This is a genomic window from Sphaerisporangium sp. NPDC051011, from assembly GCF_040653595.1.
Taxonomy (GTDB): Bacteria; Actinomycetota; Actinomycetes; order Streptosporangiales; family Streptosporangiaceae; genus Sphaerisporangium.
In genome coordinates this window covers 514312-628870 of the sequence record NZ_JBFAGG010000002.1, presented here as the reverse complement: position 1 = coordinate 628870, position 114559 = coordinate 514312, and the positions used below count along the sequence as shown (strand labels likewise).

The 114559-nt window shown below is 70.6% G+C and carries 103 protein-coding genes, 1 tRNA gene and 1 pseudogene (1 of these 105 cut by a window edge); 58 read left to right on the top strand and 47 right to left on the bottom strand.

Going from position 1 to position 114559, the window contains the following annotated elements; all coding sequences use genetic code 11:
* Positions 1–40: 40 nt before the first annotated feature.
* The gene (locus AB0H21_RS06995; protein WP_358512898.1) at positions 41–1105 is read right to left on the bottom strand and encodes an ATP-binding cassette domain-containing protein; all 1065 of its coding nucleotides are present in this window, start codon (positions 1103–1105) and stop codon (positions 41–43) included.
* A 477-nt stretch (positions 1106–1582) separates the two neighbouring features.
* Between AB0H21_RS06995 and AB0H21_RS06990 the strand changes: the two genes are divergently transcribed.
* A complete protein-coding gene (locus AB0H21_RS06990) occupies positions 1583–3319 on the top strand; it encodes a SpoIIE family protein phosphatase (protein ID WP_358512896.1) in 1737 nt (578 codons plus the stop codon).
* 327 nt (positions 3320–3646) lie between these two features.
* Here the strand turns inward: AB0H21_RS06990 and AB0H21_RS06985 are convergent, their stop codons facing one another.
* Complete coding sequence (locus AB0H21_RS06985) at positions 3647–4003, bottom strand: hypothetical protein (RefSeq protein WP_358512894.1); 357 nt, start codon at positions 4001–4003, stop codon at positions 3647–3649.
* Positions 4004–4465: 462 nt separating this feature from the next.
* On the opposite strand from AB0H21_RS06985, the gene AB0H21_RS06980 reads away from it, so the two are divergent.
* Entirely contained in the window at positions 4466–6763 is a 2298-nt protein-coding gene (locus AB0H21_RS06980) for a tetratricopeptide repeat protein (protein ID WP_358512892.1), read from the top strand.
* A gap of 188 nt (positions 6764–6951) precedes the next feature.
* Here the strand turns inward: AB0H21_RS06980 and AB0H21_RS06975 are convergent, their stop codons facing one another.
* Positions 6952–7287 (bottom strand): MmcQ/YjbR family DNA-binding protein, encoded by a 336-nt coding sequence (locus AB0H21_RS06975; RefSeq protein WP_358512890.1) that lies wholly within the window; start codon positions 7285–7287, stop codon positions 6952–6954.
* A gap of 241 nt (positions 7288–7528) precedes the next feature.
* Between AB0H21_RS06975 and AB0H21_RS06970 the strand changes: the two genes are divergently transcribed.
* Genes AB0H21_RS06970 through AB0H21_RS06960 form a run of 3 tightly spaced genes read left to right on the top strand, consistent with a single transcriptional unit; the run spans position 7529 to position 9199 of the window.
* Positions 7529–7969, top strand: a complete 441-nt coding sequence (locus tag AB0H21_RS06970) for a helix-turn-helix domain-containing protein (RefSeq protein ID WP_358512888.1) — start codon at positions 7529–7531, stop codon at positions 7967–7969.
* Positions 7966–8838, top strand: coding sequence for an alpha/beta hydrolase (locus AB0H21_RS06965; protein WP_358512886.1), 873 nt, complete (start codon positions 7966–7968; stop codon positions 8836–8838). Before AB0H21_RS06970 ends, AB0H21_RS06965 begins: the two co-directional genes overlap by 4 nt.
* On the top strand, positions 8831–9199 hold the full coding sequence (locus AB0H21_RS06960; RefSeq protein WP_358512884.1) for a DUF4180 domain-containing protein: 369 nt from the start codon (positions 8831–8833) through the stop codon (positions 9197–9199). The genes AB0H21_RS06965 and AB0H21_RS06960 overlap by 8 nt, the downstream gene beginning before the upstream one ends.
* 543 nt (positions 9200–9742) lie before the next feature.
* Here AB0H21_RS06960 and AB0H21_RS06955 read toward each other — a convergent pair.
* The gene (locus AB0H21_RS06955) at positions 9743–10381 is read right to left on the bottom strand and encodes a restriction endonuclease (RefSeq protein WP_358512882.1); all 639 of its coding nucleotides are present in this window, start codon (positions 10379–10381) and stop codon (positions 9743–9745) included.
* Positions 10382–11022: 641 nt separating this feature from the next.
* Here AB0H21_RS06955 and AB0H21_RS06950 point away from each other — a divergent pair.
* From AB0H21_RS06950 to AB0H21_RS06940, 3 genes are all read left to right on the top strand, one after another.
* Positions 11023–11220 (top strand): hypothetical protein, encoded by a 198-nt coding sequence (locus AB0H21_RS06950; RefSeq protein ID WP_358512880.1) that lies wholly within the window; start codon positions 11023–11025, stop codon positions 11218–11220.
* A 50-nt stretch (positions 11221–11270) separates the two neighbouring features.
* Positions 11271–12044, top strand: coding sequence for a maleylpyruvate isomerase N-terminal domain-containing protein (locus AB0H21_RS06945; protein ID WP_358512878.1), 774 nt, complete (start codon positions 11271–11273; stop codon positions 12042–12044).
* A gap of 297 nt (positions 12045–12341) precedes the next feature.
* A complete protein-coding gene (locus AB0H21_RS06940) occupies positions 12342–12992 on the top strand; it encodes a restriction endonuclease (protein ID WP_358512876.1) in 651 nt (216 codons plus the stop codon).
* A 149-nt stretch (positions 12993–13141) separates the two neighbouring features.
* Here the strand turns inward: AB0H21_RS06940 and tatA are convergent, their stop codons facing one another.
* Positions 13142–13360, bottom strand: coding sequence for a Sec-independent protein translocase subunit TatA (gene tatA / locus AB0H21_RS06935; protein ID WP_358512874.1), 219 nt, complete (start codon positions 13358–13360; stop codon positions 13142–13144).
* Positions 13361–13554: 194 nt separating this feature from the next.
* Between tatA and AB0H21_RS06930 the strand changes: the two genes are divergently transcribed.
* Positions 13555–13743 (top strand): hypothetical protein, encoded by a 189-nt coding sequence (locus AB0H21_RS06930; protein ID WP_358512872.1) that lies wholly within the window; start codon positions 13555–13557, stop codon positions 13741–13743.
* A gap of 46 nt (positions 13744–13789) precedes the next feature.
* Here the strand turns inward: AB0H21_RS06930 and AB0H21_RS06925 are convergent, their stop codons facing one another.
* The gene (locus AB0H21_RS06925) at positions 13790–14569 is read right to left on the bottom strand and encodes a maleylpyruvate isomerase family mycothiol-dependent enzyme (protein ID WP_358512870.1); all 780 of its coding nucleotides are present in this window, start codon (positions 14567–14569) and stop codon (positions 13790–13792) included.
* A 345-nt stretch (positions 14570–14914) separates the two neighbouring features.
* Here AB0H21_RS06925 and AB0H21_RS06920 point away from each other — a divergent pair, with 345 nt between their 5' ends.
* A complete protein-coding gene (locus AB0H21_RS06920; RefSeq protein ID WP_358512868.1) occupies positions 14915–16885 on the top strand; it encodes a glycosyl hydrolase family 18 protein in 1971 nt (656 codons plus the stop codon).
* A 157-nt stretch (positions 16886–17042) separates the two neighbouring features.
* The gene (locus tag AB0H21_RS06915; protein ID WP_358512866.1) at positions 17043–19403 is read left to right on the top strand and encodes a Tex family protein; all 2361 of its coding nucleotides are present in this window, start codon (positions 17043–17045) and stop codon (positions 19401–19403) included.
* A gap of 199 nt (positions 19404–19602) precedes the next feature.
* Here AB0H21_RS06915 and AB0H21_RS06910 read toward each other — a convergent pair whose 3' ends face one another.
* Complete coding sequence (locus tag AB0H21_RS06910) at positions 19603–20574, bottom strand: phosphotriesterase-related protein (protein ID WP_358513038.1); 972 nt, start codon at positions 20572–20574, stop codon at positions 19603–19605.
* A gap of 204 nt (positions 20575–20778) precedes the next feature.
* On the opposite strand from AB0H21_RS06910, the gene AB0H21_RS06905 reads away from it, so the two are divergent.
* On the top strand, positions 20779–21765 hold the full coding sequence (locus tag AB0H21_RS06905) for a malate dehydrogenase (protein WP_358512864.1): 987 nt from the start codon (positions 20779–20781) through the stop codon (positions 21763–21765).
* 38 nt (positions 21766–21803) lie between these two features.
* Here AB0H21_RS06905 and AB0H21_RS06900 read toward each other — a convergent pair whose 3' ends face one another.
* From AB0H21_RS06900 to AB0H21_RS06885, 4 genes are all read right to left on the bottom strand, one after another.
* On the bottom strand, positions 21804–22484 hold the full coding sequence (locus AB0H21_RS06900) for a DUF998 domain-containing protein (protein ID WP_358512862.1): 681 nt from the start codon (positions 22482–22484) through the stop codon (positions 21804–21806).
* 300 nt (positions 22485–22784) lie between these two features.
* The gene (locus tag AB0H21_RS06895; protein WP_214412336.1) at positions 22785–22988 is read right to left on the bottom strand and encodes a cold-shock protein; all 204 of its coding nucleotides are present in this window, start codon (positions 22986–22988) and stop codon (positions 22785–22787) included.
* A gap of 425 nt (positions 22989–23413) precedes the next feature.
* Positions 23414–24310, bottom strand: a complete 897-nt coding sequence (locus AB0H21_RS06890; RefSeq protein WP_358512860.1) for an aminoglycoside phosphotransferase family protein — start codon at positions 24308–24310, stop codon at positions 23414–23416.
* On the bottom strand, positions 24307–25791 hold the full coding sequence (locus AB0H21_RS06885) for a helix-turn-helix transcriptional regulator (protein ID WP_358512858.1): 1485 nt from the start codon (positions 25789–25791) through the stop codon (positions 24307–24309). The genes AB0H21_RS06890 and AB0H21_RS06885 overlap by 4 nt, the downstream gene beginning before the upstream one ends.
* 241 nt (positions 25792–26032) lie before the next feature.
* On the opposite strand from AB0H21_RS06885, the gene AB0H21_RS06880 reads away from it, so the two are divergent.
* The 6 genes and pseudogenes from AB0H21_RS06880 to AB0H21_RS06855 all read left to right on the top strand — a co-directional run bounded on the left by AB0H21_RS06880 (position 26033) and on the right by AB0H21_RS06855 (position 31225).
* Positions 26033–26332, top strand: a complete 300-nt coding sequence (locus AB0H21_RS06880) for a hypothetical protein (RefSeq protein ID WP_358512856.1) — start codon at positions 26033–26035, stop codon at positions 26330–26332.
* 442 nt (positions 26333–26774) lie between these two features.
* Positions 26775–27878, top strand: a complete 1104-nt coding sequence (locus tag AB0H21_RS06875) for a hypothetical protein (RefSeq protein ID WP_358512854.1) — start codon at positions 26775–26777, stop codon at positions 27876–27878.
* Between the two features lie 85 nt (positions 27879–27963).
* Entirely contained in the window at positions 27964–30045 is a 2082-nt protein-coding gene (locus AB0H21_RS06870; protein WP_358512852.1) for a prolyl oligopeptidase family serine peptidase, read from the top strand.
* 46 nt (positions 30046–30091) lie between these two features.
* Positions 30092–30474 (top strand): annotated as a pseudogene (locus tag AB0H21_RS06865) (Scr1 family TA system antitoxin-like transcriptional regulator).
* A gap of 49 nt (positions 30475–30523) precedes the next feature.
* Positions 30524–30730 (top strand): DUF397 domain-containing protein, encoded by a 207-nt coding sequence (locus AB0H21_RS06860; protein ID WP_358512850.1) that lies wholly within the window; start codon positions 30524–30526, stop codon positions 30728–30730.
* A gap of 357 nt (positions 30731–31087) precedes the next feature.
* Positions 31088–31225, top strand: a complete 138-nt coding sequence (locus tag AB0H21_RS06855; RefSeq protein WP_358512849.1) for a hypothetical protein — start codon at positions 31088–31090, stop codon at positions 31223–31225.
* Between the two features lie 663 nt (positions 31226–31888).
* Here AB0H21_RS06855 and AB0H21_RS06850 read toward each other — a convergent pair.
* From AB0H21_RS06850 to AB0H21_RS06835, 4 genes are read right to left on the bottom strand one after another with little or no spacing between them, the layout of a single operon-like run.
* Positions 31889–32281 carry a type II toxin-antitoxin system VapC family toxin gene (locus tag AB0H21_RS06850; protein ID WP_358512847.1) on the bottom strand — a complete coding sequence of 131 codons (393 nt, stop codon included), beginning with the start codon at positions 32279–32281 and terminating at the stop codon, positions 31889–31891.
* 14 nt (positions 32282–32295) lie between these two features.
* A complete protein-coding gene (locus tag AB0H21_RS06845) occupies positions 32296–32616 on the bottom strand; it encodes a prevent-host-death protein (RefSeq protein WP_358512845.1) in 321 nt (106 codons plus the stop codon).
* 22 nt (positions 32617–32638) lie between these two features.
* Positions 32639–33064 carry an ATP-binding protein gene (locus AB0H21_RS06840; protein ID WP_358512843.1) on the bottom strand — a complete coding sequence of 142 codons (426 nt, stop codon included), beginning with the start codon at positions 33062–33064 and terminating at the stop codon, positions 32639–32641.
* A complete protein-coding gene (locus tag AB0H21_RS06835) occupies positions 33064–33294 on the bottom strand; it encodes a hypothetical protein (protein ID WP_358512841.1) in 231 nt (76 codons plus the stop codon). The genes AB0H21_RS06840 and AB0H21_RS06835 overlap by 1 nt, the downstream gene beginning before the upstream one ends.
* 198 nt (positions 33295–33492) lie before the next feature.
* On the opposite strand from AB0H21_RS06835, the gene AB0H21_RS06830 reads away from it, so the two are divergent.
* From AB0H21_RS06830 to AB0H21_RS06820, 3 genes are all read left to right on the top strand, one after another.
* On the top strand, positions 33493–34353 hold the full coding sequence (locus tag AB0H21_RS06830) for a helix-turn-helix transcriptional regulator (protein WP_358512839.1): 861 nt from the start codon (positions 33493–33495) through the stop codon (positions 34351–34353).
* 19 nt (positions 34354–34372) lie between these two features.
* On the top strand, positions 34373–34573 hold the full coding sequence (locus tag AB0H21_RS06825; RefSeq protein ID WP_358512837.1) for a DUF397 domain-containing protein: 201 nt from the start codon (positions 34373–34375) through the stop codon (positions 34571–34573).
* A 97-nt stretch (positions 34574–34670) separates the two neighbouring features.
* Positions 34671–34892: a DUF397 domain-containing protein gene (locus AB0H21_RS06820; protein ID WP_358512835.1), complete on the top strand. Its 222-nt coding sequence runs from the start codon at positions 34671–34673 to the stop codon at positions 34890–34892.
* Between the two features lie 114 nt (positions 34893–35006).
* On the opposite strand, the gene AB0H21_RS06815 is transcribed toward AB0H21_RS06820, so the two are convergent.
* Both AB0H21_RS06815 and AB0H21_RS06810 read right to left on the bottom strand, forming a co-directional pair.
* Positions 35007–35471, bottom strand: a complete 465-nt coding sequence (locus AB0H21_RS06815; RefSeq protein ID WP_358512833.1) for a tetratricopeptide repeat protein — start codon at positions 35469–35471, stop codon at positions 35007–35009.
* A gap of 391 nt (positions 35472–35862) precedes the next feature.
* Positions 35863–36591 carry a hypothetical protein gene (locus AB0H21_RS06810; protein ID WP_358512831.1) on the bottom strand — a complete coding sequence of 243 codons (729 nt, stop codon included), beginning with the start codon at positions 36589–36591 and terminating at the stop codon, positions 35863–35865.
* Positions 36592–36917: 326 nt separating this feature from the next.
* Between AB0H21_RS06810 and AB0H21_RS06805 the strand changes: the two genes are divergently transcribed.
* Positions 36918–37481, top strand: a complete 564-nt coding sequence (locus AB0H21_RS06805) for a Pycsar system effector family protein (RefSeq protein ID WP_358512829.1) — start codon at positions 36918–36920, stop codon at positions 37479–37481.
* A 787-nt stretch (positions 37482–38268) separates the two neighbouring features.
* A complete protein-coding gene (locus tag AB0H21_RS06800; protein WP_358512827.1) occupies positions 38269–38652 on the top strand; it encodes a hypothetical protein in 384 nt (127 codons plus the stop codon).
* 22 nt (positions 38653–38674) lie between these two features.
* Here AB0H21_RS06800 and AB0H21_RS06795 read toward each other — a convergent pair whose 3' ends face one another.
* Positions 38675–39778 (bottom strand): glycosyltransferase family 4 protein, encoded by a 1104-nt coding sequence (locus AB0H21_RS06795; RefSeq protein ID WP_358512825.1) that lies wholly within the window; start codon positions 39776–39778, stop codon positions 38675–38677.
* 234 nt (positions 39779–40012) lie between these two features.
* Here AB0H21_RS06795 and AB0H21_RS06790 point away from each other — a divergent pair, with 234 nt between their 5' ends.
* The 3 genes from AB0H21_RS06790 (at position 40013) to AB0H21_RS06780 (ending at position 45660) form a co-directional block, all read left to right on the top strand.
* On the top strand, positions 40013–40849 hold the full coding sequence (locus tag AB0H21_RS06790; protein ID WP_358512823.1) for a PIG-L family deacetylase: 837 nt from the start codon (positions 40013–40015) through the stop codon (positions 40847–40849).
* Positions 40850–41030: 181 nt separating this feature from the next.
* Entirely contained in the window at positions 41031–42098 is a 1068-nt protein-coding gene (locus AB0H21_RS06785) for a lysylphosphatidylglycerol synthase domain-containing protein (protein ID WP_358512821.1), read from the top strand.
* Positions 42099–42294: 196 nt separating this feature from the next.
* Positions 42295–45660: a BTAD domain-containing putative transcriptional regulator gene (locus AB0H21_RS06780; protein ID WP_358512819.1), complete on the top strand. Its 3366-nt coding sequence runs from the start codon at positions 42295–42297 to the stop codon at positions 45658–45660.
* A 20-nt stretch (positions 45661–45680) separates the two neighbouring features.
* On the opposite strand, the gene AB0H21_RS06775 is transcribed toward AB0H21_RS06780, so the two are convergent.
* Positions 45681–46244 carry a hypothetical protein gene (locus AB0H21_RS06775; protein WP_358512817.1) on the bottom strand — a complete coding sequence of 188 codons (564 nt, stop codon included), beginning with the start codon at positions 46242–46244 and terminating at the stop codon, positions 45681–45683.
* Between the two features lie 108 nt (positions 46245–46352).
* Between AB0H21_RS06775 and AB0H21_RS06770 the strand changes: the two genes are divergently transcribed.
* On the top strand, positions 46353–47237 hold the full coding sequence (locus AB0H21_RS06770) for a serine hydrolase (protein ID WP_358512815.1): 885 nt from the start codon (positions 46353–46355) through the stop codon (positions 47235–47237).
* 367 nt (positions 47238–47604) lie between these two features.
* Here AB0H21_RS06770 and AB0H21_RS06765 read toward each other — a convergent pair whose 3' ends face one another.
* Complete coding sequence (locus AB0H21_RS06765) at positions 47605–48558, bottom strand: hypothetical protein (RefSeq protein ID WP_358512813.1); 954 nt, start codon at positions 48556–48558, stop codon at positions 47605–47607.
* Between the two features lie 382 nt (positions 48559–48940).
* On the bottom strand, positions 48941–49876 hold the full coding sequence (locus AB0H21_RS06760; protein WP_358512811.1) for an RNA methyltransferase: 936 nt from the start codon (positions 49874–49876) through the stop codon (positions 48941–48943).
* A gap of 495 nt (positions 49877–50371) precedes the next feature.
* Between AB0H21_RS06760 and AB0H21_RS06755 the strand changes: the two genes are divergently transcribed.
* From AB0H21_RS06755 to AB0H21_RS06730, 6 genes are all read left to right on the top strand, one after another.
* Entirely contained in the window at positions 50372–51661 is a 1290-nt protein-coding gene (locus AB0H21_RS06755) for an NAD(P)/FAD-dependent oxidoreductase (protein WP_358512809.1), read from the top strand.
* 15 nt (positions 51662–51676) lie between these two features.
* Positions 51677–52147 (top strand): RidA family protein, encoded by a 471-nt coding sequence (locus AB0H21_RS06750; RefSeq protein ID WP_358512807.1) that lies wholly within the window; start codon positions 51677–51679, stop codon positions 52145–52147.
* Complete coding sequence (locus tag AB0H21_RS06745; protein ID WP_358512805.1) at positions 52144–52818, top strand: DUF1028 domain-containing protein; 675 nt, start codon at positions 52144–52146, stop codon at positions 52816–52818. Before AB0H21_RS06750 ends, AB0H21_RS06745 begins: the two co-directional genes overlap by 4 nt.
* Positions 52818–53960 carry a M20 family metallopeptidase gene (locus AB0H21_RS06740; protein WP_358512803.1) on the top strand — a complete coding sequence of 381 codons (1143 nt, stop codon included), beginning with the start codon at positions 52818–52820 and terminating at the stop codon, positions 53958–53960. The genes AB0H21_RS06745 and AB0H21_RS06740 overlap by 1 nt, the downstream gene beginning before the upstream one ends.
* Before the next feature lie 390 nt (positions 53961–54350).
* Entirely contained in the window at positions 54351–55802 is a 1452-nt protein-coding gene (locus AB0H21_RS06735) for an aspartate ammonia-lyase (RefSeq protein WP_358512801.1), read from the top strand.
* A gap of 84 nt (positions 55803–55886) precedes the next feature.
* The gene (locus AB0H21_RS06730; RefSeq protein WP_358512799.1) at positions 55887–56852 is read left to right on the top strand and encodes a LysR family transcriptional regulator; all 966 of its coding nucleotides are present in this window, start codon (positions 55887–55889) and stop codon (positions 56850–56852) included.
* Positions 56853–57083: 231 nt separating this feature from the next.
* Here AB0H21_RS06730 and AB0H21_RS06725 read toward each other — a convergent pair whose 3' ends face one another.
* Entirely contained in the window at positions 57084–58484 is a 1401-nt protein-coding gene (locus tag AB0H21_RS06725; RefSeq protein ID WP_358512797.1) for a cytosine permease, read from the bottom strand.
* A gap of 477 nt (positions 58485–58961) precedes the next feature.
* Between AB0H21_RS06725 and AB0H21_RS06720 the strand changes: the two genes are divergently transcribed.
* Together AB0H21_RS06720 and AB0H21_RS06715 are read left to right on the top strand one after the other, a co-directional pair.
* Entirely contained in the window at positions 58962–60455 is a 1494-nt protein-coding gene (locus AB0H21_RS06720) for an aldehyde dehydrogenase (protein ID WP_358512795.1), read from the top strand.
* A 127-nt stretch (positions 60456–60582) separates the two neighbouring features.
* Positions 60583–61350 (top strand): SDR family oxidoreductase, encoded by a 768-nt coding sequence (locus AB0H21_RS06715; RefSeq protein ID WP_358512793.1) that lies wholly within the window; start codon positions 60583–60585, stop codon positions 61348–61350.
* A 127-nt stretch (positions 61351–61477) separates the two neighbouring features.
* Here AB0H21_RS06715 and tgmA read toward each other — a convergent pair whose 3' ends face one another.
* Positions 61478–61747 (bottom strand): putative ATP-grasp-modified RiPP, encoded by a 270-nt coding sequence (gene tgmA / locus AB0H21_RS06710; RefSeq protein WP_358512791.1) that lies wholly within the window; start codon positions 61745–61747, stop codon positions 61478–61480.
* A 651-nt stretch (positions 61748–62398) separates the two neighbouring features.
* The gene (locus AB0H21_RS06705; protein ID WP_358512789.1) at positions 62399–63349 is read right to left on the bottom strand and encodes a DUF4184 family protein; all 951 of its coding nucleotides are present in this window, start codon (positions 63347–63349) and stop codon (positions 62399–62401) included.
* A gap of 135 nt (positions 63350–63484) precedes the next feature.
* On the opposite strand from AB0H21_RS06705, the gene AB0H21_RS06700 reads away from it, so the two are divergent.
* The 10 genes from AB0H21_RS06700 to AB0H21_RS06655 all read left to right on the top strand — a co-directional run bounded on the left by AB0H21_RS06700 (position 63485) and on the right by AB0H21_RS06655 (position 77738).
* Entirely contained in the window at positions 63485–64126 is a 642-nt protein-coding gene (locus tag AB0H21_RS06700; protein ID WP_358512787.1) for a cation transporter, read from the top strand.
* A gap of 644 nt (positions 64127–64770) precedes the next feature.
* Positions 64771–66600, top strand: coding sequence for a substrate-binding and VWA domain-containing protein (locus tag AB0H21_RS06695; RefSeq protein ID WP_358512785.1), 1830 nt, complete (start codon positions 64771–64773; stop codon positions 66598–66600).
* A gap of 431 nt (positions 66601–67031) precedes the next feature.
* Positions 67032–68882, top strand: coding sequence for a hypothetical protein (locus tag AB0H21_RS06690; RefSeq protein ID WP_358512783.1), 1851 nt, complete (start codon positions 67032–67034; stop codon positions 68880–68882).
* A 272-nt stretch (positions 68883–69154) separates the two neighbouring features.
* A complete protein-coding gene (locus tag AB0H21_RS06685; RefSeq protein WP_358512781.1) occupies positions 69155–69526 on the top strand; it encodes a hypothetical protein in 372 nt (123 codons plus the stop codon).
* A 2-nt stretch (positions 69527–69528) separates the two neighbouring features.
* Positions 69529–70641, top strand: a complete 1113-nt coding sequence (locus AB0H21_RS06680) for a GNAT family N-acetyltransferase (RefSeq protein WP_358512779.1) — start codon at positions 69529–69531, stop codon at positions 70639–70641.
* A 131-nt stretch (positions 70642–70772) separates the two neighbouring features.
* Positions 70773–71606 (top strand): glycosyltransferase family 2 protein, encoded by an 834-nt coding sequence (locus AB0H21_RS06675; RefSeq protein WP_358512777.1) that lies wholly within the window; start codon positions 70773–70775, stop codon positions 71604–71606.
* 5 nt (positions 71607–71611) lie between these two features.
* Entirely contained in the window at positions 71612–72586 is a 975-nt protein-coding gene (locus tag AB0H21_RS06670; protein ID WP_358512775.1) for a glycosyltransferase family 2 protein, read from the top strand.
* Positions 72587–72593: 7 nt separating this feature from the next.
* Positions 72594–73394, top strand: coding sequence for a polysaccharide deacetylase family protein (locus AB0H21_RS06665; protein WP_358512773.1), 801 nt, complete (start codon positions 72594–72596; stop codon positions 73392–73394).
* Positions 73387–74832, top strand: coding sequence for a hypothetical protein (locus AB0H21_RS06660; protein ID WP_358512771.1), 1446 nt, complete (start codon positions 73387–73389; stop codon positions 74830–74832). The genes AB0H21_RS06665 and AB0H21_RS06660 overlap by 8 nt, the downstream gene beginning before the upstream one ends.
* Complete coding sequence (locus AB0H21_RS06655) at positions 74829–77738, top strand: hypothetical protein (protein ID WP_358512769.1); 2910 nt, start codon at positions 74829–74831, stop codon at positions 77736–77738. Before AB0H21_RS06660 ends, AB0H21_RS06655 begins: the two co-directional genes overlap by 4 nt.
* A 91-nt stretch (positions 77739–77829) precedes the next feature.
* On the opposite strand, the gene AB0H21_RS06650 is transcribed toward AB0H21_RS06655, so the two are convergent.
* Positions 77830–79218 (bottom strand): xylan 1,4-beta-xylosidase, encoded by a 1389-nt coding sequence (locus AB0H21_RS06650; protein ID WP_358512767.1) that lies wholly within the window; start codon positions 79216–79218, stop codon positions 77830–77832.
* A gap of 233 nt (positions 79219–79451) precedes the next feature.
* Here AB0H21_RS06650 and AB0H21_RS06645 point away from each other — a divergent pair, with 233 nt between their 5' ends.
* The 3 genes from AB0H21_RS06645 (at position 79452) to AB0H21_RS06635 (ending at position 82581) form a co-directional block, all read left to right on the top strand.
* Positions 79452–80081 carry a hypothetical protein gene (locus AB0H21_RS06645; RefSeq protein WP_358512765.1) on the top strand — a complete coding sequence of 210 codons (630 nt, stop codon included), beginning with the start codon at positions 79452–79454 and terminating at the stop codon, positions 80079–80081.
* 121 nt (positions 80082–80202) lie between these two features.
* Positions 80203–81285: a GNAT family N-acetyltransferase gene (locus AB0H21_RS06640; RefSeq protein ID WP_358512763.1), complete on the top strand. Its 1083-nt coding sequence runs from the start codon at positions 80203–80205 to the stop codon at positions 81283–81285.
* Between the two features lie 114 nt (positions 81286–81399).
* On the top strand, positions 81400–82581 hold the full coding sequence (locus tag AB0H21_RS06635; protein WP_358512762.1) for a DegT/DnrJ/EryC1/StrS family aminotransferase: 1182 nt from the start codon (positions 81400–81402) through the stop codon (positions 82579–82581).
* Between the two features lie 9 nt (positions 82582–82590).
* Here AB0H21_RS06635 and AB0H21_RS06630 read toward each other — a convergent pair whose 3' ends face one another.
* Positions 82591–84117: a PLP-dependent aminotransferase family protein gene (locus tag AB0H21_RS06630; protein ID WP_358512760.1), complete on the bottom strand. Its 1527-nt coding sequence runs from the start codon at positions 84115–84117 to the stop codon at positions 82591–82593.
* Between the two features lie 67 nt (positions 84118–84184).
* Between AB0H21_RS06630 and AB0H21_RS06625 the strand changes: the two genes are divergently transcribed.
* The 7 genes from AB0H21_RS06625 (at position 84185) to AB0H21_RS06595 (ending at position 91110) form a co-directional block, all read left to right on the top strand.
* A complete protein-coding gene (locus tag AB0H21_RS06625) occupies positions 84185–84835 on the top strand; it encodes a pyridoxamine 5'-phosphate oxidase family protein (RefSeq protein ID WP_358512758.1) in 651 nt (216 codons plus the stop codon).
* Positions 84836–85012: 177 nt separating this feature from the next.
* The gene (locus AB0H21_RS06620; protein ID WP_358512756.1) at positions 85013–86722 is read left to right on the top strand and encodes a serine/threonine-protein kinase; all 1710 of its coding nucleotides are present in this window, start codon (positions 85013–85015) and stop codon (positions 86720–86722) included.
* The gene (locus AB0H21_RS06615) at positions 86723–88213 is read left to right on the top strand and encodes a hypothetical protein (RefSeq protein WP_358512754.1); all 1491 of its coding nucleotides are present in this window, start codon (positions 86723–86725) and stop codon (positions 88211–88213) included.
* Positions 88214–88301: 88 nt separating this feature from the next.
* A complete protein-coding gene (locus AB0H21_RS06610) occupies positions 88302–89888 on the top strand; it encodes a DUF2510 domain-containing protein (RefSeq protein ID WP_358512751.1) in 1587 nt (528 codons plus the stop codon).
* Between the two features lie 21 nt (positions 89889–89909).
* On the top strand, positions 89910–90506 hold the full coding sequence (gene orn, locus AB0H21_RS06605; protein ID WP_358512748.1) for an oligoribonuclease: 597 nt from the start codon (positions 89910–89912) through the stop codon (positions 90504–90506).
* Between the two features lie 71 nt (positions 90507–90577).
* Positions 90578–90653 (top strand) — tRNA-His (locus tag AB0H21_RS06600).
* A 196-nt stretch (positions 90654–90849) separates the two neighbouring features.
* A complete protein-coding gene (locus AB0H21_RS06595) occupies positions 90850–91110 on the top strand; it encodes a response regulator transcription factor (RefSeq protein ID WP_358512745.1) in 261 nt (86 codons plus the stop codon).
* Between the two features lie 112 nt (positions 91111–91222).
* Here the strand turns inward: AB0H21_RS06595 and lat are convergent, their stop codons facing one another.
* Together lat and AB0H21_RS06585 are read right to left on the bottom strand one after the other, a co-directional pair.
* The gene (gene lat, locus AB0H21_RS06590; protein WP_358512742.1) at positions 91223–92521 is read right to left on the bottom strand and encodes an L-lysine 6-transaminase; all 1299 of its coding nucleotides are present in this window, start codon (positions 92519–92521) and stop codon (positions 91223–91225) included.
* A 147-nt stretch (positions 92522–92668) separates the two neighbouring features.
* Positions 92669–93262: an HdeD family acid-resistance protein gene (locus AB0H21_RS06585; protein WP_358512739.1), complete on the bottom strand. Its 594-nt coding sequence runs from the start codon at positions 93260–93262 to the stop codon at positions 92669–92671.
* Positions 93263–93445: 183 nt separating this feature from the next.
* Here AB0H21_RS06585 and AB0H21_RS06580 point away from each other — a divergent pair, with 183 nt between their 5' ends.
* Complete coding sequence (locus AB0H21_RS06580; protein ID WP_358512736.1) at positions 93446–94651, top strand: M20 family metallopeptidase; 1206 nt, start codon at positions 93446–93448, stop codon at positions 94649–94651.
* A gap of 129 nt (positions 94652–94780) precedes the next feature.
* On the opposite strand, the gene AB0H21_RS06575 is transcribed toward AB0H21_RS06580, so the two are convergent.
* Positions 94781–96340 carry a penicillin-binding transpeptidase domain-containing protein gene (locus AB0H21_RS06575; RefSeq protein ID WP_358512734.1) on the bottom strand — a complete coding sequence of 520 codons (1560 nt, stop codon included), beginning with the start codon at positions 96338–96340 and terminating at the stop codon, positions 94781–94783.
* Between the two features lie 51 nt (positions 96341–96391).
* Between AB0H21_RS06575 and AB0H21_RS06570 the strand changes: the two genes are divergently transcribed.
* Positions 96392–97252 (top strand): fused MFS/spermidine synthase, encoded by an 861-nt coding sequence (locus tag AB0H21_RS06570; RefSeq protein ID WP_358512731.1) that lies wholly within the window; start codon positions 96392–96394, stop codon positions 97250–97252.
* A 146-nt stretch (positions 97253–97398) separates the two neighbouring features.
* On the opposite strand, the gene AB0H21_RS06565 is transcribed toward AB0H21_RS06570, so the two are convergent.
* The 7 genes from AB0H21_RS06565 to ngcE all read right to left on the bottom strand — a co-directional run bounded on the left by AB0H21_RS06565 (position 97399) and on the right by ngcE (position 105025).
* Positions 97399–98175: a thioesterase family protein gene (locus AB0H21_RS06565; protein ID WP_358512728.1), complete on the bottom strand. Its 777-nt coding sequence runs from the start codon at positions 98173–98175 to the stop codon at positions 97399–97401.
* Positions 98165–98458, bottom strand: a complete 294-nt coding sequence (locus AB0H21_RS06560) for a 4a-hydroxytetrahydrobiopterin dehydratase (RefSeq protein ID WP_358512725.1) — start codon at positions 98456–98458, stop codon at positions 98165–98167. Before AB0H21_RS06560 ends, AB0H21_RS06565 begins: the two co-directional genes overlap by 11 nt.
* 220 nt (positions 98459–98678) lie before the next feature.
* The gene (locus AB0H21_RS06555) at positions 98679–99254 is read right to left on the bottom strand and encodes a carboxymuconolactone decarboxylase family protein (RefSeq protein WP_358512722.1); all 576 of its coding nucleotides are present in this window, start codon (positions 99252–99254) and stop codon (positions 98679–98681) included.
* Positions 99255–99406: 152 nt separating this feature from the next.
* Positions 99407–101497: a M6 family metalloprotease domain-containing protein gene (locus tag AB0H21_RS06550; RefSeq protein WP_358512719.1), complete on the bottom strand. Its 2091-nt coding sequence runs from the start codon at positions 101495–101497 to the stop codon at positions 99407–99409.
* Positions 101498–101703: 206 nt separating this feature from the next.
* Complete coding sequence (locus tag AB0H21_RS06545) at positions 101704–102612, bottom strand: carbohydrate ABC transporter permease (RefSeq protein WP_358512716.1); 909 nt, start codon at positions 102610–102612, stop codon at positions 101704–101706.
* A 1-nt stretch (position 102613) separates the two neighbouring features.
* A complete protein-coding gene (locus tag AB0H21_RS06540) occupies positions 102614–103567 on the bottom strand; it encodes a sugar ABC transporter permease (RefSeq protein ID WP_358512713.1) in 954 nt (317 codons plus the stop codon).
* A gap of 6 nt (positions 103568–103573) precedes the next feature.
* The gene (gene ngcE / locus AB0H21_RS06535; RefSeq protein ID WP_358512711.1) at positions 103574–105025 is read right to left on the bottom strand and encodes an N-acetylglucosamine/diacetylchitobiose ABC transporter substrate-binding protein; all 1452 of its coding nucleotides are present in this window, start codon (positions 105023–105025) and stop codon (positions 103574–103576) included.
* Positions 105026–105496: 471 nt separating this feature from the next.
* On the opposite strand from ngcE, the gene AB0H21_RS06530 reads away from it, so the two are divergent.
* Positions 105497–106732 carry a DUF4032 domain-containing protein gene (locus AB0H21_RS06530; protein WP_358512708.1) on the top strand — a complete coding sequence of 412 codons (1236 nt, stop codon included), beginning with the start codon at positions 105497–105499 and terminating at the stop codon, positions 106730–106732.
* A 97-nt stretch (positions 106733–106829) separates the two neighbouring features.
* Here the strand turns inward: AB0H21_RS06530 and AB0H21_RS06525 are convergent, their stop codons facing one another.
* The 11 genes from AB0H21_RS06525 to AB0H21_RS06475 form a co-directional block, all read right to left on the bottom strand.
* Complete coding sequence (locus AB0H21_RS06525) at positions 106830–107339, bottom strand: DUF523 domain-containing protein (RefSeq protein ID WP_358512705.1); 510 nt, start codon at positions 107337–107339, stop codon at positions 106830–106832.
* A gap of 71 nt (positions 107340–107410) precedes the next feature.
* Positions 107411–108286 (bottom strand): alpha/beta hydrolase, encoded by an 876-nt coding sequence (locus AB0H21_RS06520; RefSeq protein ID WP_358512702.1) that lies wholly within the window; start codon positions 108284–108286, stop codon positions 107411–107413.
* A gap of 64 nt (positions 108287–108350) precedes the next feature.
* Positions 108351–109010: an NAD(P)H-binding protein gene (locus AB0H21_RS06515; protein WP_358512699.1), complete on the bottom strand. Its 660-nt coding sequence runs from the start codon at positions 109008–109010 to the stop codon at positions 108351–108353.
* Positions 109011–109073: 63 nt separating this feature from the next.
* Complete coding sequence (locus AB0H21_RS06510) at positions 109074–109724, bottom strand: DUF4328 domain-containing protein (protein ID WP_358512696.1); 651 nt, start codon at positions 109722–109724, stop codon at positions 109074–109076.
* A 218-nt stretch (positions 109725–109942) separates the two neighbouring features.
* Entirely contained in the window at positions 109943–111064 is a 1122-nt protein-coding gene (locus AB0H21_RS06505) for an LLM class flavin-dependent oxidoreductase (RefSeq protein WP_358512693.1), read from the bottom strand.
* Between the two features lie 63 nt (positions 111065–111127).
* A complete protein-coding gene (locus tag AB0H21_RS06500) occupies positions 111128–111526 on the bottom strand; it encodes a hypothetical protein (protein ID WP_358512690.1) in 399 nt (132 codons plus the stop codon).
* 58 nt (positions 111527–111584) lie between these two features.
* Positions 111585–112649: a hydrogenase expression/formation protein HypE gene (gene hypE, locus AB0H21_RS06495; protein ID WP_358512687.1), complete on the bottom strand. Its 1065-nt coding sequence runs from the start codon at positions 112647–112649 to the stop codon at positions 111585–111587.
* Between the two features lie 94 nt (positions 112650–112743).
* Positions 112744–113871 (bottom strand): hydrogenase formation protein HypD, encoded by a 1128-nt coding sequence (hypD, locus tag AB0H21_RS06490; protein WP_358512684.1) that lies wholly within the window; start codon positions 113869–113871, stop codon positions 112744–112746.
* A 5-nt stretch (positions 113872–113876) separates the two neighbouring features.
* The gene (locus AB0H21_RS06485; RefSeq protein ID WP_358512682.1) at positions 113877–114128 is read right to left on the bottom strand and encodes a HypC/HybG/HupF family hydrogenase formation chaperone; all 252 of its coding nucleotides are present in this window, start codon (positions 114126–114128) and stop codon (positions 113877–113879) included.
* Positions 114103–114501: a hydrogenase maturation nickel metallochaperone HypA gene (locus AB0H21_RS06480; RefSeq protein ID WP_358512679.1), complete on the bottom strand. Its 399-nt coding sequence runs from the start codon at positions 114499–114501 to the stop codon at positions 114103–114105. The genes AB0H21_RS06485 and AB0H21_RS06480 overlap by 26 nt, the downstream gene beginning before the upstream one ends.
* 1 nt (position 114502) lies before the next feature.
* Positions 114503–114559: the final stretch of a hydrogenase maturation protease gene (locus tag AB0H21_RS06475; protein WP_358512676.1), read on the bottom strand. It continues 678 nt past the right edge of the window; 57 of the gene's 735 nt are visible here — the last part of the coding sequence; the start codon falls outside the window, past its right edge — the gene reads right to left on this strand; it ends in the stop codon at positions 114503–114505.

Genomic DNA, 114559 nt, shown 5'->3' with positions numbered 1-114559 from the left:
CCGGTGGCCTGCAGCAGCGCGGGAATCAGATCGTCGGCGCTCACAGAGCCTCCTCCGTGACACTCCCGGCCTTGGGATCGGCCTCGGGACCGGGACCGGGCGCGGGTGCGGGTGCGGGTGCGGGCTCGGGCGGTCGAGCGTCCACGGGCTCCTCCTCGTGCTCCCGGACCAGGCCGCGTTCGCGCAGGTAGGCGAGGGCGGCGGCCCTGTTCTCGCCGTCGAGCCGGATGCGCAGGCGCCCGGACGGCACGCCGCCGACGTCCTCCAGCGACCCGCCGAGGAGGTCCACGTCCACGTCGAACCTGCGGACGAGACCGGACAGGACGGGCTCTCCGGACTGCCCGGCGAAGGTGACCGTGACGCTGCCGGGCGGCGCGGGCTCGGGTAGCGGGAAGATCTCGCGGGTCAGCAGGGATCCGGGGGCGGCGATCAGGTCGGCGACCCGTCCCGCCTCGGCCACCTTGCCCTCGCGCATGATGGCGACCGAGTCGCAGACGCCCTTGATGACGTGCATCTCGTGCGTGATGAGCAGGATCGTCAGGCCGAGCTCGGCGTTGAGCCGCTTGAGCAGGGCGAGGATCGACTGCGTGGTCCCGGGGTCGAGCGCGCTCGTCGCCTCGTCCGAGAGAAGCACCTTGGGACGGGCGGCGAGGGCGCGGGCGATGCCCACGCGCTGCTTCTGGCCGCCGGAGAGCTGCGCGGGGTAGGACGACGCCTTGCCGTCGAGGCCGACCACGTCGAGCAGCTCGGCCACGCGGGCTGCGCGCTCCCGCCGGGGCACCCCCGCGACCTCCAGCGGGAAGGCGACATTCCCGGCCACCGTGCGCGAGGAGAGCAGGGCGAAGTGCTGGTGGATCATGCCGATCCGCTGCCGGGCGCGCCGGAGCGCGGCGAGGTCGAGGGAGGTCAGCTCCTGGCCGGCGACGGTGACCGTTCCGCTGGTGGGGCGCTCCAGGAGGTTCACGCAGCGCAGCAGGGTGCTCTTGCCGGCGCCGCTCTGTCCGAGCACGCCGAATATCTCGCCCTCGCGCACGTCGAGGTCGACGCCGTCGAGCGCCACGACGCCGGTCTCGTAGACCTTCCGCAGGCGGGATACATGTATCACAGGTAGGTTATATCCGAATTATGAGGGGAATACGAGCGGCGCCCCAGGCAAGACCGCCCGGCCGTCGCGGCAGCGCTCGCGGCACACCCCGGGCGACGCGGGCATGAGGAAGGTAAAGAGCCGGTCATCCGCCACGCCAGGCTCCGGCCACCCCACGCGCTCCTAAAATTCACGATCACCGGTGTGATGCGGACCACTCATCTGGATCACGGGCACTAGGGTCTTTCCGTACAGAAGACTAATACGGCAAGCGTCACCATGAAACCGGCACGGGATGCCCTACGAAGAAGGACGAAAGCCCCTTGAAAGCGTTGCCGCGACCCGCGAAGGTGAACAAAGCGCGGGGGGGAGCCACGCGCTTCGAGGAGTTTTCACGAAAGCAAGCAATCGGTAGATGCTACTTTACTGACGGTAGCCGCGGAGCAGGTACAGACCCAGGGGGGAGTCAACCATGTGCCTTCAGGCGGCCCGGACACGATGTCTCATTTCTGTCCAGGAGGACTGGTGGCGCGTGCGGCGAGGGCAGAAGCGCCTACAGCGGACGAACCACGCGTTCCGCGGCAGAGCGGCATGACCCATCGTGGGGGTCTCGCCGCCCTGGTACTCGACGAAAACGGTCGTATCACGCAATGGAGCCGCGGCGCGATGCGGCTTTTCGGTCGTTCTACGGAAAAAGCCATAGGTCACGACATTTGCGATCTTTTGTTACTCGATGACTGCCATGAGACGATCAGGCACGCGCTGGACGAGGCCGCGTCCGGGACGTCCTGGAGCGGCGTCTTCCCCGCCGAATGCGCGGACGGCCGCGTCCACGACGTCGCCTTCGACCTGGAGCCCCTGGCCACCCCCGGCCCCTGGGGCACAGTGATGGTCACCGCCATGGACACCCGCCTGCCGCAGCTCACCCGCGCCGACTTCGAGGCCGGCGAGCGCCTGACCCTGCTCAACGAGGTCAGCACCCGCATCGGCGCCACGCTCGACACCCGCCAGGCCGCCGAGCAGTTCATGGACGTCGCCGTGCCCCGCCTCGCCGACACCGCCAGCGTCTCGGTCATCGAGGGCCTGCTCAGGGACGAGGGCTACCCCGACGGCGCCGACGGCTCGGTGCGCGTCCGGCGGCTCGCCTTCCGCCTCGACGCCCGCTACCAGAACGGCCACGACTGGAAGAAGGCGTTCCCCGACAACGAGATCGGCGTGTACGACGCCGGGCACCCGAACACCCGCTGCATGGACACGGGCACACCCATCTCCTACAGCGCCACGGATCTCGGCAACGACCAGGTCGGCAGGATCAGCGGCGTGCTCGGCGACGCCGCCACGGGCATCCTCGACGGCGCGTCTTATCTGGCCGCGCCGCTCACCGCCCGGGGCACCGTCCTCGGGTTCATCACCCTCACCCGCAACCCCAAGCGCGCCGCCTTCGACGCCCACGACGAGACCCTCGCCGCCGACCTCGCCGCGCGCGCCGCCATCTGCATCGACAACGCCCGCCTCTACTCGCGGGAACGCCGCACCACCCACGCGTTCCAGCAGAACCTCGCGCCGAGCATCCTCACCGTCCCGCCCGGCCTTGAGCTCGCCCACCGCTACCTTCCCGCGAGCGACATGACGGTCGGCGGCGACTGGTACGACGTGTTCCCGCTCGGGCCGGGCCGCATCGGCCTGGTCATCGGCGACGCGATGGGCCACGGCGCCGTCGCCGCCGGCGGCATGGGCCAGCTGCGCGCCGCCGTCCGCGCCCTCAACGGCTTCAACCTCGCCCCGGACGAAGTGCTGCGCCGCCTCGACCACATGGCCGACGACATGCACTCCATCCAGTGCGCCACATGCCTGTACGCGATCATCGACCTGGAGGACCACACCTGCGAGATCTCGCGCGCCGGGCACCCGCCGCCCATCATGGTCGACCCGGACGGCGACGCGCGCGTCCTCGACCTGCCCTCCGGGCTGGCCCTCGGCCTCGGCGACCCCGAGTTCTCCGGCGCCTTCACCACCACGCGGTTCGCCATGCCCCCGGGCGCCACCCTCGCCTTCTACACCGACGGGCTGGTCGAAAGCCGCGAGCAGGACATCGACACCGGCATCGCCAACCTCCAGGGCGCCCTCGGCAAGCCCCACGACACCCTCGACCAGACCTGCGCCGCCATCATCGACGCCCTCCCCCGCCAGTACGACGACGTGGCCCTCCTCCTTACCCGCATCCCCGCCGGATGAGGGGCGGGGTCAGGTGGCGCCTGACGTTCCGCCGGGAATCCTCGGCCGGTCGCGCCCGGCGGGGGTGACGTTCGCGGCGGAGATCTAGCCGACGACGGTGAACACCGCTCTGACGACCACGGTGAGGAGAATCGTCACGGACCGCTTGTAGGTCGTCGAGTTCGTGCTTCTCATGGCTGTCCCTTCCTGAGCGGGTTCTCGGTCCTCAGCGGGTTCTCGGTGCTCGGTCGCGATCGACCTGGGAGGCGTCCCGATCCGGACCCGCGAAACCCAGGTCGGTGAGAGCCGGGAGGCTGGACGCCCCCCGGCTTCCGGCCGGCGCGTGGCCTAGTAGTAGACGCGCGGGCTGGTGAAGTCACCGTGGGCGTAACCGCTACATGTGGTGACGTGGACGACGTTGACGGCGGAACCGTTCTTCCACGGCATCGAGTTGATGTTCCCCGAAATGGGGCCGAACCGGCCCGTGCGGTCGATCCGGTACCTGGCAGACCAATAGGTGCCGTGGGTCGACGTACGGACTTCCATCTGGGCCCAGCAACGGCTGACGTCCGGGGTGGCGTTCATGTAGAAGTCGGCCACCACGCTGACACCGCTGACCGAGATGCACGAACTGATGGGGTACGCGCCGGTGCAGCCGCCCCCGCTCGCGGCGTTGGCGGGCTGTGCGGCAAAGAGAGCGGTCAAGACCAACGGGAGAACGGCCGCGCGTCGCGCGATTCTTTTCAGCATGTGCCTTCCTTTCCTTTGAGCCGGTGCCTTGTGGACACCGGCGGAGAACTCGTGGTGGACCCAGATGCCGTCCCGCACGCCGCGATCCCCGTCTGCCGCGACGCGGACCGTGTTCGGCGGTCGGTTTGACTGTTGCTTTGACTCTCGGTTCGATAGTTTGTTCGACAGTCGCCCCGCACACCTCGCCGCCGGCTCATCGCCGTGACGCGCGCGGTCGCGACGACCACGCCGACGAGCGCCGTCTTCGTGTGCGGAACTTCATCTGGCCTTCGGTGATCGGGCCGGCGAGGTACCTCCAGGTAACCGTGCGCGCCGGGTCCGGCGGCAGGCGTGCGACCGGCGGTTCACCGGCGGTTAGGCTGCCAACGGTGCTTGATCGGTTGAATCGGTTGACGTGGTCGTGCGGGAAGGGAATCGATGTTCGGCAGCGTGCTGCGCGACTTCCGGGTTCGGGCACTGCTCACGCAGGAGGAGCTGGCCGCGTTGTCCGGCATCAGCGAGCGGCAGATCCGCGAGCTCGAGTCCGGCCGCGTCGCGGCGCCCCGGGCCAGCACCGTCCGGGTACTCGCCGACACGCTGAAGCTGTCCCCGGCCGACCGGACCACCTTCCAGCTCGCCACCCAGCCCGACACCGCCCCTTCGCCATCTGCCCAAGCCGACGCCGTCCCTTCGCCCACCGTCCAAGCTGAGGCCGCCGCTTCGCCCACCGGCCGGCCGGACGCCGGAGCCCGTCCGGCCCCCGCGCAGTTGCCCGCCGACGTCGGCGGATTCACCGGTCGTGCCGAAGCTCTGCACGCGCTCGACGCCGCCACAGCCGCGGTAGTGACCGTCTCCGGCCCCGCCGGCGTCGGCAAGACCTCGCTCGCGGTGCACTGGTCCCGCCTGGCCGCGCCGCACTTCCCCGACGGCCAGCTCTACGTTGACCTGCGCGGCTTCTCGCGGCACGCCGCGCTCGACCCGGCGGAGGTGATCCGCGGGTTCCTGGACGCCCTCGGCGTGCCGCTCGACCGCATCCCGTCCGGCTTCACGGCGCAGGTGGCCCTCTACCGCAGCCGGTCCGCCAGCCGCGCTCTGCTGGTCGTCCTGGACAACGCCCGCGACGCCGACCAGGTCCTGCCGCTGCTGCCGTCCGGCCCGGCCGCCCGCACGATCGTCACCAGCCGCCGCCGACTCACCGCCCTCATCGCGGAGACCGGCGCCGCCGCCCTGACACTCGACGTCCCCGAACTCGATGAGGCCGTCGACCTCCTCGCCCATCGCCTCCACCCCGGGACCCGCCAGGAGCCCGAGGCAGCGGACGGTGACGCCGTGGCCGCCATCGCGGCCGCGTGCGGACGGCTCCCGTTGGCGTTGGCGCTGGTCGGCGCGCGGGCGCGGCTCACCGGCTTCCGGCCCGCGACGATCGCCGCCGAGCTGCGCCACCCGGGCGGGCGGCTCGCGGCCCTCGAGATCGACGCGGTGTTCTCGTGGTCCTACGACGCGCTGAGCCCGAACGCCGCACGACTGTTCCGCCTGCTCGGGCTGGCGTCGGGCGCCGACATCGCGGTGGCGGCCGTCGCCGCGCTGGCCGGCCGGGCGCTGCCGGAGGTCCGCCGGACGCTGGCCGAACTGACCGACGCCAGCCTGGTCGTCGAGCACGCGCCCGGCCGCTACCGGATGCACGACCTGCTGCACGCCTACGCCGCCGAACGCGCCCGGGCCGAGGAGCCCGAGGCCGCGCGGCAGGCGGCCCTGACCCGGCTGCTCGACCACTACACGCACACCGCGTACCACGCCGATCTGGTACTGAACCCGGTGCGCGCGCCCATCCCGATGCCCCTCCGCGCGCCCGCGGACGGGGCCGAGCCGAAACACGTGCTCGATCTCCAAACGGCCCTGGAATGGCTGGAGACCGAGCAGGCGGTGCTGCTCACCGCGCTGCGGCAGGCCGAGGAAGAAGGCATGCACCGGCACGCGTGGCAGCTGAGCTGGGCGCTGGACACCTTCCTGAACGACCGGCGGCGCTGGCAGGACGAGGGGGCGGCGTGGGCGGTGGCGCTGCGCGCGGCGACCGCCATGACCGACCGGCCCGCGGCCGCGCACGCGCACCGCTTCCTCGGCGCGGTGAACGGACGGCTCCAGCGTTTCGACGACGCGCACACGCACATGCGGGAGGCGCTGGAGCTGAGCATCGCCGCCGCGGACCGGGCGGGCGAGGGGGAGAACCGCTTCGTGCTGTCCTATGTGTACTGGCTGCAGGGCGACGGCGAGCCCGCGCTCGACCAGGCCGAACAGTCGTTATCGATCTTCACCGAGATCGACGACCCGCTGTGGGCGGGCAAGGCCGCCCTCGCGGTGGGCTGGTACCACGCCGAGCTGGGCGCGTACGAGAAAGCGCTGCCGTTCCAGGAGCGCGCGCTGGAGCTCCAGCAACAGGCGGGTGACCGGGCCAACGAGGTGGTCACCTGGGACACGCTGGGGCTTCTCCACCAGCGGCTGGGCGACCTGGTGGCCGCGATCCACCACTACGAGGGTGGCCTCCGGGTCGTCGGCACGATGGAGAGCCCCCAGTTACGGGCCCAGATTCTCGGGCACCTCGGCGACGCGAGCGAGGCCGTCGGCGACCCGCAGACGGCCCGCGAGCGCTGGCTGGAGGCGTACGAGATCTTCCGCGACCTCGGCCACCCTCAGGCCGCCGACCTGCGCCGCAAACTCCAGTCACCCGGCTCGCCGTAACCCCGCCCGGCCTGCCGGCACACGCGAAGGCCCGGCGACCTGGCCCGTCCAGCCGCCCCGGCAAGGCAGCCAACGCGACGCAGCTGCGCGCCGCCGTCCGCGCAGACGGCCATCACCCAAGCCCCGAAGTGAACCTGTGCAGGGCACCCGCGAGGGTCGTATCGCGCACGCGCCCGGCCGGGCGAGGCCTAAGGGATCAGGGCGGACACCTTCTTCGGGACGACCATGCGCCAGGACTCGACGACCAGTTCGCGCATCTCGGCCTCGTCGATGGCCGACAGGCGGACGCGCACCCAGTTGAAGCGCTCGCTCGACGGCCGAGGCATGAGGAACTTGTCCGGCTCGAGGGCGACCAGGGCGGCTCGCTCCTCCTTCGGATACCCGAAGCCCATCAGCGTCTCGTCCGGGGAGATGTTCACATAGACGATCTTGCCCACCCGGAACTTCACGTAGTCGTGGATGAGGTGCTCCGTGGTGCGCGGAAGCGCGAGCGCGACCCCGCGGATCTGGTCGACGATGATCATCAGGCGGCGTCCTTCATCTGGACCCCGACGATGACGTTGGCGACTGGTGCGGGAGAGGCGTTGGAGGTTGTCACAGGGCGTACGTTAACCGCCCCCACCGACAATTCCGCCCCGCCCGAGCCGGGCATCCGCCGACGGCCCACGGCTGGTCGACCATATTCAGCACTTCCCTAAGCTTCCCTATCATGCAACCATCAAGGGTAGTATGCAGAAGTATCGGGAACTTCAGGGAAGGCAGTCCGTGTCTCAACCGCCGTACTCCGTCCAGCAGGTGGCCGACCTGCTGGGCCTTCACGTCAAGACCGTGCGCGCGTACGTCCGCGACGGGCGGCTGAAGGCGGTCCGCATCGGCAAGCAGTACAGGATTCCCCGCGAAGAGTTGGACGCCTTCGCCGGACGTCCCGTGGCCCCGCCTGCCACCGAAACGGCCGGGCGCCACCGCCGGGCCGAGGCATCATGCGTCGTGCGCGTCGAGGCGATCAGCCGCAAGGCGATGGACCGGCTGAGCACCCTCCTGATGGCCTCGACCATCGGCCGCGGCCCGGACGAGGAGCGCCTGCGCGTCGAGACGATCTACGACGAAGAGCGGGCGGAGCTGAAGATCATCCTGATCGGGAGTCCCGACGACACCGCCGAGCTGCTCAGGCTCGTCGGCGTGATGACGAAGGAGGAGAACCAATGATCTACAAGTCGGAAGAGGGCGCGCGGGCCGTCGAGGAACGCTACCGGGCGTACCTCGCGCGATGGCCGGTGCCCAGCGAGCAGTTGCGGCTCCCCACCCGTCAGGGCGAGACCTTCGTCGTCGCCTGCGGGCCGCCCGACGCGCCTCCCCTGCTGCTCTTTCACGGCTCGGCGGCCAACACCGCGATGTGGATCGGCGAGGCGGCCGACTGGTCGCGACACTTCCGCGTCTATGCCGTGGACATGATCGGCGAGCCGGGGCTGAGCGCGCCCGCCCGGCCTCCGATGACCTCCGACGCCTACGCGCGGTGGCTCGACGACGTGCTGGACGGGCTCGGCGTCGAGCGCGCGTCCATCGTAGGGGTGTCGCTCGGCGGGTGGCTCGGCGTCGACTACGCGTCCCGCCTGCCCGAGCGGGTGGAGCGCCTGGCGCTGCTGTGCCCAGGCGGCATCGGCAAGCTCAAGTCCGGCGTGCTGATCGCGGCGCTGTCGTTGTCGCTGCTCGGCGGCGCCTGGGGACGGAGCAAGGCGATGCACCTGATCCTCGGCACGAAGCCCGAGCCGTCGGCGCGGCAGTCGCCCCAGACGCGGGCGTTCGTGGAGTTCATCCTGCTGATCAACAAGTACTTCCTGCCCAGGCGCCACCTGCCCGTGTTCGGCGACGACGTGCTGCGGCGGCTCACCATGCCCGTGCTGGCCGTCGTCGGCGACCGGGACGCCATCCTGGACTCCCACCAGACCCGCCGGCGGCTGGAGCGACTCGCGCCGCACGCCACCGTGCGCATGCTGCCCGACGCCGGCCACTACCTGCAGGGCCAGACACCCCAGATCCTGGAGTTCCTGCGCGCCCCGGAGGGCAGCCGTGCCTGACGACCTGGTGAACATGCACGGCGTACCCGTACTGGTATGCACCGCCGACGGACGAACGTTGCGGAACGAGCAGGACGCCCTGGACGTCATCGGGGACGCGTTCGGACATCAGGCGCGCTGGGTGGCCGTACCCGCCGCGCGCCTCGACGACGCGTTCTTCCGCCTGAACACGCGCGTGGCGGGCGACATCATGCAGAAGTTCGTCAACTACGGAATCGGCATGGCCGTGATCGGCGACATCTCCCCCCACACCACGACCAGCCCCGCCCTGCGGTCCCTGGTCCTGGAAAGCAACCGCGGCCGCCACATCTGGTTCGTCAAAGACATCGACGACCTCCACAACCGCCTGAAAGAGCGCTGACCCCGAACAACGGCCCGCCTCGAATGCCTCCGGACGGTCATCTCAGTCAATGTGGGCCGCTCGTGAAGCAGGGTCGGTCGCCTTCCGGGTTGGGAGGTCACCGGCGGGGAGGGCGAAGATGACGGCCTTGCCGGGGGCGCCGGTGGCCGAGGTCGTCGCGGAACGGACGTGACAGCGACCGCCGGCGAGACGGTGGGCCAGCAACAGGGAGCGCCCGTTCTCCGCGAGCAGCGGCATGCCGATCTCCCGGACCGAGCGAGTGCGGGAGTTCCGGGATCATCTCAACACCGAACTCGCCGCCTAGCGGGCGACCGCGACCTCGGCCGGGCCTCCTCGCTCGTGGTCAAGGGAGTTCATTGCGCTGCTCGGCGTGTGGTGGCGCTGGGTTCGCCGTTCATCACCCCTCGGACCGGCGCCCCGGTGAAAGCGCGCGCACCCAGCCGGAAGGACTGGCAGGTCTCACCGCTTACCCCGATGGCTGCAGCGCGGCGGTGTCCGCCTTCGAGGGGCCGGGCGACCGCAGCGTCCGCCAGGTAGGGATCGTCAGATCTTGAGGGACGCGCCTTTCATCCATTCTCCCAGGTGGTGGCGGTCGACCAGCAGCACGTGGCCCTCGGCCTCCCGGCCGGCCGGGGTGGTGAAGACGCTGGAGGTGACGAGGACCGCGCGGTGGCCGCCGTAGGTGCTGCCGTTAACGGCGCCGATGAGGTTGCGGACGCGGTCGGCGCCGACGCGCGCGGCCTGGCGCTTGCACTGCACGGCTATCCAGCGGCCGTCCGCCGCACGCGCCACGACGTCGACGCCGCCGTCATGGCTGCGGCCGACCCGGCGCACGTCGCGGAAGCCGTCGCGGCGCAGCAGGTCGGCGACCAGGTCCTCGAAGTCGGTCCCGCTCATCGCGTCGACGAGCTCCCAGCGGGCGCGGTCCCGGATTCGCTCCTCCAAGATCGCGGCCTTGCGCTTCTCGGCCTCTCTGACGACACCCCAGGCGGCGATCATCAGGCCCAGCACCGCGAGAGCGAGCAGGGCGACGACGTGGTAGGCGACGATCAGGCGTACTGCGGCGACCAGCAACCAGAGCACGGCGGCCACTCCGGCGAGGACACCCACGGTCTTCGCGGTGCCGATCGCCACGCGCCGTACGGGCGAGCGGGCAGAGGACGGGACATCGGGGGTGTTCATGCCAGAACTCCGGTTCGTCGCTGAATGGGAGAACCGCCACTGGGATGGCGGGATGGCACGGCAGATGACGCCTGGACGCTCTGGTGGGGAAGGAGGCGACCGGCCGGCGCCGCTGCGAGGAATCTCACATGAGGCTGAATGCTAGACGGCCGCACCGACAATTTCCGGGGAGAATCCGGAAAGAGGACGGCACTGGCGATGAACGGCCGAATTCGGACGTACCTCATTCGTTTGGCCGGCCGGGACGAAACAGGGACGCGGAGGACCGGACGACCTCGCCGCACCCTTCCGAAGCCTCCCATCAGTGTTGAACAGCGCCTCTGAACTGCTCATATGCCTGTCACATGGCGCCCTCACCAGCCGCGGTATGTGAATCCTGAGGATATTGAGACCGGCGTTTTCGCTCTTACCGTGGCGACGGCTCGGCGGAGGCCCGTCGATTTCTCTGGATGTTCACGCGCCGAATACGGGAATACGGACACGACATCTGGACCAGGATCCGGATCGTGATCTGGACGCGGCACCGAGGACCGCATCGTCCTGAAATCAGGAACACCTTTCATATACCTCGGGCGGCCGGATATTCTCGGCGCGGAGCGTGACGGGCCGGGTATACCGGAGCGACCAGAGAGGGCCATCCGATGAACGGGTTGATCGCCACAGGCGCCGGTGACGCCTATCACGCCCGCGAGGACTGCTGGGGGCTACTCGCGGGACGGTCCGGCGGGGAGGTACAGGGCTACAACCTGCACGAGATCCTTCGGTTCGGCACCGCCGAGCAAGCCGAAGCGGCGGGCTACCGCCCCTGTGGCGTCTGCGTCGGCGGCTCAGGTCGGTGATCGACGGAAATTCGGTGCAGGTTGTCGGTGGTGGCTGGTTCGATGGAAGGATGGATTTCTCTCGCCTTCTTGGCTGTTTTGAGGACGACTTCGCGCTGCTGAGGGACGCCGTGGCGGCGGCCGATCCGCCCGCCCGGGTGCCGTCCTGTCCCGATTGGAGCGCCGCCGACCTCGCCGACCACGTCGCCAAGGTCTACCTGCACAAGGCCGAGTCCATCCGGCTCGGAGCCTTCCCCGAGGAATGGCCCCCGGGGGTCCTCGACGACGACCCCGTGACGTCCTTGGCCAAGACCCATGCCGTGCTGATCGGGCAGTTCTCGGCGCACTCCCCCGAGGATCGCGCGGCCACGTGGCACGAACCCGACCAGACGGTGGGCTTCTGGATCCGCCGCATGGCCCAGGAGACGGTGATCCACCGCGTCGACGCCGAGCTGACGGCCGGGCGGCCGGTCTCCCCGATCCCGGACGATCTCGCCCTCGACGGCATCGACGAGGTCCTCAAGCTCTTCCTCGGCTACGGGAGCACCCGCTGGCTGGACGATTTCGGCACGCTTCTGGACGAGCCCGACGAGCGCCCCCTCTCGGTCGCCACGAGCCACCACGCCTGGACGTTGAAGGCCGTCCCCGGCGAGGGCGCGCTTCCCGGCCGTGTCCACGTCGAGGACGCGAAGACGGGGTTCGACGGGGACGCGCTGGTCAGCGGCGACGCCGGGCCGCTGCTGCTCTGGCTGTGGAACCGCGGCGACGACGCCTCCGTCCGCCTTTCCGGCGACCCCGCCCTGCTGAAGCAGTTCCACGCCCTGCGCACCGCGGCCACACAGTAACGCTCCGGACGGCCTGGACCTCGCCGGGCCGCGCGCCCGGCCCGTCGCGTGTCTCCGCCGGTGTGTCCAAGATCCCGAAAACCGTGCGGCGACCCGGTTCGGCCTGTAATGATCAAAGCCGACCACATTCGGGTACCGGCTGATCTGTGCGCATCAGCGGACGGTCCAAGCGAATGTGCTCGCACCCTGCGGGTGGCGGGCTCGGGTACCGATTTTGTCGGTGGCGAGGTTCAGACTCATCGTGTGGCCATCTCGGTCTCGAGGTGCCGTGGGTCTCAGGGTCTCAGGGAGGTTCCGATGGCGCGACGCTGGACGGCCCGGCTCGTGGGGTGGCGCTCCGGCGACGGCGTCATGTGGGCGCTGGTGGGCCTGGTGGTCGCGGTCCCGCTGATGAACGCGATGGTGGGGTTCGTGCGCGCGTCGTCGGGGTGGCTGCTGGTGGCCACCCTCCTCGCGGCGGCGGTGGCCATCGGGGTCGCGCTGCCGCTCGTCCGCCGGGCGCGCCGGCAGCGTGACGCGTTCCTTCGGGCCAACGCCCGCCTGGAGACGATCGACCAGATGAACGGCGAGCAGTTCGAGCATCTGGTGGCCGCGCTGCTCCGGCGGGACGGGTTCCGCAAGGTCCGCGTGGCGGGCCGCGCGGGGGACGGCGGGGTCGACGTGGTGGGCGTCGCTCCGGACGGGCGGGTGTTCGCCGTGCAGTGCAGACGCTGGTCGTCGAACGTCGGCTCGCCTCATGTGCGCAACCTGCTCGGCGCCCTGGCGCATGCCTATTCTGGGCACACCGGCCTGCTCGTCACCTCCAGCGGCTACACCTCGGCCGCGTTACGCGAGGCCCAGGGCGCGGGGCTGGCCATGCTCGACCGCCGCGACCTCGCCGAGTGGGCGCTGGGCATCCCGCTGCCCGACCTTCTGTCCCCGCCGGCCTCGGAGCGCCTGAGCGCGTAGACGTCGCGAAACACGAGCGTGCGCGCGTGCGTGGCGGTCCACGACCGGGATGTCAACCGACCGATCGGTGATCACAAGGACGTACGTCCGTGATCACAAGGACGTACGTCCGTGAACGCGAAGGCGGACGTCCATGCGCGCGAAGGCCCTCAGGGCGCGGGCGGGGTCCGGGACCGCCCCTCGTCGGCTCCCGGGTCCACTGGGCGCGCGGGAACCTTCTCGTCGTCGTCCATCTTGCGGACCTCACTGTGGAAGATCCGCAGCGAGCGCCCGATCGACCGGGCCGCCTCCGGCAGGCGATTCGCCCCGAACAGAAGCACGAGCACCGCCGCGACGATCAGCCAGTGCCATACGGAGAACTCTCCCATCCATTGCCTCCCCGTTGCCAACAATGCTTTCCCTGCGTATATCCGCAGCTTACGGGGTGCCTGGGCCGGGGTGGGGTTCGGTAGGGGCCGGCCCCCACCAGGCGTAAGGCCGGTTCCGCCGGGCTTCGCACGGGTCACACGATTGCTGCGTGATGACCGGCTGGCCACAATAGTCTGGTGTGAGGAGGTACAAGATGGGCGAGGAAAGCCATTCCGAGACGTTCACCGCCGAGGAGTACGCCTACCTGCGATTCGTCAGGTTCGGCAACCTCCCGGAGCGTGTCCTACCCAGCGAGATGGTCGAGGAGATCGAGACCGACCGGCCGAACGAGATCCCGCCGCTGCCGCTCGACATCCGCCCGTGGTCCGCCCAGCGCATCTAGGCGTCCATCCACAAGGGGCGCCATCCCGCCGAGGACGGGGCACGCGCTAGATCGGGGTCGCCTCCAGCCAGCGGGTCAGCAGGTCGCGGTCGCCGAAGATCTCGAAGCGACCACCGGCGGGCGCGAGACGGCCGTAGACGAGCAGCAGCAGGTCGCCCGCGGCGCCGCGTACGGCGACGTCGCCCTTGCCGTGCCCGTGCGTCCAGGTGAACCCCTCCGAGCCCAGGGTGATCATCCACTCACCGCCCTCGGCGTCGGTGGCGTGGAGGTGCAGGGTGCGCCCGGCGTCGTCCAGGGCGGCCAGCCGTTCGAGCACGCCCGGGGCCCCGGCCAGGTTGGCGAGCAACTCCTCCACCCCGTCCGTGGCGAGGTCCGCGTCGAAGCGCGGCTCGCCGCCGTGGGCGATCTCGGCGTCGGCCCGGTGGACGGCGGCCTCGTGCAGCATGCGCCGTGCCCAGAACCGGGCGTTCCCGCCGGGTGCCCAGGTCCACACCGCGTCGCCGGGTTCGACCGCGCGGAGGGTGGCGGCGAGGGTCCGGGCGCCGTCGGCCAGCCAGTCCGGGTACCCGTCCGTGTCGCCGGGGAGCGTGACGGGCACTTCGCGGGGGCTGATCCTCCGCTGGACGCGCTCGCGCACGATGTGCTCGGCCCACCGCTGGATGATCCCGACGTGTTTGACCAGCTTGGTCATGGTCCAGCCCGGGCAGGTGGGCACCGGCGCGTCCGGCCCGGCCTTCCGCGCGGCCTCGGCGAGCCGGTCGGTCTCCGCCTCGATGGCCGCCGCGTGCCGCTCGTATGGCCCGCGCCCTCCGCTGTCTGCGCTCATGGCTCCCGAGCGTAGCCCCGGCCGCCGGCCGCGAGCCGGCGGGACGCCCCACGCCACGGCCTCCAGTGAGTCCGAGATGTCAGGAAAACATTGACGGCGCAAGCGCCTCCAGGTAGGTTTCCAGCTAATTAAAAGGAAAGCTTCCTAAAAATAAGGACTACAACACGAGGTAGGAAGGTCGCACCATGCCGCGATCCCCACCGACCACCCCTCCAGCTCCCCCAGTCGCCACGGCAACACCGGCGACAGGCCGGCGCCGCGCCCCGGCATCGGTGGCAGCCCCGGCTCCGCATTTGCGTCCAGATCGACCCCCCTTTCACTCCGCCTGATGGACGTGGAGCACGTATGAAACTCAAGTTCGTCAAAGTCATGATCGCGGCGGGGGCGATGGTCCTCCCGCTCGGCACAGCGGTGGCCCTCAGCCCCAGCGCGTCCGCCACGGCGACCGCGTCCAGCAAGGTCGCGATGGCCGCGGCCTGGGCTCCGAACACGTGGTACAACACAGGCGACATCGTCACCTACAACGGCGTGGACTACCGGTGCGTCCAGAGCCACACCTCTCTTGTCGGCTGGGAGCCGCCGATCGTGCCCGCGCTGTGGACGCCGGTGAGCGGCGGCGGTGGCGACACCACCCCGCCGAGCGTGCCCGGCAACCTGCGCTCCACGGGGACGACCTCCTCCAGCGTCTCGCTGGCGTGGGACGCCTCCACCGACAACGTGGGCGTCACCGGCTACAACGTCTACCGTGGCGGCAACCTGGTCACGACCGTGACCGGCACGAGCTACACCGACAGCGGCCTGTCGGCCAACACGGCGTACTCCTACACCGTGCGCGCCCGCGACGCGGCCGGCAACGTGTCGGGCGTCAGCAACACCCTCAACGTCACCACCGGCGGCGGTGGCGGTAACGACACCACCCCGCCGAGCGTGCCCGGCAACCTGCGCTCCACGGGGACGACCTCCTCCAGCGTCTCGCTGGCGTGGGACGCCTCCACCGACAACGTGGGCGTCACCGGCTACAACGTCTACCGCGGCGGCAACCTCGTGACCACCGCCACCGGCACGAGCTACACCGACAGCGGCCTGTCGGCCAACACGGCGTACTCCTACACGGTCCGGGCCCGCGACGCGGCCGGTAACCTCTCGGGCGTCAGCAACACCCTCAACGTCACCACCCAGCCCGGCGGTGGCGGCGGTGGCGGCAACAAGCTGCTGGGCTACTTCGTGGAGTGGGGCATCTACGGGCGCAACTACCACGTCAAGAACATCGACACCAGCGGCTCGGCCGCCAAGCTCGGCTACATCAACTACGCGTTCGGCAACGTGACCAACGGCCAGTGCACCATCGGTGACAGCTGGGCCGACTACGACCGTGCCTACAGCGCCGCCGAGAGCGTCGACGGCGTGGCCGACACCTGGGACAACGGCGCCCTGCGCGGCAGCTTCAACCAGCTCCGCAAGCTCAAGGCCAAGTACCCGAACCTCAAGGTCCTCTGGTCGTTCGGCGGCTGGACCTGGTCCGGCGGCTTCGCGCAGGCCGCCGCGAACCCGACCGCCTTCGCCAACTCCTGCTACAACCTGGTCGAGGACCCGCGCTGGGCCGACGTGTTCGACGGCATCGACATCGACTGGGAGTACCCGAACGCGTGTGGCCTGACCTGTGACAACAGCGGCCCGAACGCGCTCAAGAACGTGTTCCAGGCCCTGCGCAACCGCTTCGGCTCGAACTACCTGGTCACCGGCGCCATCACGGCCGACGGCTCCTCGGGCGGCAAGATCGAGAAGGCGGACTACGCGGGCGCCTCGCAGTACGTCAACTGGTACAACGTCATGACGTACGACTTCTTCGGCGCCTTCAACGCGCAGGGCCCGACCGCGCCGCACTCGCCCCTCACCTCCTACCCCGGCATCCCGCAGCAGGGATTCAACAGCGACGACGCCGTCCAGAAGCTGAAGGCCCAGGGCGTCCCGGCGAGCAAGATGCTGCTCGGCATCGGCTTCTACGGCCGCGGCTGGTCCGGCGTGACCCAGGCCGCCCCCGGCGGCTCGGCCACCGGCGCGGCTCCGGGCACCTACGAGGCGGGCATCGAGGACTACAAGGTCCTCAAGACCCGCTGCCCCGCCAACGGCACCGTCGCCGGCACCGCGTACGCCTTCTGCGGTAACCAGTGGTGGAGCTACGACACCCCGTCCACGATCGCCGGAAAGATGAGCTACGCCAAGAACCAGGGTCTCGGCGGTTCCTTCTTCTGGGAGCTGACCGGTGACACCACCAACGGCGAGCTGATCACCGCGATGAAGAACGGCCTGGGCTAAGCCCCAGGCACCGAGGGGAGCCGCGCGCGGGGCGCGGCTCCCCTTTCGCGTTCCCGGGGAGCGAACCGCGCCCGCCCCGGTCCGGCGGCGCGCGACAATCGGGGGACGGGGCGTGCACAATCTTCCCCGGACCTCGAACCGAAGGCGGACCAAGACCGTGACGATCTCCATTCATCAGCGGATCGCCGACGAACTCGGCGTGCGCGAGCGGCAGGTGCGAGCGGCCGTCGAGCTGCTCGACGGCGGCGCCACCGTGCCGTTCATCGCCCGCTATCGCAAGGAAGCGACCGAGATGCTCGACGACGCGCAGTTGCGCACGCTCGAAGAGCGGTTGCGCTACCTGCGCGAGCTGGAGGAGCGGCGCGCGGCGATCCTGGAGTCGATCCGTTCCCAGGGCAAGCTGGACGACGCGCTCGAAGCGCAGATCATGGCGGCCGACTCCAAGGCCCGGCTGGAGGACATCTACCTGCCCTTCAAGCCCAAGCGCCGCACCAAGGCGCAGATCGCCCGCGAGGCCGGGCTGGAGCCGCTGGCCGACCTGCTCCTGTCCGACCCCTCGCACGACCCGCAGCAGGCCGCCGGGGGGTACGTCGACGCGGAGAAGGGCGTCGCGGACGCCGCCGCCGCGCTGGAGGGCGCGCGGGCCATCCTCATCGAGCGTTTCGCCGAGGACGCCGACCTGATCGGCCCGCTGCGCGAGCAGATGTGGTCGCGCGGCCGTCTCGTGGCGAAGGTCAGGGAGGACAAGCAGGAGGCCGGGGCCAAGTTCTCCGACTACTTCGACTTCGCCGAGCCCTTCACCAAGCTGCCCTCGCACCGCGTCCTCGCGATGTTCCGGGGCGAGAAGGAAGAGGTGCTCGCCCTCACCCTGGAGCCCGAGGAGGCTCCCGCCGAGGACGGCCCGAACTCCTACGAGGTGCGCATCGCCCGCCACTTCGACGTCGCCCACCGCGGCAGGCCGGCCGACCGCTGGCTGCTGGACACCGTGCGCTGGGCTTGGCGCACACGGGTGCTCGTCCACCTGGGCATCGACCTGCGTATGCGCCTGTGGCAGGCGGCCGAGGACGAGGCCGTGCGCGTGTTCGCCGCCAACCTGCGCGACCTGCTGCTGGCCGCGCCCGCGGGCACCCGTCCGACCATGGGCCTGGACCCGGGCCTGCGCACGGGCGTGAAGGTCGCCGTCGTGGACGCCACGGGCAAGGTGGTGGCGACCGAGACGATCTACCCGCACGAGCCGAGGCGGCGCTGGGACGAGTCGATCGCGACGCTCGCCCGGCTCGCCGCGCAGCACGGCGTCGAGCTGATCGCCATCGGCAACGGCACCGCGTCCCGCGAGACCGACAAGCTCGCGGGCGACCTCATCAAGCGCCACCCCGACCTCAAGCTCACCAAGATCGTGGTGTCGGAGGCCGGGGCCTCTGTCTACTCCGCCTCGCCGTACGCCTCGCAGGAACTGCCCGGCCTGGACGTGTCGCTGCGCGGCGCGGTGTCGATCGCCCGCCGCCTGCAGGACCCACTGGCCGAGCTCGTCAAGATCGACCCCAAGTCGATCGGCGTCGGCCAGTACCAGCACGACCTCGCCGAGACCAAGCTGTCCCGCTCGCTGGACGCGGTGGTCGAGGACTGCGTGAACGCGGTCGGCGTGGACGTCAACACGGCGTCGGCGCCGCTGCTGACCCGCGTGTCGGGCATCGGCTCGGGCCTGGCCGAGAACATCGTGCTGCACCGCGACACCCACGGCCCGTTCCGGTCGCGGCGCGCGCTGAAGGACGTCGCGCGGCTCGGCCCGAAGGCGTTCGAGCAGTGCGCGGGCTTCCTGCGCATTCCGGGCGGCGACGACCCGCTGGACGCCTCCAGCGTGCACCCGGAGGCGTATCCAGTGGTGCGGCGCATCCTCGACGTCGCCGGCGGGGACATCAAGACGCTGATCGGCAACACCGCGGCACTGCGCACGCTGGAGCCCGCCCGGTTCGCCGACGACACGTTCGGCCTGCCGACGGTCACCGACATCCTCAAGGAGCTGGAGAAGCCGGGACGCGACCCGCGACCGGCCTTCCGCGCGGCGACGTTCAAGGAGGGCGTGGAGACGCTCGCGGACCTCGCGCCGGGCATGCTGCTGGAGGGCGTGGTGACCAACGTGGCCGCGTTCGGGGCTTTCGTGGACATCGGCGTGCACCAGGACGGCCTCGTGCACGTGTCCGCCATGTCCAGGAATTTCGTGAAAGATCCCCGCGAGGTGGTCAAGCCCGGCGACATCGTCCGCGTGAAGGTGCTCGACGTCGACATCCCGCGCAAACGCATCTCCCTCACGCTGCGCCTCGACGACGAGACACCGGCCCGCTCGGGCGGCGGCCAGGGCGCACAGGACGGCTCCGGCGGGCGTGACCGCAACCGGGGCGGCGGCGGCAAGCGGCCCGACCGGCGCGGCGGCGGCCAGCCGAAGCAGGACCGCGCCCCCGCCGGCGGCGCCCTCGCCGAAGCCCTCCGCAAGGCCGGCCTCGACAAGGGCCTCAAATAACCGCGTCCCACGGATCGCGGGTACGCCGAACACCCGTTCCGGCCGGCGCCCTCCCGTGCTACCCGAAGGGTGACGCACCAAGGGCACCGGCCGGGCGTTTTCCGGGCGAAGACGACCGTCCTCGCTCGGCCATGCGCTGATCCGCCATTCGAATACCTTGGGGTCATCGCCGCTGTCCCGGACCGTTATCCCGGACCGTTCACGAAAAGTGCCTGCGGGGGTTGTCCACGAGCATCTGGTGGATCTGGGACTCGGTGACGCCTCGTTCGCGCAGGGCGGGGAGCACGTCGTCGTGGATGTGCCCGTAGTGCCAGTTCGGGGCGAGGTGCTCGACGAGGTAGTCCCACTGGCCGCCGACGATGTCCATGAAGCAGGCGGTGTCGTGGCTGAGCACCATGCGGTCGGCGTAGCCGCGCGCGCAGAGGCTCACGATCGTGTCCACACGCGACGCGGTGGGGTTGTAGACGTCCAGGCCGAAGCGGTCCATACCCAGGGTCGCCCCCGTGTCGGCGAGGCGCATGAGGTGGTCGAGGTCGTTGCTGTCGCCCGAGTGGCCGAGCACGACCTTGGTGAGGTCCACCCCCTCCTCGGTGAACACGTCCACCGCGGCGATCCCGGTGTGAGCGTGCGGATTGGTGTGAACGGTGATCGGCACGCCCGTCCGCGCATGGGTCTTCGCCACGGCGCGCAGGACGCGCTCGACGCCCGGCGTGAGACCGTGATGGTCGATCGCGCACTTGAGGAACGCCGCCTTCACGCCCGTGCGGGCGATGCCCTCGGTGATGTCCTTCACGAAGTCGTCGACCATGGGCTCCGGGGCGTCGAACACCGTGCCCGGGCCGTGGTGGGAGTACCGGAAGGGCACGTCGGCGAAGGTATAGACGCCGGTGGCGACGATGATGTTGAGCGAGGGCACCTCGGCGGCGACCCGCTGGATGCGCGGGATGTACCGGCCGATCCCCCAGACCGTCGGGTCGACGATGGTGGACACGCCCCGGGCGACGAGCCGGCGCAGCTTGGCGATCGCGTCCGCGATGCGGTGCTCCTCGTCCCACCAGTTCCCGGCGCCGTAGTCGCCGAGGCTCTGCGGGTCCACGACGAAGACGTGCTCGTGCATGAGCGTCTGCCCGAGGGCTCCGGCGTCCACCGGCCCGCGGACGGTCTGGACCATCGGCACGCGGCCTCCCGGCTTAGTCCGGCTTCTTCCGGCGTCGGAGGGGTGCCCGTACCGTAGATCTCCGGCGACCGCGCGTCAACGAGGCGCGGCGGCGCCCGTCCGCGCCGTCTTGGGCGGACCTGCGTGCGGAGGCCGGTGTTTCGAGCGGATAGCCTTCGGCTGTTCGGAAACCTTCACACGTCCACGTAGGGAAACGTCATGACGCAGGCTCCCGTCAAGGTCACCGTCACCGGCGCCGCCGGTCAGATCGGCTACGCGCTGCTCTTCCGCATCGCCTCAGGCCAGCTTCTCGGCCCGGACGTTCCCGTGCGGCTCAGCCTGCTGGAGATCCCGCAGGCCGTCAAGGCCGCCGAGGGCACGGCCATGGAGCTGGACGACTGCGCGTTCCCGCTGCTCCGGGGCATCGACATCAGCGACGACCCCAACGTCGCCTTCGACGGCGCCGGCGTCGCGCTGCTGGTGGGCGCCCGCCCGCGCACGGCGGGCATGGAGCGCGGCGACCTGCTCCAGGCCAACGGCGGCATCTTCGGCCCGCAGGGCAAGGCCATCAACGACCACGCGGCCGACGACGTACGCGTGCTGGTCGTGGGCAACCCGGCCAACACCAACGCGCTGATCGCCCGCTCGCACGCCCCGGACGTGCCTGCGGAGCGTTTCACCGCGATGACCCGCCTCGACCACAACCGCGCCCTGTCGCAGCTCGCCGCCAAGCTGGACGTCCCGGTGACCTCGATCTCCAAGATGACGATCTGGGGCAACCACTCGGCGACGCAGTACCCCGACCTGTACAACGCCGAGGTCAACGGCAAGATCGCGGCCGAGCAGGTGGACGAGGCGTGGCTGCGCGACACCTTCATCCCGACGGTGGCCAAGCGCGGCGCGGCGATCATCGAGGCGCGGGGCGCGTCCTCGGCGGCCTCGGCGGCGAACGCGGCCATCGACCACGTGTACGACTGGGTGAACGGCACCCCCGAGGGCGACTGGACGTCCGTCGCGCTGACCTCCGACGGCTCGTACGGCGTCCCCGAGGGGCTGATCTCGTCGTTCCCGGCCGTGTCCCGCGGCGGGCGCTGGGAGATCGTCCAGGGCGTGCCGGTCAACGCGTTCTCCCGCGAGCGCATCGACGCCTCGGTGCGCGAGCTGAGCGAGGAGCGCGACGCCGTGGCCGGGCTCGGGCTCATCTAGCCCTGTAGCCGGGCTCGTGTCGATCCGGCTCGGCTGATCTAGATCTTCTGCAGGACGGCGGCGCTCACGGGCGCGCCCGCGACGGTCTCCCCCGCGGCCTCCACGCGCGCGGGGCGACCGGCGGGGCGGGGCGCACGCGTGCCCGCGTTCTTCAGCCCGATCAGGGTGAGGATGACCACTTCCGTCACCACGACCAGGCGCTGGGTGAGGCCCGCGACCCCGGCACCGGGCTCGACACCGAATGTGCGCGACGCGTAGGGGATCAGCACCAGGATCAGGAAGACCCCCGCGGCGACGCTGAGGCCGCGCAGGGTCCGGGCGTGCGCGCCGCCGCGTCCGGCCATGATGAGACCCGCCGCGGGCATGCCAACAAAGGCGACAAAGGCCGCGTAGCGGTGGATGCCCCCGGACATGGAGAGCGACACCCCCGGCCTGTCCGTGGGAAACGCCGCGATCAGCAACATGCAGACGCTCCACGCGCCGAGCAGGAGCGCGCACGAGCGCCCGGCGTGCCGCCGGGACATCTCCACGGCGAACAAGGCCGACCCCACGGCCAGCAAGGTCAGCGAGACGGGCAGCAGCCAGCCATGGGGGTGGTAGGCGTACTCACTGATCATCCCGTGCAGCGGGTCGAGGTCGGACACGACGTGGAGGGCGGCCATCGCGGCGGCGCCACCGGCCAGGGTCGCGAAGCCGCCCGCGGTCAAAGGACTTGTCATGTCCTCGACTTTCGCGCCCGGTGACCTGCGCGGACATCGGAGATCGACCGGATCGAGCCCTGGGCGTGCCCCGGCCCGACCCCGACCTCAGCGTGCCGCCGTCAGGGGCCGGATCAGGGTCCGACCCCGGTACCTGCGAGAACGCGACCCGGGGTCCTCGGGGTATGGGTGAGTCTCACCCGGCCGGCACTACCCGGGAAAGGGCAAAATATCTGAGCAATAGGTGACGCGTGCGAACGGACCCCGAAAAGCCCAGTGGCCCGTACCGGCGATGCGGTACGGGCTCAGGTGAGATTCAGGTCAGATGACGGTGACCTGCTCGGCCTGCGGACCCTTGGCGCCCTGCACGGTCACGAACGTGACCCGCTGGTTCTCGTCCAGACTGCGGTAGCCACCCGAGGTGATCGCCGAGTAGTGCACGAAAACATCGGCACTACCGTCGTCCGGAGCGATGAAACCAAAGCCCTTTTCGGCGTTGAACCACTTGACGGTGCCTTCAGACAACTGCTTTCTCCCTGGTAAGAGCTTCACCGGGTCGCCGGGGCGGCGACTCGGGGCTGCATAGCGGACCTTACCCTGCATCCACGTTAACCACGAGAGAAGCAGAACGACCGCTGTCAGGAAACTTCCCGCGGGCGCTTTATGAAAAGACGTTCGAGGAAACTACGACTGCAACATGGCCGACACTACATGGTGCCCGCGCCGATCTCAAACGCGTCCGGCGTGTCGCCTCACACCTCGTGCATTGGGATGCTTTTGGTCTCAAATAAACTGACATACCGCCAAAAATGCATCAACGTGTTCGTGGCGTTCAGGTATCCTCCCGAAGGACCCGCTGGGCGACGGCGAAGGCCGCGTTCGCCGCCGCCGCCCCCGCCTCGCGCGGCCCAGGCGGAGGAGGAGGCTCCGCCGGGGCCGCGCGGGCGTGCTCAGGCAGGTTCGGTGAGGTACCAGCGGGCCTGGCCGTCGCCCCGGGTCAGCGAGTCGAGCCGCCGGGGCAGTTCCTTGCGCGAGAACGGGTCGCGGGTGGCGTTGCGGATGTGGATGCCGATGGCGTACATGTCCCTGACCTCCATCAGGGTGGGGTAGCCGTGCCATCCGCGCAGGTCGGAGCCGTACGCGCCGGCGAACTCGTCCACATCGGCCTCCGTCAGGCCGAACCGCCGCTGGCCGTGGTAGGTGTGCACGAGGTCCCACTCGCGGGGGCCGACCGCGACGCCGTCCCAGTCGCAGAGCACCGCGTGGCCGTCGCTGCAGCGCAGCAGGTTGTCGATCCAGGCGTCGCCGTGCAGCAGCACCGCGGGCGCGTCCGTCTCCAGCGACTCCCACCGCGTGGTCAGCTCGTCCACCCGGTCGCGCAGCCAGGCGCGCTGGCACGGCGACAGCACCTCCTTGCCGTGCTCGACCGAGTGGCGTACCTCGGCCAGCGGGTCGGCGAGCCGCTTCAGCGGGAACGGCGGCACCGGCAGCAGGTGGAGGCTGCGCAGGATCTTGCCGAGCTGCCGGGTGGTCGGCCGCCCGCTCGCGGGCACGTAGTGCCAGAACGTCACGACCCGCCCGTCGTACACCAGCGGCTGGTCGCACAGCTCGTCGGCCGGCCGGACCGTGGGGAACCCCTGGCCGGCGAGCCAGCGGGCGACCGCCAGCACGACGGGCAGCCGCGTCAGCGCGTCCGGCGCGGTGGCGATGCGGACGACGATCTCGTCGCGCAACTTGAACACCGCGTTGCTGCGCACCCGGAGCAGGCGGGCGTCCCGGGCGTCGAGGCCGACGCTCTCACACACCTCTGCGAGGATCGCGGTGGCCTCGTCCGCCAGCATGTTCATGGGCGTTCCAAGGCGAGTTGGGGGCCGGACTCCTCCAGCAGGTCGTGCAGGTGCCGGGCGGCGGATGTTCGCCGGTTCCCGCGCGGGATCATCGACATCAGCGCGCGCGCCCGGGTCACCACGATCGAGGTGCGGTGCTCGGGCGGCACCTGTGTCAGCGCCTGCTCGGCGAGCCGGCAGGCCTCGTCGTAGCCGCCCTCCCGGGCGATGTGCGCGGCCTGGTCGAGCAGGACGAGCGCCGGGTCGATGGTGTACGGGCTCGCGGAGCGGGAGATCCACTCCTGTACCTGCTCGGCCTCGCCCAGTTCGATGAGCGTGCCCATGCGGTAGAACTGCAGCCGCCGCTCGGAGAAGCGGAACGCCAGGTGGTCGGTGCCCTCGCGCGGCATGCGCGAGAAGATGCGCTCGGCCTCGGCGAGCGCCACACGGGCCGCCTGGTGCTCGCCTATGCGCGCCAGGGCCCGCGCCTCGGCCGCCGCGCCGAGCGCCGCGGGGGAACTTGGAGCGCTCCCGGCGAGCATCCGGGCCTCGCGGGCGAGCCGCACGGTCTCGGTGAGGTCGCCGTAGTAGTACGGCAGCATGGCCTCCTGCGCCCTGACCAGCGCGCGCAGGCGCACCTCGCCCATGTCGTCGGAGGCTGCGCGCGCCGTGCCGTACCACGCGTGGGCCTGCCGGGTGTCGCCGAGTTTCATGAGCGCGTCGGCCGACAGCAGGGCGAGCATCGTGGTGGCGTTCAGCAGGCGCCGCTGGGTGACTGCGGGCTGGCGCGCGGCGACCAGCCTGCGGACGTCGCCGAGCTCCAGCATCAGGCGGTAGAGCATCGGCAGCGGCGCGCTCTTGATGTACTCGCGGCGGTAGCGCAGGACCTGCTCGTCCAGGCGGTCGAGCTGGTCCTCGGTGATGGTGCCGGAGGCCAGCGTGCGGTCCATGTCCTGGCGCGTGCGCTCGACCTCGGCGAGCAGGCGGCCGTTGAGGGGCAGCCCGGAGCTGAGCAGCGCGTGGTGGAACAGCGCGCGGCGCTCGCTTTCGTCGTCCAGGTCGGCGGGGGCGGCGCGGGTGGGCTGGGGGACGGTGTCCTCGCCCGAGAGCGTCTGCTGGGCAGCGGCGACGACCACGACCTTCGCGCCGTCGCCGTCGTCGCAGTAGTCGGCGGCCAGGCCGAGCCGCACGGCGTTGGCGGAGTACAGCCGGGCGATCTGGTCGATGGTCTGGGGACGTGGACGGGCGCGGTTGTTCTCCCAGGCGTTGAGCAGGTCGATGCTCGCCCGGGGAAGGCCCAGCGAGTGCGTCTCGCAGAGCCGTTCGAGCTCTTCGATCGCCTGGCGCGCGGACCACCCGCGTGCCAGGCGGTGGGCTTTGAGCAGGCTCACCCCGCAACAGCCGTGGATGGCCTGGGCGGTCTGCCACAGGGTCCACTGCTGTGCCGCGGCTTGTTCTCGCCAGCGTCTGGCACACGCCGGGGAGTGTTCTCCACGGGCCATCTGTCGCCCCCCCGCCACTGAGGTGTTGGCCTTACGGATGTTTCCCCGATGTTAACGAGCCGGCACCTAATGGCCCCGGCCGTTATGGGACTGATGCACGGGCACCCGCGTGCTTTCCACGTAAACCTGGGTTCCATTCGACGGTATTCCACTTATCAGTGGATTTGCTCGGATTGCCGGTCGGTGGCGCCGGGGCCAGTCTGGTCCCCATCCGGTCCCCCTCTCCCGGTTGGAGACCCCGATGAAGACGGCAGACTCAGGCACTCAGTCGGCTGAAGCCCTCGACCACCTGGAACGACTCGCCGCGCAACTGGAGGCGCACGCCTTCCAGGTTCGCCTGACGGCGCACACCGGACTCTATCCACGCCTCCGCGTGATCAACCCGATGGCTCCGGCGGTCACCGAGGACGTCCTCGCCGCCAACGCCGCCGACGGCGAGTGGTGGTTCTGGCTCTCGTGGGCGGGCCGCATCGGCCACGCCTCCGACATCGTCACGGCGGCGGAACGCATCGCGCGCGTTCTGCACGTCATGCGCCGCTGACCGTCTTGACCCGCTCCCGGGGTCTCTCCATTTGCTGATCGACTCGCGGCATACTTCACATTTCCGGAGGTTCTCCGCGTTTCACGGCCTCCAGGAGGCGCCCACCTCCTGAGCCCGGGGATTCCCGGCCCGATACCCGGACGGCTCGCGCGTGCCCACCGCGCGAGCCGTCCGCGCGTTCCGTGATCAAAAACTGATTAGCCGGGACATTTCCGCTGATTCACGCTACAAGAGTGACGCCCAAAAAGATCACCATCGACTGCGAACGGCGGCTGACAACGGCGCTTCGGTGGCGGAGGCCCGTCACTTCCTGCGAGCATGCCGTGACATGAGGATCACACGCCGGTGGCCGGTGGCGATGGCCTGCCTCGCTCTCGCGACGGCGTGCGGCGGTGGCCCCGAGACCCCTGCCGAAGGGGCGTCGGCGCCCAGGACGTCCACGATGTCCGAAATCGACACCCCCACCCCCGTCCCCACGCCGTCCCCCGTCCCGCCGTCGGAATGGAAGCCCGCCGGGAACGCCCGCCTGACGAGCGCCGCCGCCCTGCGGGAGATCGCGGCGACCGGCCCGCGGGACGCCTGGGCCGTCGGCTACCAGCGCAGCGCCGAGGACAGGGAGGGCACCCCGGCGCTCCAGCACTGGGACGGCGTCCGCTGGACACAGACGGCGGTCAGCGAGAACGACGCCTGGCACCTCGTCGGCGTGAGCGCGGCCTCCCCCTCCGACGCGTGGATCGTCGGCAACGCCCGCGGGCCGTACGCCGCGCACTGGGACGGTCTCCGCTGGCGGGGGTGGCATCCGTACGGCGACGCCGAGGACTACTTCCTCACCGACGTCACCACCGGGCGCGCCGGCACGTGGTTCGCGGGCCGCAACTCCACGCAGGGCCTGATCGCGCGCTGGACCAGCAGGGGCTTCCGCACCATCCTCCGTGCGGACGGGCAGTTCCTGAGCATCACCGCCGCGCCCGGGCACGTGTGGGCGGTGGGCTCGGACGTTCCGGCCTCCACCAACGGGCCGGAGCAGGGCATGCCGATGATCTGGCACGGCAGAGCCGTGTCGGGGCCCGAGATCCAGTCCTGGGAGCGCATCACCCTCCCCGAGATCACCGGCGGGGTACTGCGCGACGTGTGGATGATCTCGCCGTCCGACGTGTGGGCGGTCGGCGGCGTGATCTCACCGGACGGCGCGGCGGAGATCCCGTTGGTCCTCCACTGGGACGGCACGACCTGGGGGCGGGCCGGAGTGCCGGTCTCCCGGGGCGGCCTCCAGGGGGTCACCGCGTCCGGCGCCGGCGACGTCTGGCTCAGCGGGGCGGACGACTCCCAGCCGGGCAGGCCGCTGTTCCTCCACTTCGACGGGCGCTCCTGGACGGCGTCGTACGGCCCGCTGCTGCGCACCTGGCGAGAGGAGCAGCCGTACACGGCGTCCCACCTCGTACGGGTCACCCGCGTGGCCCGCGTGCCGGGAACGTCCCGGCTGTGGGCGGTGGGGTCGGTCGGGGAAGGCGACGACGAGGACGACTTCGTCCTGACCCGGGGCTGACCAATCCGGCCATTCGGGGGTCCCGACCTGCGGCGGAGCCGCAATCGATTGGAGGAGCGGCCGCGATCTCTGCGAGCATGTCGGCATGGCCGAACCCAGCTTCCCCCGTCAGTTCGCCCGTACGCGACGTTTCCGCCTCGGAGTCCCCCGCCGGTTCGGCATCTCCCCCGACGGCGGCAGGGTGACCTTCATCCGGTCGGGCGGCGGGGACGACCCCGTCGAGCGCCTGTGGACGCTGGACGTCGCCACCGGCGAGGAACGGCTCGTCGCCGACCCGGGGGCGCTGGGCCTCGGAGCCGAGGACGTGCCCGAGGAGGAGAAGGCCCGCCGCGAGCGGTCACGCGAACAGGCCGCCGGCATCGTGGCCTACGCGACGGACGCCGCCGCCCGCCTCGCCGCGTTCGCGCTGTCCGGCCGGCTGTACACGGTCGCGCTGCACGACCCGGCCGCCACGGCCGCCGAGCTCCCCGCCTCCGGCCCGGTGATCGACCCGCGCCCCGACCCGACCGGCGCGCGCGTCGCGTACGTCTCCGGCGGAGCCCTGCGCGTCGTCGATCTGGACGGGACGGACCGCGCACTGGCCGAGCCCGACGGCCCCGAGGTCGTCTACGGGCTCGCCGAGCACGTCGCCGCCGAGGAGATGGGACGCGACCGCGGGTACTGGTGGTCACCGGACGGCTCGCGCCTGCTCGCCGCGCGCGTCGACAACTCCATGCTCCAGCGGTGGTACATCTCCGACCCGTCCCAGCCCGCCGCGCCGCCCAAGGTGATCGCCTACCCGCAGGCGGGAACGGACAACGCGGACGTCTCGCTGTGGCTGCTCGGGCTCGACGGCTCGCGGGTGCCGGTGGAGTGGGACCGGAAGGCGTTCGAGTACCTCGTCTCGGTGTACTGGGGGACGTCCCTGCTGATCGTCGTCCAGAGCCGCGACCAGCGGACCGCGCGGGTCCTGCGCGTGGACCCGGACACGGGGGCGACCACGGTGGTCCGCGAGGACCACGACCCGGCCTGGGTCGACATCGTGTCCGGCACCCCGGCGCTCACCGCGTCCGGCGCGCTCGTGTGGACGGCCGCCCTCGGCGCCACCTACCGCCTGCTGGTGGACGGCGAGCCGGTCACCCCGGCCGGCCTCCAGGTGCGGGCCGTCCTGGACGTCGACGGCGACACCGTCCTGTTCGCCGGCACGGCCGAGCCGACCGAGACCCACCTCTGGATGTACTCGCCCGAGGACGGCCCTCGGCCCGTCACCACCGAGCCGGGCGTGCACGAGGGGTGGCTCGGCGCTGGCACCCTCATCGTGGCCGCGCGGTCCCTCGACCACTTCGGCACCCGCGTGACCGTCCACCGCAACGGGCGCCAGGTCGCCGAGATCGCCTCCCACGCCGAGACGCCGCTGCTCACGCCGCGCGTCACGCTGATGCGAGCCGGTGAGCGGGAGCTGTGCACGGCGGTGCTGCTCCCGTCCTGGCACGAGCCCGGCACCGGGAAACTGCCCGTCCTCATGGCCCCCTACGGCGGGCCGGGACTGCAACTCGTGCTGGCCGCGCGCACCTGGGACATGCTGGTCGCGCAGTGGTTCGCCGAGCAGGGGTTCGCGGTCGTCGTCGCCGACGGCCGCGGCACGCCCGGCCGGGGCCCCGTGTGGGACCGGTCCGTGCGCGGCGAACTCGCCACCCCCGTGTTGGAGGACCAGATCACCGCCCTGCACGCGGCGGCCGACCGGCACCCCGACCTCGACCTGTCCCGCGTCGGGATCCGCGGCTGGTCGTTCGGCGGCTTCCTCGCCGCCCTCGCCGTACTGCGCCGCCCAGACGTCTTCCACGCCGCCGTCGCAGGGGCCCCGCCCACCGACCAGCGGCTGTACGACACGTACTGGAAAGAGCGCTACCTCGGCCACCCCGACGAGGACCCGGACGCCTACACCCGCAACTCGATCATCCACGAGGCGGCCGACCTGACCCGCCCGCTCATGCTCATCCACGGCCTCGCCGACGACAACGTCATCGCCGCCCACACCCTGCGCTTCTCCTCAGCCCTCACCGCCGCCGGCCGCCCCCACACCGTCCTCCCCCTCACCGGCGTCACCCACATGACCCCCCAGGAATCCGTCGCCGAAAACCTGCTCCTCCTGCAGTTGGACTTCCTCAAACACTCCCTGGGAATGTGACCCCCGTCTGGGCGCCCGGCGCTTTTGAGTGGAGTGACGCCTGGAAATGGGCCTCACTCCGCGCGGACTGTCTTTCCGGGCGTCTTCCAGTCCGAACCATGTCGTGCCGCTCGCAGCGGAGTCACGCGTGAACCCCGTCCACCGCACGCGCAGAGTTGGCGGATCCGCGATCATGGGTGCCCGGCTTCAGCATCTCGTCGATGTCGGCCGCCGACCCAACGTCACGATCCAGGTGCTTCCCACGGAACTGGGCGCGCACCCGGAGGGCCTTTCTACGTCCTTCAGTTCCCGGAGCAGGACGACCTCGACGTCGTCTACCTGGAGCAACCGACAAGTAGCCTCGCCATCGAGAACAAGGCCGAAGTCAGCCGATATACGCTCACTTTTGGTCAACTGACCGCGATGGCGCTCACCGGGAGAAGTCCATAGAGTTCATCCCTCCAAGGCAGACGAGCTCCACACCGTAGGAGATCACCCGATGACCGCGAACCCGCCCCAGAACACCTGGTTCACGAGCTCCCACAGTGGTGAGAACGGAGGCTGCGTCGAGGTCAGGCTGGGCGGTTCAAACGTGGCCGTACGAGACAGCAAGGGCCCCAACGGCCCTCGTCTCGTACTCACCCATCAAGAATGGCGCTTGTTCACCCAGGCCATAAAAGAAGGCAAACTGCCAACCTCCTGCTAACGTTCCAGCCGAAGATCCGGACCGAACCACAGACGGCTCTCGTGCGCACCGTCGTCACCGCTCGCCGACCACACCCGGCGGATCCGGCGCTCCGGAGGACGCGGACTGCCGCGATATCCCTGAGCTTGGATCTCGCGGGTGAGGCGGACGGCGTCGGTACAACCGTGAGACGAACTCGGCCAGAACAACACCGATCACCGGGCGGAGTAGATCCCAGCGGCGGCTCACTGTGGGCTGGCTTACCCCGAAGATCGCTCCTGCCGCGTCTTGCACCGGGTTACGGCGTGCGACTCGCGCGACTATCGACGTGTCGTCGAGTTAGAGATGTCTTTTTAATAAGCCCTCGGGGAAATCGCAATGAAGCTGCCGGTGCCGCACGATGTGAAATTATCGGGCAAGCCTTTAACGCCGGCCTTAGGTTTCTCTATCAATAGCCCGCCGACGTTGATTGGCTCGCCGATTGCGAAGGTGCCAACTCCCGCGAGATTGACGTGAGTGCCGTCGGCGGAAAGGGTGGAATTCTTGGGGGCGACGACTACAGATTTACCGACCCTGACACAGCCTAAGGACGAGACACCTAATGTACCCCTCACGCCAACACCGAGGATGAGCTCGCCATCGAGGGGTTCATCGGGATTAATCAGCAAGATCGAGGCCGATAAGTCGGGCGTGGCACTTGCGGACGGTGTTACTCCGGTCGGAGTTGTATTGGCGACCGGCGAGCTATCACAACTAGCCAGAACCATTGATCCTGCTGCGAATGAAATGAAACATACCGCAATTCTAAGATTCCCGCGCACAATCTATTCCTTACTGGATAAGAACCGTCCCGCCTAGGTTCTCGCACCCCATCGGACAGGTGCAAGACCTCTTCACAGCCACGCTCGCAGCCGACCGTCTCGGACGGCACTCGCCTCATGGGTGGGCTCACAGTGAACAACCACGACGAAGCGGCACGGGCGGGCATCACCAACCTCAACCACCCACAATGAAACTTACGCACGGGACGGATCGACGTGTGTTCACGTCGCATACCTGGCCGGCGGATGACGTAGCCGTGGACTTGCTCTTGAAGCGAAGGAACGCGGCGTCCGCGTCATTGACGTGCATAAGCTCCTGGATTGCAACGCTTCAGTCGGTCGTCCTCCGCGCATTTCCTTACACGGGCCTGGTGACCGGCACCACGGCGAGCAAATGGTCGAGGCCTTTGAAATCTTTGGGGTTGCAGGTGTACAGAGGAAGCCGGTTCACGATGGCGATGCAGGCGATCACCAGATCTGATGTTCGAGGGCGTGGTTCGCGGCCGGAGGCGATCACGGCGGTCCATAGTTGCCCGCGCTCCCGGGCGGCGGTGTCGTCGAAGGGCAGTGGGTCGAACTCGGCTTCAGCGGTTTGAAGGATCTTCATTCGCTGGGCCGGCTCCTGTGGTCCAGCCGCCACCAGCACGCCCACCGACAACTCCGCAGTGGTGATGGCACTGATCATCATCTCGTCGGGCAACTCGTCAGGGGCGATTCCCGCCCACAAGATGAGGATGTTGGTGTCGAGCAACCCCTGAGTGTGGGTCATTGCTCGCCCTGCGCGAACTCACCTCTGCCGTAGGCGCGGTCGTAGGGATCGTAAAGGTCGCTGTCGACATGACGCTCCATGTCCTCGCGGTACTTCCGGTCGTCCAGGCGCGGCATGCCGCGGGACACGGCGGCGAACTCGGCCCGGGAGACGGCCCGGCGCCGACGACGGATGGGGACCAGGTCGCCTATGTGGTGGCCGTTGCGGGTGACGGCGTACCGCTCCCCGCGCTCCAGACCGTCCATGATCTCTGCCGACCGGTCGCGTAGATCACGCTGAGAGATCTGGTGGGAACGATCGAAGTCAGAAGTGCTCACCCTTTTAGCCTCCCTCGATGTGCTAAGGGTCACGCCGCCGACTCAGAGGGGCCCACGTCCCGCCGAGTTCGAACCATGTCGTGCCGCCCTCCACCGGGTCACGGACGAACCCCCAGCGCGACGCCATGACGTCGACCAGCTTCATGCCGCGTCCCGATTCGACCAATTCTCCCCGGGCGCAGAGGCACGGAACAGTCGGACCACCACCGTCGGCCACCTCCACCCGAAGCGCGCCCTCGACGTCGAGCACCGCGACGGTGACCAGACCCCCGCGTCCGCTCGCGCTGTGGCGGATACTGTTCCCCATCAGCTCGCTGAGCAGCAGCTTGACCGTCTCGGCATCTCGGTGGTCTCCGCCGAGCAGCTTCATGAGAAACCGCCGGGCCTCCGCCACATTCTCGGCGGCGCCCGGGACCGTCAGGGTCCCGAGAAGGAGCGGAGAGTCCATCACGCCGCCGCCTTGGCGATCGTCTGTACGGTGACCGGCAGCGGCTCCGCCCGTACGCCCGTCTCGGGGCCCCAGACGAAGAACCACTGGTCACCGTGCTCGACGGCCAGTACTGCCACCTTGCGCCCATCTGCACGGACCACGTACAGAACCGGCTCACCGTGACGACGCGCGACGAGCACCGTCGTGCGCTCCAACTGGCGCAGACCCCATGCGAGCCAGGTGAGCAACTGATACCGTCGCTCACTCCCATATGTAACTAGAGCGTCGCTTTGTGTAGCGGCCACGATCCGCACTCCTTCGAGACGAGGACTCGGGATTCCGCTCACAGGATGACGCAGACGGTCTATGGTTGCAATGTGTATCCATAGAAACACTCAAAGTTACAGTCAGTTGATCACGTGAACCTCAGCCGAGGAGGACCAGCCGTGAAAGGTCGTCGAACCAGTCCAACGCTCCGTCGTCGCCGACTCGCTTCCGAACTCCGGCGACTTCGCGAAGTCAGTGACCTCACCCGCGATGAGGCCGCCCGCCGGATGGGCTGGCATGGATCGAAGATCAGCAGGATCGAGACCGGCGAGTCGAGCGTCCATCCAGGAGACGTCCGCGACCTCGTGGACATGTACGACGTCGTTGAGCCCGAGCAGCGCGACGCGCTAGTCACCTTGGCTCGCGAGGCCAAGCAGCGCGGATGGTGGATGCGTTACAACGACGTGTTCACGAGCCCATTCGTCGGCTTGGAGGCTGAAGCGGCTACCATCCGCACCTACCAGCCGCAACTCGTCCCGGGTCTCCTGCAGACCGGCGACTACGCGACCGCGGTGACCCGGATGGCACTGGCGGGAGGGGACAGGAGTTCTCACGAGGTCGAACGTCGGGTGGCCGCTCGGCTGGATCGTCAGAAGTTGCTCACCGCCGAGGATCCCCCGGCCTTCTGGGCCATACTGGACGAAGCCGCGCTGAGGAGGACCGTGGGGAGCAAGCCCTTGATGCGCGAGCAAATGGATCATCTGATCAAGGCGGTGAACGACGAGCAGGCTACTTTGCAGGTCTTGCCGTTCACCGCGGGCGTCCATCCGGCAATGGCCGGGCAGTTCGTCATTCTTGACTTCATCGAGCCCAGCGACGCACCCGTCGTCTACCTGGAGACGGACACAGAGGAGCTGTACCTGGAGACTCCGGAGCAGATCGCCCATTACAACGTCATATTCGACTACCTACGAGCTATGGCCTTGGGACCGGATGAGTCGGTTCAATTGATAGCACGAATGACCGAAGATCTTGGGTAACGGTGGACCGGAGGTGGACATGTCCGAGCTGGATCTTACCCACATCGCATGGCGCAAAAGCAGCCGAAGTACCGGCAGCGGCAGTGACTGCGTCGAAGTAGCCCTGGGTGACATCAGCATCGCGATCAGAGACTCGAAGAACCCTCAGCAAGCCTTCCTCCTGTTCGGCCGCACCGAGTGGAAAGCGTTCCTTGAACATGTGAGAGGCCGCGACCTCTAGCTCGCTCCGACCAGTTCCGACGGCCTTGGCGAAGCATCCGTCAGACAGATCGCCGCCAAGGCCACGGACCGCTGACCCGCACGGGAGTACATACGCGATGTCCACGGGACCAAGAGCCCACGCCAGTTGGGTCAAGAGCTCTTACAGCGGCGAGGCGGGCGGTTGCGTCGAGATGAGGGCGGCTCTTCTGGGTGTGGCGGTACGGGATGGCAAGCGCCCCGATGGCCCCGTACTGAGCTGCTCCAACGCGGAGTGGACCGCATTCATCGACGCCGTCAAACAAGGCAGCTACCGGCGCGGTAGTGAAAGCGTCTCTTGAACATATGAGAGGCCTTCGCCGGTCCTGCTGAAACCCTGGGACTCCTGGCCTGAAGGCACCTCGGCTCAAAGCAAGAAGATCAACAGCTAGCGCAGAGAATTCGCCGGGGCGCAGTCAGGTGGCCTCACCCAACTGTTCGGCCAGCCGCTCCAGGCCGCCCCTGATGAGCTGTCCATACTCGTCGTCGCCAAGCGCTCCGATCTCGGCCCGCGCCTGCTGGAAGTACTCGCGGGCGCGGCCGAAATCGCCCAGCTTGCGATAACACTCACTCAAGTTCAGGTGCAACGACGGATACAAGCCGGCCACTGAAAGTGGCACCCCAGCTTGGGCCACCCGCTCATCGGTGACGAGATCGGCGGCGGCAAGCGCTCGCAGATCCCACATCAGCTCCTGGTGCACGTCGTCCTGCACGTCGGCCATCGAGTGGGCAAGGACGCAAACATGCAGCGGGTCGCCTTGCTCACCACCGATGTCGTCCCAGATCTGCGCGAACAAGTCGCGAGCGGCTTCACGCTGACCTTGGTGGTGATGCAACTCCACCCCCTGGCCGATCCGGGTCATCGTTGGGTCGGTGGTCATGAGCAGTTCCTTCACCGTCGCGGGCGATCGCGGTCAGCCTACTTCCCTGACGCGCCTAAGCGACCTTCAAGCTTCTGACCAGCTAGTTCGCTTGACAACCGGCGCGGTGGGGGTCGGCTCGGGACCTCGGCGAAAGGCACTGCGGTCGGCTCAAGACCCGGCACACAGACCCGGCACACAAAGCCGGCACGGCCCGCACGGAACGGTGAAACCCGCTCCGCACGGTTTCCCACCGAAGCGAAGCGGATCTCACCGCGTACCTACACGCAGCCGGTTCACCGCGTACCTACACGCAGCCGGTTCCGCCGCGTTCCTGCACGCAGCCGGTTCCGCCGCGTTCCCTTACGCGGGCCACGGAGTCCGCGCGCCGGCGGCTCCGGACGGCGGCGGGTCAGTCGCGCTCCCCGCCCCGGCCACGCTCCGCGCGCCCCTCGTAGCCGACTTCTTCGTAGCGATTCTGGCTGCTCCCGTAGTACCGCTCGCTTTCGTAGCGACTCATGGCGCTCTCGTAGGTACGCTCGCTTTCGTAGCGACCCCTGCCGCTCTCGTAGGGCCGCTCTCGTTCGTAGCGACCCCTGCCGCTCTCGTAGGGCCGCTCTCGTTCGTACCGATACCGGCTGCTCTCGTAGGCCCGCTCCCTTTCGTACCGGTCCCTGTCACGCCCCTCGTACCGGGTCTCGCCCCGGCCCACCTTGGGGACGGCTTTCTCTCGCGGCGCTATCTCGCGGGACGCGCACGTGTACCCGGTCCAGTAATAACCGAGAGCGCAGGTGGGAACGTGCGGTATCCCGGGGGGCACCACCCGGATCTTCTCCACCCGGCCCTTCTCCGTACGGCCCCTCTCCACCCGGCGCTTCTCCGCCCGGCCCTTCTCCAGCGGCGGGATCTGCGTGGGCGGCGGCACGACTCTCGACGCGCACTCGAACCCGGTCCAGAAGTAGCCCACGGCGCACTGGGTGGGCGGAGCCATGCCCGCCGTCGAGGCCGGGACGTCGCGGCCCTGTGCCGTCGCGCGCCCGGTTTCCGCACCGGCGGGGCTCGCCGCCATCTGAACCATCGCGGCCAGGCAACAGGTGCCCAGCACACCGGTCAGCGTCCGGCGGACGTGTTTGTTCGTCATCGCTGTCTCCTGCGTGTGTTGTCCTGCCTGCCTTTACTCGTCACCACCTCCACAGAGCGGTCGGCCTGGCAGCATCATCGAAAATTGGGTGTCACGGCAGCGTGACGTTGATGTGATCCCGTCCGGGTCTTCCCCGCCCTCATCGGGCACAGAGACGACAGCGCAGAAGCGGGTCGCACCCCACGCGTGAAGATCCATGGGGTGAGTGCGTAAAAGTTCCTGTACGGCCGTCGCGGGCGCATGACATGCTCGCCCGCGACAGGAGTGGTTCGCCAGGTGCCCGTCGCCGGTCGGCGCGGGCTGTCCTGAGGGAGTGCAACCTGAACGTGCTACGTCGCCTGGCGAAGGCGCCCGCCCCGTCCGCGTCGGCCGTGCGGAAAGAGGCGGAGACGGCCGCGTACGCGTACGCGGCCAAACTGCTCGCGGACATCCGCGAGGAGATCAACAGGGCCGACGCGAAGGCGCAGGTCCTGCTGGGGGTCTCCGGCGTCGGGCTCGGCGCCGTCGCCGGAGGGCTGTTCGCGGGCGACTGGGCGCCCGCGAGGCTGTCGAACGCCGTCGAGTGGCTGTGGTGGGCCGGCGTGACGGCCGCGCTGGCGTCGCTGGCGTGCCTGGCGGGGGCGGTGTACCCGAGGACCGGCGCGCCGACGGCCCGGGACTCGAAGGTGATCGCGTACTACGGGGACATCGTCCGGTTCGAGTCGGTCCCGGCGCTGGCGTCGGCCTTGATCGGCGCAGCGAAGCCGGACCTGCGGCAGATCTCCGACCAGGTGCACAGGTTGAGCCGCATCGCCTACCGCAAGTATCTGCTCATCCGGTGGGGCTTCTGGCTCCTGGCCGCCGCCGTCGTCTCCACGATCGCCTCGGTGGTCATCGACCACTTCCTTTGACGCTCCGCCGGTGAGCGAATCCTGAACGCCCGGTATCACCGCGTGAACCCGTCAGAATGTGACGGAAGGATTCCGCTCTGCTCCTGACCACCGCCTCCACCTCTGGTTAGCCACGATTTCGAGAAAAAAGAATTACCGGACAGGTTTCAGGCGGACAATTTCGGGGAAAGAGCGGCTCGCGCACCTGCCGGATTCGTGGTGGATTCCCCCGGCGAGACGCCTCCCCGGCCCCGCGGGCATGCGCCCGCAACAATCCAGAACCCATTTGGAAACATCGCGTTTTTACGCTGGTGACACCCAGGAAGCCGAGGTCACGCCGCGACCGTACGTAGCACGCCCGCAGGGGCGCGGTAGGGGTTCCACGCCAAATGATGATCGGAGAAACTATGCTCGAAAGCGTCTGCGTCGGCCCCGCAAAGGGTAAACAGGAGGTGGGGTCGGGTCCACGAACCACCCAGGCCGTGGAATTCCCCCGTGAGGAAAAGGACCTGTCAGCCGGCGACTGACGAGGGAAGTGTGGAGCCGTACCGAAGGAGAAGGACATGAAGCGGATTCTCATCACACCCCGCCCCAAGCCGCCGAGCCGTCCCAGCCCGCTGGATCTTCGCACCCCCTCGGGCCGGACGCTCCCCTTCTAACGGCCCCCTGTCACTCCGCCGCCCTCACATGTCCGCCGCCCACTCCCGGGCCAGGGGGTCCCGTCCGCCGTGCAGGCGGGTTGTAAGCGGATTGCAAGTGCCACTGCTAGCTTGTTCCCCGCGAGCAAGATCACTAGGAAAGGCACATAATGTCCATCTCCCTCCCCCGCCACATCCTCGCCGTCTCCGCCACGGCGATCCTCGTCTCGCTCACCGCGGGATGTGGCGGCGGCGACACCAAGGCCGTCTGCCAGGACGCCATCAAGGCGATGCAGGACTACAGCACGCAGGCCGCTGCGGGCGGAGCCAACCTGGAGGGCTTCAACAAGGCGAACTCCGACCTGGCCGCCAAGCTCAAGGACCTGTCCGACAAGGCCGACGGCGACCTGAAGACCACCCTCGCTGACCTGTCCACGTCGTGGGGCGGCATGAAGATCGACATGTCCGACCCGGCCAAGGCGGCGACCGAGCTGCCGAAGATGGCCACCAAGGCCACCGAGGCCATGCAGAAGCTGACGACGACCTGCTCCTGAGCGCCGAACGCCCCGGCGAAGGTCAGGCGCGCGCCTTCGCCAGCTCGTAGCAGCGCTCGAACCCCTCCAGCACTGAGGGCCAGGCACAGCGCGTCAGCTCGGTCTCCCTGTTGTGCAGGGCGATCGACTCGCGCAGCTCGCGGTCGCGGGCGAGCCGCGCCACCGAGCCCACCAGCTCCTCGAAGCTGCGGCCGAGCAGGCCCTCCTTGCCGGGACGGACGAAGTCGGCCACGCCGCTCTGCGCGCGCGCCACCACCGGCACGCCCGCGGCCCGCGCCTCCAGGGCGGCGATGCCGAACGACTCGCGAGGCGCGGGCGCCACGAACACGTCCGCCGAGGCGAGTAGCCTGCGGATCTGGTCGCGCGAGTAGCGCCCCGGCAGCGACACCCAGCCGCCCATGCCGTGGGCGCGCAGGAACCGCTCCATCGACCCGCGCGCCGGCCCGTCGCCGACCAGGGTGGCCCGCATCTGGACGTGCCTGGGCACCCGGCGCCGGGCCTCCAGAAGGATCTTCAGCAGCCGCACGGGCTGCTTGCGCGGGGCGAGCCGCCCCACGGCGACGATGTGCACGCTCTCGTCCTCGCGCGGCGGCGGATCACCCGCCGGACGCCAGGCGCCGACGTCCAGGCCGTTGGAGACGACGTTCACCGGCACCCGCCCGCCCACGACAGAGCGGATCGGCCGGGCGGCGGCGTTGCTGACGGTCGTGGACACCAGGCGCCAGCGGCTCCACCCCCAGACCGTGTCCAGGCCGCGGTAGACCCCGCGCGTCACCGGGTCCCACATGCTGTGCACCGTCACCACGACCGGCAGCCGGGCGCGCACGGCGGCCCGCACGCCCATCCAGGCGAAGGGCGAGACCGCGCCGGTGTGGACGTGCACGACATCGGGGCGGCGGGCGATCATGAGGCGCAGCAGGTGCCGGACCCCGCGGGGATGGACGGGCAGGCTGAACGGCATGGGGAAGACGACGCGGTGGACGCCGGGAAGGCGCTCGCCCGGGGTCGCCGTGGCCACCTCGACCTCGTGGCCGGCCTCGGCCTGTGCCCGTACCAGGTCGGCCACCTGCACCTCGATGCCCCCGAGCCTGGGCAGGTAACAGTCGCTGACGTGAAGGATCCGCACCCCGCCAGACTGGCAGAGCCCGGGATCCGCTTCAAACGCGCCCATCCCGCCCGTACCTCCACCATCGCGCCCGCCCCACGCCCGCACCGGCCCGTTCCACGCCTGTCCGTCCCCCGGATCGGCCCGTCACACGCGACTCGCCGCCCGTTCTTGAAGGGTTCGGGGAGGCTTCTGGAACGGGTCGCGGGGAGGCGGCTCGCACTCGGGCGGCGGCTCCGTGGAATCATGGCGGTCGTGGCACGTACCGCGGTCTTCTTCCACGCCCATCCCGATGACGAGGCTCTGCTGACCGCCGGCACGATGGCGATGCTGGCGGCCGAGGGCCATCGGGTCGTCCTCGTCGTGGCGACCGCCGGGGAGCGCGGCCTGGCCGAGATGCCCCACGGTGAGGAACTCGCCGCCGCGCGCACCGGTGAGCTGTACGCGTCCGCCGCCGTGCTGGGGGTCGCCCGGGTGGTGCTGCTGGGCTATGGCGACTCGGGCCTGGACACGGCGGGCATGGCCGAGAACGGCGGCATCGGCGACGACCGCCCCGAGAACGCCTTCATCGACGCCGACATCGAGGAGGCCGCCCAGCGCCTGGCGGCGGTGCTCAAGGAGGAGAGCGCCGACCTGCTGACGATCTACGACCCGGCCGGCGGGTACGGGCACCCCGACCACGTGCAGGTCTACCGGGTCGGGCAGCGCGCGGCGGGCATCGCGGGCACGCCGATCCTGCTGGAGGCCACGGTCAACCGCGACCCGCTGCTCAAGGCGCTCCGGCTGGCCCAGCGCTTTTACCGCTTCCCCCCGGAGTTCGATGTACGCTCGTTCGAGCGCGCCTACTCACCGGGCGAGGTGATCACCCACCGCGTGAACGTCCGCAGGTTCGCGAAGGTCAAGCGGGCGAGCATGGCGGCCCACACGAGCCAGGCGTCGGGTGGGGACGGCGACCGCACGCTGGGGGTCATGCTGAAGATCCCCGGCCCGCTGTACCGCCTGGTGTTCGGCACCGAGTGGTACGTGCGGCGCGAGCTGCCGCCGGGCAGCAGGCGCACCCACCCGTTCGACGATCTTCCTCAGGAGACGTGACGAGGGCGAAATCCTTCTCGAGGATGAGATCTCCGCGGGCGGTCCGCAACAGACTGGAGGTCGCGTCGCCGTCCGGGGCGGTGGGCGTCCCGCCTGAGGGGGACGGGAGGCCGCTGGGGGGCCGCCGGACGGGGACGCCAGGGGACGTGATAGGTCCATACGGACGGAAGGGAGCACCTAGATGAGGGGCAAGTGGGTCAAAGCGGGCCTTTCGCTGGTCTCGCTGGCGCTCGCCGTGCTGCTCGTGGTGTTCCTGCCGCAGATCGTCCACTCGCTGACCGGCGCCAACGTCAGCTGGCACGAGATCGGCTCCCAGTTCGCCGCCATGAGCTGGCCGATGATCCTGCTGATGGCCGTCCTGTGGCTGGCCAGCCTGTACGCCTACACGTTCGTGATGACCTCGGCGCTACCGGGCCTCACCCACCTCCAGGCCCTGACGCTGAACGCCGCCGGCAGCGCGGTCAGCAACCTGCTGCCCTTCGGCGGCGCGGCGGGCCTGGCCCTGACGTTCGGGATGACCAAGGGCTGGGGGTTCGCCACCCGTCCCGTCGTCGTGTACGCGGTGGTCACCGGCGTGTGGAACACCCTGTTCCGGTTCATCCTGCCGGCCGTCGGCATCATCGCCCTGCTCATCGCGGGCCGCATCCCCGACCAGCGGGTCGTCAGCGCCGCCTGGGGCGGGGCGACGTCGATCCTGATCCTCGTGGCCGTGGTGGCCTCCGCCCTGTACTGGGAGCGTGCCGCCGTCGTCCTCGGCCGGCTGCTCGACGGCCTGCTGCGGCTGCTCCCGCGCCGCGTCCGCCCCTCCGAGCACGCGGCCTCGGGCGCGATCCAGCGCCTGCGCGCCGACACCGCCGAGATCGTCCGCCGGGGGTCCCTCGGCCTGTCGCTCGGCATGATCGCGTTCCTGGGGTTCCAGTGCCTGATCATGGCGGCCTGCCTGGTCGCCACCGGCGCCTACCCCGGCCCCGCCGAGACCGTCGCGGTGTTCGCGGTGAGCCGGGTGCTCACCAGCGCGCTGATCACCCCGAGCGGCGCGGGCATCATGGAGGGCGGCACGGCCTCGCTGCTGATCGCCTTCGGCGAGCCGGCGAGTTCGGCGACCGCCGCCGCCATCCTGTTCGGCTTCTGGACGTACACGATCGAGATCCCCTGGGGCGGGCTGGCGCTCGGGGCGTGGTCCCTGCTGCGGCGGCGCGACGCCGCGTCCGGCGCCCGCCGGTCACCCGAGCCGGCCTCCCGGAGCTGAGACCCTGGAGCGGGGCCCACTCGCCCGCGTCGCGCCCGGGAGTCCCTGGAAGCGATAGCCTCAGCAGCGGCGTGATCGCGAAGCCCACAGCGGGCGGGGCATGAGGAAGCCCATAGCGGGCGGGCATGAGAAGGAAGGCGTGCCTTGGCGAATAGCTTGTGCGTGCTGGACGGGCACGCATAGCGTGGCGGCTGACATGGTGACGTTCCGCGTGCTTGGACCCGTCGAGGCGTACGACGACGATGGCGAGCTCGACCTTGGCGGGCTACGCCAGCGAGCCGTGCTCGCCCGATTACTCGTCGCCCGCGGGCAGGTCGTCCCGGTCGACACGCTGCTGTTCGACCTGTGGACGGACGAAGGCGCCAAAGGCGCCCAGTCGGGCCTGCAGGTCTACATCTCCCGCCTGCGCCGCGTCCTGGAGCCGGGGCGTCCGCGCGGCGGCCCCAACCGGCTGCTGGTCACCGTCGCCTCCGGGTACGCGCTGCGCAGCACCCCCGACCAGGTCGACGCGCTGCGCTTCGAGGCGATGGTCCGCTCGGCGGGCAAGTACCTCGACAACGACGACCCCCAGGCGGCGCGCTCCAGCCTGGAGACGGCGCTCGGCCTGTGGCGCGGCACGCCGTACTCCGACTTCGCCGAGCAGCAGTGGGCCGAGGCTGAGGTCAGCAGGCTGGCAGAGCTGCGGCTGGTCGCCCGCGAGCGGCACTCGGACGCGGGGTTGCGCCTCGGCCTGCACGCCGAGACCGTGCCGGACCTGGAGGCGCTGACCGGCGAGCACCCGCTGCGCGAGGAGGGCTGGCGGCTGCTGGCCCTCGGCCTCTACCGCTGCGGCAGGCAGGGGGACGCGCTGGCCGCGCTGCGCCGTGCCCGCACGACGCTGGCCGACGAACTGGGCATCGACCCCGGCCCCGCGCTGCGCAAGATGGAGTCGGACATCCTCTCGCAGGACCCGTCCCTGGAACTGACGGTCCCCCAGCGCCCGCGCTTCGAGCCGGTCGGTACCTGGCCACCGCGCCCGGAGAGCCCGACCGGCGACATGCCGCCCCTGACGCCCGAGCCGTTCGTCGGCCGCGACGCCGAGCTGGCCCGGCTGACGGGCGCGGCGCCGCACGCGCTGGCCGGGCGGTTCACCGCCGCCGTCGTGGGCGGCGACCCGGGCGCCGGCAAGACCACGCTGGTCGTGCAGCTCGGCCTGGAGCTGGGCAAGCAGGGCTGGACCACCGCCTCGGGCGGCTGCCCGGACAGCAGCGCCACCCCGCCCGGCTGGGCCTGGGTCGAGGTGCTGCGCACCCTGGCCGCCGCGCGCGGCACCGGCGAGTACGGCCCGCTGCTGGCGCCCCTGCTGGACGACGCCGCGCCCGCCGCCGACGACGACCAGGCGTCCGGCGGCTTCCGGCTGCACCGCGCGGTCGGCGGCTACATCGCCGGCATCGCCCGCGAGGCCCCGGTGCTGATCGTCCTGGAGGACCTGCACTGGGCCGACGACCAGACGCTGGCGCTGCTGCGCGCCCTGCCCAGCCTGCTCGCGGCCAGCCGGGTGCTGCTGGTGGTCACCTGCCGCGACGGCGAGCTGAACGACCAGCAGTCCGACGTCCTGGCGGCGCTCGCCCGCCTCGGCCCGGTCCGCGTGGGCCTGGAGGGGCTGGACGAGCACGCCGTGGCCGAGCTCGTCCGGGCGACCTGCGTCCGCGAGGTGGACGAGGACGCCGTCAGCACGATCATCGAGCGCACCGGCGGCAACCCGTTCTTCGTCCGCGAGACCGTGCGCCTGCTCGACTCCGAGGCCACCGGCGACCGCGCCACCGCCGCCGAGGTGATCTCCGAGGTGCCCTCGGGCGTGCGCGACGTCCTGCGCCGGCGGATCACCCGCCTGCCGGTGACGGCCCAGCAGATCCTCCTGCAGGCGGCGGTGATCGGCAGGGACGTCGACATCGACGTGCTGGTGGACGTCTCCGGCGACGAAGAGGCCGTGGTGGACGCGGTCGAGGCCGCGCTGCTGGCCGGGCTGGTCACCGAGCCGGGCCCGGGCATGCTGCGCTTCGACCACGATCTGGTGCGCGACACCCTGTACTCCGACGCCTCGCGGCTGCGCAGGTCGCGCCTGCACGCGGCGGTCGCCTCGGTGATCGAGAGCCGGTCCTCGTCGGACGTCGCGGCGCTCGCCCACCACTACGACGCCGCCGGCACCGCCGAGACCGCCGCCAAGGCCGTCCGGTACGCGGGGCTGGCCGCCGAGCAGGCCGAGCGGCGCTTCGCCCACCGCGAGGCGGCGACGCTGTGGGAGCGGGCCATCGCCGCGTTCGACCGCGCCCACCCGGGCCGGCCGGCGTCCAAGGAGCGGATCCTCCTGCAGCTCCGCCTGATCAAGGCGCTGGCACTGTGCGGGGACATGACGGCCGCGCGGGCCCACCGCCGCGAGGCCATGGACGCCGCGCTGCCGCTGCGCGACCTGGAGCTGACCGCGCGCGTCGCCGCGTCGGTGGCCGTGCCGCACAAGGGCATCGCCCGCGATTTCACCCGCACGGCCTGGGAGATCGTCGACGTCACCGAGCGCGCGCTGATCGAGCTGCCGCCCGGCGAGCAGTCCCTGCGCGCCAGCCTGCTGGCCACCCTCGCCCTGGAACTGGAGGGGTCGGCGACCGGCCGCGGGTACGAGGCGTCCCTGGAGGCCGAGGAGCTCGCCCGGCAGAGCGGCGACCCGGCGCTGCTCGCCGTCGCGCTGAGCGGGCGGCTGCGCCAGTCGTACGTGATCACGGTCGTGGACGAGCGCGAGGCGATCGGGCGCGAGCTGCTGGAGGTCGGCGCCGCGTCCGGGCAGATCGCGGTGCAGGCGCTGGCCCACCTGGTGCTGATGGAGTGCGCGGCGGCGCGCGGCGACTTCGCCGAGGCCGACGCGCGGATCGGCGCGGCCGAGCGGCTGGCCAAGCAGTACGACCTGCCCGCGCCGTCGGCGGTCGGAGCCTGGTACGCGGGCATGCGCATGATGATCAGCGGCGACTACGCGCGGGCCGAGGGGGCCTACCGCAACGCGGCCCGGCTCACCGCGCGGGCGGGCATGCTGGAGGGCCGCCAGGACCTGCCGCTGATCGCCACCTTCTGCCTCCACCTGGTGGACGGCAAGGCCGCGGACATGGTGGAGCCACTGGAAGAGGCCCACCGGCGCGGCGCCAAGTGGACGCTGGACGCCTACGCGGTCGCGCTCGCCTCAGCGGGCCATATCAAGGACGCCCGCGCGGTCGCCGTCACGCGGACGCCCGTCCGTCCCGACTTCCTGTACGAGCTGGCCATGACGTGGCGGGCGCTGGCGGGCATGCTGCTCGGCGACCGCGACCGCATGCAGGACGCCTACTCGACGCTCGGCCCGTTCTCCGACCGGATCGCGGGGGCGGGCACCGGGGTGGTCGCCCTGTGGCCGGTGGCCCAGACGCTCGGCGACCTCGCGATGCACCTCGGCCAGCCCGCCGAGGCGCGCGGGCACTACCAGAAGGCGCTGGCGGTGGCCGAGCGGGTCGGCATCCCCCGGTGGGTCACGGCGGCGCGTAAGGCGCTCGGCTCCCAGTGAACGCCGGGTGAGCCGGGGTCTCAGCAGGCGATCCTGAACCTCTCACCGACCACCTTGGAGAGCGGGGCGCCGTCCTCGACGCCGTCGCGCACGGCCAACTCGACGCGGTACCAGCCGGGGTTGCCGACGACGTGGGGGTACCACTCGACCGTGCGCCGCGCGCCCATGAAACCGGCGGTCCCGGAGAAGAGGTAGGTCTTCCAGGTGCGAGTGGAGGGGCTCCAGCGCGCCAGACGCCAGTCGTAGACGACGGGGTCGCCGGCCGAGCCCGGGTCGATCACGCTCTGCACGTGGTAGACGCGGCGGCAGCCCTCGCCCGTCTCGGACAGGCCCACGCTGACGATGCCCGGCTTGGGGACGTGCGCGTCCTGGACGGGCATCGCCCGCGAGGACAGCATGACGGTCCTGACCGGGGCCTCGCCGGCGGCCACGCCCGGCCGCCCGTCGCCCTGGGCCGCGACGGCCCCGAAGTAGGCGCCGGTCAGGGCGAGGCTGGCGACGATCAGTTTGAACACGGTGGCCGCACCACTCGCCATCGCCGGAACCAGGCCGCCCGCGCGCGTCAGGCCCCTCCGCGTCCTCATGATCCCCCCCTTTCGCTCACTCAAATGTGTACGCCAGGGCGGTTGCTCCCTACTTGCCGTCTACTTGCAGTCGGCCGCAGGTACGGGAGGGCGTGCCATCATATGCGAATGCGCAGCAAGGTGACCCTGTTCCTCCTGGTCGCGTTCCTCGCCGTGACGGGCTTGGCCGTCCCGGCCCGCGCCGCCGCCCCCGCGACCGCGCCTTCGACGTTGACGGCGCCGCCGAAAGTGACGGCGCCGCTGAAGGTGACGGCCAAGGTGGTCTACCTGGTCGACGCGACGACGGGGACCGTGCAGTTCGCGCGCCGCGAAACCCGGCGCGTCCCCGTGGCCAGCCTCACCAAGATCATGACGGCGTACGTCGTGCGGCGGGACGCGCCCCTGGACGCGGTGGTGACGATCACCAAGGCCGACGTGCGGCACGCCGCCGCCAACGACGCCACCCACGCCGGGCTGAAGGCGGGCGAGCGGCTCACCGTCCGCGACCTGCTGTACGCGCTGCTCCTGCCCTCGGGCGCGGACGCCGCCAACGCGCTGGCCCGCAGGTACGGGCCCGGGGTCAAGGGTTTCGTGAAGAAGATGAACGCCGCCGCCCGCGACCTCGGCATGCGCGACACCTTCTACACCAACGCCGACGGCCTCCCGCAGTCCGGCGGCGACCACTCCACGGCCGTGGACCAGGTCACGCTGGCCCGTGCCGTCATGTCCGACTCGGTGATCATCCAGATCGCCGCCACCGAGCTGCACGCGGTCGAGAAGACGTCCGCCCACCGCAGGCACGTCTGGCGCAACACCAACCGGCTGCTGCCCGACGACGCCCAGGGCCTGAAGACGGGCTACACCCGCGCCGCCGGGTACTGCCTGATGCTCGCGGCCGAGCGCGACGGGCACACCTACATCGGCGCGATCCTCGGCGACACGGGCGACGCCGCCCGCTACCGCACGGCCCGCTCACTGCTCGACGCGAGCGCCGCCGCCGCGGCCGCAGTCTGACGTCCGCGCCGGTGAACCTTGGCCGGCGCGCGGCGTGCCTGTGATGTCTGAGACAGTTTGTCCAACGGCGCGAGGCCTGGTCGTATCGTCCCCGGCGGCGCGGGCCGTCCCGATCGGACGGCAATGGCCGACGCGCTGGACGGCATGGCGTCGGCGGCCGAGAGGGGCGACCCGCGCCGCCGGGGACGATTGCCACCGGCGGTTCCACGTCGCGCTCGTGGCCCTGGCCGGGCACCGGCAGCTCCTGCTGGTGTACGAGCCGGTGGTGCTGAAGTTCCAGCTCTACATGGCGGCGAACCTGCGCGGGGAGGCCGAGCAGCGCCTACATCGGCTGACCGGCGCTCGGCCCGGGCAGGCGCGTGACGCCCTACTCGGCGAGGCTACCGCAGGTGAAGCCCTTCTCCCGGTCGGGGGAGAACATCTGGACCTCGCTCAAGATCGTGCTCTCGGAGAACTTGCGGAACGTCTGCGCCTTGTCGCAGTCGTAGATCGCGTACCCGCCCTCGTGCTCGCCGAGCACCATCATCCAGCGGCTGTCGTACAGGGGCTTGCCCTCGTTGTCCTGGAGTTTGGCCCACTGCGTCTGGAAGCCGACCGCGTCCAGGACCACGGTGGACTCGCCCTTCTGCAGAACCTCGATCGAACCGTAGATCATCTGGATCATGAGGACGTAGCCGAGGCCGATCCCGGTGAGCGCCCCGACGAGCACCTTCAGCCCCGCCCGGCCGACCGGCTTGCGGCGCAGCAGCCGGAAGGGCACGACGTACGCCAGCACGCCGATCCCGGCCGCGATGATCACGTCTCCTGCCTTGACCGGCACCTTCGCGGTGGGGTCGGCGGCGTCCAGGGCGATCCTGAAGTACATCCACCCCAGATAGGACGCGCCCGCCCACGCCGCGGCGATGACGGCGACGATCCACGGCTGCCGCCTGATCCGCTGCGCCGCCCGGCGCACGAGACCACGGGTGATCAGGTTGAGCAGCCAGCCCAGGCTGACGATGACCCCGATGACGATCGCCGCGAGGATCAGCAGGGGCAGGATCGTCCCCAGGAGCCGGCCGAGCAGCACGGACTGGTCGATGCCCGCCTGCTCGGGGGTGATGCCGAAAACCGCGTACATGCCCTGGTAGCCCATGTAGAGCAGCGCGTACAGCGTCACGCCGAGCGGGACTACGACGGAGCCGACCTTTTCGAGCAGGTAGAGCACACCAGTGTCGCCCTGCTCCTGCGACTCCTCTTCCGAGGGCCGCGCAGCCGCGGGCTGCGGCGCCTCGGGGATCTCCTGACTCGGAGATTCTACTGAATAGGACTGAAAAGCCATGATCGCGAGGATAACGGGATCGTCTGCGCGTGGTGACGCGAACCAGGAAAGGCCGCAGAGCCCGTCCATCGGCCGCCGACCTCGGCGTCCGCGAGCGGCGCACGCCGTTCGACGGGCCGCGCGGACAGGGGCGCCGACACAACCGTTACCGGAGGGAACGATCGCCGACACGATTCCGTCGACAGTCGACGAAAGGAGGATTCCAGGAAGCCCGTACCGAGGAGCGGAGCCGTTCACCACGCCCACTTCCCACCCGCCGCAACACTCCCCTCTCAGCTGCCGGGTCGGCACTCCATCGGCGCCGCGTCGGCGGGACATGTACGGCGAATCCCACACGGCGACCGACCCAGCGCACGCTCACGATCACACCGCCAGGAGGGAACTAGGCGGGGAGGTCGCGCATCAGGCCGTGGCACGCTATGGCCGCAGCCGCGACCACGTTGAGGGAATCGACGCCGAGGCCCATGGCCTGCGGGCTCATGGGGATGCAGACGGGTTCGTCCGCCTCGCGCAGCCACCGCGACGACAGCCCGTCCCCTTCCGAGCCGAGCAGCAGGGCCACCCGCGCCCCCATGACGGCTTCGTCGATCGCCGTCGCTGTCTGGTCGGGGGTGAGCGCGAGCGTGCGGAAGCCCAGCTCGCGCAGCTCGGCCAGTCCGGCATGCCAGTTCGTCATGCGCGCGTACGGGACGGCGAACACCGCGCCCATGGACACCTTTACCGACCTGCGGTACAGCGGGTCGGCGCACCGGGGCGACAAGATCACCGCTTCGACCCCGAGCGCGGCGGCACACCGGAAGATCGCGCCGACGTTACCATGATCGACCAGATCCTCCAGCACCAGAACCCGACGAGGTGTCCCTGCGGAAGCCGCATGGCCCGTACCCGCCACGGACGCCGCACGATCGGAACCCGCCACGGACTCCGCAGGGCCTGGACCCGCCACCAGGTCCCGCCCGCCGCCCGCGCTCTCCCCTGTGAGCAGGGCCTTCACTGTGGGAAGCTCCACCCGGGCCATGGACGCGAGGGCCCCGCGGTGGACGGCGAACCCCGCGATGCCCGCCATCACATCGTCAGGGACGAGGTAGACGCGCGCGCCACCGAGGACGTCCGCGAGCCCGGGGAGCCAGCGGCGGGTGGTGAGCACCGACCTGACCGGATACCCGGTCGCGACGGCCCGTCGGATGACCTTCTCCCCCTCCGCGATGAACAGCCCCCGCTCGACCTCCAGACTTTTCCGCAACTCGACGTCCCGCAGCCGCACATAGTCGGCCAGCCGCCGGTCGGCGGCGTCCTCCACCTCGATGAGCTCAGGCACGCGACAAGCGTATGACGCACCCGAATCTCCCCAAGCGACACGTACGGGCCCGGGTGAAAGTAGGCGGCACCGAACCGGTAAGTCGACTACGCGCCCCGATCATTCCGTAGTCGGATGTGGGACCACACGATGCAGCCGGCGGGATCTCGGAGGATCTCGATTCCCCAGCAGTCCGAGACGGATTCCACGATGAAAGGCCCCCTTCCCCCTTCTTTGGCCGGGTTCTCGACGTCGCTCTGAGGGTGTCCGGTGCCACTCACCCGAAATGGTGGCCCTCGTGCGAGCCGACGTCAGCCTGGGGTGGGGGCCGTCCGCGGCCTCGGCATCACCCGCACCGAGCTGGAGCGCCCTGTCTCCCAGCACTGGATCTGCAAATCAGATCCCCTATAACGAAAACATCTGTTGGACAGAATTTCGGGCGCGCCAGAGGATTTCTCGTGCGGTAGCGCGGTCGACTCGACACCGCAACGGCCTACCGCCTGAGTGGAGGTTGATATGCCGAGTGAAGAGACCGACGTAGTCGTCGTCGGGGCGGGCCAGGCAGGCGTGGCAATGAGTGAACACTTGGGAGCCCGCGGCGTGCCGCACATCGTGCTGGAGCGGCACCGCATAGCTGAGCGGTGGCGGTCGGAGCGGTGGGATTCCCTGGTCGCGAACGGACCCGCGTGGCACGACCGGTTCCCGGGGCTGGAGTTCTCCGATGTCGCCCCGGACGGCTTCGCCTCGAAGGAGCAGGTCGCGGACTACTTCGTCGCGTACGCCGAGAAGATCGGTGCCCCGATCCGGTGCGGTGTCGAGGTGACCTCGGTGCGCAGGCACGCCGGCCGGCCCGGTTTCCGGGTCGAGACGTCGGAGGGCGTCATCGACGCGCGCTTCGTCGTGGCCGCGACCGGGGCCTTCCAGCGGCCCGTGATCCCGCCGATCGTCCCGGACGGTACCGTCCCGGTGCAGATCCACTCCAGCCGATACCGTAACCCGCAGCAGCTACCTGAGGGCGCGGTCCTGGTGGTCGGAGCCGGTTCCTCGGGGGTCCAGATCGCCGACGAGCTGTGCCGGTCCGGTCGCCGGGTCTTTCTCTCCGTCGGTCCTCACGACCGTCCTCCCCGCGAGTACCGCGGACGTGACTTCTGCTGGTGGCTGGGCGTGCTCGGCCGCTGGGACGCGGAGACGCCCCCGCAGGGTGCCGAGCACGTCACCATCGCGGTCAGCGGCGCCCGTGGCGGCCACACCGTGGACTTCCGCGCCCTGGCCGCCGACGGTATCCAGCTGGCCGGTCTGACCGCGTCCTACCACAGCGGCGTGTTGCGCTTCGCGCCCGACCTCGCCGAGAACATCGCGGCCGGCGACGCCAAGTACCTCGAACTGCTGCAGGCGGCCGACGCGTACGTCGAGCGCAACGGGCTCTACCTCCCCGAGGAACCGGAGGCGCACATCCTCGGGCCGGACCCGGAGTGCGTGAGCAACCCGCTGCTGGAGCTCGACCTGGCCGAAGCCGGGGTCACCTCGATCGTCTGGGCGACCGGTTTCGCTGCCGACTACGGCTGGCTTGAGGTCGACGCGTTCGACGAGCACGGCCGTCCCGACCAGCGGCGCGGTGTGTCCTCCGAGCCCGGTGTGTACTTCCTGGGCCTGCCCTGGCTGTCCCGGCGCGGGTCGAGCTTCATTTGGGGTGTCTGGCACGACGCTCGGTACGTCGCCGACCACATCACCACCCAGCGGGGCTACCTCGCGTATGACACCGCCGCCACCCCCTCCGCCGCTGTGCCGGCGGCCCGGAAGAGCTGAGGACAGGAGCAGACCATGACGTCCACGAGCGAGGGCCACAAGGTGAAGGCCCCGATCGTCGCCGGCGGGCACACCCGGATCCGGCCGTTCAACACCCGCGACACCTATCCCGAGCAGAACCTCGACAACGACCTCTGCCAGGCCGTCGTCGCCGGGGACACCGTCTACGTCAGGGGCCAGATCGGCCAGAACCTGGACACCAGCGAGTCGGTCGGCATCGGCGACGCCGAGGCGCAGGCCGAGCAGGCCATGGCCAACATCAAGATGCTGCTCGAAGAAGCGGGCAGCCGTATGGAACACCTGGTCAAGCTGACGATCTATCTGATCGACCCGCGCTACCGCGAGGCGGTCTACCGCACGGTGGGCCGTTGGACCAAGGGCGTGCACCCGATCTCCACCGGCCTGGTGGTGTCCGCCCTGGCCCGCCCGGAGTGGCTGTGCGAGATCGATGCGATCGCCGTGATCCCCGCACAGGAGCGGTCATGACCTTCTCCCTCGTGGTCCGCGACGGGGCGCGGTTCGGCATCGCGGTCAGCTCGTCGAGCCCCGCGGTCGCCGCACGGTGCGCACACCTCAAGCCCGGGGTGGGCGCCGCCGCCTCCCAGAACGTCACCAACCCGACCCTCGGCACCGAGCTTCTGGAGCGGCTGACCGAACACGGCGACGCGCAGCGCGCCCTGGCGGACGTCACCGGCGCGTCCCGCAACGTGCCGACCATCGAGTACCGGCAGCTGACCGTTCTGGGGCGCTCGGGTCCTGGATACGCCTTCAGCGGCTCCGGAACGCTCGGCAAGTACGCGTCGGCGACCGCGGACGGCGCGGTCGCGGCGGGCAACATGCTGGCCGGCGCGCACATCCCCGATGTCCTCCTCGACGCCTACTTCGCGGCCACGGGCGAGCTGGAGGAGCGTTTGATCTCCGCCCTGCGCGCCGCGGTCGCAGAAGGCGGTGAAGAGGGGCCGGTGCATTCTGCGGGCCTCGCGGTCGTCGCCGATGTGGACTGGCGTGTGACGGACCTGCGTGTGGACTGGGCAGAAGATCCGATCGAACAACTCGCTGCCCACCTGGACGTGTGGCTGCCGCAGCGGGACGACTACGTGCGGCGCGGTCTCGACCCGGCCTCGGCACCCTCGTACGGCGTTCCGGGCGATCTGTGATGGGCGCGCTGAAGGAGGCCGCCCGACGCGAGGTGGACCGGCACGCGGAGCAGCTGACCGCCCTGTCCGAGCGGCTGCACGCGGATCCGGAGACCGCCTGGGAGGAGCACCGGGCGGCGGCCGCCGTGCCGGAGCTGCTGGACCGTGCCGGATTCGCCGTCACCTCCGCCTATCTGGGGCTGGAGACGGCGTTTTACGCCCGATTCGGCGGCGGGCCCGTCCGGATCGCGCTGTGCGCGGAGTACGACGCGCTGCCCGGCCTCGGCCACGCCTGCGGGCACAACCTGATCGCGGCCAGTTCGATCGGCGCCGCACTCGGGCTGGCCGCCGTCGCCGACGACGCGGGGCTGACCGTGGAGGTCTACGGCACTCCCGCCGAGGAGGGCGGAGGCGGCAAGATCGAGATGCTCGACCGAGGCGCCTTCGAGGGCGCGGATCTCGCCATGATGGTCCACCCCGCGCCGGTCGACGTCGCCGAGGCCCGCCCTTTCGCGGTCAGCCACTCCAAGATCTCCTACACGGGCAAGTCCGCGCATGCCGCCGCCTATCCCGAGGCCGGCATCAACGCGGCGGACGCCTTCACCGTGGCACAGGTCGCCATCGGGCTGCTGCGCCAGCAGCTGCCGGCCTCGGCCCGGGTGCACGGCGTGGTGACCCATGCCGGGGACGCTCCGAACGCGATCCCCGAGCGGGCGAGCGGACGGTGGTACGTGCGGGCGGAGACGCTCGCCGAACTGGCCGAGCTGGAACCGCGGGTCATGCGAGCCTTCGAGGCGGGGGCCCTCGCCACCGGGTGCAAGCTGGAGATCGAGCCGGAGAGCAAGCCGTACGCGGAGTTCCGCACCGACGAGACGGCACTGCGGCACTACCGGCTCAACGCCCTCGCGCTGGGACGCGAGTTCGCCCCGCCTGGCCAGGCGGCCCGGATGAACCGCGCCTCCACCGACATGGGCAACGTCTCGCAGGTGGTTCCGGCCATCCACCCCTACATCGGGATCGGCTCCCTGCCGGCCACCAACCACCAGCACGAGTTCGCCGCGTTCTGCGTGGGCGGGCAGGCCGAGCGGGCCCTGCTCGACGGTGCGGTCGCGCTGGCTTGGACCGGTGTGGACCGCAGCGTGGCGGCTACGGGAGCAGCGTGACCGAGGCTGCGGTTGCGACGATGCCTCGTCGCACGCCGTGGCCGGCCCTAGGCAGGCCTTGGTCCGGGGCCGGTCCGGCCATGATCACCACCGGCCGGTTCGAGGGGCCGGTCGGCGGGCACTCGGTCCCGGCGATCCTCTGTGCGGACCGTGTCCTGGTCCGGGACACGAGTGGCGGGCTCCCGTGCCGCGGGGATCCGACGGGGGACGGCCCGGCCTGCGGCCACCGGATTGCGATCGCCGTGGCCCACGGCCGCGCGCTGTCCGGCCTCTGCCTGATCGTCACGCCCTGTCCGGAGTGCCTGTCAGACGTCCCGGCCGTTTCCAATCCCCTTCATCCCCTTCATCCCCTTCCCGCTTTCCTGCATCTCTTGACTCTTTGGGGACATCATGTCCGCAGAATCAGCGGCCCAGCGTGCCGGCGCGCACGGCGAGACCGGCCCGGTTTCTCGCTGGGACCACGACATGCTCGGCAGTGTCGAAGTGCCGGGCGAGGCCTACTACGGTGCGCACACGGTGCGTGCGGTGGTCAACTTCCCCATCACGGGCGAGACGCTGTCGGCCCGCCCGCACCTGATACGAGCCTTGACCGCCGTGAAGCAGGCCGCGGCCGCGGCCAATGCGGAGGTCGGGGCCCTGGATGCGGATCTTGCGTCGGCGATCGCGGACGCCTGCACGGAGATCCGTGACGGGGCGCTGCACGAGCAGTTCGTCGTCGACCTCATCCAGGGAGGCGCCGGTACGTCAACCAACATGAACGCCAACGAGGTGATCGCCAACCGCGCCCTGGAACTGCTCGGCCGACGTCGCGGGGACTACACCGTCCTGCACCCCCTAGACCACGTCAACCTCGGGCAGAGCACCAACGACGTCTACCCGACCGCGGTCAAACTGGCCCTGGACGCACACCTCGCCGTACTGCTCGGTGCGCTGGCCGGGCTGCGCGAGGCCTTCGCCGGCAAGGCGGCGGAGTTCACCGACGTGCTGAAGATGGGCCGCACCCAGTTGCAGGACGCCGTGCCCATGACGCTGGGCCAGGAGTTCGCGGCGTTCGCCGCGACCCTCGCCGAGGACGAGCAGCGCCTTGCGGAGGCCAGGATGTTGCTGCACGAACTCAACCTCGGCGGCACGGCGATCGGCACCGGCCTCAACGCCCGCCCCGGCTACCGGCAGCTCGCGGTGGAGCACCTGCGCCGGCTGACGGGCATCCCGACACTGGTGTCCTCGCCCGACCTGATCGAGGCCACCCAGGACGTCGGTGTGTTCGTGCAGTTGTCCGGGGTGCTCAAGCGCGTCGCGGTGAAGCTCTCGAAGATCTGCAACGACCTGCGACTGCTGTCGTCGGGGCCGCAGGCCGGTCTCGGCGAGATCAGCCTCCCCGCGCGCCAGGCCGGGTCGTCCATCATGCCCGGCAAGGTCAACCCGGTGATTCCCGAGGCGGTCAACCAGATCGCGTTCGAGATCATCGGTAACGACGTGACCGTGACGCTGGCCGCGGAGGGGGGACAGCTCCAGCTCAATGCCTTCGAGCCGATCATCTACCGGAGTCTGAGCGCGGGCCTGGACCACCTCGCCGCGGGGATCACCGTGCTCACCGAGAAGTGCGTGCGCGGCATCACCGCCAACCGACAACGACTCGCGGAGAGCGTCGCGGCCTCGACCGGGCTGGTGACCGCGCTGAGCCCCGCCATCGGCTACGAGACCGCCTGCGCCATCGCGCTGGAGGCGCACCGCACCGGCCGGCCCGCGCTCGACCTGGTGCGCGAACGCGCGCTGCTCACCGAGGCGGAACTTCGCACCCTCACCAGCCCCGCTGCGCTGACGGGCCATCCCACGCCCTGATCGGCCGGACCTCTCGCGAACGTCCCGCGTACCCGCTGTAATCTGCTTGCACGATTTAATCTGGTAGGCACGCCTCAATATCAGATGCAAGGGTCCGCTATGACACCGCCAGTTGGCTTCACTCTTGTCCAGTTGCGCTACTTCGTGACTGCCGCTGAATGTGGGTCGATGACGGCGGCATCCGAAAAGCTGTGTATCGCGCAGTCTGCCGTGTCGTCTGCCATCACCAACCTGGAACACGAGCTGCGGGTCCAGCTCTTCATCCGCCACCGGTCCCGGGGGCTGACCCTGACCTCGGCGGGCGAGCGCCTACAGCACCAGGCCCGCGAGCTTCTGGCTCGCGCACTCGATGTGGAGGCAGAAGCCCGCGGCAGCGGCGGTTCCCTGGCCGGCCCTGTCACGATGGGCTGCTTTGTCACGTTGGCGCCGTACTACCTGCCTGCGCTGTTCGCTGCCTGCAGCGAACGACATCCGGGGATCGAGCTCAACGTGGTGGAGGCGGAGGCAGAACAGCTGATTCATGCGCTGCAGACCGGGAAGATCGATTTCGCGCTCACCTACGATCTCGGCATGTCAGCCAATCCCGCACTGCACCGGGACATCATCGCCCAGGCATCGGCCTACGTGATCGTTTCTGAAGCGCACCGGCTGGCGGATCGCAAAACGGTGGAGCTGTCCGAGCTGGCAGCCGAACCGATGGTTCTTCTTGATCTTCCTTACAGTCGGGACTACTTCCGGGCTCTGGTCGCCGCGACGGGCATTGCCCCCGACATCCGTTACCGGACGCAGAGTTATGAGACGGTGCGGTCCCTCGTCGCTCAGGGGCTCGGGTACTCGGTCCTCAATCAGCGGCCGGCCACGAGCCAGACCTACGCGGGCAGGAATGTCGTCTCGCTGGAGCTCAGCGACGACCATCCGCATCTTGATGTGACGATCGCGCTGATGGGCGGCGTCCGACAGACCATGCGCGCTCAGGCTGTGGTTGATCTGCTGCGGGGGATCGGCCTGTCGATGAAGCCGCAGGTCGTCGGTCGGCCCCGATCCCGGTAGTCAGCGCGAGGTAGGGGCGTGCCGGTGGAGCCGCCATACGCTGAGCGACTGCAGCCGGTATGAGGGTCGGTGGGAGGAGTTCCTTCGCGACGCCCAGGCGGCCGACGGCAGCCGGCCGAGGTTGAGCCTGGTTTCCGTTACAGCCCGGCCCGAGGGAGTACGGGAGAGCTTGTAGACCGCAGGCGTCTGTGCCACCGGGACACTGCGGCACAGACGCCTCACTGTTCCTGATCAGGCCAGCGCCGACGACGGCACAGCGGCGGCGGAGCGCTGCATCGCAGCCTTGGCCCAGAAGTAGTAGAGGGGGCTGATGACCGCCAGCCCGACGATCCAGGACAGGTCCACACCGCCCAACGCGGTGGCCACGGGCCCCGTGTACATGGTCGTGGACACGAAGGGCAGCTGGATGACGGCGCCGATGACGTAACAGGAGACCGCGGGTACGTTGACGCGCCCGTAGATGCCGCCGTCGGCGCGGAAGAACGACTCGACGTCGTAGTCGCCGTGGCGCAGCAGGTAGTAGTCGACGAGGTTGATGGCCGTCCACGGCACGAGCACGGTCATCAGCAGGGTGATGAAGTTGAGCCAGTTCGCCATGAAGTTGTCCTGGCCCGCCAGCGCCGCGATCAGTGACAGGGCGAACAGGACGGTGGCGGTGATGGCCCGGGTGAATCGTCCCGGGGACCAGGCCGGTGCGAACGTCTGCCCGACGGTGAGTGTGGACAGCACGCCGCAGTAGAGGTTCATGGAGTTAGTGGCGGCGATGCCGAGCGAGAAGATCAGGATGATGACCGGCCCGACGGGCCCGGTGAGCTGGTCGAGTCCCGTGACGACGTCCTCGCCGACGGCCACGCCGACGATCGCTCCCAGGATCATCGGAAGGATGGAGCCCAGTGAGCAGCCGGCGTAGCTGGACCAGAAGGCGGGGCGGGCGCCGGTGTCCGCGGGCATGTAGCGCGAGTAGTCCGACACGTATGGGGCGTAGGCGACCTGCCACAGTGCGGACGCGGTGACCGTTCCCATGAAACCGGCGATGCTGACCGTGCCGTGGGAAGCGAAGCCCGCCGGGAGGCCGTGCACGGCGACGATCCAGACGAAGGCGAGGAGCAGGGCGGCCCCGGAAAGGTAGGTCATGATGCGCGTGTAGGCGTGGATCAGGTCGTATCCGAAGATGGTGGCGATCACCGCGACCACGCCGACGACGACGATGCCGGTGCTCGTTCCGACCGGAAGGCCTACGGCGACGAGCGACTGGCCGGCCAGGATCAGGTTCGACGCGAAGAACCCTATGTACATCAACACCACGAGCGTGGTGATCAGCAGCGCCCCGTAGCTTCCGAACTGGCCGCGTGACTGCACCATTTGCGGGACACCGAGCCGGGGGCCTTGCGCGGAATGCAGGGCCATCAGCACGGCACCCAGAAGGTTGCCGACGAGAATGCCGATGACGGTCAGCCAGAGCGGCAGCTTGAAGACAGCGGTCCCTAGCGCTCCGGTGACGACGGTGAGCACCATGATGTTGGAACCGAACCAGATGGTGAACAGGTCCCGGGCGCTGCCATGCCGCTCGGACGGCGGGATCGGCTGGATCGTCTTGTCTTCAAGGCGTTGAGGCACCTCAACCTGGGTCATGGGACGGCCCTCCACTCAACGTATGGCTCGAAAGTGCCATAACCGTCGGGCCAGCGGATCCCCCCTGTCCAATAGACGTTTGCGATCCCATTCCCCTGTTCTTCGCATGCAGCCGGGGTGCATGGCATAAGCCGCAGCCGGTTACCGCAGTCGGAAGGTAGAGCTTCCGCCGCAGAAACGGGGCCGGGCGGCCGAGCTGCCGATGCGTGCCGGGCCGGCCTGATGGGCCCCTGCGGCGATACGCCGATGCGGAATCGTAACATGGTCCCGCTTCGCGGGCCGCCGCCACACACCAGCGACTGCATCACCAAAAGAGATGACGCTGTTCTGAAATATCTGCTTTACAGGTGGGCTCATGATGCTGATTCTGTCTATTCATCGCCCCGTTCGCCGCCGTACGGAGATCTACATGTCCGGCATTCCCCTCTGTCCGGCTCAGGGCGTGACCACGCGAACCGCTTCACCGGAGGCCCAGGCATGACGGCTGCGAACACCTACCAGCAGTGGACCAAGCTCGCGGAGGGCTTCGCTCCCGACGGCAACGCCTTCATCAACGGGATCCGCCGACCGGCCATCTCCGGCCGCACCTTCTCGTCGGTCAATCCGGCCACCGACGCGACCATCGCGCAGGTGGCCCGATGCGAGGCGCCCGACGTCGACGAGGCCGTCCGCTCGGCCCGGGACGTATTCGAACGCGGGGACTGGTCGCGCGCGGACCCCCAGGACCGCAAAGCCGCCCTGCTGCGTCTCGCCGATCTCATCCGCGAGAACCAGGAGGAGCTCGCTCTCACCGAGTCCCTGGACATGGGCAAGCTGGTGGCCGACGCCGACACGATCGACGTGCCCGGGACCGCGGCCGTCTTCGCCTGGTACGCCGAAGCCATCGACAAGCTGTACGACGAGGTGGCGCCGACCGGCCCCGGAAACCTCGCCCTGGTCCGCCGTGAGCCGCTGGGCGTCGTCGGAGCCATCGTGCCCTGGAACTTCCCCCTGGAAATGGCCGCGTGGAAGCTCGCCCCCGCGCTCGCGGCGGGCAACAGCGTGGTCCTCAAACCCGCCGAGCAGTCCCCGCTGTCCGCGCTCCGGCTCGGCGATCTGGCCGTGGCGGCGGGCATCCCGGCAGGCGTGCTCAACGTCATCCCCGGCTTCGGCGAGGAAGCCGGCAAGGCGATCGGGCTGCACCCGGACATCGACTGCGTCGCGTTCACCGGCTCCGGCGAGGTCGGCAAGCTGCTCCTCGGCTACGCCGGCCAGTCCAACCTCAAGCAGGTCTGGCTGGAGTGCGGTGGCAAGAGCCCCAACATCGTCTTCGCCGACGCCCGCGACCTCGACGAGGTCGCCGAAATGGCGTGCTTCGGCATCTTCTCCAACCAGGGCGAGGTCTGCTCCGCCAACTCGCGGCTGCTCGTGCAGGACTCCATCGCCGACGACCTGATGGCACGGATCATCGAGCGCGCCGCGAACATCAAGCCTGGTGACCCCCTCGACCCCGCCGCCACCATGGGAGCGATGGTCGACCGCGAGCACGCCGACCGAGTCCAGGCGTACATCGACGCCGGCCGGACCGTGGCCCGCCTGCTGCACGGCGGCGACCGCGTCCAGGTCGACGGCCGCGGCAGCTTCATCGAACCCACCATCTTCGACCGCGTCCCCGCCGACTCAGCGCTGGCTGTCGAGGAGATCTTCGGCCCGGTGCTCGCCGTCCAGCGCTTCACCGAGGAGAACGAGGCACTGCGCTTGGCGAACGACACCGTCTACGGGCTCGCCGCGTCGGTCTGGACGCAGGACCTCTCCCGCGCACACCGCATGTCCGACCGGCTCAGGGTCGGCACGGTCTCGCTGAACACCGTCGACGCCCTCAACCTCGTCACCCCCTTCGGCGGGTTCAAGCAGTCCGGCTTCGGAAGGGACCTGTCGCTGCACTCCCTCAACAAGTACACCGCGCTCAAGACGACGTGGATCAAGTACTGACAGCCCCGTCCAGCACCTGCCACCGCTCACCGGACACGCTCCGGCGGCACCCACCCCAGACCGCAGCTCCCCACCAGGCGATGCCCGGACACCCCGTTATCAACCCCGTTATCAACAAGGAGACATCATGCGTGGACTGAATGGAAAAGTAGCCTTCGTGACCGGCGCCGGCTCCGGCATCGGCCAGGCCTGCGCGCTGCGCCTGGCCGACGAGGGCGCCAAGATCGCCGTCGTGGACATTCGCCGCGCAGCCGCCGAGGAGACCGCCAAGACCATCGAAGCGGCCGGCGGTAACGCGGTCGCGGTCGAGTGTGACGTCGCATCCAACGAGCAGGTGGCCGCCGCCGTCGCACAGACGGTCGAAGCCCTCGGCGGGCTGAACGTGATCGTCAACGCCGCCGGCATCCTCGCCGCCGAAGGCGACGTCGTCGCGTGCTCGGAGGACGACTGGGACCGTGTCATGGCGGTCAACGTCAAGAGCCAGTTCCTGACAGGAAAGCACGGTGTCCCCGCGATCCTGAACTCCGGCGGCGGCGCAATCGTCAACATCGCCTCGGTGTTCGGATTCACCGCTCTGCCGGACGAATGCGCCTACGACGCGTCGAAGGGCGCAGTGCTGAACCTGACCCGCCACATGGCGATCCAGTACGCCACCAAGGGCATCCGCGTCAACGCCATCTGTCCCTCCGACTGCGACACCCCCCTGCTCAACGCACTGATCGGCGACGCAGCCGATGTGGAGGCCGAGAAGGCCAAGCTGGCCGAGCCGATCCCTATGGGACGTCTGGCCAAGCCGGAGGAGATCGCGGCCGGCGTCGCCTTCCTCGCATCGGAGGATGCCGGCTTCGTGACCGGAGTGGCGCTGCCCGTCGACGGGGGCTTCCTCGCCCAGTAAGCGGCAATAGCGCGCCAAGCCACTACAGGACAGGCACGCAAACACCAGCGGGTGGACCCGGCCGCGAGCACGCGCTGGCAGCGGTGCAGGCGAGCACGCCCGGAGATCACGGATCACTGCGGCCGCTCTAGTCCGACGCGGAGTCGTTGTTGGAGTCGTCCGCCACCTGAGAAGCTCCGCTCGACCCGTCCTGGCCGCCGCCTTTCGACACCGTGGCGGTGACGAACGACCTGCTGGTGCCGTCTTTGCCCATGTCCACGATCGCGCCCTGCGCGTCGCAGAAGAGCGTGAGCTGACTGGTGGGATCGAACGATGTCGTCGCGTATGGGAGCGGGGCGGGCGGAAGACGTTCGGTCATCCGGCTCAGACCCCAGGGCCGGATCGTCGGACTCTCCATCACGTTCCTTTCTCGGAGTTTCGTCTAATGGAGGAGGCGTCACACCACTTGCAGTGGGCGACCGCCATGTCACCGACAGTAGAGGTAGGCGTTCGCGCCTCGGCAATGCACCTGATGTTCCAGGTCGCGAATGCGAGATGGGGAGTCCGAGGGGAAACCCTCGGGGCCGGAGGCCCCCCGGAAAACACAGCCTGAGCTCCGCGAGGCCCATCTCCAAGGACTGCGGACGCGACTCTTCCTGGTTGGCTCAGGAACGGCGCAGGCGTGTGGTTCGCGTGATCTGCCACAGCATGGCGTACAGCGGAGCACGCCACCCCGACTCTGTGACTTTGAGTTAGTTGACGGACACGGACCGGGAGCGGTTTACTTGCCTCAGTTGCCCCATCCATTTCGATGGGTGGGCGTGGGCCTCGTCCATCGGACGGGGCCCTGGTTCTTTTCGGATGTTTCACCAGGCCAGCGGTCGAGCAAGGTTACCGGCGCCAGGCGCAGGCGTTCGGCGGGCGCGATTCCCTCCCTGTGACGACGCTCACGAGTAAGGGGATGGGGAGTCCGAGGGGGTGCCCCTCGGGGCCGGAGGCTCCTGGAAAACACAGCCCGAGCACTGGCGAGGCCCATCTCCAAGGACTGCGGGCCCGGCTTGTGGTGGGCTCAGGCGCGGGGCGCGCGGAGGGCGCGGGTGAGTTGCCAGAGGGTGGCGTACGCGGTGAGGACGGCGCAGAAGCCGATCACCAGGCCGACGCCGATCCTGGTGACGACGTGTGCCCAGCCGAAGGCCGGGTTCGGCGGGTCGACGAGGGGCCAGACGGCGGCCGCGCAGCACGCGCCGATGCCGGTGCAGGCGAGCACGCCCCAGCGCAGCTTCTCCGGCATCGCGAGACGCGGCGGCAGGGCGGCCGTCCCGGGCGATCGCAGCGGCGCGGCGACCGACCCGGGCGATCCCGGCGATACGGCGACCACGTCAGATGATCCCGACGGCACGGCGACCCTGTCAGATGATCCCTGCGGCGCCAGGAGCGGTTCAGGGGAGCGCGGCGGCACCGGGATCGTTCCAGACGAGCGCGGTATCGAAGGCGTTCCAGGGGAGCGCAGGCCTCGTGCGGCCCACCAGGCGATCACGACCAGGCCGAGGACCGAGCATATGTACTGCGCCAGCCGGTAGCCGGGGACCCAGCCGAACACGGGGGCGGTCATCCAGTGCCAGCCCCAGAACGCGGCGCCCCATTCGTGGGTGAAGGAGTCCCAGGCCACGTGGGTGGCCGCGCCGACCGCGGCGCCGAGGGCGATGGCGGGGAACCGGCGCCAGGACGGGCCCGGCATGGCGGCGACCCGCGCGGCCATCGGGCGCGGCAGCAGGGCGGTGAGCGGGTCGCGGAACACCAGCGAGAAGAGGGCGAGCAGCACGAACGTCGCCGCGACGTCGTCGGTGACGATGCCGATCGGCGAGTGCCAGCGGGTGTAGGCGTCGAGGTAGGGGAGGAACATCGGCAGGTCGGGGACCATCGACCCAACGGCGAGCGCCCACGGGTCCAGCACCCGGCGCACCCGTGTGGAGGAGATCAGGGGGATCACCGCGGCGACGTGGCTCGGGGTGAACGGCACGGGACTCTCCTCGCTCGTGGGCGCCTGTGGATAAGCGGCGGTTGTCCACAGCTTTCACGCGGGGCCGGTTCGGCACATCCGGTAACCGATAGGCTACGGAGCGCGTTTGCAACGGCTTCTCAACGATCGGGGGCCATGGTGCCAGATCTTGGTACAGACGCGCGTCCCGCCGTCCTTCCGGAGTCGTGGGTGCGCGACGCGCGCCGGGCGAGGGCGCTCTCGCTGGTGACGCTGGCATGGCTCGGCGTCGAGAGCACGCTCGGGCTCGCGGCGGGCCTGTCGGCCCATTCGGTCGCGCTGATCGGCTGGGGCTGGTCGTCCCTGGGCGAGGCGCTGGCCGGGCTCATCGTGGTCTGGCGTTTCACCGGGTCGCGGCTCGGCTCCCCCGAGGCCGAGCATCACGCGCGCAAGGCCGTGGCGGTCAGCTTCTGGATCCTCGCGCCCTACCTGGTGCTGCACGTGGTCTACGACGTGGTGGCGGGTGAGCGGGCGGCGCCCACGGCGCTCGGCGCCGTCGTGACCACGATCAGCCTGGTGAGCATGCCGGTGCTCGGGCTGGCCAAACGCCGGCTCGGCGCCCGGCTGGGCTCGGCGGCCACCACGGGCGAGGGCAGCCAGAACCTGTTGTGCGCCCTGATGGCGGGCGGCGTCTTAGCGGGCCAGGCGGCGACGTCGCTGGGCTGGTGGTGGGTCGATCCGGCCGTCGCGCTGGCGCTGGCGGTGGTCGCCGTGCGCGAGGGTCGCAACACCTGGCGCGGCCACTGCTGTCCCCACTGAAGCACCACCACGGCGAGCGGCAGGCCCTCGGCCCGCAGCGCGTCGGCCACGCGGGGCGCGGTGCCGGGGTCGGCCAGGGCCCTGCAGTCGCGCCCGGAGACCACGACCTCCCGCACGCACGCGCAGCTCCTGAGCGCCCGCCGCACCTCGTCGGGGCATCGGGCGCTCGCCAACCGCATCATCAGAAGGTCAGGACGCGCCTCACCGCACACGATGTCCTGCGGACCGCCGCGAAACACCGCCTGGGGGCGGGCGGTGTCGGCGGTCGTGGTCTGGGCGGGCGCGCTGGAGGGGGCCGGGGCGGTGCGAGGTGGGCAGGGGTGGGCGGCGAGGGACTGGGCCTCGCTGGGTTCGATCATCGTTGACATGAGCCCTACCCCCGGCCTGTCGCGCCGGCCCCGTCCGGCGCACGTGCGATCCCGGGAGACACGTTACATCGCGTTTCCACCAAGTCAAGATGTATCGCATTTATGTCTTCATAGTCGCCGGTTACGGATACGTACCGTAATCACTGCTGCAAGTGATCGGTTTTGCCCAATTAGTCCCGAACGCTATGGTTCCGTGAGCATTACCCCGGCTCTCGCTATATGGTCGCTGCTAGCGCGCCGAGACCGGGAAAAGATCGAACACCCTAAGAGGACAACGTGGGCGGACGCCACCGCACAGACGAGCTTGAGGGCGGCTACAACCCTTATCACGAGCCGTCGGGCCGCCGCCGGGCGAGCCGGGGCAAGGTACTGGTGCCGCTAGCGGGCGCCGTCGCGCTAGCGGTGCTGCTGGGCGTCGCCGCGTACGTCATCATGAGCCGGGACAAGACCTGCGCCGACGGCCAGGCCGCCGCGGGCAAGACGACCTCCCTGCGGGTGGTGGCCTCCCCCGACATCGAGCCCGCCATCGCCAAGATCGCGGCGAGCTACAACAAGTCGCCCAAGACGCCCGCCGACTGCGGCGGCGGCGTCGCGGTCACGGTGTCGGACGCCGACCCCGCCGACGTCGCCAACTCCATCGCGAACTCCGGCGCGACGAGCGGCAAGTTCGACGCCGACGTGTGGATCCCCGACTCCAGCCTCTGGGTGTCCAAGTTGCGCGCCTCGTCCAAGGGCGAGGGCGTCCCCGCGCCGGCCGGCTCGGTGGCCCGCTCCCCCGTGGTGCTGGCGGCGCCCAAGCCCGTCGTCGAGAAGCTGAAGAACGCGTTCGGCGAGCCGAGCTGGAGCGGCCTGATGTCGGCCGCCAACGCGGCCACCCCGGACGGCATCGGCCGTAACGTCCGCATCCTGCCCCTGGACCCGACGCTCAACGCGGCCGGCCTCGGCGCGATCCTGGCCGGCGCGGGCGTGCTGAAGGCGGCGGGCTCCGGCGAAGATCAGCTCGTGGGCGTGCTGCGGCAGCTCTCCGAGAGCGCGGTGAGCAGCCCGGCGAACATGTTCGCCACCATGGCCAAGCACTCGGCCCGCGCGCCGATCGGCATCGCGTCCGAGCAGGGCGTGTGGTCGTTCAACACCAAGAACAAGCCGTCGTCGGTCGTCGCGCTGTACCCGGCCGAGGGCACGATCAGCCTGGACTACCCGGTCGTCGTGACCGCCAAGGAGCAGGCCGCCCGCGACGCCGCCGAGAAGTTCGCGGCCGCGCTGGAGAGCGCGAGCGCCAAGAAGACGATCCGCGAGTACGGCTTCCGCACGCCGGACGGCAAGGGCGGCGGCGAGATCAGCCAGGCCAACGGGCTGAACCCCGCGACGCCGCGCAACATCAAGATCCCGGACGCGGCCTCGGTGGCCAAGCTGTCGCAGGCGTGGTCCCGGCTCAAACTCGGCGGCCGTCTGCTCGCCCTGATGGACATCTCGGGCACGATGGCGCTGCCAGCGGTCGGCGCGCCCGTCACGCGCATGCAGCTCATCGGGCAGACCGCGATCGAGGGGCTGAAGCTGTTCCCGGACAAGACCGAGGCCGGCACCTGGATCTTCTCCACGAACCTGAACGGCAAGGGCGTCGACTACCGCGAGGCGGTGCCCGTCGGCCCGCTGAGCGCCAAGATCAATGGTGTCACGCGCCGGGACGTCCTGATCCAGTCGTTCGCGCGGATGAAGGCCAAGGCGACCGGTGACACCGGGCTCAACGACACGCTCGCCGCCGCCTACGACAAGATGAAGGCCGAGTACGAGGCCGACAAGATCAACACGATCCTGGTGTTCACCGACGGCGTCGGCAACGACGACCCCGAGGGCGGCATCTCCAACAGCGAGATCCTGAAGAAGCTGCGCGCCGAGTTCGACGAGACGCAGCCGATCAGCATCATCATCGTCGCGCTCGGCGCGAACGACGCGGCGGGCCGCAAGCAGATGCAGGCGATCGCCCAGGCGACGCAGGGGCAGGCGTTCTTCCCCCGCAACGCCCTGGAGATCCGCAAGGTGTTCCTGGAGGGCATCTCCCGCCGCCTGTGCGCCCCCAACTGCAACGGCGGCGGCCAGCAGCAGTAGGGGATTACGGACGGCAGTTAATTTACGGACCGCCCGGTTCCGGCATTCAGGTGCACAGGAGCCGGGCATTTCCTTTTTTTGTGTGTTCTATTAGTTCTCGATGTGCTCGACTTCCTCTGTGTTTCCTGAAACCTCCAGGTGCTCAGGGTCCTCCCGCTCCTCTGGGCGCTCGGTGAGCGCGCCTCGCCACCGGACGCCGCGCCGCGCGTCGCCGGTCGCCGCCTCACCCGCGCGCCCACGTACCACCAGTTACACCAGTCCCTTGAGACCCTGTTTTCCCAGGTCATACCCGCTGATTATCAAGCAATTCCGGGTGAACCCCTCAGGGAGAATGGGCGTCCTACGCGTGTGGGGACTGGCGCGGGCAGGAGAGATTCTCGCGTGCATGTGCGACCAAGAGCCAGGTTCCCGTCCTGCGGGGAGGAATATTCGTGCCCGGATGGCCGAGCGTCGGCCGGACCGACGACCAACGGCTGGCGGAGGCCCTTCGCCGTGCGGAAAGCCGCGCGGTGGACGGCCTTTATGACAGCTACGCCGACCGACTCAACGACTACGCCAGTTCACTGCTCGACGACCCCGACGCCGCCGCGAGCGCGGTGCACGACGCGTTCGTCACGGCCCACGGCCGCGCCGGCGCGCTACGCGAGCCCGTCCGGTTGCGCGCCTGGCTGTACGCGCTCACGCGCTACCAGTGCACGGCACGCCAGGGGCGCACCCCGCCCCACGGGACGGCGCTCGACGGCCTCGCCGGGGACGCGGACGATCCGGAGCTCGCGGCCATCGTGCGCGAATCCAGGGCCGAACTGGGGCAGAAAGAGCGTGAGGTGCTGTTCCTCGCCGTCCGGCACGGGCTGAGCACCTCCGAGGTCTGCACCGTCACGGGACTGACCTCGCGCCAGATCGCCGCGAAGCTCGCCCGGGCCACCGACCATCTGGAGAACGCCGCCGCCGCGGTGATCCTCGCGCGGACCGGCCGGGCCCACTGCCCGGACCTGTCGGCCATACTCGACTCCATCGACGGCCCCCTGCCGCAGCCGCTGCGGCGGCGGCTCGTCCGGCACATCACCGGCTGCAAGGAGTGCACCGAGGGCCGCCACCGCCGGGTGTCGGCCGAGCGCCTGCTCGACACCATCCCGGTCGCCTTCCCGCCGCTGTCCCTGCGCCGCCGGGTCGCCGAGACCTGCGCGCGGACGGAGCGGGACGCGGTCCGCGCGGCGATCATGCCGGCGGCGGGCGTCCTCGACAAGAACGGCTTCCCGCCGGTCGGGAGCGACCGCCGCGCCAAGGCGCCGAGGGCCGACCGGCGTACCGCGGACTCGGCGAACCGCAGAGACCGCATGGACCATGTGGACCAGCCGGGCACGCCCGCGCACGGGTTCGCGGCGCACGACGAGACGCCCCGGCACGGCACGCGCGCCCCGCGCATCGTTCCCCCGCCGCCCCTTCACGCCGACACCCCCCGACACGGGACGCGGGCGGGCGAGAGCCCCAGGGACACCGCCCGGTACTCCCTCGCCGGGGCGCGGGAGGAGGCGCCGAGCCGCGGGAACGGGCGCGCGCGGCGGCGCGGGGGCGGGACGGCGCGCAGGAACTCGCGCAGGACCCCCGTCTTCGCCACGATCGCCTGCGCACTGCTCGCGACCGGCGCGATGGTCGTCGTGACCGGCCAGGACGCGAGCCACCGGCAGGGGGTGCCCCAGACCCTGCGTTTCCCGAGCCGTACCCCGCAGGAGCTCCAGATCAGCTACGCCCCCGAGCCGACGGACGCCGCCCCGGCCGCGGAGCCCTCGCGCGCGGCGAGCCCGAAGCCGGAGGCCGTGCGCTCGTCGTCCAGCGCGGCGCAGGCCCCGGCGGCGTCGTCGACCGCGCCGAGGACCCCCGCCTCGCGCGCTCCGACGCGCCGTCCGCCGGGGTCCCCGGCCAAGCTCGTCGTCTCCTGCCCGAAGGGGCTCGACGCGGGCGCGGGTGTGATCCTCGTCTCGGCCCGGGGCGGCGCCGTCTCCTGGCGGGCGTCCGCGGGCGGTGGGCTCGCGGTGTCGCCCGCGAACGGTGTGCTGGCGTCCGGTGTCAAGGCCCGGCTGTCGGTCTCGGCCACCGACCCCGCCCAGGCCGGGCAGGGGACGGTGACGCTGAGCTCGGCCGTGGGCGGGGTGTCGTGCACCGTCTCCTGGGAGGGACAGGACATGCCTCCGGCGTCCGATCCGCCGCCGGACCAGACGCCGACCGCCGAGCCGTCCCCGACCGGCGCGCCGCCCGAGGAGTCGTCCGGGGGGCCGGACTGAACCCACCCTGATCCCACCCGGACTCCACCTTTGGGGCGTACCAACGGTACGGTTGTAAAGCACCCCAGCCCCTAACATCCCGATAGCCTCAAGGGCATCAGGAGAACAGTGGAGGTGGCGTGGTCGATCACACAACGCTTCTTGCCTTCGGCGCTGTAAACCAGTGACCAGGTTAGGGCGTCGGCATTGACGGTCGCGTAGCGTCGTTGGTCCTATGAGAGCAGCGATCAACCGCGTCTTTCAGTCGGCCTTGACCAGCGGAGCCAGGAGACATGCGTACGAACAGGGCGGTGCTCAGATGGGTGCTGGTGCTCGCGTGCGCCGCGGGAGCGGTGATCGCGCTCGCCGACATCCAGACTCCAGCACGCCCGATTCTCACTGCGTTGTTCCTTTTGGTGGTGCCGGGCGCGTCGGTCGTGGGACTGTTGCGTGATCGTGACCCTCTCGCGGCTCTAACGGTGGGCGCCGCGGCAAGTCTCGTTATAAACGTTCTCTTAGCCGAAGCCATGCTGATGTTCAACGCGTGGTCTCCTCGCGCGGGAGTGGCCACCGTCGCCGTCCTCGGTGGGTTCATGTGGGTGCTTCGGTCGCTGTACCGGGGGAACGGCAGTGCGCACACAGAACAGGGGGCCGGGTCAAGGTGAACGTGACGGTCATCCGGCCCGGAGAGCTCGGACGGTCGGAGCTCGCCCGGTGGCGCGATCTGCAGAGCGCGTCCCCCTCCCTGGACAACCCGTTCCTCTCGGTCGAGTTCACCCTGGCCCTCGGCCGGCTCCGTCCCTACGTCCGCGTCGCGGTGATCGAGGACCAGGGCAAGGTGGTGGGGTACCTCCCGTTCGAGCGGCACGCCTTCGGCATCGGCAAGCCCCTCGGGAGCTGGCTGACCACCTGCCACGGGCTGATCGCCGAACCCGACCTGGACGTGCCCGCCCGTCATCTGCTGCGGGCCTGCGGCCTGTCGGTCTTCAATTTCGACCACATGGTGGCCGGCCAGCGCACGTGGTCGCCGCATGAGTCGGCGGTGAGGCCCGTGCCGTTGATGGACCTCACCAAGGGCTACGACGCGTACATCGAGTACGTCCGCGCCAACTCCCCGAAGAACTACAAGACGGTCCGCTACAAGGAACGCAAGCTCGCCCGCGAGCACGGCGTGGTCCACCTGGAGTGGGGCGCCACCGACCCGGCCGCCATGCGCGTCCTGACCGGATGGAAGTCCGACCAGTACCGCAGGACGGGCCGGGTCGACCGTTTCGCCCAGCCGTGGATCGTCGAGCTGCTCGAAGAGATGCACGCCTGCGACTCCCCGGCGTTCGCGGGCGTCCTCACCATGCTCTACGCCGGCGACACCCCCGTCGCCGGGCACTTCGGGCTGCGCACCCCCACCACGCTGGTCGGATGGTTCCCCGCCTACGACCCCGAATTCGCCCGGTACTCCCCCGGGATAATGCACCACTTGCACATGGCGGAGCAGGCCGCCTCTCACGGCCTGGGCCAAGTCGACATGGGCAAGGGTGGCAGAGAGTACAAAGGCTGGCTGAAGAACGGCACGATCCACGTCACCGAAGGCAGGGTCGCCCGGCCCTCGGCGACCGCGGCCGTTCACTGGATGGGCCGGACGCCGGTGAACAAGGCACGCAGCATCGTCGTCGATCGCCCGTCGCTCTACCGGCTGGCCGATCGCCTGCTGAAGGGGTTCGGACGGGTCCGCACATCCCTCCACCCCGCAGCAGTCGAAAAGGAACCCTCGGGGGCGCGCTGACAGGCGTTCCCCCCTCGCCAGAGCTGATCCCTATCTATGACCGGGGCGGAGAGCACCCTCTCCGTCCAGTCGCGCCGGTCCTATTGGCAGTCGCCGCCGATGTCAGACCGCCCGGAAGGACATCCCTCAAAATGAGTCCCGAGATCACCAAGCACAACGGGAAACCTCAGGTGCACCCCCTGAGGCCCTTGCCGGCAGTGGAGCGTTTCACGCCGGTGACCCCGCACCTGGCCATATCTCCCACGGTCAGCGTGGTCGTCCCGGCCATGAACGAGGCGGAGAACCTTCCGCACGTCTTCGCCACGCTGCCGCACTGGGTCCACGAGATCGTCCTCGTGGACGGCAACTCCACCGACGACACCGTCGCGGTGGCCCGCCGCCTGCGCCCGAACCTGCGCGTCGTGCAGCAGCGTGGCAAGGGCAAGGGGGACGCCCTGCGCACGGGCTTCGCCGAGTGCACCGGGGACATCATCGTGATGATCGACGCCGACGGCTCGACCGACGGCCGCGAGATCATCCAGTTCGTCGGCGCGCTGGTCACCGGCGCCGACTTCGTCAAGGGCTCCCGGTACGCGAGCGGCGGGGGCAGCGACGACCTGACCTTCAGCCGGCGCCTCGGCAACAGCGTCCTGCGCTCGCTGGTGAACTGGATCTACGGAACCCGGTACACCGACCTGTGCTACGGCTACAACGCCTTCTGGGCGCGCCACCTCGAGGTCCTCGACCTCGACTGCGAGGGGTTCGAGGTCGAGACCGTCCTGAACATCCGGGCGGCCAAGGCGGGTCTGCGCGTGCACGAGGTGCCGAGCCACGAGCGGTGCCGCATCCACGGCGAGAGCAACCTGCGCGTGGTCCGCGACGGGTGGCGGGTGCTCAAGACGATCATGCGCGAGTGGCGGCGTCCCGCGCTGCAGCCCGCGCCGGCCCCGTCGGCCCAGCCGGCCGCCGACCAGGGCGCGGCATAACGGCGATGAACATCTCCGTCGTCATCTGTGTCTACACGGAAGACCGGTGGGACGACATCAGGACCGCCGTCGAGTCGGTGCGCGGCCAGACCCGCCCGCCGCACGAACTGATCCTCGTCGTCGACTACAACCCCGACCTGCACCTCAGGCTCAAGCGGGAGTACGCCGACGCGATCGTCGTGGAGAACAACCACGCCAAGGGACTGTCCGGCGGCAAGAACACCGGGGCGGCGACCGCCTCCGGCGACGTCGTGGCGTTCCTCGACGACGACGCGGTGGCCGATCCCGGCTGGCTCGCGGCGTTCGAGGAGGCGATGTCGCAGGATCCGGCCGTCGTGGGAGTCGGCGGCCTGACCCGGCCGCTGTGGGACACCGGCCGCAGGCCGCGATGGTTCCCCGAGGAGTTCGACTGGACCATCGGCTGCACGTATCGCGGCCTGCCCGCCGAGCGCAAGGCCATCCGCAACGTGATGGGGGGCAACGCGGCCTTCCGCAAGCACGTCGTGGGCGACGTCGGCGGGTTCCACACCGGCATCGGCCGCAGCGTCCAGGGCCGCAAGAGCCGTCCGCTGGGCTGTGAGGAGACCGAGTTCTGCATCAGGCTCTCCCAGCGCAGGCCGGGGTCGGTCATGATGTTCGAGCCCGGGGCCGTGATCGGCCACCGGGTGCCCGCCGCCCGGGCCACGTTCCGCTACTTCCGCTCCCGCTGCTACGCCGAGGGGCTGTCCAAGGCGCTGGTGGCGCACAGCGTGGGCGCGGGCGACGGGCTGTCCAGCGAGCGCGCCCACGCGATGAAGGTGCTGCCGCTCGGGGCGCTGCGCGGCGTGCGGGACGCGCTGCGGGGCGACCCGTCGGGCCTCGGCAGGGCGGGGGCGATCGTCACAGGCCTGGCCTGGACCTCGTGGGGGTACGCGGTCGGGACGGCCCGGCTGCGCCTGCGCGGCGCCCGGGCCGGGCGATCCACGGAACACGAACGGTGATCGTTTGATGCGCGTGCCGATCCTCATGTACCACTCCATCACCGACCGCCCCAACAGCGCCACCCGGCCGCTGGCGGTGCGCACGTCGGTGTTCGAAGCCCAGATGACCTACCTGAAGGACCGCGGGTTCACCCCCCTCACGCTCGCCGACCTGGTCGCCTCGCAGTACGGCACCGGCGGGGCCCCGGCCCCCGAGCGGCCCGTGGTCGTCACGTTCGACGACGGGTACGCCGACTTCCACGAACACGCGCTGCCCGTCCTCGAACGGCTGGGCTTACCCGCGACGGTGTTCCTCACCAGCGGGTGGGTGGACGACGCGGGCCCGGACGCCGCCGGCAAGCCGCTCGACCGCATGCTGAGCTGGAGCCAGGCCCGCGAGGCCGCGTCCTGCGGCATCGAGATCGCCGGGCACAGCCACAGCCACCCCCAGCTAGATCAGCTCCCCGACGCCGTGCTGCGCCAGGAGCTGCGCCGCAACAAGGCCCTGCTGGAGGACAAGGTGGGGCGCCCGGTCGCCACCATGGCCTACCCGTACGGCTACTCCAGCGCCCGGGTGCGCAGGGAGGTGCGCAAGGCGGGCTACTGGGCGGCGTGCGCGGTCGCCAACTCGCTGGCGGGCGACACCGACGACGTCATGGCGCTTTCCCGGCTCACCGTCGGCCGGTCCACGACCATGGACCGCTTCCGGCGCGCGGTCGAGGGGCGGGGCGTCCCGATCATCTACATGAAGGAACACGCGCTGACCAAGGGGTACGCGGTGGTGCGCCGGACGCGGTACGGCCTCCGCCACGTGGTCGGGCGTGAGTGACGCGACCGCGGGGGCGACGCCTGGCGTCGACGAGGGGGGTGAGACGGCCGTGACCACCACCATGGCCGGCGGACGGCGGGACCGGAAGGACGGCGGGGAGGAGGGACGGCTGGCGAGCCTGCGACGGCGGCTCATGCGCGACCTGCGCAACCCGCTCTTCCTCAACGGCTACGCCCTGATGGCCAACACCGGGGTCACGGCCGTCCTCGGCATGGGCTACTGGCTGCTCGCCGCCCGCCTGTACTCCCCGGAGGACTTCGGGCGCAGCCAGGCCCTGATCACCGCGATGCGGCTGTTCGCGGGGCTCACGGCCCTCGGGCTGACCGGCGCGCTGGCGCGGTTCATCCCCGTGGCGGGCAGACGCACCGGCGCGCTCATCGGCCGCGGCTACCTGATCGCCACCCTGACGGCGGTGGTCGCCGCCGGAGGGTTCCTGCTCACGCTGCCGTTCTGGGGCGAGAACTACGCCAAGCTGGCCGGCGCCGGGCCCGGGTTGTTCTTCCTGGCGTCGGTGGCGATCTGGTCGGTCTTCACGTTGCAGGACGTCGCGCTGGCCGGGCTGCGCAAGGCGGTCTGGGTGCCGGTGAACAGCGTGTGCTTCGGCCTGGTCAAGATGGGGCTGCTGGTCGCGCTGGCCGGGGCCCTGCCCGACGACGGCGTGTACGTCTCCTGGATCGTGCCCACCGCGCTCGCGCTGGTGCCGGTCAACTTCTTCATCTTCGGCGTGCTGGTCCCCCGGCACGCCCGCCGCGCGCCCGAGGACAGCCGCCCGCCCGGGCTGCGGGAGATCGGCCGCTTCCTGGCCGGCGACTACCCCGGGGCGTTCTCGGTGCTGGCCATCGTGTACTTCCTGCCGGTGTACGTCGCCTCGCGGGTGAGCGGTGAGCTGTTCGGCTACTTCGCCATGGCCCAGACGCTGGGGGCGATGATCGAGCTGCTGGCCATCAACATGGCCACGTCGCTGACCGTCGAGGGGTCCACCGAGCGGTCGCGGCTGGCCGCGAACTGCCGCCAGGCGTTACGCCGCGCGTACCTCATCATCGGGCCGGTCGCGGTCGTGACCTTCATCGCGGCGCCGCTGATCCTCTCGGTGTTCGGTCCCGGGTTCTCCGAGCACGGCACGCCGCTGCTCAGGCTCATGGCGCTCGCCGTGCTGCCGCGCGTGCTCATCGAGATCTACCTGAGCGCGCAGCGCGCCCAGAGCAAGGCCCGGACGCTGGCATTGGTGCAGATCGGGCTCGCCGTGCTCGTGCTGTCCTCGTCGGTCCTCCTGCTGCCGGTGGCGGGCATCGCGTCCGTCGGGTGGGGGCTGCTCTTCAGCGAGGTTCTGGTGGCTCTGCTGATTTTCGGCGGGCTCCGGAAAATTCTTAATCACGTGGAAACGCCGCAATCGTCTGGCGCGCGCGACACGCCAGAGGCCGCATCATGGTCAACGTGAGGCAACGGACGGGTGACGCGGCGCAGCGGGACGAGGCGGCCAAGGGGGCCGGGCAGGAGGCGGAGGTAGACGCCACGGCCACCACGACCACGGCGTCCGCCGCGTCCGCCGCGCAGGGCTCGCCGGACGACGTCCAGGACGACGACACCCAGGTGATCTCCGTGTCGGTGGTGTCGGAGCTCCTGGCGAACTCCGCACCGACGCCCGCGCCGGACGCGAAGCCCGGCTCCAAGCCCCAGCCCGACTCCGATTCCAAGCCGCTGTCCGAGCCGGTGTCCAAGCCGCTGTCCGAGCCCGGGAAGTCCGAGCCCGAGGAGCCTGCGCCGACGCCCGAGGCGGGCGGCTCCGGTGCGGAGCCCGGCACGGGTTCCAGGACCGCCCCCGAGCCGGAACCCCGGGCTCAGCACGCCTCCGACCTCGATTCCATGTCGGACCTGGAGTGGTACGAGGCCACGGCGCCCCGCAGGTACGTCCGGCAGGTGCTCGCCACGCGCGAGCCCATCGAACCGGACACCGCGCCGCACCCCGAGGCCGGCATGCGACCCGCCAGGGGAAACCCCGCCACGAGCGGCTCGCCCATGGGCGCGCCGGGCAAGGGTAAGTCCGCCAAGAGCAGGCCCGGCAAGGGAGGCGCGGGCAGGAGCGGACCGGCCAAGGGTGGGGCGGGCAAGGGAGGCACGGGCAGCGTCGTCCCCGCCACGACGAGCGGCGCCAAGGCGAGCGCCAACGGCGGCGCGGCGCGGCAGGCACCCGCGGCGGCGACGTCCCCGGTGGCGCGGCTGGTGGCGAGCGCGGCCACGTGGCTGCCGCCGTTGCTGACCGTCGAGGGCCTGGTCATGTACGTGCTGGCGATGCGCGTGCCGTACGGCCCCATGCGCGGCGTCGACCTCGACAAGATCGACGGCCTCGGCCTGATCTCGGTGCTCCCGGTGACCGCCTTCGCCGCGATCGCCCTGATCATCGTCTCGTTCTTCGTCACGCTGACGCAGAACACCGACCGCAAGGGCCTGCTGCTCCTCCAGCTCGGCGCGATCACCTTCACCCTGCACGGCGCGGCGGCGCTGATCGAGCCCGAGCCCCGCTTTCATACCGCCTGGGTGCACGCGGGCTTCGCCGAGTACATCGGCCGCGTCGGCGAGGCCCTGCCCGGCCTGGACGCGCGGTTCGCCTGGCCGGGTTTCTTCGCGCTGTTCGGCTTCGTGCTGCGCGCGGCGGGCATCGACGACCCGTCGCTCGTCCTGAAGTGGACGCCGTTCCTGTCGAACCTGCTGTACCTGCTGCCGTTCGTGCTGATCCTGCGCCGGCTCGTCGCGACGACGCGGGCGCGCTGGTTCGCCGCGCTGCTGTTCGTCCTCGTCCAGTGGATCGGCCAGGACTACTTCTCGCCCCAGGGCTTCACCTACGCGCTGTACCTGGTCTTCATCGCGATCCTGATGCGCTGGTTCGGCCGCGCGGAGCCGAGGACGGCGCCGCTGCCCGCCAAGGGCTTCCTGCGGCGGACTCTGGCCCGCCTGGACGGGCTCGCGCCGGGCGAGCTGCCGGCGAGGCCGACGACGGTGACCGACCGCGTCGTGCTGCTGACCCTCGTGGTCGGCATCTTCGTGGCGACGACGGCCACCCACCAGATCACGCCGTTCATGATGCTGGGCGCGCTGACGGGGCTGATCCTGCTGCGACGCAGCACGCTGTCTCTGGCGCTTCCGGTGTTCTTCGGCCTGATCGTCATCGCCTGGATCAACTACCAGGCGACGCCGTTCTGGAGCGGCCGCATCGACGAGTTGTTCGGCGGCATCGGCAAGATCTTCGCGAACCTCCAGGAGAACACCGGCGACCGGCTGGCGGGCACCAACCCCCAGCACGCCATCGTGCTCAAGGTGCGGCTGGCGATCTGCGGCGTGATCCTCGCGTTCGCCGCGACGGGCCTGCTGCGGCGGCTGCGGCGCGGGGTGGGCGACCGCAGCGCGCTGGTGCTGCTGTGCGTGCCCGTGCTGGCCCTCGGCCTGCAGAGCTACGGCGGCGAGATCGGCCTGCGCGTGTACATGTTCGCGCTGCCCGCGGCCTGCATCCTCGGCGCGTACGCGTTCTTCCCGAACCTGCCCGCGCACACGGCGGACGCGCGCGAGGGCGAGACGGTGCCCATCGGCCGCCGCTCGCTGCGGCCGTCCCCGGGCACGACGCGGAAGATCTCGGCGGTGCTGGCGGCGGGGACGGCGCTGGTGCTGGCGGTGGCGTTCCTGGTGGCGCGGTACGGCAACGAGAAGTTCGAGCGCGTCACCACGGGCGAGGCCGCGGCCATGGACTACGTCTACGCCCACGACCGGCCGAGCGCCCGCCTGCTGTACCTGGTGCCGGTCATCGGCGAGGAGGTCACGCCGACGATCCCGTGGCGCGAGCGGGACATCGACCGGGTGGAGTACGACCAGGCGCTGGTCACCAAGAACCCGGAGGACCTCAGCGGGGTGCTGACGGCGTTGCGCTCGAAGGCGGCCAACACCTTCGTGATCACCAGCCGGGGGCAGGCGGCGTACCTGGAGCTGAACCACGGCTTCTCCTCCGACTGGGGGAAGCGCTTCCGCGCGGCGCTGGAGGCCTCCACGAGCCTGAAGCGGGTGTACTCCAACGCCGACGCGGCGATCTACACGCTGCGCTCGTACCCGAGGGGGGCCGAGATCCCGCCGCCGACGGCGATGACGCTGGTCGGCGACCGGTCGACGCCGTGGACGCCGCTCGGCCTGGTCGCGCTGGCCCTGGCCGTGGCGACGTTGTTCGCCGCCGAGCTGGCACGGCTGCGCGCCCCGGATCGGGCGTCCAGCGGGCGGCGCAGGCTGATGGTGGTCGGCCTGCTGATGACGGCGGCCGCGCTGGCGGTCGTGGTGGAGCGGTTCCTGACCCTGACGTCGTTCTGACCCGGGACGGGCGCGCCCCGCCGTCCCGGGCGGCCCGTCCTTCGCGGGCGGGTCGTCCCTCGCCGGCGGGTCGCCGGTCCCGGGAGGGGTCTCACCGACCCCGGTCGCTCCACTGGACGGCGTACGGCCCGAGCTGGAAGGGGCGGCCGTCGACCTGGACGGCGAGCTGCGCGTTCGTGGTGTTCACCATGATCATCTGCTTCTCCACGGCGAGCACCTGGACTCGTGGGTCGGAGACCGGGACGTCGACCAGCCGCGCGCCCGCCGGGAACCAGCGCGTGAACCCGCTCAGCAGGCCCGCCATGGGCATCTCCTGGCCATCGGCGGGCGACCACAGGCAGCCCGGGCAGTCGTCCCCGCCCTTGCGCTGGGGGTTCCAGTAGAGGGCCGTCGCGGCCCCGCTCCTGGCGAACTCCATCATGGCCACGGTCTGCACGGCCGTGCGGTGCTGCTCGTCCCAGTCGATGTTGTCCGGCGAGATGTACCACTCGGCCCACCAGACCGGCAGGTCGCCGCTCTGCTGCCGCAGCCAGGTGGTGACCGCGGAGAACTTCTTGAGCGCGGTGAACTCGTCGGGCACCAGCCCCCGGTCGTTGGTGGCCGAGGACGCGTCGACGACGATGAAGTCGGCGCCCTTCTTGTGATCCAGCCAGTACTGGATGCTCTCCAGCGGCCGGCTGTCGACGGCGCCCCACGGCCCCTTGAGGGTGGAGGAGTTGGCGCTGGAGATGTGGCTGTCGACGGGGATGTACGGCCCGCCGACCTGGATCTTGGGGTTCACGGCCTTGAGCGCGTCGTAGACGCGGTTGTAAAGGTCGGTGTAGGCCTCGACATCCCAGTTGTTGTGCGCCTCGTCCCAGAAGCCTTTGAACTCGTTCCACACCATGTAGTGGGTGACGGTGGGATACCGCTTGGCGACGGTGGCGGCGAGCTCGGCATAGTCGGCGAAGTGCTCGCGCCGGGGGGCGACCTCGATCTTTCCCCAGCTCGTGCGGCCCTCGGCGCCGCCCTTCATCCAGTCGGGGGCGCAGCAGAGGGTGAGGACGGGCTGGGCCTTGGTGGACGCCATCAGCTTGACCCGGCGGTCCAGGTCGCGGAAGTCGTACTTGCCGGGCGCGGGCTCGGGGTTGCCCGCCCCCCAGCCCATGATGTGCTGGTTCTGCACCATGGGAACCCTGCTGAACAGGTCTTTCACCCGGTCGCGGACCTCGGCGGCCTCGTTGTCGGCGCTGTACTGGGTGTGGGTGACGCCCCAGCGCGGCCAGCTGTCCACCACGGGGGGAGCTTCGAGGCTGGGCGGCGGCTGCGGCGTGGCGAGGATCGTCGCGGCCACGCCCTCGCCGCGGTCGGCACCCCGCTGCGCGGCGACCACCAGGAGGCCGACCACCAGGGCCAGGGCGACGAGCCCCGCGCCCGCGGCCACCGGACCTCGGGGGATGTAGCGACGCCGGGCATGCCGGCCACCACCGTTGTCCAACACTTCGCCACCGTATCCGCTCGCGCTTGCAGAACCCTTGAATGCTCCCACTCCTGGCGACGCCACGGATGCGGGCCGTCATCACAGGGAGGGATCGCGGTCACACCAGACCGCTCATTAAGCGCACTAACCACTCAAGTTCGCTTATGAGTATCGAAGTAATTATCAAAGATCCAAGGTGTCAACTTGGCATGAAAGCGGTATGAATCCGGCGACCGAGGATTTGAGGGGGCACAGTGGCCCAGGCATGGCTGCCCGTCGCCAGTCGAATTCCCGCTCTTGAGGACTCCGGGCCCATGGCCGGGGGCGCTCCCCGGGTGGTCTGGTTCATCTGGCCTACCGATCCCCAGCGGGTCACGGCCAGATCCGTCGCCCAGCGGCTCGTACAGATCAAACGTCCCGCCCATCTCGTCTGGAATCCCGTCTCGGGGCAGATCATCCAGTCTCTGCCCCCCACACGCGCGGCGAACGGCCTGCCCGGAGATCTCAACCGGCAGGGCAGGGTCTGCGTGCAGATCCGCGTGCTCGGATCGGTGCAGGAGCCCTTCACCGAGAGCAAACTCGACGGACTGGACGACATCCTGGCGTGGCTGGACTCCTGGGAGGTGCCGCGGCTGTGGCCCGCCGGGCCCCCGCTCCCCTACCCTCACTCGGTGGCGGTCCAGGGCAGCCGCCGGCTGTGGGCGAGAGGCGGGCACTTCGGCAACTCGCAGGTCCCCGGCACGTCCGAGGGGGACCCGGGGCCGATCGACGTCGACCGCATCGTCGGCGGGCACGCCGCGAACCTGGGCGTGCCCCGGCCTCACGGGATGGAGTCGCGCGAGAATGGACGCCCGGTGGACCCCGTGAACGCGGTGGAACGATAATCGATCGGAATCGCGAACAGCACCGTGATCTGATCTTTATCGTACTATTACATCGTAGGCACCAAGCTGGGTAGAAGGCGCGAGCCTGGCCCGCGTCGCTAGGTACCCCCAGTAGGAGCCCATGCGCATATCCGTGGTTCACCCTCGCGAGCTCGGCCCGTCCGAGACGGCCCGGTGGCGTGCTCTGCAGAGCGCCGACCCGGCCCTGGACAACCCGTTCCTGTCGCCGGAGTTCACGATCGAGACCGGCCGCGTGCGCGAACAGGCGCGCGTCGCCGTGCTGACCGACGGCGGTGACATCGTGGGGTTCTTCCCCTTCGAGCGTCACCAGCTCGGCATCGGCAGGCCGGTCGCGGCGGGGCTGACCGACGCCCAGGGCATGATCCACGTCAAGGACATCGAGTTCTCGGCCCATGAGCTGATGAAGGCGTGCGGGCTCGCGGTCTTCGAGTTCGACCACCTGCTCGCGGGCCAGCCGCTGGTGCCGGCCAAGCACTCGCGGCACCCGTCCCCGGTGATCGACCTGTCCGACGGCTACGCGGCGTACGTCGAGACGCTCAAGCAGGTCTCCGGCAAGACGTACAAGAGCACGGCGTACAAGAGCCGCAAGCTCGGGCGTGACTTCGGCGAGCTGCGCCACGACTACGGGATCCAGGACCAGGCCGTCCTGCGCGTCCTCACCGACTGGAAGACCGACCAGTACCGCAGGACCGGCCGCGCCGACCGGTTCTCGCGGCCGTGGATCACGAAGCTGGTCGAGAACCTGCTGCGGATCGACACCGAGCACTTCGGCGGCTCGCTCGACATGGTGTACGTCGGCGACCGCCCGGTCGCGGGCCATTTCGGGCTGCGCACCAAGACCACCCTCGCCGGATGGTTCCCCGCCTACGACACGGCCTTCGCCAAGTACTCGCCCGGCCTGATCCACCACCTGGCGATGGCCGAGCGCGCCGCCGAGGCCGGAATCCGGCTCATCGACATGGGGCGGGGCGAGAAGGAGTACAAGGAGAAGCTGAAGACCGGCGAGCTGTGGGTGACCGAGGGCAGGATCGCCCGCGCCACCCCGGGGGCCGGAGTTCACTGGCTCATGCGCGTTCCCGTCCGGAAGGCCCGTGGAACGGTCCTCGCCAACTCGATGCTGCGCGAGACCGCCGACCTGGCCCTCAAGACCTACGGCCGCATCCGCACCTCCCTCGCCTCCTGACGCCGCGCGCGTGAGCGCCGGTCTTCTCCTCTCCGCGCGGCCGCCCGCATTGCGCTAGGTTTCTGGTTCGGCCGTCGTCGCGGTGGCGGGACCGGGCGGTGAAAGAAGGCAGCGGTGAGCCCCGAAAAGATCATTGCGGCGCGCACGGGCCGCGAAAGCGTGTACCTCCCCTCCAACCGGCTGGGGCTGTACCTCGCGCTGCGCCATTGGTGCACTCCGGGGCAGCGGCTGCTCATGTCGCCCATCTCGGCCGACGAGATCCTCTTCCTCGTCCTCGCCGCCGGGCTGATCCCGGTGATCGCGCCGATCTCGATCCTCGACGGCAACATCGACGCCGCGCGGGCCCTGCTCGGCACGGTGGACGCCGTGCTGACCACCAACCTGTACGGCCTGCCGGACGATGTGATGGCCATGACGGGCCTGGTGGTGATCGAGGACGTCGCCCACGCCGCCGAGACGTCCGTCGACGGCCGCCCGCTCGGCACCTTCGGCGTCGCCGGGGTGTTCAGCCTGTCCAAGCACGCGGGCGCCGGGTCGGGGGGCGTCCTCGTGGTGGACGGCGCCGCCGACCGTCGCGCGCTGGAGCACGAGCGCGACCTGCTGCTCCAGCCGGGCTCCCTGCGCAGGGACCTGCTGGGCGTCGCCACCTCGGCCGCCCGCCACCTGGCGCTCCGGCTCGACCTGGCGCGGCCCGCGATGCTGCTCGCCCGCGCGCTCGGCATGCAGGAGGCGCGCGAGGGATACCGCATCGCGCTGCGGCCGGACGAGTTACGCAAGGCGATGGGCGTAGGGATGGACGCCTCGCCCGGGCCGGCCGCGCCGGGCCTGCCGCCGCTGGACTCCTGGGTGCGCGCCGACCTGCACGACTACCGGCACGCGCGCGGCGCGGTCTCCCGCTGGTACCAAGGCCGGCGCCTGGCCCGCCTGCCGCGCGAGCGCGACCGCCGCCTCGCCGGGGTGGCCCGGCTGGCCGAGCTGCCCACGGCTGCCGGGGCCGTGCGCGCGCACACCGGCCAGCCGCTGTTCCGGGTGCCGCTGCTCGTGGCCGACCGCGACCGGGCCATCGCCACGCTGGAGCGGCGCGGCGTCCCCACCGGCTACCTGTACGACCCGCCGTACGACACCTACGCCGAGGCGTTCGTCGAGCCCTCGCCCGACCCGGAGCTCGCCCGCTGGTGGGCGCGGCACGTCCTGCCCGTCGACCCGCTCTACGCCGGGCGCGCCCTCCCCGTCATCGAGACCCTCCGGCCGGCCCCGCCCCCGCCGGGCGACCGCTCGCTGCCCAACGCCGCCTGAGCGCGCGGGTCAGGCGTCCGGCAGCAGGGCGCGGATGACCGCGCACGCCTTTCTGACCTCGGCGAGAGACGCCGAGCCGTAGCCGATCACCAGGCCGTGGGCCGTGACCGGGCCGTGGTGGTGGCGGGCGGTCGTGTCTAGGAGCACGCCGTGCCGGGCCGCGGCCTCCACCAGGGGCTCCACGGCCCCGGCCGGCAGGCCGAGGAAGACGTGCAGCCCGGCGGACACGCCGAGGACGCGCGCTCCGAGGGCCTCGACGATGGCGGCGCGGCGGCGGGCGTACTCCAGCCGCATGCGCCGCAGGTGCCGGTCCAGGTCGCCGCTCTCCAGCAGTACCGACACCGCCTCCTGCACCGGCCCGGACGTGCGGTCGGCCAGCGACTTCCGGACGCGGGCGACGCGCGCGAGCAGCTCGGGCGTGGCCACCAGCCAGCCGATGCCGACGTCGGGGGCGAGCGACTTCGACAGCGTGCCGAGCAGCACCACCCGCCCGGGGTCGAGGCCGTACAGGGCGGGCAGCGGCGCCACGTCGTAGCGGAACTCGGCGTCGTAGTCGTCCTCCACGACGGTCGCGCCCGTGCGCCCGGCCCAGGCGAGCAGCCGCTCCCTGCGGGCGATCGGCAGGCGTCCGCCGAGGGGGTACTGGTGGGCGGGGGTGGTGTAGAGCACCCGCAGGTCGTCCGGCAGGCCCGCGACGACCACGCCCTGCTCGTCCACCGGGCACGGGACGACGCGCCCGCCCCGCGCGGCCAGCACGTGGCGCGCGGTGCGGTACCCGGGCTCCTCGACCCCGGCGCCGTCCCCCGGCCGCAGCAGGGTGGCGGCGACCAGGTCGAGCCCGTTGCCGGTGCCCCGGGTGACCATCACGTTCTCCGGCCCGGCGGGGACGGCCCTGGCCCTGCGCAGGTGGGCGGCCAGCAGCTCCCGCAGGCGGGGGTGCCCGTAGGGGTCGACGTACGCCTGCGGCGGCAGGTCGGCGGCGCGGCGCCAGGCCCGTTTCCAGGCGCGCTCGTCGTACCCGAGCACCCACGGGCGTCCGGGCCGCAGGTCGATCACCCCCGGGGGCGGCCGCCGGGTCCCGGCCCATGATTCCGGGGCCGGTTCCGGGCGGCCCGCGCCGTCCCCCGCCGGCCCCGCGCCCGGCGTGCGCGCCCGGCCGTTCGCGGACGCCCGGCCGTTCCACAGGGGGTCGCGCCTCGGCGGGCCCGGCTTGAGCAGGCCCGGCTTGGGCAGGCCCGGCTTGGGCAGGCCCGGCTTGGGCAGGCCCGTCAGGCTCGCGACGTAGGTGCCCGACCCGTGCCGTCCCTCCAGCCATCCCTCGGCGTAGAGCTGCTGGAACGCCTCGGTCACGACCGTGCGGCTCACGTCCAGCAGGCGCGCGAGGCTCCGGCTGGAGGGCAGGCGCTCCCCCGACCTGAGCATGCCCGCGCGCACGCCGTCCCGGAGCTGGTCGCCGAGCTGCACGGCGAGCGGGACCGGCGCATTCCGGTCGAGCGTCAGCGGAAGGTCGACGTGCCCGCGCAATGTGGGCCCCAAAGTGGTCTCCCGGAAGTGGTCGCCAGTGGACGTCCACAACCGTCCACTTCTTCCTTACGGTAGCGGCATGCTCTCCACGACCGCACGCACCACCCTGAACCGTTCGAAGGAACGGGGCCGCACCGACCGCTCCGAGCTGTACGCCGTCCTCGACGCGGGGCTGATCTGCCACCTCGGCGTCGTCGTCGACGGCGCCCCGCGCGTGATCCCGACAGGCTACGGCCGGATCGGCGACACGCTCTACGTGCACGGGTCCACCGGCGCCACCTCGCTGCGCGCGGCCGGCGAGGTCTGCGTGACCGTGACCCACGTCGACGGCATCGTGCTCGCGCGCTCGGTGTTCCACCACTCGATGAACTACCGCTCCGCGATGATCTACGGCACCCCGCGGGCCGTGGTGGACGACGAGGAGCGGCTGGAGGGCCTGCGGGCGATCACCGAGCAGCTCGCGCCCGGCCAGTGGGACACCACGCGCCTGCCCAACCGCAAGGAGCTGGCCGCGACGGCGGTGGTGGCACTGTCGCTCGCCGAGGCGTCGGTCAAGGTGCGCCAGGGGCCGCCGAAAGACGACGAGGAGGACTACGCGCTGCCGGTGTGGGCGGGCGTGCTGCCGCTGCGGGCGAGCTGGGACCGCCCGGAACCGGACCCGGACCTGCCGCACGATGTCCCGGTCCCGGCGCACATCTCGGGCCGTCCCGCGCCCGGCCGGGCGGGCTGACGCCCCGGGCCCTCTGGGCGTCTCACATGGTCTCGCGGGCCCTCGTGCAGGACCGAAATTACTGACAATCGCCGCCACAACATGCCAAATATCCGTTTAGGCACCTCAGAGCGGCCACGCCGTCGTTAAGCTTCGTTCTCGCGTCACGGGTGGGGGCCCGGCACATAAGGAGATCGAATGGACGGCCACATGGGGGCCATGGGGGCATGGCGAGTGCCCGGATACACCGAGATACGAGATCTCGGCGCGGGCGGTTCGGGGCGTGTCGTGATGGCACGCTACGAGGCCGACGGAACGATGGTCGCGATCAAATACCTGTCGGACGACCTCGTCTCCGATCCAGGCTTCCTGATCAGATTCCGGCACGAGGCCCGGCTGCTCGAACTGCTCGACAGCCCGCACACCGCCCGGTTCTACGAGTACGTCGAGAACAACGGCCGCGCGGCCATCGTCATGGAGGTCGTCAACGGCGTCTCGCTGCGCACGCTGCTGCGCTCGGAGGGCCCGACCGGGGCCGAGGCGGCGCTCGTCCTGCTGAAGGGCTCGCTGCTGGGCCTCGGCGCGGCGCACTCCAACGGGCTCGTGCACCGGGACTTCAAGCCCGACAACATCCTCATCGACGGCGCCGGCCACAGCAAGCTGGTGGACTTCGGCATCGCCGTGCGCGTCGGCGACGGCGTCAGCGGGGCGGGCACGCCGCCGTACATGGCGCCCGAGCAGTGGGCGGGCGCACCCGCCGGGCCGAGCACCGACGTCTACGCGGCGACGATCGTCTTCTTCGAGTGCCTCACCGGGACGCGGCCCTTCCAGTCGCACAACGCCGCGGTGCTCGCCCGGCAGCACCAGTCGATGCCGCCGCCCGTCGAGCAGGTGCCCCCGCCGCTGCGCGGGCTGATCGAGCGGGGCCTGGCCAAGCACCCGGCCGACCGTCCCGCCTCGGCCGAGGAGTTCCTGGCCGAGCTCGAAGCCGTCGCCGTCGAGACCTACGGCAACGACTGGGAGGAACGCGGACGGCGCCGCCTCGCCGCCCTCGCGGGCCTGCTCGTGCTGCTGTTCCCCCTCGGGGAGGACGCGCCCGAGGCGGGCGCCTCGCTCGCCGAGTCCGACCTCGGCCACCGGCGGGGCTTCCAGAGGCTCAGCGTCAAGATCGCGATCGGCGCGGTCGGTCTGGCGGCCGTCTCGGCGATCACCGCCGTGCTGGTCGGGTCCCTCGGGAACACCTCCCTGCAGGCCCAGACCACGGTGATCACACCCACCCCGACCGTGGTGGAGACGGTGACGACCGGCGGCAGCCCGGAGCCGGCCATCGACGACACCCCGGTCGAGGACCCGACGGAGACGCCGTCCGAGGAGCCGTCCGAGACGACCTCCCCCGAGCCGTCCACGCCGCAGAACACCGCCGGAGCGCCGACGACCGCCGCTCCCGCGCCCACCGCCACCAAGAAGACGCCCACGCCGAAACCTTCTCCCACCAAGAAGCCGACCAAGAAGCCGACCGCCTCCCCCAAGCCCACGGCGACCGACGACGAGTCGGACCCGAACGTGAAGGATCCGGTGCCGTCGGGCAAGCCCAAGCCGTCGCCCACCCCGACCCCCACCCGCACGACTCCGTCCCCGACCCCGACCCCGACGGAGGAGCCGACCCCCACCCCGACCCCGACCGAGTCCTCGTCGCCCCCGAGGGAGACGCCGAGCAGCAGCGGCTCCGGGGAGACCCCGCGCGGCGACACGAGCGAGGCGCCCGCGACCCCCGCGCCCTCCGATCCGCCGAGCCGCGGCGGCGACCTGCCCACGCTTCTCACCATCGGGCTGGTGACGACGGGCACGGTTCCCGCCACACTGGTCGTGAAGAAGCGCATGGCGGGACGGCACCGGAGGCAGGGGTAGATGCCCGACGGCGGTGATATCGCGGGGTACCGGCTCGCGCCACGCTCGCGCACCGGCGAGGTGGGCACCTGGTACGACGCCGTGGCGCCTGACGGCGGCCGGGCCGCGGCGCTGAGGCTCGATCCCCGGGCGCTCTCGGCCCCGGGCGCGCGCGAGCGGGTGGTCGCGGCGGTCGTCGAGGACCGCCGCCTGGCCCAGACCGGCCTGACGGGGCTGCTGCCCGTCGCCGACCTGGTGGCCGCGGACGGGGAGGTCTGGCTGCTGACGTCCCGCCCCGCCATCCCGTCCCTGGTCGACCTGGTGAACGGCCCGGCCGGGGGCCCCGACGCGGGCAGCGCGGCCACCGTCCTGGTGGAGACCGCGCAGGCCCTGCTCGCCGTGCACGCGGCCGGGTTGTCGCACGGCGCCCTCGGCCCCGGCACGATCGTGATCGGCGAGGACGGCACCGCGCTGCTGGCGGAACGCGGCCTGGCCGCGGCCCTGTGGGGCGGCGAGGCCTCGCCCGGTCAGGACGTCGCGGCGTGGGCGTCCCTGGCCAGGGGGCTGGCGGCGGGCTGGGCGGCGGGGTCGCCCGAGGCGGCGCGCCTGTTCGAGCGGGCGGCGGCCACGGCGGCCGCGAACGGCCTGAGCGCCGCGCGCGACACGCTCCTGGCCGGGCGCGACCTGCTGCCGGCCGGGTTCACCACCCGCGACCGGCTCGTGCGCACGATCCAGCAGTGGGCGGCGGCCGACGTCCCAACGGGACGGCCCATGCCGTACGGCGCGCCCGGGGTGGACCAGGGCGAGATCGTGACGCTGCTCTACAACACCGGCCCGGGCGGGACGCAGCCCCCGGCCGGCGCGGCCGGGCCGGGCCTCGCGGGCGCGATCGGCGCGGCGGGTGCGGCCGGGGCCGTCGCCGGGCCGCCGCTGGACGGCTGGGCCGGCACCGCCCCCGCGGGGACCGCCCCGACGGCGGCGAGCGGCGAGATGCGCTTCGGGCCCGGGGTCCCCGCGGACACGACGGCCGCGCAGATCTGGCGGGCGGGGCAGCAGCAACAGAACACCGTCGCCGCCAAGGACCGGCTGAGGGGCCGTCCGCCCCGGCGCCGCCGTCGTGGGGGCGCGCTGTGGACGGGCGTGCTGTTCGTGCTGATCCTCGCCGTCGGGCTGTACCTGTGGACGCAGCGCCCCGCGCCGCTGTCGGTCCTGGCGGTGGACGTGAAGGCGCCCAAGGCCAAGGGGTGTGACGTCACGGTCGACGTCGTGGGCGTGCTCACCACCAACGGGTCCTCGGGCCAGGTCAGCTACCAGTGGTGGCGCAGCGACCGCGAGGATCCGATCGAGCAGACCGACACGATCCCGTCCGGCTCGACGACCTACGAGCTGCACTTCCCGTGGAAGGTGAAGGGCGAGGGCACCCAGAAGTACACGGCCAAGCTGCGCGTCCTGTCGCCCACCGGGCCGGGGACTCCGCTGGAGGACAAGGCCTCGTTCACCTATAAATGCTGACCGGGCACATCACAGTCCGACGTAGCCGACCGCGCCCGCCTTGTGCCTGCAAATGCGCGATAACGGCAATGTCACTATTGTGACGGGCATGACGCAGACCCCCGCCGGCTGGTACCCAGACCCGTACGGAACCCCCCAATTGCGTTGGTGGGATGGCACGCAGTGGACCGATGCCACCCACCCGTTGGAGAATTCCCTGGGTCAGAGCGGGCCCGTGACCACCGGCCAGTGGGCGCCGCCCGGGCCGTCGGCGCCAGGAGGAACCGCGCCCCAATCGGGCGGAGCCGTCCAGTCCGGCCCGGCTCCCCAGTCAGATCAGGCCCCTCAGCCCGGCCCGGTTTCTCAGTCCGGGCCGGTTTCTCAGCCGGGCGCGGCGAATCAGTTCGGCCCGGCTGCTCAGCAGGGGGACACGGGCCCGAACCCCGTCCCGGGCGCCGCGTCCCCGCACGGCACCGGCCCGGGCGCGCCGCCGCAGGGGCAGCCTGGCACCGGCCCGTACCCGGCCCCGCCCGCCTCTGCGCCGCAGTTCCTGCCGCAGGGGTCGCAGCAGGGTCCTCCGCCCGGACCGCAGGGCCCCCCGCCGGCAGGGCAGCAGGGCCCTCAGCCGACGGCCGTCTACCAGCAGCCGGGCGCTCCCCAGGGGACGGCCCAGTTCGCTCCCCCCGGAGGAACCCAGTACCCCTCCCCCGGGCCGTACGCGCCTCCGGGCGGCCCGCAGGGGGCGCCGACCGGCCCGTACGGCGCGCCCGCGCAGCAGCAGTGGGGCCAGCCGGGGAACCAGGGCAACGCGGGCAACTACGGACACCCCGGAAACCCCGGAAACACCGCGCAGTTCTCGATGCCCGAGTTCGGGGGCACGCCGCCTCCGCCAAAGAAGAGCCCGATGCCGTGGGTGCTCGGCGGCGGGGCCCTGGTGATCCTGCTGGTCGTGGCCCTGGTGATCGGCTTCACCATCGTGCGCGGGAACGACGGGACGCCCACGGCCATCGACAGCCCGGCCCCGGTGCCGAGCGAGACCATCGAGCCCAACGACCCGCAGATCACTCCCCCGCTGGAGACGCCGCCCACCCCGGGCCCGAGTCCCTCGTCCTCGATCGACTTCCCCGCCGTCCTGCCGCAGCCCAAGGGCGGCAGGGTGACCGACCCGCGCACGGGTGTCTCCTTCACGTTCCCCGGCGCCCCATGGACGGTATCGGACTGGGCGGAGATCAACGGCAACGGCCCCGAGGACCCGCGTTTCCCGCAGTGGACCGCCGCCTACCAGGCCATCTCGCAGAAGGACTACGACGGCCAGGGCCACGACTGGGTGAGCCAGGTGGCGTCCGCCCGCCTGCCGAAGGCGTTCGAGTACACGGGGGTGGGCGGCTTGCGCGGCGCGGTCAAGACGGTGCTGCTCCAGTATGAGCCGATCTTCTACTCCCCGCCCCACAAGAGCAAGATCATCAAGGATGAGGCGATCGAGGTCAGCGGCAAGAAGGCCTGGCTGCTGCGGTTCGAGTTGGACTTCACCGCCGAGGCGAAGAAGAACGGGTGGAAGTTCCAGAAGGAAGAGGGGTTCTACCTGGTCATCGACCAGGGGCCGCAAGACCGGCCTACCCTCGTGTACGCCTCCGTGCCGGACAATCTGGACACGAAGGTGATAGATCGCGTACTGGACTCTCTCAAAGCCTCGTGACCGGGCACTACGCTGAGCATTATGAGTGACCTGCTGGTCTGGATCGACTGTGAGATGACCGGGCTCGATCTGGGCCGTGACGCGCTGGTCGAGGTCGCGTGCGTCGTGACCGACGGCGAGTTGAACCAACTCGACGAGGGCGTGGACGTCATCATCAAGCCGCCGAGGGAGGCCCTGGAGCAGATGTCGGAGGTCGTGCGCCAGATGCACACCTCCTCGGGTCTGCTCCCCGCCCTCGGCCAGGGCGTCACGCTCGCGGAGGCCGAGTCCCTGGTTCTGGAGTACATCCGGCGGCACGTCCCCGAGCCCAAGAAGGCGCCGCTGTGCGGCAACTCCATCTCCACCGACCGCTCCTTCATCGCGCGTGACATGCCCGCCGTCGACGGCTACCTGCACTACCGCATGGTCGACGTCTCCTCGGTCAAGGAGCTGGTGCGCCGCTGGTACCCGCGGGTCTACTTCGCCTCCCCCGCCAAGCAGGGCGGGCACCGCGCGCTCGCCGACATCACCGAGAGCGTGCAGGAGATGAGGTACTACCGCGCGGCGGTTTTCGTCCCGCAGCCGGGCCCCGATTCCGCCACCGCACGGGAAGTCGCCGAGGCCATCACCGGATCTTGACCCGCCGCGGCGCCAGGACCCCGCAAAGCCCGCTACACTTTTCCTGTGCCGCCGCGCGATCAGCGGCCATGGTGGGTGTAGCTCAGTTGGCAGAGCGCCAGGTTGTGGTCCTGGATGTCGTGGGTTCAAGTCCCATCACTCACCCCAACGGTCGATGGCCGGTCCAGACGGACCGGCCATCGCGCTTTTACCGGACAACCCCACCCCTACCGGGGAAATTAGCCTTTCTCCGGCAGCATCGACCCCAAAGAATGGGACGGCGGGCTATGCTCGCACAGAACCGCTACGCCGTCAGCGCGGGGGGGCTCGGCGATCTGACAAGATTCGTGCCACCGGAGGCCGGATGAGTGTCGATGACGCCAGGTACAACGAGCACGCGCACACCGGGTTGAGTAAACGCGAGGCCGAGGTGATGGACCTGATCGCGACGGGACATTCGAACGGAGAGATCGCCCAGCGGCTCTTCCTCAGCGAGAAGACCGTCAAGAACCACGTCAACCGCATCTACTCCAAGCTCGGCGCCGACTCCCGGGTGACCGCCATCGGCCTGTGGCGAGGGCTCACGGCGCCCCCCGAACCCGCCGTGCCGGAGGCTCGGCCATAGGCACAGCGGGGCGCGGCGGTGTTCTGGAGTCCGCACGCGCGGGGGCGGAAGAACGCCGCCAAAAGGGGCGCCCCGAACCCGCCGCGCCGAAGGCGCGGCAATTGGCACAGTCCTAGGCGGGCACGGTCGTCGTGTCGCGGGCCGCCGTGAGCGCGCGCCCGAGCGCCGCCAGGCCGTGCTCGATCTCCTCCGTGCGCACCGACAGCGCGGGGCGCAGCCGTACCGACCGCTCGCCGCAGGGCAGGACGAGCACGCCCTCGTCCTCGCGCATCGAGGCGACCAGGCGGTCCCTGCCCGAGGTGACGTCGAACGCGCACATGAGGCCCCTGCCCCGGGCGTTGCGCACGAGCCCGGGGAAGGTCGTCTCCAGCTTCCGCAGCCCGCCCAGCAGGCGCTCCCCGAGCCTCGCGGCGCGCGGGATCAGTCCGTCCCGCTCGATGATCTCCAGCATGCGGCGCGAGCGCACCATGTCGGTCAGGCCGCCGCCCCAGGTCGAGTTGATCCGCCCGCTCACCTGGAAGACGTTGCCCTCGACCTCGTCCACTCTGCGGCCGGCCATGATCCCGCCGACCTGCACCTTCTTGGCGAAGGCCACGATGTCGGGCGCGAGGCCGAGTTGCTGGTAGGCCCACGGCGTGCCGGTGAGCCCGGCGCCGGTCTGCACCTCGTCCAGAACGAACAGCGCGTCGTTCTCGTGGCACAGGTGCTGCATGGCCTGGAGGAACTCCGGGCGCATGTGGTTGTCGCCACCCTCGCCCTGGATCGGCTCGGCGATGAAGCAGGCGATGTCGTGCGGGTGGGCGGCGAAGGCGTCCCGCGCCTGGGCCAGCGCCCTGCGCTCGGCGGCCTCGACGTCCCCGAAGTGGATCGCGGGCACGTCGATCCTCGGCCAGTCGAAGATCGGGAAGCGGTCGGTCTTGATCGGCTCGGTGTTGGTCAGCGACAGGGTGTAGCCGCTGCGGCCGTGGAAGGCCCGGGTGAGGTGCAGCACCTTGGTGCCAAGCTCGCGGGGGCGGCCGCGGGCCTCGTTGTGGCGGCTCTTCCAGTCGAAGGCGCACTTGAGGGCGTTCTCCACGGCCAGCGCTCCGCCCTCGACGAAGAACAGGTGGGGCAGCTCGGGGTCGCCGAGCACGCGGGCGAAGGTCTCGGCGAAGTCGGCGAGGTGGACGCTGTACAGGTCGGAGTTCGCCGGCTTGTTGGCGGCGATCCTGCCGAGCAGGGAAATGAATTCGGGGTCGTCGTCGAACGGGTTGACGCCGAGCGGGGCCGAGGCGAAGAACGTGTAGAAGTCGAGGTAGCGGCGACCGGTGCCGGCGTCGACGATCCAGGACCCGCCGCTGCGCTCGAGATCCAGCTCCAGCCGGTAACCGTCGACGAGCAGGTGGCGTGCGAGGCGGTCGAGGACGCTCATGGGCCCTCCTGGGTCGATGGAAGGTCGTACCCGAACTATTCCCCGCGAGTCTGTGATTATGTGAAGACTTTCCGGCCACGGCGTCGAACGTCGAAAATTCTTCGCCCCACCGGCGTCCCCGCGACGTCGCCGGAACGTCGGATGTCCCTACATGGCGTGGGCGGCCGTGCCGGCGGCCCCGCGGTGGCCGAGGTCGTGGACCCGGTAGGCCAGCACGAGCAGCGAGACGCCGTACACGATCGCGAAGATCCCGATCAGCCAGGTCAGGGCGAGCGCGCCGGGGGCGGGCCAGACGAAGAGCAGGATTCCGAAGATGACCGGGAGAACGCCGGTGACCATCCACATCCACTCGGTCTCGCCCGCCTTGCGGCGCCGCAGGGCCGCGATGATCTCGGATATGCCGATGACGACCGCGTAGGCCGCGATCAGCATGAGCAGTGCGAAGGCCGTGATGCCCGGCCAGATCCAGGCGATGATGCCCGCGATGACGCTGAGGACGCCGGCGACGATCATCCACGTCCTGGAGCCGCCGGGGTGGTGGCCGCGGAAGGCTCCGACGAGGGTGAAGATCCCGCTCACGATGGCGAAGATGCCGAAGAGGACCACCAGGGTCAGGAGCGTGATGAGCGGCCAGATGATGGCCAGGATGCCGAATACGATCGCGCAGGCCCCGCGCACCGCGAGAACCCACCATTGGCGGCCGGTCATCCCCGGGGCCGCCTGACCACTGACGTCGCGCATGTCGCCCTCCAATGTCGAAATATCTCCGCCTCCATCACCACGTTTCCGTCCTATCCTGAAAGGTCACGACAGCAGACCAAGGCAGGTCCAAAAGCTGTCCACCAGGCGTCAAGTCAGGCAATATCGTTTGAACGCGCGGACGATGCGGGGACATGTCCGTGACAGGGCCGAGAGGAGACGCGGGTGTCACTCCGCGAAGACGCCAACGAACTCAGCGGCGAGCTCGTCCGCCTGCGCCACGCGCTGCACCGCGAGCCCGAGCTCGGCCTCGACCTGCCGAGGACGCAGGAGAAGGTGCTCACCGCGCTCTCCGGGCTGCCCCTCACGGTGTCGACGGGCAAGGGCCTCAGCTCGGTCACCGCCGTGCTGCGCGGCGCGCGTCCCGGGCCCACGGTCCTGCTCCGCGGCGACATGGACGCCCTGCCGGTCACCGAGCGCGGCGGCGCCGTCGTCTCCGAGCTGCCCGGGCGCATGCACGCCTGCGGGCACGACCTGCACACCACCATGCTCGCCGGGGCGGCCCACCTGCTCGCCGCCCGGCGCGACCGGCTCGCCGGGAACGTCGTCTTCATGTTCCAGCCGGGCGAGGAGGGTGCGGGCGGGGCGAAGATCATGATCGACGAGGGCGTGCTGGACGCCGCGGGCGCGCGTCCCGCCGCCGCCTACGCGCTGCACGTCATCAGCTCGGTGCTCCCACAGGGCGTGTTCGTCAGCCGGGGCGGCCCCATCATGGCGGCGGCGGACCGGCTCATCGTCACCGTCCGCGGCGCGGGCGGGCACGGCTCCACGCCGCACCGCGCCAGCGATCCGATCCCCGCGGCCTGCGAGATGGTGACCGCGCTGCAGACGATGGTGACGCGGGCGTTCGACGTCTTCGACCCGGTCGTCGTCACGGTCGGCAGCTTCCACGCGGGGACCACCGACAACGTCATCCCCGACGAGGCGCGGTTCGAGGCGACCGTGCGGTCGTTCTCCACCGGGACGCACGCCCGTATCCAGGAGCGCATCCTCACCCTGCTGAACGGCATCGCCGCCGCGCACGGCCTCTCCGTCGAGGCCCGCTACGACATCAGCTACCCGGTCACCGTGAACGACGCCTCCGAGGCCGACTTCGTGGGCACGACCGTCCGCGAGGTCTTCGACGACGAGCGCCGGTTCATCCGGGCCCCGCAGCCGTTCACCGGTGCCGAGGACTTCGCGTTCGTCTGCGACGAGGTGCCGTCCGCGTTCGTCGCGATGGGCGCGTGCCCCACAGGGGTCGATCCGGCCCGCGCCGCCTACAACCACTCGGCGGAGGCCTCCTTCGACGACGCCGTCCTCGCCGACGGCGCGGCCCTGTACGCCGAGCTGGCCGTACGCCGCCTCGCCCGCGAGCCCGCGACCGTCTGAGGCGCCCTTCGGCCCTGTACGAGGCTCCTGGGGCTTTCTGGGCCTATTGAGGCGCTTGGGGTGGGTTTGCGACCCGCGTACTCAGAAGCCGGCCCGCTCAGACGATGGGCAGGTTCGACGTCGGCGCGCTCAGAGGGCGCCGAGGAAGCGCGCGGCGATCGGGGCGGCGGCGTCCGCCCCCGAGCCGCCGCCCTCGACGAACACCGCGAACGCCAGATCCCCCTGGTACCCGACGAACCAGGCGTGCTCGCCGCCCGAGGCGGACCGGGCCGTGCCCGTCTTCCCTGCCGTCCCCGCGGGCAGCCCGGCCGACGCCGCCGTCCCGCCGGTCACGACCGCCGACATCATCGTCCGCAGCGAGACGGCCACCGGGGCGGGCAGCTTCTTCGGCTTCGGCAGGCCGCCACGCTCCAGGCGGGCGACCGCGCGCTCCGACATCAGCCTCGGCGGGCGCCACGCACCGTTCTGGACCGCCGCCGCGACCGACGCCATGCACAGCGGGGTCGCCCGCACGGAGTTCCCGCCGATGGCGTCCGCGGCCAGTTCCCCGGGGTCGCCCGCCGCGCGTATCGACCCGCAGACCCCGCCGAGGCCCGACTTCAGGTTTCCGCCGAACCCGAACCCCGCCGCCTCCCGCCGCAGGCCGCCGTCCTTGAGACGCTCGGCCGCGAGACGGGTGAACGACGTGTCGCACGAGAGCGCGAACGCCCGCCGCACCGTCACGGTCCCGTGGTCCTGGTCCCCGGCGTTGCCGAAGGTCGGGCCCTTCGGGACGGTGTAGCTGGCGGGGCAGCCCACCCGCGCGCCGGGGGCCAGGCGGTCCCTCAGCAGCGCGGCCGCCGTGACGATCTCGAAGGCCGGGCCGGGCGGGGCGGGCGTGTAGAACGCGCCCTGGCCCGGCAGCCGGTCGGCCACGGCCAGCACCTCGCCCGTGGAGGGCCTGACCGCGACGAGCGCGGCCGGCGCGCCGGCCCCGTCCAGCGCCCGCGCCGCCGCGGCCTGCGTCCACCAGTCGAGCGTGGTCCTGAAGCTGCGGTCCATGGCGTGGCGGAACACGATCAGCTTCCTGGCCCCGCCCGTCTTCGCCGAGACGGCCTCGACCGCCCAGCCCGTCGCCGGGCCCTTCTCCAGGTCGTCGATCCTGCCGGCCAGTTCCTTGAAGTAGGCGTCGGCGCCGCTGTCGTGCGGCAGGGGCCTGCCCTCCCGGGTCAGCAGCTCGGTGCCCGGGACGGTGATCTTCGACAGCCGAAGCCTCTCGTCGGAGCCGATGCCCGGCATGAGCGTCTGGGGCGTCCAGACGACCTTCCACGCGCCGTCCCTGACCGCCAGGTGCAGCACCGAGGAGAACCTCCACTGGCCCAGCTCACCGACCTGCCGCACCCCGTCGAAGGCCATGTCGGCGGCGTCCTCGCCGCGGCGCACCACGGCGCCAGCGGTCAGCTTGATCGACAGGATCTGCAGGTCGGAGCCGAGCCGCCGGTGGACCTCCAGGAAGTCCGCGGGCGGGGACGCGACCAGGTCGCGCATCTGCGTCTGGTTCGCTCCGGCCCAGGCGTCGAGGTAGGCCCGGCCTGTCTGCTCGGGGCTACCCGTCACCCTCCGCGCGTCCGTGACGACGGCGGCGGTCAGGGCTGCGACGAGTATGGCTGTGCTCACCACGACGAGAGCGAGCACTCCTCGGTGGCGCATACGGTTCTCCCAAAGGTGCCGGGCAGGGCACATAGGGATATACCAGAACGCGTGGGAGAGCGTGTGGGCAAGCCCAAGGAGACGACCCCCGCGCCGGGGCGTTACCCGATCGACTCCGGGGAGGTCGAGCTGCTGCGCGACCTCGACCGGCCGAACGGGTGGCTGCTGAGCGTGGCCGGGGTCCCCCAGTCGTACGTCGACCTGGAGGACCCCACGTACCTGGAGTTCGAGTACGTCCGGCTGATGGCCGACGTCATCGACGTGATCGACGAGGGCCCGCTGGACGTGGTCCACGTGGGCGCGGGCGCCTGCACGCTGCCCCGGTACATCGCCGCGACCAGGCCCGGGTCGCGGCACATCGTGATCGAGCCCGACGGCGCCCTCGTCCGGCTGGTCAGGGAGCACCTGCGGCTGAGATCGGTGCCCTCGCTCAAGGTACGCGTCACGGACGGGCGCAGCGGCGCCACCGGGCTGCGCGACGCCTCGGCCGACCTGTTCGTGCTGGACGCCTTCACCGGGGCCGTCATGCCGCTGGAGCTCGCCACGGCCGAGTACATGGGCGACATCGCCCGCGTGCTCAAGGACTCCGGCACCCTGCTGGTCAACCTGGCCGACGGCAAGGGCCTGGCGTTCGCCCGCCGCGTCGTCGCCACCGTGCGCGGAACGTTCCGCCACGCCGCGCTGCTCGCCGAGCCGGGTGTCCTGCGCGGCCGCAGGTTCGGCAACCTGATCATCGCCGCGTCGCCGTCACCCCTGCCCATCGCCCCCCTGACCCGCCGCGCCGCCGGCGGCCTCACCCAGGCCCGCCTGATCGCGGAGGAAGACCTGACCAACTTCGTCGCCGGCGCGCCCCCCATCAAAGACGGCGACCCCGTCCTGGCCCCCACCCCTCCCCCAGACCTCTTCGCCTGAATGTTCGGGGCGCGGCGGTGAACTACACCCGCCGCGGCCTGCGCCCGTACCGGACGGAGATCACCTACCGCGACGCGCCTGGACCTCTCCGGCCGGAGAGGCCGGAGACGGCCGTCCAGTGACGCGGGGACGGACGGGTGGCGTCCTCAGCGGGCCGAAGGTGTCGCCCCGTTCGCCACGGCGGTCACCTGGCAGAAACCGATAGGGCCCTGCACGTCGTGGATCGTCGCGGAGCCGGTGGCGATGCCGTCGTCGCTCAGGTGGCCTCGCGACTCCAGCCCGATCGCCTCGCCCACCGGCAGACGGGCGAGGGTGATCGTGTAGTCGGCGTTGATGAAGTTCAGGCCCTCCGTGCCCGAGTTGGTGAGCGGGCTGGCGAAGTCGGCCGCCAGCGCGACGCAGACGAAGGGGGACAACTCTTCGCCCTCCACCATCTGACGGGTCTCTCTCACCCACGCGGTGTACGGCCCGGGACCGGACCAGCCGTCGGCCCCCCAGATGTCGAACGGCAGGTTCCAGTCCCCCGGGGCGCCGGGCACCGTCAGGTCCGGCGGTTCCAGGGACGGCGGCGGCCAGGCCTCGCCCGGGGGCTGGGCGGCACGGCGCAGCAGGACGGCGCTCGCGCGGGCCACCAGGCCCTGCTCGGTGGTGACGACGGCGTCGGCCACGCGGATGCGGCGGCCCTCCCTGACGCGCGTGGTCTCGACCCGCAACGGGAGCAGGGGGCTGTTGCGGAACAGGTCGACCGTGAGGCGAGCGAAGCGGAACTCCGGGTCGCCGTGCTCGGCCTCCAGCGCCCGCGCGGCGAGGCCACCGAGCAGCCGTCCGTGCAGCATGTCGGGAGACCAGGGGCCCCGAGCGTGCGGGGCGGGGACCAGCTCGGCGTCCTTCAGGGCGAAGAACGCGGGGCCGTCATGCGCCATGGTCGGCGGCGATGGCGTCGATCCTCGCGGCGAGCTTGAAGTCCAGGTCGGTCAGGCCGCCGGCGTCGTGGGTGGTCAGGACGAGGTGCAGGCGCCGCCACCGGATGTCGATGTCCGGGTGGTGGTTGAGCTTCTCGGCCTGCTCGGCCACGTCGTTGACGATGGCGATGGCCGTGCGGAAGTCGGGTGCCGTGACCGTCCTCCGGATCTCGTCGCCCTCGCGCCGCCATTCGGGCACCTCGGCCAGCCGGGTGGTGATCGCGGTGTCGTCCAGCCTGTCCATGCGGCCAGTTTTCCATGCGGCGGTCCCGCTTGTCGCCCATCGGGACACCACATCGACGGCGTCTGGCGTCGTGCGCGCACACAGAGCGGGCCCCAAGCAAGGGCCTCAAGCGCGGGCGCCAGGCGCGGGCCGCACACGGTCCGCACGCTTGAGCCCGGAAGACGGCCCGGCTCGGATCTCCGGAGTGGAGACCCGAGCCGAGATCGAGGTGGGGCTGGGGTCAGACGGCGGATTCCTTGTAGCGGGCCATGTAGCCCTCGGTGACGATGCTCTGGGCGGCGGCCTCGTAGCCCGCGGCGTCGTCCGGGGCCCAGGTGCCGAGCCCGTCGACGTAGCGGTTGTACATGCAGAAGGCCGCCGCGATGAGGACGGTGTCGTGGATCTCCAGGTCGGTGGCCCCGGCCTCGCGCGCGGCGGCGACGAGCTCCGGCGTCACGGCCTTGCCGGTCTGCTGCACGGCGCCGGCGACACGCAGCAGCGCCTTCACCTTGTCCGACACCGGAGCGGTGTCGAGGTCCGTGCACGTGTCGACGACGGCCTCCGCGCCGCCAGGGAGCTGGGCGGCGGCGAAGGCGGCGTGGGACGTCGAGCAGAACTTGCACTGGTTGAGCGACGACACGTAGGCGGCGATGAGCTCGCGCTCCCCCCGGGTCAGCGTGTTGTCGTCGCGGTCGATCGTCTCGTCGGCGCGGAGCAGGACCTCGGCGAGGCTGCTCAGCACCCGGCCGGTCTCCAGCCGGTATTCCATCAGCCCGCTGATGCCGGGAGACTCGTTACCCAACTCGATGTGCGCCATGTCACCCTCCCTGGACACGCGGGCGCGCCCACCGGTAGCGGGCCGGTGGGCGCGTCCGTACAACGTGAAAGATCAGACCGGCCCCAAGTCTCACCCCATAGGGGGTGGGGTAGGTAGATCGTCCGCGACTTTCAGGGGTGGGGTGGGGGCGGTCAGAGGCCCACCATCTGGCAGCCGGCGGTGGACGTCTTGGTGGGGTCGCTCTCGGAGGTGGCGGTGACCTTGACCTTGGCGAGGTGGTTGCCGGACGCCGCGCGCTGAGCGTAGACGCGCACCGTGCTCGTCTTACCGAACTCGACGGCGCTCAGCGTGTTGGGCAGCCAGGTCGTCCAGCCCTTGCCGTCCACGGTCGCCGACAGGCGGTAGACGTCGGACTTGAGATAGGACGAGACGTCCTCGGGGTGCTGTCCCTGAGGCGCCGCCGCCTTGCCGGTGTTGACCAGCGGCAGGTCGCAGGCGGCCCACTGCGTGCCCGTGGTCAGCCCGGCGCCCGGCAGCAGGCGGACACCGCGCTTCTGCGGCCCGGCGCCGTCCAGCGAGCGGATCGCCACGGTGTAGGAGAGCACACCCTTCTTGTCGCGCCGCGTGTCGAGCACGTAGAACTGCAGGCGGTTGGCCTCGTCGGTGTACTCGTACTCGCTGCCGGAGTCGGTGCCGGCGTGGAACAGCGCGTCGGAGAGCTGCCGGTAGTCGCCGATCGTGATCGGGACCCTCGTGCCGTCGGGCAGGACGTAGTCGGTCATGCCGATGTCCTGCGGGTTGGCGTCGATCACCCACTCGAACGGCGCGCGGTCCTGGTCCTTGGTCTTGGCGAGCAGGACGCCCGCGTCCGGGGTGAAGGAGTCGGCGCCCATCCGGTCCACGACCTCGACGGTGTAGTTCTGGTAGCCGCCGCCGTCGCAGAAGGGGTCGGTGTTGACGTCGCACGCCGGGCTGAGGTCGCCGGTGCCGAGGACGATGTTCACGCCGGACAGGTCGTTCTCGCCCGGCTGGACCTCGCGGGCCGTGACCTTGGCGACGACCAGGCCGGACTGGGCGAGCGCCTCGCGCGACAGGCGCAGGACGTTCCGCTCGTCGACCATGTTCAGCTTCACCTTGTTGCGGAGCATGTGCTGCGCGCCCATCGAGCCGCCGCCGGTGGGCGGGATGACCCATCGGCTGTGCGGGCCGCCGGGGCCGTTGAAGCTGCCCCGGCTGAGCATCTCCCAGGGTCCGGTGTAGTCGCGCCGCGCGGGGACGCTGAAGGGGTTGTTGTAGTTGTCGCCGATGCCGAGGATGTGACTGAACTCGTGGGCGTACACGCCCTGCCCGGAGCTCTCGGCCTGGGTGGACGAGCCGCCGCCCGCGTTCGGCCAGATGGTGGAGCCCGAGGCCCAGGAGGTCCAGTCGACGTAGCGGGTGCGCGTCCAGTTGGGCAGCGCCGGGTCCGGCGGCCCGAAGGCGTCGGTGACGTCCTCCTTGGTCGGGAACTTGATGGACCCGAACTCCTGCCAGGTGGACGACTCGTCCTGGCCCGCGCTCAGGTAGAAGACGAAGTCGAACCCGCCGGCGGTCGCGTCGCCGACGTCGGCGGCCCAGGCCGCGCGCCCGTCGGTGCGGATGTTGCGGTTGCAGCTGTCCCCGGCCGGGCAGCCGGTGCCGGCCTGGAACTCCATGGCGTACTCGTGCGACTTGCCGGGCATCTGGTATGGCCCGAAGGCGGTGAGGTCGACGCCGTACCGGCCGCCGGAGTCCTCCATCCAGTACTCGTGGATGGTGTGCCCGTTGTTCAGCGGCCCGGGGACGTTGAGGAAGTTCTTGTAGAACTCGGCGACCTGCGCGCGCGGAACGTCGTGCGCCTGGGTGCTCGGGTTGCCGAAGACGGTCGAGTTCGCCGGCTGGGTGACGACGAAGGGCTGGTTTCGGTAGTCCAGGAGGACGAGCGCGCCCTTGAACGTCCGGGAGGACCCCTTGGCCGCCGGGTCCGACCAGTTGGTGCCGGGGACCTTCTTGTGGTCGGCCCACGTCATGTGGTCGGGGTTCTTCCAGTTCTGGGGGTCGATCGGGGTGGGGCCGCCGGCGTTGCCGCGCATCAGCGCCGCGGGCTCCCCTTCCTGCCAGGGCTGCCGCTGCGGCCAGTGGTCGGCCTGCCAGTGGTTCTCGGGCTGGGGCGGCGGCGCGGCCGAGGCCGGGGATTGGACGAGTCCCAGCCCCAGGGGGCCGAGCACGGTGGCGGTGAGTAGCAGGGTCAGCCGTCTCTTCACGGAGATCCTGCGACGACTCTCGCCATGATGGGGCTGCGACATGGTCACGGCATCACCCTCCGTCTGGGCGCGGTCTGGGCGTGGCATTCAGCGATGGACGCTACACACGCCATAGACGGAGATCTTCCACCATCTGTAGGAAAAATCTGGGCGAATTATCCTACAGATGGTGAAACGGGCCGCTCAAAAACCCCCTGCCGGAACGGCTATTTGACCGCTCCGGCGGTGAGACCGGACTGGATCTGCCGCTGGAAGATGATGTACACGATCAGCATCGGCAGGATCGCCATGCTGAGCGCGGCGAACAGCCCCGGCCAGTCGGCCTCGTAGCCGGCGTTGGTGTTGATGTTCGCGATGCCCTGCGTGAGCAGCCACTTGTCCTCGACGCTGCCCGACAGGAGGACGATGGGCAGCAGGTACTGGTTCCACTGGCCGAGGATGTTGAAGATCGTGATGCTGATGAGGCCGGGCCTGGCCATCGGCACCATGATCTGGAAGAACGTCCGCGTGTGCGAGGACCCGTCCATCATCGCCGCCTCGGCCACCGACTGCGGCAGCGTCTTGAAGAACGCCGTCAGGAAGAACACCGTGAACGGCAGCGAGTAGGCGATGTAGACGAGGATCACGCCGGCGTGCGTGTCGATCAGGCCGAGGTTGCGCACGACGAAGAACAGCGGCACCAGCGCGAGGAACACCGGGAAGGAGAGGCCCGACACGAACAAGTAGTAGATGAGCCGGTTGCCGGGGAACCGGAACCGCGCGAGCACGTACGCGGCCATCGAGCCGAACAGCATCGTGAAGAACGTGCTGACGCCGACCACCAGGACGGTGTTCAGCATGTACCGGCCGATGTGCGCCTTCTCCCAGGCGCGGCCCCATGAGGCCCAGCTGAAGCTGTTCGGCAGCGCGAGCGGCGCGTCTCCCACGATCTCGGGGTTGGTCTTGAAGGACGCGAGGAACGTCCACAGGATCGGGCCGACGACCAGGATCGTCCACACGATCAGCGCGATGTGGGACAGGGGGCCGAAGACCCCGGTGCTGTTCTTCTTCTGCCTGCGCCGGGCGGCGGCACTGGGCGCGCCGGCCACCCGGTACGCGTCGGTTTGGGTCGCCATCTCAGAGCTCGATCCTCTCGCGCCGCGTCACACGCAGGCTCAGTGCCGCGAACGTGATGGTCAGAAAGAACAGGGCCACGCCCATCGCCGAGGCGTAGCCGAACTTGGAGAACGTGAACGCCGTGCGCCAGATCTCCAGGGGCAGGACCGTCGTGGCGTTGTCGGGCCCACCGCGGTCCACCGACAGCACCTGCACCAGGGCGAAGCAGTCGAACGCCGCGATGCCCAGGTACACCCAGCCGACCTGGATGGTGTCCCAGATCAGCGGGAGCGTGATGCTGAAGAACAGCCGGAACCGGCCCGCGCCGTCCAGGGCCGCGGCCTCGAAGACGTCGCTCGGGATGGCCGACATGCCGGCCGAGAACAACACCACATAGAAGCCGACGGACTGCCAGATCACCACCCCCATGATCGACCACAGGGCGAGGTTCGTGTCGATGAGCCAGCCGACCTCGCCGATGTGGAAGATGCCGAGCAGGCCGTTCAGCACGCCGGTCGCGTCGGGGCGGTAGATGGCCTGGAACAGGACGCCCACCACCGCCACGGCCAGGACCTGCGGGAAGAAGTAGACGACCCGGTAGAACTTCGACCCGGCGACGCCGGACATCCGGCCGCCCTTGCTCCCGCCTCCGAGGTTGAGCAGGAACGAGAAGAAGAGCGCGATCGCGATGGTGATCAGCGGCATGGCGATCAGCAGCAGCGCATGGTGACGCACGGCCGCCCAGAAGACGTCGTCGCCCAGCAGGCGCGTGAAGTTCTCAAGCCCTACGAACTGCGGATTCGCCGAGATACCCCGCCAGTTGGTGAGCGAGATATAGAAGGCCTGGGCGTACGGGCTGATCACGAAGATCGCATAGAGGACCACCGGGATCACGAGGAAGGAGAATACGAACCCGTACTTCCTCATCTTGTTCGAGGCCAGCCTCCCGGCGCCCCCGACGTCGCCATGCCGCATGATCGACTACACCGTCCGGTTCTGCTTGGTGATCGAGGAGTCGGCCTTGACGGAGTCCGCCTTCTTCTGCATGTTGGCGCAGAACTCGTCGGCGGAGATGCGACCGAACATCAGGGAGTTCGTCTGCTTGCGCAGTTCGGTCTCGAGCTCCTTGTACCAGTTCTCGAAGCTGCTGTAGGTGACCATGTTCGCGCCCGCGGCGGTCAGGGCGTCATTGAGGCTCTTGATGCCCGGGGACAGGGTCACCCCCTCGGCGGCGCCGGTGACGATGGTGAGGCTGCCGGACTTCTCGGTGAAGCCCTTGGCGCCCTCCTTGGAGAGCATGATGCGGGCGTACTCCAGCGCGCCGGCGGTGTTCTTCGCCTTGGCCGGGATGATGTACGGCTCGCCGGCGGCGGAGCGGATGGCCTCGAAGGGCATCTTGTCGGACGCGGTGAGGCTCGGGGTCGGCGTCACGGCGTACTCGAACGTGGCCGGGGTGTTGGACTTCTGCTCGTTCTCCAGCCACGAACCGGACGGGTAGAACGCGATCTTGTCCTGGTTCTGCCTGGTCTGGACCTCGGTGTGGATGAGGCCCTCGTAGCTCTTGTCCATGAACTTGCCGATCTCGGCCCAGGCCGCGGCGGACTGCTTCACCGAATCCTTGGTCCAGGCGCCGTCGACCAGGTTGTCGATGTCCAGCAGGACCTGGTTGCCCTCGACCTTGGCGGCGGTGATGAGGATCATCCAGAACTGGTAGTAGGACGCGTTCTTGCCGGCGTAGGCGTACGGCGTGAGGCCGGCCTTCTTGATCGTGTCGCAGAGGGTCTTGAACTCGTCGAAGGTCTTCGGCGGCGTCCAGCCCTTTTCCTGGAAGAGCTTGGAGTTGTACCAGAGGCCGTAGCCGCTCGACACGTAGTTGAGGATGTACGGCTTGCCGGCGATGAAGCCGGAATCGATCGCGCCCGGGAGCAGCGTGTCCTTGATCTTCTTGCTCGGGTCGTCGATCGACGGGGCCTCGAACAGGGGGGTGAGGTCGAGGAGCTGCCCCTCGGTCTGGAGGGCGCCGTTGTCCATCAGGTCCGAACCGGAGTTGGCGATGAAGTCCGGCACGTCGCCGCTGGCGAAGCGCGGCTGGAGCGTCTGGGCGATCTGCTGCGTCGCGACGTGCTTGATGGTCGCGCCGGGGAACTCCTTCTTGTACAACGGCTCGTGGACATCGGTGGCGTAGCTGTCGCCGAGGCCGCCCTTGAAGATGACGACTTCGAGCGCGGCGTCCGCCTTCACGCCGAACGGGTTGGCCGCGGAGGTGGCGGCGGCGCTCGACGCGGCGGTGGGGCTGGGGTCGGAGCTTCCGCCGCTGGTGGCGCACGCGGCCAGCATGCTGCCCGCCGGTCCGGCGACGAGGGCGGTCAGGCCGATACGGCGGAGCATCTGCCGCCGGGTGATGTCTTTGGGGGAACCTGCGGAGTTGGTCATGCAACCCTCCAGGAATGGGGCAATCAAATAGGAAAGTTTCCTAAACGTTTGAGGAACGTACGTCCATCCCCCCACAGCGTCAAGTGGTATGGGCCAACCCGTGATCGAGCTGTAGCCGACCAGCACTCGACCCGCGACCAACGGCGGGGTGCGACGCTCGGTGAAACTCCGATGAAACCTAGCAACAGCACAGGTCACCGCCCGATGATGCCACAAATTGAGGCCAAATCGACACCCTCATGACCCGGTCTAGACCAGTCCGGGAAAGTTGGCCGGTCAGGGCCTCGGCGGTCTGCCTCCGGACCTCCAGGCGATCACGAGCACCTCCGGTACGTCACCGGACGGGCACGCAACGCAATGACCGGCGGCCCTCCGGGTGTCCACGGGGTGAACCGCTCCGGCGCGGCACGGCGGAAGCGGCTAGCGTCTGGTCGAGCACTCCGACCGACCCCCGAGACGGAGGAGCACGGTTTGCCGCTCCAGATGACGGGCGCCCCGAGCGATCCCGACCTCATCCGCCTGCCCTGGGACGTCCCGCTGGAAGACTGGCCCGAGCGCCATCTGGTGACGCTGCCGCGCGGCATCTCGCGGCACATCGTCAGGTTCGCCAGGCTTTCCGGCCGGGTCTACGCGATCAAGGAGATCAGCGAGCGGTACGCCAAGCGGGAGTACCAGCTCCTGTGGGACCTGAGCCGCCTCGACGCGCCCGCCGTCGAGCCCGTGGCCGTGGTGACCGGCAGGCGCGACGCCGCGGGCGAGCCGCTGGACTCCGCCCTGATCACGCGTCACCTGCAGTTCTCGCTGCCCTACCGCGCCATGCTGTCGGGCACGCTGCGCCCGGACACGCTGAGCCGCCTGCTCGACGCGCTGGCCGTGCTGCTGGTCCGGCTCCACCTGGCCGGGTTCTACTGGGGCGACTGCTCGCTGAGCAACACGCTTTTCCGCCGGGACGCCGGGGCGTTCGCGGCGTACCTCGTGGACGCCGAGACCGGGGAACTGCATCCGGTGCTCAGCGAGGGCCAGCGCAATTACGACATCGAAGTCGCCCATATCAACATTTATGGGGAAATGCTCGACCTGGAGGCGGGCGGTTTCCTGCATTCGTCCATCGACCCGCTCGCCTTCGCCGAGCAACTCTGCCGCCGCTACCACCGGCTGTGGGAGGAGCTCACGCAGGAGGAGATCGTCGAGGACGTCGAGTGGCACCTCATCGACCAGCGCATCCGGCGGCTCAACTCCCTCGGCTTCGACGTCGCCGAGATGATGGTCCGGCGCAAGGCGGGGACGGCCCGGCTGATCGTCCGGCCCAAGGTCGTGGACGCCGGGCACCACCAGCGCCGCCTGCTGCGCCTCACCGGGCTCGACGTCGAGGAGAACCAGGCCAGGCGGCTGCTCAACGACCTCGACTCCTTCCGCGTGGCCAAGGGCCTGCGCCACGAGGACGAGGCGATCGTGGCCCACCGCTGGCTCGCCGAGATCTTCCAGCCGACGGTGACGTCGATCCCGCCCGAGCTGCGCGGCAAGCTGGAGCCGGCGCAGCTCTTCCACGAGGTGCTCGACCACCGCTGGTTCATGTCCGAGGCCGCCGGGCGCGACGTCGGGCTGGACGCCGCCCTGCGCTCGTACATCGGCAACGTGCTGGTGTTCAAACCCGACGAGAAGGCCATCATCGGCGGCGAGGCGGCCGCGGACACCGTCAGCCCCTGAACGCCGCCCGGCGGGCCGCTCAGGGCCGTCCGGAGCGGGCTCCCCGGCCGGTGCCCGCCCCTGCCGATGCCGTCCGATCCCGGCCCGCCCAGGGGTCTCAGCCCGTGCCGGACGCCGATTCCAGCTCGGCGAGGTACGCGGCGGCCTCGTCCAGGCGGTCCTCGCCGAAGACGCGGACGCCGCCCGCCTCCAGCAAGGCGGACGTGACGCCCGCCCCCGGGGTGACCCGCCCGCGGAACGTGCCGTCGTAGATGCGCAGGCCGCCGCACGAGGGGCTGCCCTCCTTCAGCAGGGCGATCCTGATGCCCATCGACCGCGCCACGGCCAGCGCGGCCTGCGCGCCCGCGAGGAAGTTGCCCGTGACGTCGGCGCCCGCGAACGTCAGGACGCGTGCCGTGCCCGCGAGCACGGCCGCCCCGCCCGCGCCGCCCTCGATCTCGGCGGGCGGCCGAGGGACCGGCAGCCCGCCCTCCATCTCCGGGCAGAAGGGCACGAGACGGCCCTCGTCGCGCCACCGGGCGAGCAGCGCGCCGCCGACGTCCTTGGCGCGGCCGTCGTAGCGCACCGGGCGCCCTACCAGGCAGGCGCTGACGAGGATCCTCTCCACAGCTCCACGGTACGGCGCCCGGGGACCGCATGGCCCCGAACCGCCGAGCGGAGCGAGGCCATAGGCAGGCCTTAACGCCCTTCTGCGCGTTCGGTGAGCTCGGTGACGGCGGCGACGATCTCCGGCCAGAGGGGGCGCGGAAGGTCGTGGCCCATGCCGGGGAAGGTCAGCAGCTTGGCGCCGGGGATCGCGTCGGCCGTGGCGACGCCGCCCGCGACCTGGATCAGCGGGTCGTCCTCACCGTGGATCACCAGGGCGGGGACGGACAGCCCGCGCAGCGCCTCGCTGCGGTCGCCCGAGGCGATGACGGCCCCGAACTGGCGGCCCCACCCGGCCGGGTCGAAGGAGCGGTCGAAGCTCTCACCGGCCACGCGGGCGACGCGCTCCTCGTCCAGCGGGTAGCCGGGCGAGCCGAACACCCGCGCGGAGGCCACCGCGCTCGCCACCACCGACTCCCGGTCAGGGGACGACCCGGACAGCAGCGCGGCCAGCGCCTCGTCCGTCGGGGTCCCGATGGTGAAGGACGGCGTGGACATCACCGAGGTGAGGCTGCGCGTCCGCTCCGGGTACCTGATGGCGAACGTCTGGGCGATCATGCCGCCCATCGACACGCCGAACACGTGGGCGCTGTCCCAGCCGAGCGCGTCGAGCAGCCCGGCCGCGTCGTCGGCCATGTCGTCCAGCAGGTACGGCGCGGTGACGGGGTCGCCGGTGAGCGCGGGGGTGACGTCGGGGACGGGGGCGTCGTGCAGGTGGGTGGCCAGCCCCACGTCCCGGTTGTCGTAGCGGACGACGTGGTGCCCGCTGTGGGCGAGCATCGCGCAGAGGTCCTCGTCGGTGAAGATCATCTGGCAGCCCAGTCCCGTGATCAGGAGAAACGGGCGTGCGCCGGGCGTGCCGAAGGTGTCGTAGACCAGCTCGATGCCGTTGGTCGTCACACGGTTCATGCGGTCAGAATCGCATTCGGTTTCCGCTCACGACAAGCCCCCGCGCCCGTCCGTGGGGAACATCTCAGGAGGCCGCCGCGCGGACCGCCTCCTCCACCGGCACGTCGCCCTGGACCAGGTCCAACGTGCGGCCGGAGGTCCCGGGCGTGTCCAGGAGCCCGGCGATCACGGCCGCGACGTCGTCCCGGGTGACCATGCCGCGCAGCGTCCCGCCTTCGGCGAGGTTCACGCGGCCGGTGCCGGGGGAGTCGGTCAGGCCGCCGGGACGCAGGATCGTCCACGCCAGGTCGCGCGCCCGCAGGTCGTCCTCGGCGTCCCCTTTGGCCCTGATGTACGCCGCCCAGACGTCGTCCGCGCCCGCCCGCGGCGCCGCGCCCGCGCCGATCGCCGAGATCTGCACGAACCGCGCGACGCCCGCCCGCTCGGCGGCGTCCGCCAGCAGGACGGAGGCGGCGCGGTCGACGGTGTCCTTGCGCGCGGCGCCGCTGCCCGGACCCGCCCCCGCGGCGAACACCACCGCGCCGGCTCCCCGCAGGTGGGAGGCGACCTCCTCGACCCCCGCGCCCTCCAGGTCGCACACCACGGCCCGCGCCCCGGCCTCGCGCAGGCCGGCCTCCTGCGCGGGGTTCCTGATCAGGCCGATCGGTTCGTCCCCGCGCGCCGCGAGCAACCGCTCCAGGCGAAGGGCGATCTTGCCGTGCCCGCCCGCGATGACCACCCGCATACGAACCGCCTTCCCCTTCGGCCGCTCGGGGCGGCCGTCCGATGCCGTACGTTCCGGCACCCATCATGGGGCAACCGGCGCCTCCGCGGCGGGCGCCGTGCGGCTCAGGTCTTGGAAAGCGGCGATCCGCCGGACGACGAGGACGGCGAGCACGGCCGCGGCGACGCCGACCGGCACGGCGACGACCTCCACGAGGGCGACCGTCCGCATGCTGCCGGGATCGTCGGCCCGCACGTCGAGCAGGCGCCCGGCGAGCCAGGGGATGTAGAGGTACAGGACGAACAGGCCCCACCACAGGCGGACCACGCCGGGGTGGCGCTGTCCCCGCCAGTCGGTGGCGGGCACTCCAGGCCGGGACGCCAGCCAGATGTCGTCCACGAACCGCTTGGGAATGAAGAGGCCGGCGATCGGGATGATCCAGGCGAAGATCAGCCACGGCCTGCCGTGGCGGTGCACGAGCGGGCTCATGGCCTCGGCGTTGTCGCGGGCACGGAAGAGCCACACGACGAACACGACGGCGCAGGCGAGCAGCACGCACAGCTGCAGCAGCCCGCTGAGGGCATAGAGGCCGTCGTCGACGTCCAGGGCGTCCTGCGACGGATCCTCCCCGACCAGCAGGGAATCGATCAGCCGCACGTGGATCAGGTCGACCGCCGCCGAGAACAGCGCGACGGCGCACCAGGCCGAAAGGGTCACGGCAACCGCGACCGTCATGCCATGGATGGGGCGCACGGGACGGTCCGGGCGGACGGGCGGGCCCGCGTGGGCGCCGGCGGGCAAGCCACAGGTGGGGCACCGTTGCGAGTCGGAGGGCAGCGCGAATCCGCACTGGGGGCAGGCCACGGATACTCCCGTTGATTCATGGGATGAATGGAGGCTCATGCTATTGGGCGCCGTCCTTACCCGTCATCCGACTTATTGTGAAATAGCGGTTATCGGGAGTTGTGCGGAGAAAGCCGGAATGCCGCGCGGACGGCGGGCAGGACCTCCGCGCCGAGCCGCGCGACGTTCTCACGGGTGAGGGCCGGGTCGCCCGCGCCCTCCACCAGGAAGATCAGGTGCCGGACGCCCGTGCGCCGGATCGTGGTGATCATCGTCTCCGCGCAGTGCTCGGGCGAGCCCACGGGGTGCAGGCGGCACAGCAGCTCGGCGTACTCGGCGGCGTCCCTCGGACGGTACGGCCGGCCGTCCACGGGACGGTACCCGGCCAGGCCGGGCTCCAGCCAGCGGGGAAGCGACTCCCGCATCACGGCCACGGCCTCGGAGGTGGTGTCCGCGACGTACGCGACGCCCGCCGCCACATGCCCGGACCCCACCTTCCCGCCGCCACCCTCCACAGGCCCCGTACACCTCGCATCGCCCACATCGCCGGTGCCGGACGTTCCGGACGGCCCGCGCCCGTTCGCCGCGGCGGCCCGCGCGTGGTCCTCCACCAGGGCGGCCTTCTCCTCGTCGCCGACGTGCATGCCGAGCAGCAGCGGCAGCCCTCGCGCGGCGGCGATCCTCGCCGTCGCGTCCGAGGTGGCGGCGACCACGGGAAGCAGCGGCCCGCCGGGCCGGGGCACCATGTCCACCTCGCGGAAGCGGAAGACGGGTCCGTCCGCCGAGACCGCGGGCCGCGTGAGGGCGGCGACCAGCAGGTCCAGGCTCTCGGTGAAGCCGTTCTCGAAGCGGTCCAGACCGGTGCCGAAGACCTCCAGGTCGACCCACGGGCCGCCGCGCCCGACCCCGAGGCGGAAGCGGCCCCCCGACACCCGGTCCAGGAGGGCGGCCTCCTCGGCGAGCGCGATCGGGTGCCGGGACGAGAGCACGCTGACGGCCGTGCCGACGCCGATGCGCTCGGTGCGGCCGAGCACGTACCCGGCGAGGGTCGTGGCCGAAGGACACACCCCGTACGACATGAAGTGGTGCTCGGCGATCCACACGTCGTCGAACCCGGCGCGCTCGGCGGCGACGGCCGTGTCCACGGCGGCGGCCAGCACCTCGCCGTGGTCTTGGCCGGGGAACGCCGCGGCGAGCAGGAACACTCCGATGCGTACCTCGTCATCCGCCACGGCTCAACTCTGCCACCCGCGCGACCGCGGATCACCCCTTCCGGGCACCGCGCCCGCCCGCGGTCAGCCTCCCTGGCCCCCCGGCGGCGGGTACGGGCTCGACTCCTCGATGGTCTCCTGGACCCCGGCGCCCGTGCCGTGCTCCGCGCGCCCGTGGCCGTAGGGACGGGTGGACGGTCCCTCGGCGCCGCCCCTCCTGCGGCTCATCTCGCGATGGGCCATCGTCTCGGCGCGGCCGCCGCCGCTGCTCGGGCCGACGCCGAGCGGCGAGCTGGCCTCGGTGTCGGTCGGGGGCACCCCGTGCCGCTCCTGCTCACTCACCACCCGCGGAGGGCGCTTGTCGCCGCGCGGAGGGCTCTCGAAGGCGCGATCGCCCGCCTGGACGACCTTGCGGTGCACCCGCTGACGCAGCTTGCCGAGATCGACACGGCGGCCGGCGCCGGTACCGAATGGCGTGGTCATCACGATCCCACCCCCCGATCAGGTCATTCATCCCATTTGTCCTCTACCCCGGGCGACGTCAGCAGATGCGCGGCAGCGGGTCGCCCACCAGCACGTCCACGATCCGCGTGCCGCCGAAGCCGGTCCTGAGCAGCACCAGCCCCGGAGGGTCCTCGGCGACGCGCCCGATGACCGCCGCCCCCGCGCCGAGCGGGTGCGCACGAAACGCGGCGAGCGCGGCGGGCGCGGACCCCGGCTCCACGACGGCGATCATGCGGCCCTCGCAGGCGACGTACAGCGGGTCGATGCCGAGCAGCTCGCACGCCCCGCGCACGGCGGTCCGCACCGGGATCGCGTCCTCCTCCAGGACCACCGCGACCTCCGAGGCCCCGGCGATCTCGTTGAGCACGGTCGCCACCCCGCCGCGGGTCGGGTCCCGCAGGCAGCGCACCGCGCCCGGCCCGCACGCGTCCAGCAGGCAGGCGGTCAGCCCGCTCAGCGGCGCGGTGTCGGACGTCACCTCGGCCTCGATGTCCAGCTCGCCCCGGGCGAGCATGACCGTCACGCCGTGCTCGCCGATCGGGCCCGACACGATCACCGCGTCCCCGGGCCGCGCGGCCGACGCGCGCAGCCGGACCGCCGAGTCGACGGTGCCGACCCCGGCCGTGGTGATGTAACAGCCGTCCGCCTTGCCCTTCTGCACGACCTTGGTGTCGCCGGTCGCGATCGGCACGCCCGCCACCCGAGCCGCGGCCGCCATCGAGGCGGTGATGCGGCGCAGGTCCTCCACGGGGAAGCCCTCCTCCAGGATGAACGCCGCCGACAGGTACGACGGGTTCGCCCCGCACATCGCCAGGTCGTTGACGGTGCCGTTGACCGCCAGGTCCCCGATGTCCCCGCCGGGGAAGAACAGCGGCGTCACGACGAAGGAGTCGGTGGTGAAGGCCAGCCCGTCCGCCACGGCGCCGTCCCCGAGCGGGGCCAGCAGCGGGTTCGCGAACGACTCCAGGAACACCGCCTCGACCAGGGTGCGCGTGGCCTTGCCCCCGGCGCCGTGCGCCAGCGTGACGAGATCCTCGCGTACGCGGGCCTTGCGGCGGCGCGCCCGTTCGATCCGCTCCAGGACCTGTTCCTCGCCGGTCACGGCGCCCCGCCCTTCCGCCCGCTCGTATCCGTGCTCACGTCCGTACCCACATCCGTGCTCACATCCGTGCTCACATCCCGGCCCACATGCGCGCTCACGTCCGGGTCGCCTCCCTGACCCGGTCGCGTGAGAACCTGCCGAAGTTGTAGTACGCGGCGCACGCGCCCTCCGAGGACACCATGCACGTGCCGATCGGCGTCTCCGGGGTGCAGGCCGTGCCGAACACCTTGCACTCCCAGGGCTTGAGCACACCCTTCAGCACCTCGCCGCACTGGCACGCCTGCGGGTCGGCCACCCGCCCGCCGGGGACGCCGAACAGCTCCTCGGCGTCGAAGGCGGCGTACCGCTCGCGCACGCGCAGCGCCGAATCCGAGATGAACCCCAGCCCGCGCCACTCGAAGGTCGGCCGCAGCTCCATCACCTCGTCGATCACGGCCAGCGCCTTGAGGTTGCCCTCCCACGGCACGACCCGGGCGTACTGGTTCTCGACCTCCGCGCGGCCCTCGGAGAGCTGGAGCAGGTTCTGGTAGACCGCCTGCAACACGTCCAGCGGCTCGAACCCGGCCACCACCAGCGGCTTGCCGTAGTCGCGGGCGATGAACCCGTACGGGCGGCAGCCGATCACCGTCGAGACGTGGCCGGGGCCGATGAACCCGTCCAGCAGCAGGCCGGGCGAGTCCAGGATCGCCTTGATCGCCGGGATGATCGTCACGTGGTTGCAGAACACCGAGAAGTTCTCGATGCCCTCGGCCTCCGCGCGCAGGACGGTCATGGCCGTGGACGGGGCCGTGGTCTCGAAGCCGATCGCCAGGAAGACGACCCGCTTTCCCGGGTTCTCCCGCGCGATCTTCAGCGCGTCCAGCGGCGAGTAGACCATGCGGATGTCCGCGCCACGGGCCGTCGCGTCCAGGAAGGAGCCCCGGCCGCCGGGCACGCGCATCATGTCGCCGAAGGTCGTCATGATGACGCCCGGCTGCTCGGCGATGTGGATCGCGTCGTCCACCCGGCCCATCGGGATCACGCACACCGGGCAGCCGGGCCCGTGCACCAGCGTCACCGTCGAGGGCAGGTGGTCCTCCAGGCCGTGCTTGTAGATCGTGTGGGTGTGGCCGCCGCAGACCTCCATGAACTTGTACGCGCGGCCCGGCTCGCACAGCGCGGCGATCCGGGCGGCGAGCGCCCCGGCCTTGGCGGCGTCGCGGTACTCGTCGACGTAGCGCACCGGTCTCACCCCTCTTCGATCATGGACTCGCGGAGCGCGGCCATCTCGTCCTCGTAGGCCTGGCCGATGCTGGTGAGGAAGTCCATCGCCGACTTGGCCTCGGCCTCGTCGATCTTGGACAGGGCGAAGCCGACGTGGATGAGGATCCAGTCCCCCGGGACGAGGGACTCCCCCTCCAGCAGGCCGATGTTGATGGCGCGGCGGACGCCGCTCACGTCGACCTTCGCCAGATCAGGACGATCCGACAGAATCTCCACGATCTCCCCGGGAATCCCCAGGCACATAGGTCGCCTCCGCGAGCTGGATGGATTCGAGGACGAGATCGTCGCCGCCCTCGCAGTCGACATCGGAATCCCCGCATCGCGGGCACACCGCGTACGGGTCCACCGAGGTGGAGACGTCCCCGCAGGCCCGGCAGGTGAGCCGGACGGGGATCGTCACCAGGTCCAGGTGGGCACCCTCGGCCACCGTCCCCTCGGCGACCAGCGAGAACGCGTCGTTGAGCGACGGCTCGGCGACATGGAGCAGCGCGCCCACCTGGACGCGGGCCCGCCGTATCCGGCGGCCGTCCGCGCGACCCTCCACCGCGGCGAGGATCGACTCGGCGATCCCGAATTCGTGCACGGTCACTTCACCTCGTTTCTTGAGTTTCTGGAGTTTCTTGAGTGGTTCGAGTTTCGGGAGTGGT

Coding starts and splice junctions, on each gene's coding strand:
- AB0H21_RS06990 (WP_358512896.1), top strand. CDS start 1,583: ATGTCTCATTTCTGTCCAGGAGGACTGGTGGCGCGTGCGGCGAGGGCA.
- AB0H21_RS06980 (WP_358512892.1), top strand. CDS start 4,466: ATGTTCGGCAGCGTGCTGCGCGACTTCCGGGTTCGGGCACTGCTCACG.
- AB0H21_RS06975 (WP_358512890.1), bottom strand. CDS start 7,287: ATGATCATCGTCGACCAGATCCGCGGGGTCGCGCTCGCGCTTCCGCGC.
- AB0H21_RS06965 (WP_358512886.1), top strand. CDS start 7,966: ATGATCTACAAGTCGGAAGAGGGCGCGCGGGCCGTCGAGGAACGCTAC.
- AB0H21_RS06955 (WP_358512882.1), bottom strand. CDS start 10,381: ATGAACACCCCCGATGTCCCGTCCTCTGCCCGCTCGCCCGTACGGCGC.
- AB0H21_RS06950 (WP_358512880.1), top strand. CDS start 11,023: ATGAACGGGTTGATCGCCACAGGCGCCGGTGACGCCTATCACGCCCGC.
- AB0H21_RS06945 (WP_358512878.1), top strand. CDS start 11,271: ATGGATTTCTCTCGCCTTCTTGGCTGTTTTGAGGACGACTTCGCGCTG.
- AB0H21_RS06940 (WP_358512876.1), top strand. CDS start 12,342: ATGGCGCGACGCTGGACGGCCCGGCTCGTGGGGTGGCGCTCCGGCGAC.
- tatA (WP_358512874.1), bottom strand. CDS start 13,360: ATGGGAGAGTTCTCCGTATGGCACTGGCTGATCGTCGCGGCGGTGCTC.
- AB0H21_RS06930 (WP_358512872.1), top strand. CDS start 13,555: ATGGGCGAGGAAAGCCATTCCGAGACGTTCACCGCCGAGGAGTACGCC.
- AB0H21_RS06925 (WP_358512870.1), bottom strand. CDS start 14,569: ATGAGCGCAGACAGCGGAGGGCGCGGGCCATACGAGCGGCACGCGGCG.
- AB0H21_RS06920 (WP_358512868.1), top strand. CDS start 14,915: ATGAAACTCAAGTTCGTCAAAGTCATGATCGCGGCGGGGGCGATGGTC.
- AB0H21_RS06910 (WP_358513038.1), bottom strand. CDS start 20,574: ATGGTCCAGACCGTCCGCGGGCCGGTGGACGCCGGAGCCCTCGGGCAG.
- AB0H21_RS06905 (WP_358512864.1), top strand. CDS start 20,779: ATGACGCAGGCTCCCGTCAAGGTCACCGTCACCGGCGCCGCCGGTCAG.
- AB0H21_RS06900 (WP_358512862.1), bottom strand. CDS start 22,484: ATGACAAGTCCTTTGACCGCGGGCGGCTTCGCGACCCTGGCCGGTGGC.
- AB0H21_RS06890 (WP_358512860.1), bottom strand. CDS start 24,310: ATGAACATGCTGGCGGACGAGGCCACCGCGATCCTCGCAGAGGTGTGT.
- AB0H21_RS06885 (WP_358512858.1), bottom strand. CDS start 25,791: ATGGCCCGTGGAGAACACTCCCCGGCGTGTGCCAGACGCTGGCGAGAA.
- AB0H21_RS06880 (WP_358512856.1), top strand. CDS start 26,033: ATGAAGACGGCAGACTCAGGCACTCAGTCGGCTGAAGCCCTCGACCAC.
- AB0H21_RS06875 (WP_358512854.1), top strand. CDS start 26,775: ATGTCCGAAATCGACACCCCCACCCCCGTCCCCACGCCGTCCCCCGTC.
- AB0H21_RS06870 (WP_358512852.1), top strand. CDS start 27,964: ATGGCCGAACCCAGCTTCCCCCGTCAGTTCGCCCGTACGCGACGTTTC.
- AB0H21_RS06860 (WP_358512850.1), top strand. CDS start 30,524: ATGACCGCGAACCCGCCCCAGAACACCTGGTTCACGAGCTCCCACAGT.
- AB0H21_RS06855 (WP_358512849.1), top strand. CDS start 31,088: ATGAAGCTGCCGGTGCCGCACGATGTGAAATTATCGGGCAAGCCTTTA.
- AB0H21_RS06840 (WP_358512843.1), bottom strand. CDS start 33,064: ATGGACTCTCCGCTCCTTCTCGGGACCCTGACGGTCCCGGGCGCCGCC.
- AB0H21_RS06825 (WP_358512837.1), top strand. CDS start 34,373: ATGTCCGAGCTGGATCTTACCCACATCGCATGGCGCAAAAGCAGCCGA.
- AB0H21_RS06820 (WP_358512835.1), top strand. CDS start 34,671: ATGTCCACGGGACCAAGAGCCCACGCCAGTTGGGTCAAGAGCTCTTAC.
- AB0H21_RS06815 (WP_358512833.1), bottom strand. CDS start 35,471: ATGACCACCGACCCAACGATGACCCGGATCGGCCAGGGGGTGGAGTTG.
- AB0H21_RS06810 (WP_358512831.1), bottom strand. CDS start 36,591: ATGACGAACAAACACGTCCGCCGGACGCTGACCGGTGTGCTGGGCACC.
- AB0H21_RS06800 (WP_358512827.1), top strand. CDS start 38,269: ATGTCCATCTCCCTCCCCCGCCACATCCTCGCCGTCTCCGCCACGGCG.
- AB0H21_RS06785 (WP_358512821.1), top strand. CDS start 41,031: ATGAGGGGCAAGTGGGTCAAAGCGGGCCTTTCGCTGGTCTCGCTGGCG.
- AB0H21_RS06780 (WP_358512819.1), top strand. CDS start 42,295: ATGGTGACGTTCCGCGTGCTTGGACCCGTCGAGGCGTACGACGACGAT.
- AB0H21_RS06775 (WP_358512817.1), bottom strand. CDS start 46,244: ATGAGGACGCGGAGGGGCCTGACGCGCGCGGGCGGCCTGGTTCCGGCG.
- AB0H21_RS06770 (WP_358512815.1), top strand. CDS start 46,353: ATGCGCAGCAAGGTGACCCTGTTCCTCCTGGTCGCGTTCCTCGCCGTG.
- AB0H21_RS06765 (WP_358512813.1), bottom strand. CDS start 48,558: ATGGCTTTTCAGTCCTATTCAGTAGAATCTCCGAGTCAGGAGATCCCC.
- AB0H21_RS06755 (WP_358512809.1), top strand. CDS start 50,372: ATGCCGAGTGAAGAGACCGACGTAGTCGTCGTCGGGGCGGGCCAGGCA.
- AB0H21_RS06750 (WP_358512807.1), top strand. CDS start 51,677: ATGACGTCCACGAGCGAGGGCCACAAGGTGAAGGCCCCGATCGTCGCC.
- AB0H21_RS06745 (WP_358512805.1), top strand. CDS start 52,144: ATGACCTTCTCCCTCGTGGTCCGCGACGGGGCGCGGTTCGGCATCGCG.
- AB0H21_RS06740 (WP_358512803.1), top strand. CDS start 52,818: ATGGGCGCGCTGAAGGAGGCCGCCCGACGCGAGGTGGACCGGCACGCG.
- AB0H21_RS06735 (WP_358512801.1), top strand. CDS start 54,351: ATGTCCGCAGAATCAGCGGCCCAGCGTGCCGGCGCGCACGGCGAGACC.
- AB0H21_RS06730 (WP_358512799.1), top strand. CDS start 55,887: ATGCAAGGGTCCGCTATGACACCGCCAGTTGGCTTCACTCTTGTCCAG.
- AB0H21_RS06725 (WP_358512797.1), bottom strand. CDS start 58,484: ATGACCCAGGTTGAGGTGCCTCAACGCCTTGAAGACAAGACGATCCAG.
- AB0H21_RS06720 (WP_358512795.1), top strand. CDS start 58,962: ATGACGGCTGCGAACACCTACCAGCAGTGGACCAAGCTCGCGGAGGGC.
- AB0H21_RS06715 (WP_358512793.1), top strand. CDS start 60,583: ATGCGTGGACTGAATGGAAAAGTAGCCTTCGTGACCGGCGCCGGCTCC.
- tgmA (WP_358512791.1), bottom strand. CDS start 61,747: ATGGAGAGTCCGACGATCCGGCCCTGGGGTCTGAGCCGGATGACCGAA.
- AB0H21_RS06700 (WP_358512787.1), top strand. CDS start 63,485: ATGGTGCCAGATCTTGGTACAGACGCGCGTCCCGCCGTCCTTCCGGAG.
- AB0H21_RS06685 (WP_358512781.1), top strand. CDS start 69,155: ATGCGTACGAACAGGGCGGTGCTCAGATGGGTGCTGGTGCTCGCGTGC.
- AB0H21_RS06675 (WP_358512777.1), top strand. CDS start 70,773: ATGAGTCCCGAGATCACCAAGCACAACGGGAAACCTCAGGTGCACCCC.
- AB0H21_RS06670 (WP_358512775.1), top strand. CDS start 71,612: ATGAACATCTCCGTCGTCATCTGTGTCTACACGGAAGACCGGTGGGAC.
- AB0H21_RS06665 (WP_358512773.1), top strand. CDS start 72,594: ATGCGCGTGCCGATCCTCATGTACCACTCCATCACCGACCGCCCCAAC.
- AB0H21_RS06640 (WP_358512763.1), top strand. CDS start 80,203: ATGCGCATATCCGTGGTTCACCCTCGCGAGCTCGGCCCGTCCGAGACG.
- AB0H21_RS06625 (WP_358512758.1), top strand. CDS start 84,185: ATGCTCTCCACGACCGCACGCACCACCCTGAACCGTTCGAAGGAACGG.
- AB0H21_RS06620 (WP_358512756.1), top strand. CDS start 85,013: ATGGACGGCCACATGGGGGCCATGGGGGCATGGCGAGTGCCCGGATAC.
- AB0H21_RS06615 (WP_358512754.1), top strand. CDS start 86,723: ATGCCCGACGGCGGTGATATCGCGGGGTACCGGCTCGCGCCACGCTCG.
- AB0H21_RS06610 (WP_358512751.1), top strand. CDS start 88,302: ATGACGCAGACCCCCGCCGGCTGGTACCCAGACCCGTACGGAACCCCC.
- orn (WP_358512748.1), top strand. CDS start 89,910: ATGAGTGACCTGCTGGTCTGGATCGACTGTGAGATGACCGGGCTCGAT.
- AB0H21_RS06595 (WP_358512745.1), top strand. CDS start 90,850: ATGAGTGTCGATGACGCCAGGTACAACGAGCACGCGCACACCGGGTTG.
- lat (WP_358512742.1), bottom strand. CDS start 92,521: ATGAGCGTCCTCGACCGCCTCGCACGCCACCTGCTCGTCGACGGTTAC.
- AB0H21_RS06585 (WP_358512739.1), bottom strand. CDS start 93,262: ATGCGCGACGTCAGTGGTCAGGCGGCCCCGGGGATGACCGGCCGCCAA.
- AB0H21_RS06575 (WP_358512734.1), bottom strand. CDS start 96,340: ATGCGCCACCGAGGAGTGCTCGCTCTCGTCGTGGTGAGCACAGCCATA.
- AB0H21_RS06565 (WP_358512728.1), bottom strand. CDS start 98,175: ATGGCGCATGACGGCCCCGCGTTCTTCGCCCTGAAGGACGCCGAGCTG.
- AB0H21_RS06560 (WP_358512725.1), bottom strand. CDS start 98,458: ATGGACAGGCTGGACGACACCGCGATCACCACCCGGCTGGCCGAGGTG.
- AB0H21_RS06555 (WP_358512722.1), bottom strand. CDS start 99,254: ATGGCGCACATCGAGTTGGGTAACGAGTCTCCCGGCATCAGCGGGCTG.
- AB0H21_RS06545 (WP_358512716.1), bottom strand. CDS start 102,612: ATGGCGACCCAAACCGACGCGTACCGGGTGGCCGGCGCGCCCAGTGCC.
- AB0H21_RS06540 (WP_358512713.1), bottom strand. CDS start 103,567: ATGCGGCATGGCGACGTCGGGGGCGCCGGGAGGCTGGCCTCGAACAAG.
- ngcE (WP_358512711.1), bottom strand. CDS start 105,025: ATGACCAACTCCGCAGGTTCCCCCAAAGACATCACCCGGCGGCAGATG.
- AB0H21_RS06520 (WP_358512702.1), bottom strand. CDS start 108,286: ATGAACCGTGTGACGACCAACGGCATCGAGCTGGTCTACGACACCTTC.
- AB0H21_RS06515 (WP_358512699.1), bottom strand. CDS start 109,010: ATGCGGGTGGTCATCGCGGGCGGGCACGGCAAGATCGCCCTTCGCCTG.
- AB0H21_RS06510 (WP_358512696.1), bottom strand. CDS start 109,724: ATGACGGTCGCGGTTGCCGTGACCCTTTCGGCCTGGTGCGCCGTCGCG.
- AB0H21_RS06500 (WP_358512690.1), bottom strand. CDS start 111,526: ATGACCACGCCATTCGGTACCGGCGCCGGCCGCCGTGTCGATCTCGGC.